This window comes from Bradyrhizobium sp. CCBAU 21365, assembly GCF_015291305.1.
GTDB lineage: Bacteria > Pseudomonadota > Alphaproteobacteria > Rhizobiales > Xanthobacteraceae > Bradyrhizobium > Bradyrhizobium elkanii.
In genome coordinates this window covers 9,014,539-9,126,575 of record NZ_CP030036.1, presented here as the reverse complement: position 1 = coordinate 9,126,575, position 112,037 = coordinate 9,014,539, and the positions used below count along the sequence as shown (strand labels likewise).

General features: G+C 65.0%; 108 protein-coding genes (2 of these 108 only partly in view). 64 read left to right on the top strand and 44 right to left on the bottom strand.

The window, feature by feature from the left end:
• Together XI02_RS43220 and XI02_RS43215 are read left to right on the top strand one after the other, a co-directional pair.
• Window positions 1-947, top strand: the 3' portion of a protein-coding gene (locus XI02_RS43220; RefSeq protein WP_018269137.1) for a putative zinc-binding metallopeptidase. Its footprint begins 82 nt before the window's first position; only the last 947 of its 1,029 coding nucleotides appear in the window; its start codon lies beyond the left edge, outside the window; the stop codon is at window positions 945-947.
• A complete protein-coding gene (locus XI02_RS43215; protein WP_016840621.1) occupies window positions 944-1,978 on the top strand; it encodes an ATP-grasp domain-containing protein in 1,035 nt (344 codons plus the stop codon). The genes XI02_RS43220 and XI02_RS43215 overlap by 4 nt, the downstream gene beginning before the upstream one ends.
• 10 nt (window positions 1,979-1,988) lie before the next feature.
• On the opposite strand, the gene XI02_RS43210 is transcribed toward XI02_RS43215, so the two are convergent.
• The 3 genes from XI02_RS43210 to XI02_RS43200 form a co-directional block, all read right to left on the bottom strand.
• A complete protein-coding gene (locus XI02_RS43210; protein WP_172646452.1) occupies window positions 1,989-2,261 on the bottom strand; it encodes a hypothetical protein in 273 nt (90 codons plus the stop codon).
• 357 nt (window positions 2,262-2,618) lie between these two features.
• Complete coding sequence (locus XI02_RS43205; protein ID WP_016840624.1) at window positions 2,619-3,245, bottom strand: Crp/Fnr family transcriptional regulator; 627 nt, start codon at window positions 3,243-3,245, stop codon at window positions 2,619-2,621.
• A gap of 70 nt (window positions 3,246-3,315) precedes the next feature.
• Entirely contained in the window at window positions 3,316-3,696 is a 381-nt protein-coding gene (locus XI02_RS43200; protein WP_172646453.1) for a hypothetical protein, read from the bottom strand.
• A gap of 55 nt (window positions 3,697-3,751) precedes the next feature.
• Here XI02_RS43200 and XI02_RS43195 point away from each other — a divergent pair, with 55 nt between their 5' ends.
• The 5 genes from XI02_RS43195 to XI02_RS43175 all read left to right on the top strand — a co-directional run bounded on the left by XI02_RS43195 (window position 3,752) and on the right by XI02_RS43175 (window position 9,541).
• Window positions 3,752-4,777: a L,D-transpeptidase gene (locus XI02_RS43195; RefSeq protein ID WP_244980899.1), complete on the top strand. Its 1,026-nt coding sequence runs from the start codon at window positions 3,752-3,754 to the stop codon at window positions 4,775-4,777.
• A gap of 162 nt (window positions 4,778-4,939) precedes the next feature.
• Entirely contained in the window at window positions 4,940-5,743 is an 804-nt protein-coding gene (locus XI02_RS43190) for a dienelactone hydrolase family protein (protein WP_244980900.1), read from the top strand.
• A 213-nt stretch (window positions 5,744-5,956) separates the two neighbouring features.
• Window positions 5,957-7,621: a thiamine pyrophosphate-binding protein gene (locus tag XI02_RS43185; protein WP_172646454.1), complete on the top strand. Its 1,665-nt coding sequence runs from the start codon at window positions 5,957-5,959 to the stop codon at window positions 7,619-7,621.
• A 16-nt stretch (window positions 7,622-7,637) separates the two neighbouring features.
• Window positions 7,638-8,408, top strand: coding sequence for an SDR family NAD(P)-dependent oxidoreductase (locus tag XI02_RS43180; RefSeq protein WP_172646455.1), 771 nt, complete (start codon window positions 7,638-7,640; stop codon window positions 8,406-8,408).
• A gap of 215 nt (window positions 8,409-8,623) precedes the next feature.
• Window positions 8,624-9,541, top strand: coding sequence for a DMT family transporter (locus XI02_RS43175; RefSeq protein WP_016840630.1), 918 nt, complete (start codon window positions 8,624-8,626; stop codon window positions 9,539-9,541).
• Between the two features lie 705 nt (window positions 9,542-10,246).
• Here XI02_RS43175 and XI02_RS43170 read toward each other — a convergent pair.
• Window positions 10,247-10,423, bottom strand: coding sequence for a hypothetical protein (locus XI02_RS43170; protein ID WP_172646456.1), 177 nt, complete (start codon window positions 10,421-10,423; stop codon window positions 10,247-10,249).
• A gap of 375 nt (window positions 10,424-10,798) precedes the next feature.
• On the opposite strand from XI02_RS43170, the gene XI02_RS43165 reads away from it, so the two are divergent.
• Entirely contained in the window at window positions 10,799-10,939 is a 141-nt protein-coding gene (locus XI02_RS43165; protein WP_157183405.1) for a hypothetical protein, read from the top strand.
• On the opposite strand, the gene XI02_RS43160 is transcribed toward XI02_RS43165, so the two are convergent.
• The 4 genes from XI02_RS43160 to XI02_RS43145 are packed head-to-tail and all read right to left on the bottom strand — an operon-like array spanning window position 10,936 to window position 14,541.
• Window positions 10,936-11,691, bottom strand: coding sequence for a GntR family transcriptional regulator (locus tag XI02_RS43160; RefSeq protein WP_018269133.1), 756 nt, complete (start codon window positions 11,689-11,691; stop codon window positions 10,936-10,938). The two genes, XI02_RS43165 and XI02_RS43160, sit on opposite strands and share 4 nt — an antisense overlap.
• 6 nt (window positions 11,692-11,697) lie before the next feature.
• Window positions 11,698-12,678: a Gfo/Idh/MocA family protein gene (locus XI02_RS43155; RefSeq protein WP_172646457.1), complete on the bottom strand. Its 981-nt coding sequence runs from the start codon at window positions 12,676-12,678 to the stop codon at window positions 11,698-11,700.
• Complete coding sequence (locus XI02_RS43150; RefSeq protein ID WP_194483338.1) at window positions 12,675-13,562, bottom strand: NAD(P)-dependent oxidoreductase; 888 nt, start codon at window positions 13,560-13,562, stop codon at window positions 12,675-12,677. Before XI02_RS43150 ends, XI02_RS43155 begins: the two co-directional genes overlap by 4 nt.
• A gap of 19 nt (window positions 13,563-13,581) precedes the next feature.
• Window positions 13,582-14,541, bottom strand: a complete 960-nt coding sequence (locus XI02_RS43145; protein WP_172646459.1) for a tripartite tricarboxylate transporter substrate binding protein — start codon at window positions 14,539-14,541, stop codon at window positions 13,582-13,584.
• A gap of 136 nt (window positions 14,542-14,677) precedes the next feature.
• On the opposite strand from XI02_RS43145, the gene XI02_RS43140 reads away from it, so the two are divergent.
• The 3 genes from XI02_RS43140 (at window position 14,678) to XI02_RS43130 (ending at window position 17,860) form a co-directional block, all read left to right on the top strand.
• Window positions 14,678-15,067 carry a carboxymuconolactone decarboxylase family protein gene (locus tag XI02_RS43140; protein ID WP_081334746.1) on the top strand — a complete coding sequence of 130 codons (390 nt, stop codon included), beginning with the start codon at window positions 14,678-14,680 and terminating at the stop codon, window positions 15,065-15,067.
• Between the two features lie 60 nt (window positions 15,068-15,127).
• Complete coding sequence (locus XI02_RS43135) at window positions 15,128-16,489, top strand: adenylosuccinate lyase family protein (RefSeq protein ID WP_069280420.1); 1,362 nt, start codon at window positions 15,128-15,130, stop codon at window positions 16,487-16,489.
• 114 nt (window positions 16,490-16,603) lie between these two features.
• Entirely contained in the window at window positions 16,604-17,860 is a 1,257-nt protein-coding gene (locus XI02_RS43130; RefSeq protein ID WP_172646460.1) for an aminopeptidase, read from the top strand.
• Window positions 17,861-18,048: 188 nt separating this feature from the next.
• On the opposite strand, the gene XI02_RS43125 is transcribed toward XI02_RS43130, so the two are convergent.
• The 3 genes from XI02_RS43125 to XI02_RS43115 are packed head-to-tail and all read right to left on the bottom strand — an operon-like array spanning window position 18,049 to window position 20,906.
• Entirely contained in the window at window positions 18,049-18,981 is a 933-nt protein-coding gene (locus tag XI02_RS43125) for a GNAT family N-acetyltransferase (protein WP_172646461.1), read from the bottom strand.
• Window positions 18,982-18,992: 11 nt separating this feature from the next.
• Window positions 18,993-20,045, bottom strand: a complete 1,053-nt coding sequence (locus XI02_RS43120; protein ID WP_172646462.1) for an amidohydrolase — start codon at window positions 20,043-20,045, stop codon at window positions 18,993-18,995.
• A 45-nt stretch (window positions 20,046-20,090) separates the two neighbouring features.
• Window positions 20,091-20,906: an MBL fold metallo-hydrolase gene (locus tag XI02_RS43115; RefSeq protein ID WP_172646463.1), complete on the bottom strand. Its 816-nt coding sequence runs from the start codon at window positions 20,904-20,906 to the stop codon at window positions 20,091-20,093.
• 184 nt (window positions 20,907-21,090) lie between these two features.
• Between XI02_RS43115 and XI02_RS43110 the strand changes: the two genes are divergently transcribed.
• Entirely contained in the window at window positions 21,091-22,041 is a 951-nt protein-coding gene (locus XI02_RS43110) for an alpha/beta fold hydrolase (RefSeq protein ID WP_244980901.1), read from the top strand.
• On the opposite strand, the gene XI02_RS43105 is transcribed toward XI02_RS43110, so the two are convergent.
• Both XI02_RS43105 and XI02_RS43100 read right to left on the bottom strand, forming a co-directional pair.
• The gene (locus XI02_RS43105; RefSeq protein WP_172646464.1) at window positions 22,025-23,542 is read right to left on the bottom strand and encodes a permease; all 1,518 of its coding nucleotides are present in this window, start codon (window positions 23,540-23,542) and stop codon (window positions 22,025-22,027) included. The genes XI02_RS43110 and XI02_RS43105 overlap by 17 nt on opposite strands.
• Window positions 23,539-24,291, bottom strand: coding sequence for an ABC transporter ATP-binding protein (locus tag XI02_RS43100; protein WP_016847306.1), 753 nt, complete (start codon window positions 24,289-24,291; stop codon window positions 23,539-23,541). The genes XI02_RS43105 and XI02_RS43100 overlap by 4 nt, the downstream gene beginning before the upstream one ends.
• A 295-nt stretch (window positions 24,292-24,586) precedes the next feature.
• On the opposite strand from XI02_RS43100, the gene XI02_RS43095 reads away from it, so the two are divergent.
• From XI02_RS43095 to XI02_RS43070, 6 genes are all read left to right on the top strand, one after another.
• Entirely contained in the window at window positions 24,587-25,462 is an 876-nt protein-coding gene (locus tag XI02_RS43095; protein WP_018269126.1) for a branched-chain amino acid ABC transporter permease, read from the top strand.
• 111 nt (window positions 25,463-25,573) lie between these two features.
• Complete coding sequence (locus XI02_RS43090) at window positions 25,574-26,725, top strand: branched-chain amino acid ABC transporter permease (RefSeq protein WP_016846829.1); 1,152 nt, start codon at window positions 25,574-25,576, stop codon at window positions 26,723-26,725.
• Window positions 26,722-27,480, top strand: a complete 759-nt coding sequence (locus XI02_RS43085) for an ABC transporter ATP-binding protein (protein WP_028336610.1) — start codon at window positions 26,722-26,724, stop codon at window positions 27,478-27,480. The genes XI02_RS43090 and XI02_RS43085 overlap by 4 nt, the downstream gene beginning before the upstream one ends.
• Window positions 27,481-27,490: 10 nt before the next feature.
• Complete coding sequence (locus XI02_RS43080; protein ID WP_028339155.1) at window positions 27,491-28,270, top strand: ABC transporter ATP-binding protein; 780 nt, start codon at window positions 27,491-27,493, stop codon at window positions 28,268-28,270.
• 157 nt (window positions 28,271-28,427) lie between these two features.
• Window positions 28,428-30,266 carry a long-chain fatty acid--CoA ligase gene (locus XI02_RS43075; protein WP_069280415.1) on the top strand — a complete coding sequence of 613 codons (1,839 nt, stop codon included), beginning with the start codon at window positions 28,428-28,430 and terminating at the stop codon, window positions 30,264-30,266.
• 163 nt (window positions 30,267-30,429) lie between these two features.
• Entirely contained in the window at window positions 30,430-31,629 is a 1,200-nt protein-coding gene (locus XI02_RS43070) for an ABC transporter substrate-binding protein (RefSeq protein WP_016846826.1), read from the top strand.
• Window positions 31,630-31,757: 128 nt separating this feature from the next.
• Here XI02_RS43070 and XI02_RS43065 read toward each other — a convergent pair whose 3' ends face one another.
• Window positions 31,758-32,504, bottom strand: a complete 747-nt coding sequence (locus tag XI02_RS43065; protein ID WP_172646465.1) for a transglutaminase-like cysteine peptidase — start codon at window positions 32,502-32,504, stop codon at window positions 31,758-31,760.
• 595 nt (window positions 32,505-33,099) lie between these two features.
• Here XI02_RS43065 and XI02_RS43060 point away from each other — a divergent pair.
• Window positions 33,100-37,266 carry a VCBS domain-containing protein gene (locus tag XI02_RS43060; RefSeq protein ID WP_172646466.1) on the top strand — a complete coding sequence of 1,389 codons (4,167 nt, stop codon included), beginning with the start codon at window positions 33,100-33,102 and terminating at the stop codon, window positions 37,264-37,266.
• 100 nt (window positions 37,267-37,366) lie between these two features.
• On the top strand, window positions 37,367-39,601 hold the full coding sequence (locus tag XI02_RS43055) for a CHASE2 domain-containing protein (RefSeq protein ID WP_018269122.1): 2,235 nt from the start codon (window positions 37,367-37,369) through the stop codon (window positions 39,599-39,601).
• Window positions 39,602-39,763: 162 nt separating this feature from the next.
• Here the strand turns inward: XI02_RS43055 and XI02_RS43050 are convergent, their stop codons facing one another.
• Window positions 39,764-41,371, bottom strand: coding sequence for an ABC transporter substrate-binding protein (locus XI02_RS43050; protein ID WP_172646467.1), 1,608 nt, complete (start codon window positions 41,369-41,371; stop codon window positions 39,764-39,766).
• A 209-nt stretch (window positions 41,372-41,580) separates the two neighbouring features.
• On the opposite strand from XI02_RS43050, the gene XI02_RS43045 reads away from it, so the two are divergent.
• The 7 genes from XI02_RS43045 to XI02_RS43015 all read left to right on the top strand — a co-directional run bounded on the left by XI02_RS43045 (window position 41,581) and on the right by XI02_RS43015 (window position 48,941).
• Complete coding sequence (locus tag XI02_RS43045) at window positions 41,581-43,233, top strand: ABC transporter substrate-binding protein (protein WP_172646468.1); 1,653 nt, start codon at window positions 41,581-41,583, stop codon at window positions 43,231-43,233.
• Window positions 43,234-43,430: 197 nt separating this feature from the next.
• The gene (locus XI02_RS43040; protein ID WP_016846820.1) at window positions 43,431-44,384 is read left to right on the top strand and encodes an ABC transporter permease; all 954 of its coding nucleotides are present in this window, start codon (window positions 43,431-43,433) and stop codon (window positions 44,382-44,384) included.
• 3 nt (window positions 44,385-44,387) lie between these two features.
• Window positions 44,388-45,275, top strand: coding sequence for an ABC transporter permease (locus tag XI02_RS43035; protein ID WP_026191964.1), 888 nt, complete (start codon window positions 44,388-44,390; stop codon window positions 45,273-45,275).
• A 3-nt stretch (window positions 45,276-45,278) separates the two neighbouring features.
• The gene (locus tag XI02_RS43030) at window positions 45,279-46,352 is read left to right on the top strand and encodes an ABC transporter ATP-binding protein (protein ID WP_172646469.1); all 1,074 of its coding nucleotides are present in this window, start codon (window positions 45,279-45,281) and stop codon (window positions 46,350-46,352) included.
• Complete coding sequence (locus XI02_RS43025; RefSeq protein WP_016846817.1) at window positions 46,349-46,558, top strand: hypothetical protein; 210 nt, start codon at window positions 46,349-46,351, stop codon at window positions 46,556-46,558. The genes XI02_RS43030 and XI02_RS43025 overlap by 4 nt, the downstream gene beginning before the upstream one ends.
• Window positions 46,555-47,967 carry an amidase gene (locus tag XI02_RS43020; protein WP_172646470.1) on the top strand — a complete coding sequence of 471 codons (1,413 nt, stop codon included), beginning with the start codon at window positions 46,555-46,557 and terminating at the stop codon, window positions 47,965-47,967. Before XI02_RS43025 ends, XI02_RS43020 begins: the two co-directional genes overlap by 4 nt.
• Window positions 47,964-48,941: an ABC transporter ATP-binding protein gene (locus tag XI02_RS43015; protein WP_172646471.1), complete on the top strand. Its 978-nt coding sequence runs from the start codon at window positions 47,964-47,966 to the stop codon at window positions 48,939-48,941. Before XI02_RS43020 ends, XI02_RS43015 begins: the two co-directional genes overlap by 4 nt.
• On the opposite strand, the gene XI02_RS43010 is transcribed toward XI02_RS43015, so the two are convergent.
• Window positions 48,938-49,846 (bottom strand): LysR substrate-binding domain-containing protein, encoded by a 909-nt coding sequence (locus tag XI02_RS43010; protein ID WP_172646472.1) that lies wholly within the window; start codon window positions 49,844-49,846, stop codon window positions 48,938-48,940. The genes XI02_RS43015 and XI02_RS43010 overlap by 4 nt on opposite strands.
• 110 nt (window positions 49,847-49,956) lie before the next feature.
• On the opposite strand from XI02_RS43010, the gene XI02_RS43005 reads away from it, so the two are divergent.
• The 3 genes from XI02_RS43005 to XI02_RS42995 all read left to right on the top strand — a co-directional run bounded on the left by XI02_RS43005 (window position 49,957) and on the right by XI02_RS42995 (window position 53,960).
• A complete protein-coding gene (locus XI02_RS43005; RefSeq protein WP_172646473.1) occupies window positions 49,957-50,751 on the top strand; it encodes an acyl-CoA thioesterase domain-containing protein in 795 nt (264 codons plus the stop codon).
• 150 nt (window positions 50,752-50,901) lie between these two features.
• Window positions 50,902-52,653, top strand: a complete 1,752-nt coding sequence (locus XI02_RS43000) for a type I secretion system permease/ATPase (RefSeq protein ID WP_172646474.1) — start codon at window positions 50,902-50,904, stop codon at window positions 52,651-52,653.
• Window positions 52,650-53,960, top strand: a complete 1,311-nt coding sequence (locus XI02_RS42995; protein ID WP_172646475.1) for an HlyD family type I secretion periplasmic adaptor subunit — start codon at window positions 52,650-52,652, stop codon at window positions 53,958-53,960. Before XI02_RS43000 ends, XI02_RS42995 begins: the two co-directional genes overlap by 4 nt.
• Before the next feature lie 184 nt (window positions 53,961-54,144).
• On the opposite strand, the gene XI02_RS42990 is transcribed toward XI02_RS42995, so the two are convergent.
• The gene (locus tag XI02_RS42990) at window positions 54,145-54,627 is read right to left on the bottom strand and encodes a CinA family protein (RefSeq protein WP_172646476.1); all 483 of its coding nucleotides are present in this window, start codon (window positions 54,625-54,627) and stop codon (window positions 54,145-54,147) included.
• Between the two features lie 173 nt (window positions 54,628-54,800).
• Between XI02_RS42990 and XI02_RS42985 the strand changes: the two genes are divergently transcribed.
• The 4 genes from XI02_RS42985 to XI02_RS42970 all read left to right on the top strand — a co-directional run bounded on the left by XI02_RS42985 (window position 54,801) and on the right by XI02_RS42970 (window position 58,077).
• Complete coding sequence (locus tag XI02_RS42985) at window positions 54,801-55,877, top strand: amidohydrolase family protein (RefSeq protein ID WP_018269118.1); 1,077 nt, start codon at window positions 54,801-54,803, stop codon at window positions 55,875-55,877.
• Window positions 55,874-56,983, top strand: coding sequence for an amidohydrolase family protein (locus tag XI02_RS42980; RefSeq protein WP_172646477.1), 1,110 nt, complete (start codon window positions 55,874-55,876; stop codon window positions 56,981-56,983). Before XI02_RS42985 ends, XI02_RS42980 begins: the two co-directional genes overlap by 4 nt.
• A 53-nt stretch (window positions 56,984-57,036) precedes the next feature.
• Window positions 57,037-57,450 (top strand): Rieske (2Fe-2S) protein, encoded by a 414-nt coding sequence (locus tag XI02_RS42975; RefSeq protein ID WP_172646478.1) that lies wholly within the window; start codon window positions 57,037-57,039, stop codon window positions 57,448-57,450.
• A gap of 114 nt (window positions 57,451-57,564) precedes the next feature.
• The gene (locus XI02_RS42970) at window positions 57,565-58,077 is read left to right on the top strand and encodes a class I SAM-dependent methyltransferase (protein ID WP_210339753.1); all 513 of its coding nucleotides are present in this window, start codon (window positions 57,565-57,567) and stop codon (window positions 58,075-58,077) included.
• 39 nt (window positions 58,078-58,116) lie between these two features.
• Here XI02_RS42970 and tcuB read toward each other — a convergent pair whose 3' ends face one another.
• The 4 genes from tcuB to XI02_RS42950 form a co-directional block, all read right to left on the bottom strand.
• Entirely contained in the window at window positions 58,117-59,220 is a 1,104-nt protein-coding gene (tcuB, locus tag XI02_RS42965) for a tricarballylate utilization 4Fe-4S protein TcuB (RefSeq protein ID WP_172646480.1), read from the bottom strand.
• 16 nt (window positions 59,221-59,236) lie between these two features.
• Entirely contained in the window at window positions 59,237-60,637 is a 1,401-nt protein-coding gene (gene tcuA, locus XI02_RS42960; RefSeq protein ID WP_172646481.1) for an FAD-dependent tricarballylate dehydrogenase TcuA, read from the bottom strand.
• A 128-nt stretch (window positions 60,638-60,765) separates the two neighbouring features.
• Window positions 60,766-62,076, bottom strand: a complete 1,311-nt coding sequence (locus tag XI02_RS42955) for an MFS transporter (RefSeq protein ID WP_016846804.1) — start codon at window positions 62,074-62,076, stop codon at window positions 60,766-60,768.
• A 277-nt stretch (window positions 62,077-62,353) separates the two neighbouring features.
• Window positions 62,354-63,253 (bottom strand): transcriptional regulator GcvA, encoded by a 900-nt coding sequence (locus XI02_RS42950; RefSeq protein WP_137481027.1) that lies wholly within the window; start codon window positions 63,251-63,253, stop codon window positions 62,354-62,356.
• 118 nt (window positions 63,254-63,371) lie between these two features.
• Between XI02_RS42950 and XI02_RS42945 the strand changes: the two genes are divergently transcribed.
• Both XI02_RS42945 and XI02_RS42940 read left to right on the top strand, forming a co-directional pair.
• Window positions 63,372-63,575, top strand: coding sequence for a DUF1127 domain-containing protein (locus XI02_RS42945; RefSeq protein ID WP_028339130.1), 204 nt, complete (start codon window positions 63,372-63,374; stop codon window positions 63,573-63,575).
• Window positions 63,576-63,644: 69 nt separating this feature from the next.
• The gene (locus XI02_RS42940) at window positions 63,645-64,268 is read left to right on the top strand and encodes a GNAT family N-acetyltransferase (RefSeq protein WP_172646483.1); all 624 of its coding nucleotides are present in this window, start codon (window positions 63,645-63,647) and stop codon (window positions 64,266-64,268) included.
• Window positions 64,269-64,564: 296 nt separating this feature from the next.
• Here XI02_RS42940 and XI02_RS42935 read toward each other — a convergent pair whose 3' ends face one another.
• The gene (locus XI02_RS42935) at window positions 64,565-65,395 is read right to left on the bottom strand and encodes an enoyl-CoA hydratase (protein ID WP_026191961.1); all 831 of its coding nucleotides are present in this window, start codon (window positions 65,393-65,395) and stop codon (window positions 64,565-64,567) included.
• 195 nt (window positions 65,396-65,590) lie between these two features.
• Complete coding sequence (locus XI02_RS42930) at window positions 65,591-66,292, bottom strand: SDR family NAD(P)-dependent oxidoreductase (protein WP_172646484.1); 702 nt, start codon at window positions 66,290-66,292, stop codon at window positions 65,591-65,593.
• A 71-nt stretch (window positions 66,293-66,363) separates the two neighbouring features.
• On the opposite strand from XI02_RS42930, the gene XI02_RS42925 reads away from it, so the two are divergent.
• Both XI02_RS42925 and XI02_RS42920 read left to right on the top strand, forming a co-directional pair.
• Entirely contained in the window at window positions 66,364-68,148 is a 1,785-nt protein-coding gene (locus XI02_RS42925; protein ID WP_172646485.1) for an acyl-CoA dehydrogenase family protein, read from the top strand.
• Window positions 68,149-68,345: 197 nt separating this feature from the next.
• Window positions 68,346-69,434, top strand: a complete 1,089-nt coding sequence (locus XI02_RS42920) for a Zn-dependent alcohol dehydrogenase (RefSeq protein WP_018269116.1) — start codon at window positions 68,346-68,348, stop codon at window positions 69,432-69,434.
• Between the two features lie 135 nt (window positions 69,435-69,569).
• Here the strand turns inward: XI02_RS42920 and XI02_RS42915 are convergent, their stop codons facing one another.
• The 6 genes from XI02_RS42915 to XI02_RS42890 all read right to left on the bottom strand — a co-directional run bounded on the left by XI02_RS42915 (window position 69,570) and on the right by XI02_RS42890 (window position 75,363).
• Window positions 69,570-69,923 (bottom strand): nuclear transport factor 2 family protein, encoded by a 354-nt coding sequence (locus XI02_RS42915; RefSeq protein WP_069280396.1) that lies wholly within the window; start codon window positions 69,921-69,923, stop codon window positions 69,570-69,572.
• Window positions 69,924-70,062: 139 nt separating this feature from the next.
• Window positions 70,063-71,535, bottom strand: a complete 1,473-nt coding sequence (locus tag XI02_RS42910) for an amidase (RefSeq protein WP_069280395.1) — start codon at window positions 71,533-71,535, stop codon at window positions 70,063-70,065.
• Window positions 71,536-71,619: 84 nt separating this feature from the next.
• The gene (locus XI02_RS42905) at window positions 71,620-72,150 is read right to left on the bottom strand and encodes a cytochrome b (RefSeq protein ID WP_069280394.1); all 531 of its coding nucleotides are present in this window, start codon (window positions 72,148-72,150) and stop codon (window positions 71,620-71,622) included.
• A gap of 35 nt (window positions 72,151-72,185) precedes the next feature.
• Window positions 72,186-73,043, bottom strand: a complete 858-nt coding sequence (locus XI02_RS42900) for a hypothetical protein (protein ID WP_137481031.1) — start codon at window positions 73,041-73,043, stop codon at window positions 72,186-72,188.
• 15 nt (window positions 73,044-73,058) lie between these two features.
• On the bottom strand, window positions 73,059-74,030 hold the full coding sequence (mbfA, locus tag XI02_RS42895; RefSeq protein WP_018269114.1) for an iron exporter MbfA: 972 nt from the start codon (window positions 74,028-74,030) through the stop codon (window positions 73,059-73,061).
• A 178-nt stretch (window positions 74,031-74,208) separates the two neighbouring features.
• Window positions 74,209-75,363, bottom strand: coding sequence for an alpha/beta hydrolase (locus XI02_RS42890; RefSeq protein ID WP_172646486.1), 1,155 nt, complete (start codon window positions 75,361-75,363; stop codon window positions 74,209-74,211).
• A 99-nt stretch (window positions 75,364-75,462) separates the two neighbouring features.
• Between XI02_RS42890 and XI02_RS42885 the strand changes: the two genes are divergently transcribed.
• The gene (locus tag XI02_RS42885; RefSeq protein WP_069280392.1) at window positions 75,463-75,969 is read left to right on the top strand and encodes a hypothetical protein; all 507 of its coding nucleotides are present in this window, start codon (window positions 75,463-75,465) and stop codon (window positions 75,967-75,969) included.
• Between the two features lie 232 nt (window positions 75,970-76,201).
• On the opposite strand, the gene XI02_RS42880 is transcribed toward XI02_RS42885, so the two are convergent.
• Window positions 76,202-77,746 carry an acyl-CoA synthetase gene (locus XI02_RS42880; RefSeq protein ID WP_172646487.1) on the bottom strand — a complete coding sequence of 515 codons (1,545 nt, stop codon included), beginning with the start codon at window positions 77,744-77,746 and terminating at the stop codon, window positions 76,202-76,204.
• A gap of 188 nt (window positions 77,747-77,934) precedes the next feature.
• Window positions 77,935-79,107: an acetyl-CoA C-acetyltransferase gene (locus XI02_RS42875; RefSeq protein ID WP_018269111.1), complete on the bottom strand. Its 1,173-nt coding sequence runs from the start codon at window positions 79,105-79,107 to the stop codon at window positions 77,935-77,937.
• Window positions 79,108-79,218: 111 nt separating this feature from the next.
• Between XI02_RS42875 and XI02_RS42870 the strand changes: the two genes are divergently transcribed.
• From XI02_RS42870 to XI02_RS42830, 9 genes are all read left to right on the top strand, one after another.
• On the top strand, window positions 79,219-79,947 hold the full coding sequence (locus tag XI02_RS42870) for a TetR family transcriptional regulator (RefSeq protein WP_035631022.1): 729 nt from the start codon (window positions 79,219-79,221) through the stop codon (window positions 79,945-79,947).
• 46 nt (window positions 79,948-79,993) lie between these two features.
• On the top strand, window positions 79,994-80,752 hold the full coding sequence (locus tag XI02_RS42865) for an SDR family NAD(P)-dependent oxidoreductase (RefSeq protein WP_172646488.1): 759 nt from the start codon (window positions 79,994-79,996) through the stop codon (window positions 80,750-80,752).
• Window positions 80,753-80,938: 186 nt separating this feature from the next.
• Window positions 80,939-81,748, top strand: a complete 810-nt coding sequence (locus tag XI02_RS42860) for an enoyl-CoA hydratase/isomerase family protein (RefSeq protein ID WP_172646489.1) — start codon at window positions 80,939-80,941, stop codon at window positions 81,746-81,748.
• A 41-nt stretch (window positions 81,749-81,789) separates the two neighbouring features.
• A complete protein-coding gene (locus XI02_RS42855; protein ID WP_172646490.1) occupies window positions 81,790-83,658 on the top strand; it encodes an AMP-binding protein in 1,869 nt (622 codons plus the stop codon).
• A gap of 111 nt (window positions 83,659-83,769) precedes the next feature.
• The gene (locus XI02_RS42850) at window positions 83,770-84,897 is read left to right on the top strand and encodes an acyl-CoA dehydrogenase family protein (protein WP_172646491.1); all 1,128 of its coding nucleotides are present in this window, start codon (window positions 83,770-83,772) and stop codon (window positions 84,895-84,897) included.
• A gap of 13 nt (window positions 84,898-84,910) precedes the next feature.
• On the top strand, window positions 84,911-86,161 hold the full coding sequence (locus XI02_RS42845) for an acyl-CoA dehydrogenase (protein ID WP_069280386.1): 1,251 nt from the start codon (window positions 84,911-84,913) through the stop codon (window positions 86,159-86,161).
• 133 nt (window positions 86,162-86,294) lie between these two features.
• A complete protein-coding gene (locus tag XI02_RS42840) occupies window positions 86,295-87,539 on the top strand; it encodes an acyl-CoA dehydrogenase (RefSeq protein WP_172646492.1) in 1,245 nt (414 codons plus the stop codon).
• Between the two features lie 2 nt (window positions 87,540-87,541).
• Window positions 87,542-88,252, top strand: coding sequence for a nitroreductase (locus XI02_RS42835; protein ID WP_172646493.1), 711 nt, complete (start codon window positions 87,542-87,544; stop codon window positions 88,250-88,252).
• Window positions 88,253-88,327: 75 nt separating this feature from the next.
• Window positions 88,328-88,738: a hypothetical protein gene (locus XI02_RS42830; protein WP_137481045.1), complete on the top strand. Its 411-nt coding sequence runs from the start codon at window positions 88,328-88,330 to the stop codon at window positions 88,736-88,738.
• A 216-nt stretch (window positions 88,739-88,954) separates the two neighbouring features.
• Here XI02_RS42830 and XI02_RS42825 read toward each other — a convergent pair whose 3' ends face one another.
• Window positions 88,955-89,950 carry a YafY family protein gene (locus tag XI02_RS42825; protein WP_172646494.1) on the bottom strand — a complete coding sequence of 332 codons (996 nt, stop codon included), beginning with the start codon at window positions 89,948-89,950 and terminating at the stop codon, window positions 88,955-88,957.
• Window positions 89,951-90,033: 83 nt separating this feature from the next.
• Here XI02_RS42825 and XI02_RS42820 point away from each other — a divergent pair, with 83 nt between their 5' ends.
• Together XI02_RS42820 and XI02_RS42815 are read left to right on the top strand one after the other, a co-directional pair.
• On the top strand, window positions 90,034-90,678 hold the full coding sequence (locus tag XI02_RS42820; protein ID WP_172646495.1) for a glutathione S-transferase family protein: 645 nt from the start codon (window positions 90,034-90,036) through the stop codon (window positions 90,676-90,678).
• Between the two features lie 14 nt (window positions 90,679-90,692).
• Entirely contained in the window at window positions 90,693-91,127 is a 435-nt protein-coding gene (locus tag XI02_RS42815; protein WP_172646496.1) for a DUF6157 family protein, read from the top strand.
• 224 nt (window positions 91,128-91,351) lie between these two features.
• Here XI02_RS42815 and XI02_RS42810 read toward each other — a convergent pair whose 3' ends face one another.
• Together XI02_RS42810 and XI02_RS42805 are read right to left on the bottom strand one after the other, a co-directional pair.
• Complete coding sequence (locus tag XI02_RS42810; RefSeq protein ID WP_172646497.1) at window positions 91,352-92,137, bottom strand: enoyl-CoA hydratase/isomerase family protein; 786 nt, start codon at window positions 92,135-92,137, stop codon at window positions 91,352-91,354.
• A gap of 11 nt (window positions 92,138-92,148) precedes the next feature.
• Window positions 92,149-93,261: a cyclic nucleotide-gated ion channel gene (locus XI02_RS42805; RefSeq protein ID WP_069280380.1), complete on the bottom strand. Its 1,113-nt coding sequence runs from the start codon at window positions 93,259-93,261 to the stop codon at window positions 92,149-92,151.
• A gap of 318 nt (window positions 93,262-93,579) precedes the next feature.
• Here XI02_RS42805 and XI02_RS42800 point away from each other — a divergent pair, with 318 nt between their 5' ends.
• The gene (locus XI02_RS42800; protein ID WP_069280379.1) at window positions 93,580-94,248 is read left to right on the top strand and encodes a Crp/Fnr family transcriptional regulator; all 669 of its coding nucleotides are present in this window, start codon (window positions 93,580-93,582) and stop codon (window positions 94,246-94,248) included.
• Window positions 94,249-94,277: 29 nt separating this feature from the next.
• Window positions 94,278-95,153 carry a DUF6537 domain-containing protein gene (locus tag XI02_RS42795; RefSeq protein ID WP_244980902.1) on the top strand — a complete coding sequence of 292 codons (876 nt, stop codon included), beginning with the start codon at window positions 94,278-94,280 and terminating at the stop codon, window positions 95,151-95,153.
• Window positions 95,154-95,391: 238 nt separating this feature from the next.
• Here XI02_RS42795 and XI02_RS42790 read toward each other — a convergent pair whose 3' ends face one another.
• Genes XI02_RS42790 through XI02_RS42780 form a run of 3 tightly spaced genes read right to left on the bottom strand, consistent with a single transcriptional unit; the run spans window position 95,392 to window position 96,092 of the window.
• Entirely contained in the window at window positions 95,392-95,610 is a 219-nt protein-coding gene (locus XI02_RS42790; RefSeq protein ID WP_172646499.1) for a hypothetical protein, read from the bottom strand.
• A gap of 49 nt (window positions 95,611-95,659) precedes the next feature.
• The gene (locus XI02_RS42785; RefSeq protein ID WP_069280376.1) at window positions 95,660-95,875 is read right to left on the bottom strand and encodes a hypothetical protein; all 216 of its coding nucleotides are present in this window, start codon (window positions 95,873-95,875) and stop codon (window positions 95,660-95,662) included.
• A gap of 25 nt (window positions 95,876-95,900) precedes the next feature.
• A complete protein-coding gene (locus XI02_RS42780; RefSeq protein WP_069280375.1) occupies window positions 95,901-96,092 on the bottom strand; it encodes a hypothetical protein in 192 nt (63 codons plus the stop codon).
• Window positions 96,093-96,388: 296 nt separating this feature from the next.
• Here XI02_RS42780 and XI02_RS42775 point away from each other — a divergent pair, with 296 nt between their 5' ends.
• The 3 genes from XI02_RS42775 to XI02_RS42765 all read left to right on the top strand — a co-directional run bounded on the left by XI02_RS42775 (window position 96,389) and on the right by XI02_RS42765 (window position 98,000).
• Window positions 96,389-96,595: a hypothetical protein gene (locus XI02_RS42775; protein WP_172646500.1), complete on the top strand. Its 207-nt coding sequence runs from the start codon at window positions 96,389-96,391 to the stop codon at window positions 96,593-96,595.
• Between the two features lie 91 nt (window positions 96,596-96,686).
• Window positions 96,687-97,049, top strand: coding sequence for a PRC-barrel domain-containing protein (locus XI02_RS42770; protein WP_028339100.1), 363 nt, complete (start codon window positions 96,687-96,689; stop codon window positions 97,047-97,049).
• Between the two features lie 189 nt (window positions 97,050-97,238).
• Entirely contained in the window at window positions 97,239-98,000 is a 762-nt protein-coding gene (locus tag XI02_RS42765; RefSeq protein WP_172646501.1) for a Crp/Fnr family transcriptional regulator, read from the top strand.
• A gap of 40 nt (window positions 98,001-98,040) precedes the next feature.
• Here XI02_RS42765 and XI02_RS42760 read toward each other — a convergent pair whose 3' ends face one another.
• Both XI02_RS42760 and XI02_RS42755 read right to left on the bottom strand, forming a co-directional pair.
• A complete protein-coding gene (locus tag XI02_RS42760) occupies window positions 98,041-99,330 on the bottom strand; it encodes an IS4 family transposase (RefSeq protein WP_172646366.1) in 1,290 nt (429 codons plus the stop codon).
• A gap of 336 nt (window positions 99,331-99,666) precedes the next feature.
• Window positions 99,667-101,079 (bottom strand): TAXI family TRAP transporter solute-binding subunit, encoded by a 1,413-nt coding sequence (locus tag XI02_RS42755; protein ID WP_244980903.1) that lies wholly within the window; start codon window positions 101,077-101,079, stop codon window positions 99,667-99,669.
• Between the two features lie 425 nt (window positions 101,080-101,504).
• Between XI02_RS42755 and XI02_RS42750 the strand changes: the two genes are divergently transcribed.
• Together XI02_RS42750 and XI02_RS42745 are read left to right on the top strand one after the other, a co-directional pair.
• Entirely contained in the window at window positions 101,505-101,858 is a 354-nt protein-coding gene (locus XI02_RS42750) for a DUF3307 domain-containing protein (RefSeq protein ID WP_081334744.1), read from the top strand.
• 171 nt (window positions 101,859-102,029) lie between these two features.
• Window positions 102,030-102,431 (top strand): hypothetical protein, encoded by a 402-nt coding sequence (locus XI02_RS42745; RefSeq protein ID WP_069280372.1) that lies wholly within the window; start codon window positions 102,030-102,032, stop codon window positions 102,429-102,431.
• 7 nt (window positions 102,432-102,438) lie between these two features.
• Here XI02_RS42745 and XI02_RS42740 read toward each other — a convergent pair whose 3' ends face one another.
• Window positions 102,439-102,774: a YkgJ family cysteine cluster protein gene (locus XI02_RS42740; RefSeq protein ID WP_069280371.1), complete on the bottom strand. Its 336-nt coding sequence runs from the start codon at window positions 102,772-102,774 to the stop codon at window positions 102,439-102,441.
• Complete coding sequence (locus tag XI02_RS42735; protein ID WP_016847472.1) at window positions 102,774-103,472, bottom strand: YafY family protein; 699 nt, start codon at window positions 103,470-103,472, stop codon at window positions 102,774-102,776. Before XI02_RS42735 ends, XI02_RS42740 begins: the two co-directional genes overlap by 1 nt.
• 219 nt (window positions 103,473-103,691) lie before the next feature.
• Here XI02_RS42735 and XI02_RS42730 point away from each other — a divergent pair, with 219 nt between their 5' ends.
• The gene (locus XI02_RS42730; protein ID WP_172646503.1) at window positions 103,692-103,925 is read left to right on the top strand and encodes a hypothetical protein; all 234 of its coding nucleotides are present in this window, start codon (window positions 103,692-103,694) and stop codon (window positions 103,923-103,925) included.
• 64 nt (window positions 103,926-103,989) lie between these two features.
• Entirely contained in the window at window positions 103,990-104,721 is a 732-nt protein-coding gene (locus XI02_RS42725; RefSeq protein ID WP_016847474.1) for a glutathione S-transferase family protein, read from the top strand.
• On the opposite strand, the gene XI02_RS42720 is transcribed toward XI02_RS42725, so the two are convergent.
• Window positions 104,718-105,353: a pyridoxamine 5'-phosphate oxidase family protein gene (locus XI02_RS42720; protein WP_172646504.1), complete on the bottom strand. Its 636-nt coding sequence runs from the start codon at window positions 105,351-105,353 to the stop codon at window positions 104,718-104,720. The genes XI02_RS42725 and XI02_RS42720 overlap by 4 nt on opposite strands.
• 120 nt (window positions 105,354-105,473) lie before the next feature.
• Here XI02_RS42720 and XI02_RS42715 point away from each other — a divergent pair, with 120 nt between their 5' ends.
• A complete protein-coding gene (locus XI02_RS42715) occupies window positions 105,474-106,367 on the top strand; it encodes a LysR family transcriptional regulator (RefSeq protein WP_016847476.1) in 894 nt (297 codons plus the stop codon).
• Here the strand turns inward: XI02_RS42715 and XI02_RS42710 are convergent.
• Together XI02_RS42710 and pobA are read right to left on the bottom strand one after the other, a co-directional pair.
• Window positions 106,364-106,819: a PaaI family thioesterase gene (locus tag XI02_RS42710; RefSeq protein WP_069280368.1), complete on the bottom strand. Its 456-nt coding sequence runs from the start codon at window positions 106,817-106,819 to the stop codon at window positions 106,364-106,366. The two genes, XI02_RS42715 and XI02_RS42710, sit on opposite strands and share 4 nt — an antisense overlap.
• 353 nt (window positions 106,820-107,172) lie before the next feature.
• Window positions 107,173-108,342, bottom strand: a complete 1,170-nt coding sequence (gene pobA / locus XI02_RS42705) for a 4-hydroxybenzoate 3-monooxygenase (RefSeq protein ID WP_069280367.1) — start codon at window positions 108,340-108,342, stop codon at window positions 107,173-107,175.
• A gap of 267 nt (window positions 108,343-108,609) precedes the next feature.
• Here pobA and XI02_RS42700 point away from each other — a divergent pair, with 267 nt between their 5' ends.
• From XI02_RS42700 to XI02_RS42685, 4 genes are all read left to right on the top strand, one after another.
• Window positions 108,610-109,632 (top strand): TRAP transporter substrate-binding protein, encoded by a 1,023-nt coding sequence (locus XI02_RS42700; RefSeq protein WP_172646505.1) that lies wholly within the window; start codon window positions 108,610-108,612, stop codon window positions 109,630-109,632.
• A 159-nt stretch (window positions 109,633-109,791) separates the two neighbouring features.
• Entirely contained in the window at window positions 109,792-110,358 is a 567-nt protein-coding gene (locus XI02_RS42695; protein ID WP_016847480.1) for a TRAP transporter small permease, read from the top strand.
• A gap of 6 nt (window positions 110,359-110,364) precedes the next feature.
• Window positions 110,365-111,681, top strand: coding sequence for a TRAP transporter large permease (locus XI02_RS42690; RefSeq protein ID WP_016847481.1), 1,317 nt, complete (start codon window positions 110,365-110,367; stop codon window positions 111,679-111,681).
• A gap of 4 nt (window positions 111,682-111,685) precedes the next feature.
• A protein-coding gene (locus XI02_RS42685) for a DUF3237 domain-containing protein (protein ID WP_069280366.1) crosses the window boundary here: on the top strand, window positions 111,686-112,037 show its 5' portion. 110 nt of this gene lie beyond the right edge of the window; only the first 352 of its 462 coding nucleotides appear in the window; its start codon is at window positions 111,686-111,688; its stop codon lies off the right edge, out of view.

The window sequence follows — 112,037 nt, the reverse complement described above, 5'->3', positions numbered from 1 at the left end:
TCGAGGGCACCTGGCTCGCCGATTGTGTGAATACGCTCTATGAAGAGCTCGAGGAGCGCGGCGTCCGGTTGCGGCCGCACACATGGATCTCGAGCGAATGGTTCAGCCCGGCCGATGTGCCCGGCATCGCGATCCCGTTCTACCTCGCCCATCCCCGCCTGATGAAGCTCGAGAAGAAGATGATGCTCGACGTCGAGGGCGCCTCGTGGTCCGAGTGCATGGCCATTCTCCGCCACGAGGCGGGGCACGCCGTGCAGCACGGCTACCAGCTGCAGCGCCGCCGGCGCTGGCAGCAGCTGTTCGGCCCGTCGTCGCAGCACTACCCGCGCTACTACCGGCCCAATCCGGCCAGCCGCAATTACGTCCAGCATCTGCGGCTCTGGTACGCGCAGAGCCATCCGGACGAGGACTTCGCCGAGACTTTCGCAGTGTGGCTGCGGCCGCGCTCGAACTGGCGGACGCGCTATGCCGGCTGGCCCGCGCTGAAGAAGCTCGAATATGTCGACGAGCTGATGGGCGAGATCGCCGGCAAGCGGCCGCTGCTCGCGACGCGCGAACGGGTCGATCCGCTGCATACGCTCAAGCAAACGCTCGCCGAGCACTACAGGAAGAAGCAGGCATTCTACGCCTTCACGCCGCCGAAGACCTACGACCGCGATCTCTCCAAGCTGTTCTCCGCCGATCCGCGGCATTATCGGCGTCCGCCGGCCGCGGCCTTCATCAGGCGGCACCGCGCCCAGATCAGGCAGCTGGTGGCGCGGTGGACCGGCGAGAACCAGTTGACGCTCGATGCCGTGCTCGACGACATGATCTCGCGCTGCCGCGAGCTCAATCTGCGTGCCGTCGGCCCCGAGCAGAAGCTCGTGACAAACTTCACCATTCTGCTGACCGCCAAGACCATGCACGCGCTGTTCGGCCCGTCGCGCCGGAAATGGATCGCGCTATGAAACAGCTTCGCATTCTGGTGCTGATGCACCCGGACTGTGTGCCGCCCGACTCCAGCGATGGATACAGCGCGCGGGAGATCAACGAGTGGAAGACGGAATACGACGTCGTCAGCACCCTGCGCGCGGCCGGCCATGAGGTTCGTCCGCTCGGCGTGCAGGAGGAAATCAAGCCGGTGCGCGACGAGATCGAGGGCTTCAAGCCGCACGTCGTGTTCACGCTGCTGGAGGAGTTTCACTACGACGTCGTGTACGACCAGCACATCGCGAGCTATCTCGAACTGATGAAGATCGCCTATACCGGATGCAACCCGCGCGGCCTGATCCTGGCGCGCGGCAAGGATCTGTCCAAGACGCTGGTGCACCATCGCCGGATCCCGGTGCCGGCCTTCGCGGTGTTTCCGATGCGCCGCAAGGTCAAGCGGCCGCCGCGTCTCGAGCTGCCGCTGATCGTCAAGAGCCTGAGCAGCGATGGATCGCTCGGTATCTCGCAGGCGTCGATCGTCGATACCGACGAGAAGCTCGCCGAGCGCGTCGCCTTCATCCATGAGCGGATCGGAACGGCCGCGATCGCCGAGCAGTTCATCGAGGGACGCGAGCTCTATGTCGGCGTGCTCGGCAACAACCGGCTGCGGGTGCTGCCGGTGTGGGAATTGAAATTCGGCAGCATGGGCGGCCCTGCTGCGCGCCAGATCGCCACCGAAAAGGTCAAGCACGATACCAGCTATCAGGAGCGGGTCGGGATTGCCGATGGCCCGGCCGAAGACCTCACGCCGGAACTATCCGCCCATATTCAACGGCTGGCGAAGCGCATCTACCGGACCTTGGGGCTCGACGGCTATGCGCGCATCGACTTCCGCCTGTCCACCAACGGCGTTCCGTATTTCATCGAAGCCAATCCCAATCCCGAGATCGCCAAGAGCCAGGAGTTCGCGACGGCCGCCGGGCATGACGGGCTCAACTATCCGGATCTGCTGCAGCGCATCGTGACGCTCGGAATAAGCCGCGCCAAGGCCGGCGCATCGCTGGGCTGACTCCAGCCCGTCAAAGGCTGCGCTGCATCGGATGGCGTCGCGCATCTTTGGGGATGAACATCGCAAACGCTTCCCTAACGCGCGCGGCCGGCGTCACGTTGCCGGCGGCTGCGGACACAGGGGCCGCCGTCGGATGAAACGCGTCCGGTTCCGGCCAGCGCCGTGCAAGGACTTCGTTTACCGAAACCGGCATGGCGAGCCCATCACCGCGGCAGCTGTCGTAGACGTACAAACCGGCAAGAAAAATCGATACGACAACAAGGATCGTCCTGAAAATCGGCATTGTGTTTGCGCCTTCTTGATTGAGGCGGACAATGCCCGGTGACGGTGAACCGCGCGTTTAGCGCTCCGGTCGATCGGCCGATACGGTTCCCAACTCATGAACGTCGGAGCGTAAACGGCCCGCTTACCAATGCCTTCAAGGTTGCGGCAACCAGCTTTCCTCACCGGCGAGAAAGAAGTCTCTGGCATTGAGAGACCAACAACAAGACTGAGGAGGCACCATGTTCGTCGCCATTCGAGTCATGATCCTGATCGCCAGTGCATACGCCGGCTCGGCCGTTGCAGAGATGCAATTTGCGCCGCTGCCGAGCCTTGCGGCTTCGTCCGCGCCGTAGCGCCGGCACGGAGGCGACCCGCGTTACGCCGGACTGGGCGTCATCGCGCCGACCCCGATTGTGCGCGCTGCGTTTTCCGTCATCCTCGTCGCCGTCAGCCGCAGGAAATACAGCGACAGTCCCGGGTTGCGCTCGCACAGCTTCCTCAGCGCGCCGTCGCTGATCCAGAGCAGATCGACGTCGGTCGCGGCTTGAGCGGTCTGCGTGCGGCGGCGCTCGAGCGAAAACAGCCCGATCTCGCCGAACAGTTCGCCCGCCGAGACCCCGCGATCGATCTCGGGAAACCTGACCTCGCCGGACACGACCATGTACAGCAGGTCGGCGTCGTCGCCCTTCCGGAAGATCGTTTCTCCCGCCTTGACGTGCTTCGGCTGCATGAACGGCTGCAGCCAGTTCGGAGAAAGGTCCGTCGCTGCAGCACGCTTCGCTTTCCGAAGCAGCCGAACCATCTGGAACAGCAACACCACGTTCAGCGGCAGCAGAATGATATGCAGGATGAGCACCGGGTAGATCCCGTCGCCCAATCCATAGCTGATGAACGCCAGATTGCTGAATATCGCGACAGCGCGCAGGCTCAGCATCGTGCTCATGCAGAACGTCAGCAACACGAGAGCCGACGCCAGATAACCCAAACCATCGATCAACGTCATGACAACGCCCACTGGAAAATGAATTGCAAGCAAACCGATCTGAAACGACCGGCAGCATACACCAGGGCATTCATTTTCCTGAGCGGAAATATCGCCGGCCCGCGCTCGCGGCGGTGCACGCGTCGTGACGCGGCCTCAGCTCGACGAACGTGCGCGCGAGCCGCCTGCGCGCGCGGCCGGCGACCGACCTTGCCGCCTCTCGCGCGGCCTCGGCCTTGCGAATGATCGTCGTCACCGCGGACGCCGGCGACGCCGCGACGAAGGCGACATCCTTCGTCTTCGAGAGGCCGCCGATGCCTTCGCACGGTGCTTCGCTCGGTAAATCGATGCGGATGGCGAACGTGTCGGCATGCTTGATCCGGTCCTCCGCCTTGGTGCCGGTGATGGTCCGGACATAGTCGTATAGTCGTGGGTCAGCTGCTCCGCGGCGGAACTTCGTCGCTATTCGCATTGGAACTTCGAGGCTTTCCGTAGCTTTATGGAAGGTAGCCATGTTGGGATGCACGATGTTCCGACCGCTTTCCGCTGCGCGTTTTGCTCTTGTCCTTTTGCTCGTGTCGGCCGCGCCGGCGGTGGCCGCGGGTCTCGATGCCGCCGCGATCAATGACGAGGCGGCGCCGCCGGCAAGATTGCCGGACCGTCGTCAGCTCAGCGCCTTCATTGCCAGGCTCGAGATCCTGCTCGACCGCGCGCATTTTTCTCCCGGCGAGATCGACGGCAAGCTTGGCGACAACGCGCAGAAGGCGCTGAGGGCGTTTGCCGAGGCGAGTGGAGTGTCCTTCGACAAGGCGGTGACGACAGAGCTCTGGAGCAGGCTCACCGCCGCCAGCGACGGGCCTGCGATCATCAGCTACACGATCGTCGATGCCGACGTGAAGGGACCGTTCGTGAAGAGGATCCCCGCGAAGATGGAGAGCATGAAGAACCTGCCGGCGCTGGGCTACACCAATCCGCGCGAAGCGCTCGCGGAGAAATTCCACATGAGCGAGGCGCTGCTTCAGGCGCTCAATCCGGGACGGAAGTTCAACAAGGCCGGCGAGACCATTGCGGTTGCGAACGTCGTCGACGCCGGAAACGCAACGCCGATCGCGCGCGTCGAGGTCGACAAGACCAGGCAGACGCTCAGCACGTTCGATGCAGCAGGCAAGCTGCTCGGTTTCTATCCTGCGACGGTCGGCAGCGCGGATAAGCCGACGCCGAGCGGAGCGCTGAAGGTGACGGCGATCAACAAGAACCCGACCTATCGCTACAATCCAAAATACGCGTTCAAGGGCGTCAGATCGAAGACGCCCTTCACGATCAGGCCCGGTCCGAACAACCCGGTCGGTGTGATCTGGATCAACCTCTCGGGAGAAGGCTACGGCATTCACGGCACGCCCGATCCCGGCAAGATCTCCAAGGCGGAGTCGCACGGCTGCGTCCGGCTCACCAACTGGGACGTGCAGCGCGTCGCGGTCGGTGTCGCGAAGGGCACGCCGGTTGCGTTCGTCGACAGCGCGACAAGTTTAGGAGCGGTGACCGAGACGCGCTGACCGTGACGCAACATCGTTCACGCATCAGCAACCGACGGAAATATCGGCGCGCTCGAGAGATGATGCGCAGCCTGCGAAGCAAAGCGGCTCCGCTTTCCACGCCTAGCGCGAGATTCGCTGGTATGCCAATGTCGCGTCGTGCCAAACCCGCAGGAGGTCAGCATGCGAACGATCATAACGAACATAGTGGGAGCACTCTGCGCCATCGCGATGGTCGCGAGCGCACACGCAGCGGTGAAGGAGGAGCCGGTCACCTACACCGACGGCGAGACCACGATGAAGGGTTTCGTCGTCTATGACGACGCGACCCAGGCCAAGCGGCCCGGCATCGTCATGGTGCATGAATGGTGGGGCATCACCCCGCATATCCATAACGAGGCGCGGAAGTTCGCGGAGCAGGGCTACGTGGCCTTCATCGCGGACATGTACGGTGACGCCAAGACCGCCGACAACCCGAAGGACGCCGGCGCGCTCTCCGGGTCGGTGATGAAGAACCCGAAGGTGATGGAGCAGCGCTTCAACGCCGCACGCGAGCAACTTGCCAAGCAGGCCTCGGTCAATCCGCAGCGGATCGGCGCCGTCGGTTACTGCTTCGGCGGCGCGGTGGTGCTGAACATGGCGCGCGCCGGCGCCGATCTCGCCGCTGTCGCCGGCTTCCACGCCTCGCTCGGTCTCAACACTCCCGCACCGGCGCCGGGCACCGTCAAGGCGAAAACCTTGATCCTGAACGGCGCCGAAGACCCGTTCGTGAAGCGCGAGCAGTACGATGCGCTGAAGAAGGATTTCGACGCGGCGAAGGCCGACTACCGCATCGTCGAGTATCCCGGCGCGGTACACGCGTTCACCAATCCCGAGGCCACCGAGCTCGGCAAGAAGTTCAATTTGCCGCTCAGATACGACGCCAAGGCCGATCAGGAATCCAAGGCCGAAGCCGCCAAGCTGTTTGCCGCCAACCTCAAGAAATAAACCAAAGGGCCACCCAAACGGTGGTCCTTTTTCATTCGTGGCTGCTTTGGCCGCGGAAGTGGCAGGGCCGCGGCCTCGCTGGCGCGTTCGCGCCTTGAAGCCATGCGGAAGACGCAGCCGGCCGCGCGGATGCCAGCCGTCTCGCACGGTTGCCACGGGGCGCTCCCCGGCCGATGATGCGCAAAACGGATCAGAACAATCGAGAGGGAGCGAATGCGCGGGCGTCGTGTGCTGATGGAATCGTTCGTGTCGCACGGCGTGCGTCATATCTTCGGCAATCCCGGCACGACCGAAACGCCGCTGCTCGACAGCCTGCCGGCATTTCCGCAACTCGAATACATCATGACGCTGCATGAAGGTGTCGCGGTCAGCGCCGCCAGCTTCTACGCGCAGGCGTCGGGACGCGTCACCGTCGCCAACCTGCACGTCGCTCCCGGCCTCGGCAACGGCATCGGCTCGCTGTACGGCGCGCTGAAGGCAGGTTCGCCCGTGGTTGCGACGGCCGGCCAGCAGGATACCCGGATGCGGCTCAACAACCCGCTGCTCGGCCACGACCTCGTTGCGATGGCGGCGCCGGTGACCAAGTGGAGCGTGCAGATCGAACGCGCCGACGAGATCGCGCCGATCATGCGACGCGCGTTCAAGGTGGCGACCGATGCGCCGCAAGGGCCGGTGTTCGTGTCGCTGCCGATCGACGTCATGGAACAGGAGACGGCTGTCGACGCGTCGACGCCGGATCGTTTGTGGCGATCGACGCGCCCCGATCCGGAAGGCATCGAAGCGCTTGTCGCGCTGCTTCTGAAGGCGAAAAAGCCGGCCATCATCGCCGGCGACGACGTGGCACGATCGGGCGGCGAGCAGGCGCTGGTGGCGCTCACGGAGGCGATCGGCGCCACCGTGTGGTTCGAGGGGCTCCGCCATCACGCGCCGTTCCCGACCAGTCATCCGAGCTATCGTCAGTCGCTCCCCGGCGACGCCCGGCAGGTGCGCAAGGCGCTCGGCGATGCCGATCTCGTGCTGCTGATCGGCGGTCCGTTCTTTGAGGACATCTGGTTTGCGCCTGGTGGCCACATCCCTGACGGCGCGTTCGTGCTGCAGATCGAGGCCTCTGCCGAACGCCTCGCGCTCAACAACCGGCTCGATGCCGGCATCGTCGGCGACATCGCCGTCAGCGTCAGTGCCTTGACGGAGGCGGTGCGTGCACAGGCGAGCGCGGACTTCAGGCAGGCCGCGCAGAACCGCAATGCCGCGCTGGCCGAATTGCAGGCGAAGGAGAAGGAGGCCTATCGCGCGCGCGTCGAGAAAAGCTGGGACCGGCAGCCGACTGCGATGCCGCGCGTCACGGCGGAGCTGCGTCGCGGGCTGCCCGATGATGTCGTCATCGTCGATGAAAGCATCACGGCGAGCCTCGATCTCGCGCGCGCCTTCGACTATCGCGGCTTCGGCGATTATTTCGGCGGTCGCGGCGGCGGCATCGGCCAGGGCCTCGCCGGGGCAATCGGCGTCAAGGTCGCGATGCCGGATCGTCCGGTGGTCGCCATCTCCGGTGACGGTTCGGCGATGTATGCGATCCAGGCGCTGTGGACTGCCGCGCACCACAAGCTTGCGATCGTGTTCGTGGTGCTGGCGAACCGCGAGTACCGCATCCTCAAGCACAATGTGGATGTCTGGCGGCAGAATTTCGAAGCCGGCACCCAGCACCCCTATCAGAACATGGATATCACCGGCCCCGCGCTCGACTTCGTGCATCTCGCGGCCGGCATGGGCGTCGAGGCGGTCAGGGTCGAGAAGGCCGGCGACATTGCCGGTGCCGTCGCAAAGGCTGTCGCGGCGCAGCGGCCGTACCTCGTCGAGATCGCAATCGAAAGCAAGCGCTGACCCGAAGGAGTTTCTCATGGCGGGCATTCTGGACGGCAAGGCTGCATTGGTGACGGGCGGCGGCTCCGGCATCGGCCGGGCGACGGCGATCGCGATGGCGCGTGAAGGCGCGCGCGTAGCGGTGTCGGATCTCTCGAAAGATGGCATCGACGAGACGGTCGCCTTGATCAATGCCGCCGGCGGCCAGTCGATCGCGATCCAGGGCGACGTCACCGACGAGGCCGATGTCGCGAACATGGTGGCCCGCACGGTGTCGGCGTTCGGGCGCATCGATTGCGCGTTCAACAATGCCGGCGTTGCCGGGCGTTCCGTCGGCCCGCCCGGCCAGCGCATTCATGAACTCACGCAAGCCTCGGTGGCCAGGATGTTCTCGGTGAATCTGATGGGCGTGTTCCTGTGCCTGAAATACGAGATCGCGCAAATGCTGAACCAGGGCGGTGGCGGCGCCATCGTCAACACGGCCTCGATCGCAGGCCTGGTCGGCCTCGCGACGTCCGGCCACTATGTCGCGACCAAGCATGGTGTTGTCGGACTGACCAAGTCCGCCGCGATCGAATATGCCCAGGACGGCATCCGCGTGAACTGCGTCAATCCCGGATACATCAAGACACCGATGACCAGGGAGACGATGGACGAGCGTTACGACGAGATCATCGCCAAGGTCCCGGTCCGTCGCCTGGGCGTGCCCGAGGAAATCGCCGAAGCCGTGGTCTGGATGTGTTCGGACAAGGCGTCGTTCATGACCGGCGCATCGCACGTGGTCGACGGCGGCTACAGCGCCGCCTGATCTTTCGAAGGGCCAAAGTCCCACGTCTTGTCTGTGAAAGGCCAGCTTCCCTTAGGGTGAACCGGCCCTCGAGCTCGCCCTTTGCAGCAAGCGGACATCGCGGCAGCGCGGAATGACGTCAAAGCTTGATCCAAGCGGCTTTTGAAGGGCTTGCGCCAGTCAGCCCTGCATCGCAGTGGGTTGATCCGTCTCGGCAGCTCACGTAGTCGTTCGCGATGAACGAACGTCCGGCCAACGCCAAGGCTGCAGCCCTTCCGGATACGAAAGCCATCCTGCTCGGGGTCGCCTGCGGCCTCGGCGCAGCGCTGTGCTGGGCGCTCGGCTTCGTGGCGACCCGGCACGGCCTCAAGGTCGGGTTCACGCCCGTCGACCTGCTGATGCATCGCTTCCTGTGGTCGGGCATCGCCTTCCTGCCGCTCGTTGTGCGCGCCGGCCTCCGCGATCTCTGCGGCATCGGCTGGGGCCGCGGCATGGCGCTGATGCTGCTGGGCGGGCCGGTGATGTCGCTGATCAGCTATGCCGGCTTCATGTTCGTGCCGCTGGGGCATGGCAGCGTGATCCAGCCGTCCTGCGCGACGCTGGGCGGATTGTTTCTCGCGGTCGTCCTGCTGAAGGAATCGGTCTCGCTCTCGCGGGCAGCCGGCGCTGTCGTCATTGTCGTCGGCCTTGCCGTGATCGGCAGCGAGTCGATCGGCCATATGGGGCCGAGCGCCGTGATGGGCGATCTGATCTTCGTTGCGACCGGATTGATGTTCGCGGGCTTCGCCACGCTGGTGCGCTATTGGCGTGTCTCGGCGTTCTCCGTGGCCAGCGTCATCAGCGTGTTGTCGCTCTCGCTGTTTCCACTGTACGCCGTCTCGGGTGGGCTCGCTCGCGATGCGGCCATCGGCCTGCATGAAAACGCGCTGCAGGCCATCGCCCAAGGCATCCTGGCCGGGCCCGCGGCAATGTATTTGTTCGCGGTGTCGATCCAGCGCCTCGGCGTGGCCCGCGCAGCCGTATTTCCTGCGACCGTGCCGGTGCTGACCCTGCTGTTGGGATGGCTCCTGATCGGCGAGCCGCCGACCACGCTGCAGGCGGCCGGGTTGGCCGCCGTGTTGGCCGGATTCTATCTCGCGCAGCGGCAGCGCTAGACGGCTTGCCGCCGTTCCGATTGGCGCGGTCGCGGCGACGATTGACAGGCATGCGGGGGATCGCGGATGGTGCCGCTCTCCGCCGTTCGCAATGAGACGCCGATGCAAGTTCAACGTTTGGCGCTGCCGATGCTTGCAGGGCTCGTGCTTGCAGCCGAGAATGCGGATGTGTGACTCGCGGCTCGTGCAACACATTTGGTGTCGTCCTGGCGAAAGCCAGGACCCATTACCCCAAATGAGAGTTGTTGCGCGACGCTGGGGCCACGATCCCGTTCATGATCAAGTGCGGTGACTATGGGTCCTGGCCTTCGCCAGGACGACGATCGTGTGTGTGGCATCCGCACGGTCATCGCCCGGCTTGCCGCCTCCGCTAAAGCTTCGGCGTGCCAAGGATGCATGGCCTCGTCGAAGCCTTGGCGAAGACGGGACCGGGCGATCCAGTACGCCGCGCCCCCTCGGCTCAAGCACCGGCGTCTCTGAAATACTGGATCACCCGCATGCGCGGGTGATGACGTCGAGAGCTGTTTGACAGGTGGAATCAGAAAGCGCCGTGCACGTGCCCGCACAGCGGCCTCGAGGTCGTGCCGGAGGAGGTCGCGTCGCGACCGGCGTACGCCAACACGCACACCGGCCATGGCAGACGGCCGCGCGAATCGACAGTGCTATGGAAACTATGCGCCCGAGGCGCTCAGCGCGGCGGCGACCTTATTGGTCCACCTTCGGCGTCTTGCCCGCAATGTCGAGGCCGAACCGGAGCGCGCGCTCCTGACGCTCTTCCGTCAGCAGCTTCAATTCCCGTTCCAGCGACCGCGCGACCTCGTCCCGGGTTTCCTTGGAGCGGCGACGGGAGTCGCCTTGCGGTTTGGCCAGTTCGGCAGTCACGGGAGAAGCCCTTGTCATCACAGTGTCACAGGCCCTGATGGCACGGCGGGAGTCGGGGCGACAATCAAAAAGAATTCAGTGGGCGCATCTTTGGAAAGTTTGCTGTACGTCTGATTCAAATTTGGGCAGAAAATTCTCTTAAGTGTTGCCTCGAATGGAGCCGAACCTCTTCGGCCCGCCGTCTCATCAATTCGGATGAGAGAGGCCGGTTCCGACGAAATCATTTCCGGATTCGCACGAAGGCGTCCTGAAACCGACAAGGTCTAACCTTAGTAGCGTTGTGAAGGACGGCTGCCTGGTGAGACGCTGAGGACCGCGGTGGTGAGATTCACGACCTGGGTCGAGAGGTCAGTCGGTCCTCCTGAGACGTTGGGGATGATCCCGGAAATGAAGAAGTTGAATGCTGTGCCTTATGTCTGGGCGGCTGCGCTGATCGCAGTCGCGATCTGGGGCGTGAGCGGCACCCCGCAGACGGCACATACCTCTGCCAGCACCCATCTGGCCCGGGTGCGCTAGAGCTTCGGGCGCAGCGAGCGCTGCATATCCATCGTGTAGGTGTAGCGCCCTTCGGGGTGCGTGGTGATGGTGACCTCGAACAGTTCCTCGCGCTGGCCGTAGTAGCGGCGTACCACGGTGAGCGCCGGCGAGCCGGTCTTGACGCCGAGCGCCCTGGCGATCGGCGCCGGCATGCCCCGCACGAAGATTTCCATCTGCGCGCGCTCGGTGACCTGGCCGTACATCCTCGCGATCTGCTCATGCACCGGGGTGCGGCCGTGGTCGCTGCGGGTCACGACATCGGCGAACCGGCGCAGCACGTAGATCTCGGCCCAGCCGAGCGGCGCGGCGAACTGGTCGGAGCGGCGCACCGCCTCGATCAGGAACCAGCTCTTGCCGGGCTCGCATTTCAAAAGCCCGGCCAGCTTGCGGTCGGCCACGATGTCGCTGCTGGCGACGACCTCGCGATAGGTCTCGTTGGAATAGCGCAGCCACTCGCCGAGCGACTTGACGCTGTGGGTGAACAGCACCGGCGGCTCGGATGCGATCACCACCGAGCCGAGGCCGGCGCGGCGCACGATCAGGCCCTGGTCGATCAGGATGCGCAGCGCCTCGCGCACGGTCTGCCGGCTGGCCTGGTAGCTCGCCATCAGTTCGGTCTCGGTCGGCAGCAGGTTGCCGACCGCGTAGGTGCCGAGCCGGATGTCCTTCTGCAGCCCGGTGGCGATGTCGCGATAGCGGGACGATCTCGCCCTGTCCGGTTGTTCAGACATGGCAGATCACTGGCATGCCATATGGCAGGCAACCGGATGTCCAGACGACATCGACTGCAGCGCGGCCTCGAACGCAGCGAGCGTCGCCAGCACGTCCGCTTCAGGCACCGGGAACGGCTGCTTGCCTTCGACAGCGTCCGCAAAGGCCGCAAGTTCCGCGGCGAGGGTGTCGATCGCCGGATAGCGCGTGGTCGCAGGCGCTTCGCCGGATCTCCGCAGCACCATCGTCTGTTCGTCGAGCACCTCGGCGGATCCCTTCGTTCCGAACACATGCACGCGCCAATAGAACGGTGTTGCGCGAATTGTCGCAAGGGTTGCGCTCACGCCATTCACAAATTCAATCGCCAAGGTTGCAGTGTCGAGCGGCGGCGGTCCGGCCTCGCGCGCACTCAACCGGGCATAAACCTGTCGGGCAGGACCAAGGAGGCTGACGAAGCCGTCGAGCACATGCAGCCCCGCGCCGGTCAGGCCGCCGCCCGGTGATTCCTCGGGTGACAGCCGCCAGCCCTGCGTGATGCTCTGCGAGTTCTCGTTGCTGTTGTGGCCCTCGACATGCAGGATGGTGCCGAGCTCGCCGCTGGCTGTGATCGTGCGCAGCGCCTGCATCGACGGCCAGAACCGGCGGTTATGCCCGACCGCAAGCACCACGCCGGCGCTGCGGCAGGCCGCGAACATCTCTGCGGCATCGGCGCGCCGAAGCGCCAGCGGCTTCTCGCAAAACACCTGCTTGCCGGCGCCGGCTGCCGCGATCACCTGGCCCTTGTGCAGCGAATGCGGCGTCGCCAGCAGCACGGCATCGATGCGAGGGTCGGCGAGGACATCGTCCAGGCTCGCAGTGACCGAGAGGCCGTGCGCCTCGCAAAAGCTGGCAGCGCTGTTGGCGTCGGGTTCCACCGCGCGGACGATCCTGAGCCGCGGCTCGCTCTGCGCAGCCTCGACCAGTGCGCGGCCCCACCGGCCGAGGCCCGCGATCGCACAGTTGATCATGACTGTCCCTCACTGTGGCCGCGGCCGGCCCGGATCGCCTCGATGACCGCGGCGCTGTCGTTGTCCGGCCCTTGCAGCGCGATCGCCGCGCGCAGCAACCCGGCCTGCACCGAGGTCAGCGGCAAGGGCAGGCCGTGCGGGCCGGCCTCCTGCAGGATCAGTTCGGCATCCTTCAGGGTCTGCGCGATATGCGATTGCGGCGAGAAATCCCGCGCCAGCATCTTCGGCCCCTTGCTGTCCATCACCTTGGAATATGCCGCCGATCGCCGCGCGGTCGCAAGGAACGCCGCGCCGTCGAGGCCGAGGCTTTCGGCAAAGGCGATGCCCTCGGCCAGCGCGGCGCGGTTGTTCTGCAGGATCAGGTTGATGGCGAGCTTGGTGCGGCTGGCATTGCCGATCGCGCCGACATTGATCCGCTGCGGGCAGAGAATGTCGAGCGTCGCCGCGGTGGCGTCGATGGCGTCGGCATCGCCGGCGACCAGCGCGGTGGCCGTGCCCGCACGGACCTCGGCGCTGGTCCCCGAGATCGGCGCTTCGATGAACGCGAGGCGCGAGCGGGAGGCGAATTCGGCGATTGCCACGATCTCGCCCGGCGCGCAGGTGGTGGCGCAGATGACGCGCGGCGGCGGCGTCGCGTTGGCGAGGTCCGGCAGCAACGTCCTGACCTGGGCCGCGTCATACACCGCGATGACGATGGTCCGGCAGCGTGCCGCGACGTCGGCGGCGAAAGCCGCGAACTCGGCGCCGCTGGCCCTCAGGCCATCCGTCTTCGCGGCGTCGATGTCGAAGCCGATCACCCCGATGCCGGCGTCGATCAGCCGCGCGGAGAGCGCCGATCCCATCAGCCCCAGGCCAATCATGCCAACAGGTGTCTCGCGAGCCATGATGCGACGCCGCCTCGCTTTATTGCGGCTGGATGCCGGCCGCCTTGACCTCCGCCGACCAGCGCACGACCTCGCTCCCGACGAAGGCGCCGAACTCGGCCGGCGCCAGCGGCGCCACCATCACGCCGACATCGGCGAGCTTCTTCCTCGTCTCCGGCATCGCGAGGTATTTCGCACACTCGGCGTAGAGCTTGCTGACCACCGGTTCCGGTGTGCCGGCGGGCGCGAACAGGCCGTACCAGATCGTGGCCTCGAAGCCCGGCATCGCTTCGGCGAGTGCGGGCAGGCCGGGCGTCAGCTCGTTGCGGGCCGCCGACGTCACGGCGATGCCGCGCAAGGTACCGCCCTGCATCTGCGGGATCGCGACCGAGAAATCGCCGAAGGTGAGATCGATCACCCCCGCCATCACGTCGGTCATTGCCTGCGGGACGCCGCGATAGGACGCCGCGATCAGCGACAGGCCGCCGCGCGATTGCAGCTGCGCGATCGAGATCTGCGAGGCGCCGGAGCCGTAGCCCGCGGTCAGGTTGGGATTGGCCTTGGCGTAGGCGAGGAACTGCGGCAGGTCCCTGGCCGCGAGCTTCGGATTGACCAGCAGCACCATCGCCGTCGTGGTGGTGCGGATCACGGGCGCAAAGTCCTTCACCGGGTCGTAGGGCAGGCTCTTCAGCGTCGCGACGTTGCTGGCATGGGTGGTGTTGGTGCCCATCAACAGCGTGTAGCCGTCGGGCGCGCTGCGGGCGACCTCCTGGGCGCCGATGCTGCCGAGCGCGCCGGCGCGGTTCTCGATCAGCACGGTCTGGCCGAACGCGTCCTGCAGATGCTGGCCGACCAGCCGCGCGACATTGTCGGGACCGGCGCCGGCCGGGAACGGCACGATGATCTTGAGCGGCCGTTGCGGGAAATCGTCGGCCGCGAAAGCCGGCAGGACCGGAAGCGTCGCAAGCAGCACGACGAGCAGCCCCAGCCGTAACTTCATCCCGGTCCCCTCCCGTGTCTGCTTTTGCAAATTTATACGGACAAATGGATCAGAAAGGCAAGCGTCAGGCCTGCTGGAATGTTGAGGTGCGTCATATTTATCCGTATAAATAGCCCATTCAGGGAGCCCGACGACGATGGTGGACATCAGCGATCTCCATGCGCGCGGACTGCGCCGGCGGCAAAAGATGTTCGGCGAGGGCGATGTCGCCAAGCGGATGGCCGCTGCCGGCGATTTCGGCACGCCGCTGCAAGACATCATCAATGCCTATGTCTATGGCGACGTCTGGGAGCGCAGCGGGCTGTCCGACCAGATCCGCAGCCTCGTGATGCTCGGCATCACCGCGGCGAGCAGCAAGCCGGCCGAGTTCCGCGTCCATGCCAAGGGTGCGCTGGCCAATGGCTGCACCGCCGCGCAGGTGCAGGACGTGCTGCTGCTGGTCGCGATGTATTGCGGCATTCCGGCCGCGATCGAGACCAGCAAGATCGCAGCCGAGGTGTTCGGCGATGCGCCGCCGGAGGGGTAGGGCACAAGCCCCTGCCGTGATAGGGACGTTGCCGACCGCGACCGGCAACAGGATCTGCCCATGTCCGCCTTCCCGACCTCGACCACCGTGCTCGATTCCGTGTTGTTTCGCGATGCCTTCGGCACGCGCGAGATGCGCGAGGTGTTTTCCGACCTGCGGCTGATCGAGCGCTACGCCGAGGTCGAAGTCGCGCTGGCGAAGGCCGAGGCGCGCTGCGGCGTGATCCCGGCGGAAGCGGCCGCGGAGATCGCAAAACGGACCGATGTCGCCGCGCTCGATTTCGATCTGCTGCGGCAGGAGACCGACGTGGTCGGCTACCCGATCCTGCCGCTGGTGCATCAGATGGCGAAGCAGTGCGGCGAGGCCGGCCGCTATGTGCATTGGGGCGCGACCACGCAGGACATCATGGACACTGCCGTGGTACTGCAACTGCGCGACGGATTGAAGATCATCGAGGACGACATCGCCGCGCTGCGCGGCATCCTCGCCGACCTCTCGAAAACATACCGCGACACGCCGATGGCCGGCCGCACCCATCTGCAGCAGGCGCTGCCGGTGACGTTCGGCTACAAGACCGCGATCTGGCTCGCCGCCTTCGATCGCCACGCCGCGCGGCTCGTGGAGCTGAAGCCGCGCGTGCTGGTCGGCCAGTTTGCCGGCGCCGCCGGCACGCTGGCCTCGCTCGGTGACAAGGGCTTCGAGGTCCAGCAGGCGCTGTGCGAGGAGCTCGGGCTCGGCGTTCCCGTCTCCACCTGGCATGTCGCGCGCGACGGCCTGGCGGAAGCGGTGAATTTCCTCGCGCTGGTCACGGGAACGCTCGGCAAGATCGCGCTCGACATCATGATCATGGCATCGACCGAGTTCGCCGAGGTCTACGAGCCGTTCGTGAAGGGGCGCGGCGCGTCCTCGACCATGCCGCAGAAGCGCAACCCGATCTCGTCGGAGCTGATGCTCGCCGCCGCCAAGGCGGTGCGCCAGCATGCCGGCCTGATGCTGGACGCGATGGTGCAGGATTTCGAGCGCGCCACCGGTCCGTGGCACGCCGAATGGATGGCGATCCCGGAAAGCTTCGTGCTGACCGCGGGCGCGCTGCACCAGGCGAGGTTCGCGCTTGGCGGCCTGATTGTCGATGAGCAGCGGATGGCCGACAATCTCGACATCAGCCGCGGGCTGATCGTGGCCGAAGCCGTGATGATGGGCCTCGCGCCTTCGATCGGCCGGCAGGAGGCGCATGACGTGGTCTACGACGCCTGCCGCGTCGCCAACGACAAGGGCCTGACGCTGGCCGAGGCGCTGGCCGCGGATGATCGCGTTGCCAGCCGGGTCGATCGCGCGACGATCGACCGCCTCACCGCGCCGAAAAACTATCTCGGCCTCGCGCCCGAGATGGTCGACCGGGTGCTGGCCACGGTGAAGCGGTAAGATTCGAGGCAATTGCTCGCCGTCGCGTGATCGGGCGCGGCGGCCAGGAACCTTGCGAATGCGGATCGAATTGGACTACGAATCCCGAGAGTTCCTCAAACGACACGGCGCTTCATGACCGCACATCAACGCAACCTTTCCGCCTCGATCGATCCCGTCAAGCTCGATCGGCTCGCCGAAGTCGCGATCAAGGTCGGCCTGCAGCTGCAGCCGGGGCAAGATCTGCTGCTGACCGCGCCTGCCGCGGCGATGCCGCTGGTGCGGCGGGTGGTGGAGCATGCCTACAAGGCCGGTGCCGGTCTCGTGACCCCGTTCTTCTCGGACGAAGAGCTCACGCTGGCGCGCTACCGTTACGGCAACGATGCGAGTTTCGATCGCGCTGCAAGCTGGCTCTATGAGGGCATGGCGAAGGCGTTCGGCGCCAACACCGCGCGGCTTGCGATCGTCGGCGACAATCCGATGCTGCTGTCGGGCGAAGACCCGGTCAAGGTGGCGCGCGCCAGCAAGGCCAATTCGATCGCCTACCAGCCGGCGCTGGAGAAGATCGTCAATTTCGACACCAACTGGAACATCATCGCCTATCCGAGCACGTCCTGGGCCAAGCAGGTGTTCCCCGACGATGCCGAGGACGTCGCGGTAGCCAAGCTTGCGGATGCGATCTTCGCCGCCTCCCGGGTCGATCAGGATGGCGCCGTCGCCGCCTGGGCACAGCACAATGCGAAGCTCCGCGAGCGCACCGAATGGCTGAACGGCCAGCGCTTCCACGCGCTGAAATATTCCGGACCCGGCATGGACCTCACGATTGGCCTCGCCGACGGTCATGAATGGGAAGGCGGAGCGTCGACCGCCAAGAACGGTATCGTCTGCAATGCCAACATCCCGACCGAGGAAGTCTTCACCACCCCGCACTGCCGCCGCGTCTCAGGCCACGTCGTCAGTTCCAAGCCGCTGTCCTATCAGGGCACGCTGATCGACAATATCTCGGTCAAGTTCGAGGAAGGCCGCATCGTCGAGGCCAAGGCCTCGCGCGGCGAGGAAGTGCTGAAGAAGGTGCTCGACACCGACGAGGGCGCGCGCCGCCTCGGCGAGGTCGCGCTGGTGCCGCATTCCTCGCCGATTTCGAAGACCGGGCTGTTGTTCTTCAACACGCTGTTCGACGAGAACGCCGCCTCGCACATCGCGCTCGGCCAGTGCTACTCGAAATGCTTCGTTAATGGCGACAAGCTGACGCCGCAGCAGATCGCCGAGCAGGGCGGCAACAAGAGCCTGATCCATATCGACTGGATGATCGGCTCCGCCCACACCGACATCGACGGCATCCACGCCGACGGCCGCAGCGTGCCGGTGTTCCGCAAGGGCGAGTGGGCGTAAGGGGCGACTGCCCAGTCAGTCCCGTCATCCCCGCGCAAAGGCTTCGCCTTTGTCGCCGGAGGTGCGAGCGGAGCGAGCCTCGAGGGATGCACGGCCCCGCCGGTGGCCGTCGACCCTTCGAGACGCGCTACGCGCTCCTCAGGGCGACGGGCCTAAATTTGCTGCTGTCGGACTTGTGCTGCAGGGCTCTACTGAAACCGCCGCTCGCGCGCGGCGATCAATTCGCCTCGCGTGGCGCTGAAGCGGCAGGTCTCGTGCTGGGGCCGGAAGCCGAGCCGGCGATAGATCTTCAGCGCGGGCGCGTTGCGGCTCGAGACGTTGAGCCAGCAGGGGTGCTCGATCGAGACGTCGTGCGCAGCCAACACGCGATAGACCAGCAGCTGGCCGAGTCCGCGTCCCTGCCGCACCGGATCGACGGCGACCGACTCGATCCACATCGAGTTCCGCTCGGACTCGGTCAGGCAGAAGCCCGACATCTGTCCATCCTCCGACGCAATCCAGACTTCGCTCTCGGTCAAGACCTGCGCCATCTCCTCCGGCGAGTACAGGCGGAAGGCGGCGTCCGAGGCATAGGCGGCATTGTGGATGCGCGCGACCTCGCCCGCGCAGGCGGTGACGTCGCTGACCTGCTCGATGGTGGCGCGCGCGGCCGCGAGCGTGCGCGCTGGCTGCAACGGCTCGACGCACTTCATCCCGATCTCGGACTCGACATGAACAAAGCCGAAAGCCGCGACGAAGGCCATACCCGCAGGCCAGTCGCTGCTCACCAGCGTCTGCACGGTGAGACCGGGATCGGCGTCGATCGCAAGCACCTCGTCGAACAGCGCGAGGCCAATCCGGTGGCGCCGCATCTCGGGCGCCACGACGATCTTGAGGAACCGGGAATGGTGCGCGCCCTGGTCGCGCAACGACGACTCGGCGAGGCCGCAGAGCATGCCATCGCGCTCGGCAACACGAAAGTCCCGCCCGCCGCGGTTCTGCGGCAGCTTCAGGAACTGGGACCATTGCGGCAGCGTGACAGGGCCTAGCCGCGGTTCCACCGCAGCTGCCTTTGCGTAAAGTTCGACCACCGCTTCCGCATCAGCCTCTCGAAGCGGCCGGATGGTGATGCCGTCATCCATGAGTCGGAAGCTTACCCGATATCGAGCCGATAGACATCCTTTGCCGTCTTCAGGAACAACGCCGTCTTTTCGGCTTCGCTATATTGTGATGCAAGGCGTTTAAAGGTGTTGAAGATGACCTGATAACTGCATTGCCCCTTATCAGGTGGGAAGTTGCTCTCGAACATGCAACGGTCCGGACCGAACGCCTCGATGCAGGTCTCGACATAAGGCCGCCAGGCGGCGGCGAGTTCCTCCGACGAGGGCGGCCTGGGGCGGAGGTGGAAGTCGTAGCCGAGCAGGCACATCGCCAGCCCGCCGAGCTTGACCACCACATTCGGACATTTGGCGATCTCCAGGATCGACGCCTTCCAGACCGGAAAGGTTTCCGCGCGCTTGCCGGCGAAGCGGCCGGTGCCGACCGGGCCGCCGCAATGGTCGAGCACGATCCTGGTATCGGGAAAGGCGCGAGCGAGGTCGGTCAGCTCGCCGATCTGCGGGTGGAACAACCACGCATCGAAGCTAAGGCCGAGCGGCGCCAGGCAGGCGAACCCCCTACGAAAGGTGGAGTCCAGCAGAATGCCCTTCGGCCGGTTCGCGTACATGTGGGCGACGTTGGGGTCCTCGTCCCATGCCGAGGAGTGGCGGATGCCGCGGAACCGGCCGTTGCCGGCGGCAATCTCCGCCTCCAGCACCGCCTTGGCCTGATCGCCGATCAGAAGGTTAACGTGGCTGACGATGCCGGCGCAGATCGCCGCCTTGCCGTAGCCGCCACTCGCCGCCATCGCGGCGACGCCGTTGGCAAACTCGACCTCGCCAACCGGACGGAACGCCTCCGGGCCGTCGGCGCGGTACATCGACCGGCAGTCGACATAGACGGTGGCCACGATGTTGTGGCCGGACGCGATGTCGTCGGACATCTCCTCGATCAGATAGCGAAGCCCGCCGCGATCCCAGAGATGGTGATGCGGATCGACGATCGGCCGGGCCGGATCGATGATCTCTTCAGTGTATTGGGCGAGCCAGTCTTCGCGCGGGTTGGCATAGAGCCCGCTGGCGGAGGCGGGCAGAGTGCTGGCAACCATCGATTTTCACTCCCGTTTGGTTTTGCTTCTTCTTGAACCGAGACCTCACACCCCATCCAGGATGATCACCGTCGGCGTCGCCGGCAGCGTGTCGCGCGAAATCCGCAAAGTGCGCTCGCCGCCGCGGCGGTCGATCTCGAATTGCTGGCCGATCAGGCGCATGAACTCGTCGAGCGGGGTGGCGAAGCGGTGCATCGGCAGCACGACGGCGGCGCGCAATCGCCTGGTGATTTCGGAAATGCCGTCGAGCGACATCGTATAGGTGCCGTCGATCGGCACCATCACGATGTCGAGCCGGCCGATCGCGGCGAAATGGCTGTCGTCGAGCTTGACGTGGAGGTGGCCGAGATGGCCGATGCAGAGGCCGGCGACCTCGAAGATGAAGATCGAATTGCCGTCCTTGATCATCTCGCCGCCGGCGTCTTCGCCCCAGTAGCGGCGGATATCGGTGGTGACGTTGCGGATATAGACGTCGCCGATGCGCTCAGCGTAATGCGCGGCCTGGCCGTTCTCGCCCCAGCCATGCAGCACGTGGGGAATCTTGGGGTCGGGAAACAGCGTGTAATGGGTCGCGTGGGCTCGGTTCATGGTCGCGACGTCGGGCAGCCGCCCGGTCCGATAGACGCCGTTATAGTCGGTCGCGATCCGGATGCCGCCGGGCGTGTCGATATAGTAGGTCGAATGGCCGGCATAGGTGATCGCGACCTCGTCGGCTTTGGCTGCGACGCGCCGGTAGTTCACCGGGACAGCGCGCGGCGGCGCATTGGCCATCGTCAGGCATTCGCTGCGCTGGGCGTCCTGCGCGAAGGCGTGACTGGTGAACGTTCCCAGCAAGACGAGCGCGGCGAGCAATCTCAGCATGACGTGTTCCGCCTTCTTCCGCCTTCGGCGATATCCGCCGAGGTGAGATTATCGCGCAATCGGCGCGCCGTCATGATGAGGTCGGCGCATCGCTCCATGGCGCTGATTGCAACGCGATCCAGCGGATTGTTGCGTCGAGACGCGCTAGGATGCCGCGCAGACAACCAGGATCAGGGAGTTATGCGTGACTGACACTGCCTCCGCGCCGCGCGCGCCTTCGACCAGGCGGCTCGAACCATTGCGCCATGTCGACGCAGGCGTGCTCAACATCGCCTATTACGAGGCTGGTCCGGCCGCCGGGCCGGCCGCGATGCTGATGCACGGCTTCCCCTACGACATCCACTCCTATGTGGACGTCGCGCCTGCGCTGGCGGCGCAGGGCTGTCGGGTCATCGTGCCCTATCTGCGCGGCTACGGACCGACGGCGTTCCGCGGCAAGGCGACGCCACGTTCGGGCGAGCAGGCGGCGGTCGGCGCCGACATGATGGCGCTGATGGACGCGCTCGGCATCGAGCGCGCGGTGTTCGCCGGCTATGACTGGGGCGGCCGCGCCGCATCGATCGGTGCGGCGCTGTGGCCGCAGCGATGCATCGGACTCGTCTGCACCAACGGCTACATGATCCAGGACATCGCGCATGCGATGGTGCCGGCGCCGCCTGATCGCGAGGCGCCGCTTTGGTATCAGTACTACTTCCAGCTCGAGCGGGGGCGGGCGGGGCTCGCCGCCAACCGGCGCGGCATCGCCAAAATCCTGTGGTCGCAATGGTCGCCGAGCTGGGCGTTCGACGACGCCTGCTTCGAGCGGACTGCGGTTGCGTTCGACAATCCTGATTATGTCGACGTCGTGATCCACAGTTATCGGCACCGCTACGGCGTGGTCGATGGGGATCCGCAATATGCGGATTTGCAGCGGCGGCTCGACACATTGCCTGTCATCAGGGTCCCCGCCATCTCGCTCGACGGCGCCGACGACGGCGTGACGTTCGCGACCGACGGCAGTCGCACCGCGGCAAAGTACACCCGCCGCCTGGCCCATCGCCTGATTCCGCATGCCGGCCACAATCTGCCGCAGGAAGCGCCCGAGGCGTTTGCCGCCGCAGTGCTGGAGGTGATGAAGGCTAGCGCCGCGGGCTGATCTTCCAGGCGATGGCAAGCGTCAGCAGCGTCAGAATGCCGCTGACCAGCGCGGCCGTCGGGATTGTCAGGGCCAGCGCCGCGGTTGCGGCCCAGCCGATCGAGGAGAAGGCTTCCGCGAAAGTGGCGATGCGGGAGGAGGTCTGACGCCGGCGGAATTGGCTGCGCTTGGCCTGCGCGCGGAACCAGAGCTGGACGGCGGCGGCGGATGCGGTCGCGATGAGGATTGCGATCGCCGTGACCGCGGCCTGCCCCGGCGAGGCAAACGCCAGCGCGGCCACCAGCGGGGCGAAGACCACGGCGATGGCGAACAGGACCACCTCGACCTTGGCGCGGGTCACGCGTGACGGCGGCAGCGGCGCGGTCGCCACCAGATCGGGCGCGTCCTCGCCGGAGATGGTCAGCCAGGCGAGCCCGCCGGCGAGCTGGCCTGCGGCCATCACGATGACCGGCGTAATCAGCACGATCGCAGTCGATGTACCGGAGAAGCTTCGCCACAGCATCAGCGCCGGCGGCAGCAGGTAGAGCATCTGCATCAGGCTCTGCGACAGCAGCCACGGATCGCGGCGCAGCAGCAAGAATTCCTTGCGCCGCAGCGCCTGCTGCCGCGAGCCCGCCCGGAACGCGCGGGCGCGTCCCCGCGTCACCGCAGCCGGATTGGCGGCGACGCTGGCGACCGTATCGGCAAACCGCGGTGCGAATATCGCCATCACGCCGCCGAGCATCACCAGCGCTGCGGCGAGCAGCAGCATCATGATTTCGAGGTCGCCGAGCGATGCCCGTGCCGGCCACCACAGCAGGCTGTCGGGGGCGGGGGCAATTCGCGCCGCGGTTTCCGAGGTCAGAAAGGCAAAGCGCGACAGCGTGCCGTAGGACAGCACGGCCACGACCTGCAGCGCGATGACGAAGCCCGCACCGATCACGGCGGAGACAACCTGCGCCACCAGCCGCGTCCGGCTCGGCCCGATCAGGCGGAACAGGAACGCGGTGACGGCGATCGCGGTGGCTGCCGCCGACAGCCCGATCGCAAGGACGACGCCGAAGCCGGCGAGCCAGCGCGGGCCGCCGAGATAGACCAGCACGTCGATGAACGGCGTCGACAGCAAGAGCGCCATGCTGCTCACCGTCAGCGCGATCGCGGCGATCCGGATCGAGAAGATGTTGGTGAGTTTTGCCGGCGACGACATGATCAAATCGAGATCGGCGCGGGCGTAGAACACGCGCGTCACCGACTCGATCGCCTGCGAGAGCATCAGCGCCCAAGCCAGGAAGATCGTCGCGGTCAGCACGATCAGCGACGACGGGTCGAGCGGAAACCGCAGGTCGGCATAGCGGCTGACCACGGCATAAGCCGGCAGATGCAGGATCGCCGCGAAGATCAGGAGGCCGATCACGGCGCGATTGCGCCGGCGCCGGCCGCCGGTCATCATCGCCAGCCATTCGCGCCACGCCAGGCGGAATTCGTGGCGCGCGAACCAGGTGAGGTGGGCGACCGAGCTCACGCGGCCGCCGCTTCGGTATCGACCAGCGCGATGAACATATCCTCGAGGGTGGTGTCGTTGCGGCCGTTCTGCTCGCGCAGCTCGGCCAGCGTGCCCTCGGCGATCAGCCTGCCGGCCGCGATCACGCCGATCCGGTCGGCCATTCGCTCGGCGACTTCGAGAATGTGGGTCGTCATGATCACGGTGCAGCCGGCGCGGACGCGCTCCTGCAGCAGCCCCTTGACGTGACGCGCCGACAGCGCGTCGAGGCCGGTCAGCGGTTCGTCGAGAATGATCAGGCGGGGATCGTGCACCAGCGCGCCGGCGAGCGCCACCTTCTGGCGCATGCCCTTGGAGAAGCCTTCGCAGCGCTCGTTGAGATGCGGCTCGAGCCCGAGCGACATCAGGAGATCGCGCGCCGAGCTCTCCGAGGTTCGCGGATCGATGCCCCACAGGCCGGCGACGAATTCGAGATATTCCAGCGGCGTCAGCTTGTCGTAGATCATCGGCTCGTCGGACACCCAGGCCATGACCTGCTTGGCTGAGACCGGATCGGCGAGTGCGTCGGTGCCGAGGATCGACACCGAGCCGGCATCGGGCCGCAACAGCCCCGCCACCATGCGCAGCGTCGTGGTCTTGCCGGCGCCGTTCGGCCCGAGCAGCGCATAGAATTCGCCGACACGGATCGTGAGATCGAGCGCGTCGACCGCCGGGCGGTCAAAACGCTTGGTTAACCCTCGCACGGCGAGTGCGGACAGTTCAGGTGTCATGGCGTGGTGGCGATCCGGAAGTTCGCTCGTCGGTTGCGCAAAGCTTGGACAAAAACCGTTTCGGTGCAGTGAATCGCACGGGGCAAATCAAAGGTGATATCCGTATTAGTCCGTGCTGCGGCAAATCTCCGCAAATGTGATGATACAGCGACATCAGCGGTTTGTTGACAGGGATCGGGCCTTTTGGCTCAATCGGGGCGGACATAGGCGGCTTTCAGCGCTCCAGACACAAGGGCGTGAAGGCGGGATGCAACGAGCGATCGGATAAGAATCGCCGGGCATCGGGGAGGGAACGATGCTGGACTTTGTTCAGCAGCTCGTCAGCGGCATCGCGCTCGGCTGCGTTTACGGCCTGATCGCGCTCGGCTTCGTGCTGGTCTACAAGGCAACCGAGGTCGTCAATTTCGCGCAAGGCGATTTGATGATGCTGGGCGGCTTTTTCGCCTTCACCTTCATCGGCATGCTCGGGCTGAATTACTGGGTCGGGTTCGCCGGCGCGGTGATCTGCATGGCGCTGTTCGGCATGCTGGCCGAGCGGCTCGTGGTGCGGCCGATCCTCGGCTATCCGCAGTTCTCCATCATCATGGCGACGATCGGGCTCGGCTATTTCCTGCGCTCGATCTCCGGCATGATCTGGGGCACCGACGACTTCAAGATCGAGACGCCGTTCAGCCAGGGCGTCCTGCGGATCGGCAGCCTGGTGCTCGCCTACGACAAGCTGTCGGTGATCGCGGCGACCATCATCCTGTGCGCGCTGCTCTATCTGTTCTTCAACCGCACCACGCTCGGCACCGCGATGCGCGCCAGCTCCGAGAACATGCTGGCTGCCTATTACATGGGCATTCCGGTCAAGCGGGTGGTCTCGATCGTCTGGGCGATCTCGGCCGCGGTGGCGACCTGCGCCGGCGTGCTGTTGGCGCCGATCACCTTCATTCACTCCAATGTCGGCCTGGTGCTGGGGTTGAAGGCGTTTCCGGCCGCGGTGCTCGGCGGCTTCGGCTCGATCCCGGGCGCCGTGGTCGGCGGCGTCCTGATCGGCGTGATCGAGAGCATGGCCGGCTTCTATTTGCCGCAGGGTTGGAAGGACGTCGCGCCCTACATCGTGCTGCTCGCGGTGCTGCTGCTCAAGCCCGAGGGCCTGTTCGGCCTTCATGTCCGCAAGAAGGTCTGAGCATGATCCGGAAAAGTGGCAACCGGTTTTCCGAAGAGATCATGCTCAAAAGAGAAGACGGGATCATGATGCGATTAGATCGTAATCGCATCATGATCTAGGGAGCGACACATGCGGTTTCTCTTCAAGACCGATTACGAAGACGACATCAAGCTGTTCCCACATTCGGGCTACATCTATTCCTACGGCCTGTTGCTGGCGGTGCTGCTGATCGCGCCCTACGTGCTGTCAAGCTATCTGATGAGCCAGCTGGTCTTCGTCTGCATCTACGCGACCGTCGGCGTCGGGCTCTTGATCCTGACCGGCTTCACCGGACAGGCCTCGCTCGGCCATGCCGCGTTTCTGGCGATCGGCGCCTACACCGCGGCCTATCTGCAGCAGTTCAATGTGCCGTTCCCGGTCTATTTCCTCGCCGCGGGGCTGTTGACCGGCGTGGTCGGCGCGCTGGTCGGGTTTCCGGCGCTGCGGCTGCAGGGCATCTATCTGGTGATCGCGACGATCTCCTTTGCGTTCATCGTCGAGGAGATCCTGGCGCGCTGGGAAAGCGTCACCAACGGCAATGAGGGTATGCGGGTCAAGACCATGCAGCTGCTCGGCACGACGGTGTCGCGCGATGGTCCGACCTTCTATTATCTCTGCCTTGCGGTACTGGTGCTGACCATCGTCGGCACGCTCAATCTGCTGCGCTCGCCGACCGGGCGCGCCTTCGTCGCGATCCGCGACAGCGAGACCGCGGCGCGCAGCATGGGCATCAATGTCGCGCTCTACAAGGTAAAGTCGTTCGCGATCTCGGCGGCGATCACCGGCTTTGCCGGCGTGCTGTTCGCGCACAAGCTGTCCTTCATCTCGCCCGAGATGTTCACGCTGCAGCTCTCGATCGAGTTCATCATCGTGATCCTGATCGGCGGCACGTTTAGCCTGCACGGCGCGGTGCTGGGCGCGATCTTCCTGGTCATGATCGATCCGTTCCTGACCTATCTGAAGGACGATATGCCCGGCGTGATCGGCGGCATTGCTGCGACCCTCGGCGCCGGCACCGAGCGCGCGGGCCACATCCAGGACGCGGTCGCAGCCTTCGCCTCCGCCAACGGACTGAAAGGCGCGATCTACGGCATCATCATCGTGCTGTTCGTGCTGTTTGAGCCGCTCGGACTCTACGGCCGCTGGCTCAAGATCAAGCTCTTCTTCCAGCTGTTTCCGCTCTACAAGCGCGCGACCTTCAAGCGGCAGAAAATCTATGTGAAATCGGAGCGGAACAGATGAGCTATTTCCGCGCCGAGAACCTGTCGCTGCATTTCGGGGGCCTCAAGGCGGTCGATGCGGTCAGCTTCGCGGTCGAGAAGGGCGAGATCCTCTCGATCATCGGGCCCAACGGCGCCGGCAAGAGCTCGATCTTCAACCTGATCTCGCGGATCTATCCGCCGACCTCCGGCAAGATCTTCTTCGAAGATCAGGACATCACCCAGGAGCCGGCCTACGATATCGCGAAACTCGGCATCGCCCGCACCTTCCAGAACATCGAGCTGTTCGAGAACGCGACCGTGCTGAGCAATCTCCTGGTCGGCCGCCATCGCCATTCCACCACCCGGCTGTGGCAGGAGCTGTTGTTCCTGCCGAGCGTCCGCGCCGGCGAGAAGGCGCATCGCCGCCGCGTCGAGCAGGTGATCGAATTTCTCGATCTCGAGCCCTACCGCGACAAGCTGATCTCGGGACTGCCTTACGGCGTGCGCAAGGTGATCGAGCTGGCGCGGGCGCTGTGCTCGGAGCCGAAGCTGATCCTGCTCGACGAGCCGTCGTCCGGCCTCAATGTCGAGGAGACCGACGACATGTCGTTCTGGATCCGCGACATGAAGAGCGAGCTCGGCATCACCGTGCTAATGGTCGAGCACGACATGACGCTGGTCAACCGCGTTTCCGACCGCGTCATCGCGCTGAACTACGGCCGCGTCCTGGCGATGGGCTCGCCGTCCGAGGTGCAACACCATCCCGACGTCGTCGCAGCATATCTCGGCGCATGAGGATGATGCCATGAGCACAGCGGACATCATCCTGAAGCTCTCCAACATCGAAAGCTATTACGGGCCGATCATGGCGATCCGCGGCATCAGCCTCGAGGTGCCGCGCGGCCAGATCGTGACGCTGCTCGGCGCCAACGGCGCCGGCAAGACCACGGTCCTGAAGACGATCTCCGGCATCCTCGACCCGCAGAAGGGCTCGATCGAATTCCTCGGCAAGCCGATCCAGCGCATGGAGGCCGACCGGATCGTGCGGCTCGGCCTCAGCCACGTGCCCGAGGGGCGCGAGGTGTTTCCGTTCCTGTCGGTGCGCGAAAACCTGATGATGGGCGCCTATCTGCGCAAGGACCGCGACGGTGTGGCGCAGGACCTCGAACGCGTCTACGGCTATTTTCCACGGCTGAGGGAGCGGCTCGGCCAGCCGGCCGGGCAGCTTTCGGGCGGCGAGCAGCAGATGCTGGCGATCGGACGGGCACTGATGAACCGGCCGACGCTGCTGCTGCTCGATGAGCCGTCGCTCGGGCTGTCGCCGATCCTGGTGAAGGAGATCTTCACCATCATCCGCCGCGTCAATGAGGAGCAGGGCATGTCGATCCTGCTGGTCGAGCAGAATGCCAAGATCGCGCTGGAGACGGCGCACTACGGCTATGTGCTGGAGATCGGCCGCGTCGTCATGAACGACACCTGCGAGCGGCTGATGAATTCACCCGATATCCAGGAGTTCTACCTCGGCGCCAAGGAAGCCGGCGCGCGGGGCGAGCGGCGCTGGAAAAAGAAGAAGACGTGGCGCTGAGAAAGACTTGGCGCTGAGAAAGACTTGGCGCTGAAAATTGGCGCCGAGGAAGGTTTGGCACTGAAAGAGAGTTGGAGCTAGACTTAAGGCCTGTTTCGCCAACAAGACCGGCACCAAGGGCCGGCGGGTGAGACGGGCGGCAGAGGAGGGAGCGCGCATGGCAGGACCAGCGGTGCTGACGGTTGCCGACACGATCGCGAGGAGCTTTCTGCTCGCGGTTCAGACGCGTGGCGACAGGCCCGCGATCCGCGAGAAGAAGTTCGGCATCTGGCAACCGACCAGCTGGCGCGAATGGCTGCAGATTTCCAAGGACATAGCCTTCGGCCTGCAGGCGACCGGCTTCCGCCCCGGCGACGTCGCCTCGATCATCGCCAATGCGGTGCCGGAATGGGTCTATGCCGACATGGGCATCCTGTGCGCCGGCGGCGTCTCGTCCGGGATCTATCCGACCGATTCGGCGGCGCAGGTCGAATACCTCATCAATGATTCCCGCACGCGGGTGATCTTCGTCGAGGACGAGGAGCAGCTCGACAAGGTGCTGACCTGCCGCGCGCGCTGTCCGACGCTGGAGAAGATCGTCGTGTTCGATATGGAGGGCCTCTCCGGCTTCTCCGATCCGATGGTGCTGTCGCTTGCCGAATTCACCGCGCTCGGCCGCAACCATGCCCAGGGCAATGACGCCTTGTGGGACGAAATGACCGGCAGCCGCACCGCCTCCGATCTCGCGATACTGGTCTACACCTCCGGCACCACGGGCCCGCCCAAGGGCGCGATGCACTCGAACCGCAGCGTGACTCACCAGATGCGCCACGCCAACGATCTCTACCCCTCGACCGACAGCGAGGAGCGGCTGGTGTTCCTGCCGCTCTGCCACGTCGCCGAGCGGGTCGGCGGCTATTACATCTCGCTCGCACTCGGCTCGGTGATGAATTTCGCCGAGAGCCCGGAGACGGTGCCGGACAATCTGCGCGAGGTGCAGCCGACTGCGTTCCTCGCGGTGCCCCGGATCTGGGAGAAGTTCTATTCCGGCATCACCATCGCGCTGAAGGATGCGACCCCGTTCCAGAACTGGATGTATGCCCGCGCGCTCGCGATCGGCAACCGGATGACCGAGTGCCGGCTGCAGGGCGAAGCGCCGCCCTTGTTGCTGCGGATCGCCAACCGCGCGGCCTATTGGCTGGTGTTCCGCAACATCCGCCGCATGCTCGGGCTCGACCGCTGCCGGATCGCATTGACTGGCGCCGCGCCGATCTCGCCGGATCTGATCCGCTGGTATCTCGCGCTCGGCATCGACATGCGCGAGGTCTACGGCCAGACCGAGAATTGCGGCGTCGCGACCATGATGCCGGCGGACCGCATCAAGCTCGGCTCGGTCGGCAAGGCCGCGCCCTGGGGCGAGGTGATGATCTGCCCGAAGGGCGAGATCCTGATCAAGGGCGACTTCCTGTTCATGGGCTATCTCAACCAGCCGGAGAAGACCGCCGAGACGATCGATGCGAAGGGCTGGCTGCACACCGGCGACGTCGGCACGATCGACAATGAAGGCTATGTCAAGATCACCGACCGGATGAAGGACATCATCATCACCTCCGGCGGCAAGAACATCACGCCGTCCGAGATCGAGAACCAGCTCAAATTCTCGCCCTATGTCTCGGACGCGGTCGTGATCGGCGACAAGCGGCCGTATCTCACCTGCCTGATCATGATCGACCAGGAGAATGTCGAGAAATACGCCCAGGATCACGACATCCCCTTCACCAATTACGCGAGCCTGTGCCGCGCCCGCGAAATCCAGGATCTGATCCAGCGCGAGGTCGAGGCGGTCAACGTGAAGTTCGCGCGCGTCGAGACCGTCAAGAAATTCTATCTGATCGAGCGCCAGCTCACGCCCGAGGACGAGGAGCTGACGCCGACCATGAAGCTGAAGCGCAGCTTCGTGAACAAGCGCTACGCCGCCGAGATCGACGCCATGTATGGCGAGCGGGCGGTGGCATAGAGCATGATCCGGAAAAGGGTGAAGCGGTTTTCCCTCGCGACAAGCGCGCAGCGCTTGCGCGGAGATCATGCTCAAAGAAGGATTCGACGACGCCGAATTGGCGAAGGAGCGAGCCGGCCCGACCCTTCGCTCAACATGGGCCATTGTTAAGGAGGAGACTGCAATGTCGAAATCGCTGAAGGCGCTGGGCCTTGCGGTGAGCGCGCTGGCGCTGACCTGTCTGCCGGCCGCAGCCCAGACCAAGGTCACCAATGAAGGCATATCGCCGACCGAGATCGTGATCGGAACGCATCAGGACTTGTCCGGCCCGATCAAGGTCTGGGGCGTTCCGGTGTCCAACGGCATGAAGATGGCGGTCGAGGAGATCAACGCCGGCGGCGGCATCAACGGCCGCAAGATCAAGATGATCCTGGAAGATAACGGCTACGATCCGAAGAAGGCGGTGCTGGCCTCGCAGAAGATGGTCGAGCGCGACAAGGTGTTCGCGATGATCGGCCCGATGGGCTCGCCGACCGTGCTGGCCGCGCAGGACGTCCTGTTCGATGCCGGCGTGCTGCAGCTGTTCCCGCTGACGGCCGCCGAATTCACCTTCAAGTTCGATCCCGCCAAGCCGCAGGAGCGGCTGAAGTTCAACAACCTCCTGCCCTATGTCGAGAGCACGCGCGCCGCGCTCAAATACATGATGGAGTGGAAGAACTTCAAGAAGCCCTGCATCATGCATCAGGATGACGAGTACGGCAAAAACGTGCTCGACGGCTTCACCCAGCAGCTCGGCGCGATGAAGGTGCAGCCGGCCTCGGTCACGAGCTACAAGCGCGGCGCCTCCGACTTCTCGGCGCAGGTCGCCAAGATGAAGGCCGACGGCTGCGACCTCGTCGTGCTCGGCACCGTGATCCGCGAGACCATCGGCGCGATGAACGAGGCGAAGAAGCTCGGCTGGGACGTGACCTTCCTCGGCGCCACCCCGACCAACGTGCTCGAAGTGCCGGCGCTCGGCAAGGAAGCCGTCGAAGGGCTCTATGCGGCGTCTGGCTTCGAGATTCCCTACGAGGACACGGCCAAGGGCAAGGTGAAGGACTGGCTGGTGAACTACAAGAAGATGTTCAACACCGACGCCAATACCCAGGCGATCATCGGCTACAACGCGGTGATGACCTTCGCCTTCTACGCGCAGAAGGCGGGCAAGGATCTCACCGGCCAGAAGATGCTGGACTCGCTGGAATCAGGCGACAAATTCCTCGACATCTTCAGCTCGCCGCCGACCAAGTTCTCCAAGACGGATCATCTGGCCAACACCATCACCCAGGTGCAGCAGGTCAAGGGCGGCCGCTGGGTTCTGGTGAAGGACAATCTGATGTTCTGAGCGGCATTCCTCGGGATCGTCATTCCGAGATGGTGCGTTTGGACCAGACCCGAAGCCTCGAGATTCCCCAATTCGCAATTGCGAATTGGGGTTCGATGCTTCGCATCGTCCCGGAATGACGCAGTCAGTTACCGCGCCGCCGGCCGCCACGCGGCCTCGGCGACGAGCGGGGCATCGACATAGCGGTTGACGCCATGCTGGTCGATCACGAAGGTCGGCCGAAAACTCCTGATGTCGCTGTCCTCGATCATCGCCATGCGGCGGTTGTCGAGCGTCAGCCAGCGGCCGTCGAGCCGCGCCGCGACCAACGCATGGTCCTCGCCGCCGACGAGGTCATGCAGGACGACGATCCGCAAATCTTCCGGCGCGACGCCGGCCTTGCGCAGTGCCACCAATTTCGCGATCGCATAGTCCTCGCAATCGCCGCTGCCGCGGGCGAACGTGGCGAGCGGCGTCGTCCAGACGTCGGGCTCGCCATAGGCCGCAAGATCGCTACCCGGACGGATCGCAAGGTTGATCGCGCGGTTGATCTCGCCGAGCCGGGCACGACCCTGACGCGCCCGTCCGGCATCGACGATCGCCAGGAACCGCAGCGCCGCCGGCGACACACAGCCGGCGCGGTCGCTCTCGCAGGCTGCCAGTTGCTCCAATTCGTCGGCGAGCTGGCGCTGCACGCCGAGCCATTTGTCGTACAGGCCGCCGTCGGCAAGCAGGCTGGTCGTCAGGCCGAACGGCTCGGTCGACTTTCTGATCAGCGTCGCTGGACCAGGCGAGAGCAGCGAAGCGGCATTGAGCTCGGCAACCGGCGCGGCCAGCGCCAGGCCGAAGCCCAGCATGACGGCGCGCAGCGCAAGCGGGCGAAGCGAGAACCTCATCTGACACCCCCTGTCCGCTCATCGGCGGGTGGATACTGCACCGCGCACGCGACCGGATCGTTTCATGCCAGCCAGCATGGCGAACGATCCCTTCGAATCGACTTAAGATGTGGGGAATCAGGGGAAGAGGCTAAAGGGCGCCTGCGTGGGGTCCCGAAAACTTTACCGGTTTGTGAAAGGAAGCGGCGAACCTTTTTCCACTGCTTTGCAACTCATCCTTGCCTTCTGGTTAACCCGGCCGGTCCGCGCACGGGACTGCTGTGATTTGTAAGCTAAGTCACAGCTCTGGCCGGGAAATTGGGGTCAAATGCCCGCTCTGGGCTATGGGGAAATAGAGGCAAGTACAGAAATGCCAATCAATACCACGAATACGTGGCTCAGTACGTATCTTGGCTTAAATCCCACCTTATGGTACCGTCAAGCGAATCCGAACTACACGGCTCTTCACAGCGTGAGCCAGGTCACATCCAGTCAAACCGCACTACAGGACCACCTTGCGCAAGCACAGAGTGGTTTCGCCAAGCTTTATCCGATGATATGCAGGCATAATCATTCGGATATTTTAACAATACTAACTCTCGTGCGGTGATCCGCAGTGAACTTTGTCGAGAAATTCGACGGCCTGTTGCCGAACACGGACGCTTATGCCCGTGGATACGTGCACGTCGACAGTGTTTCCACGCATGCTCCGCCCGGCGCGATCATCGTCGACGACGGGCAATTGCTGTTCACCGGCGACTTCAAGCGGACCGGGCTCGATCTCGTCATCGCGAAGGACGATCGGGAACTCGTCCTGCACGACTATTTCAAGGGCGAAAAGCGCGCGCCGCTGGCGTCGCCTGACGGCGCGCATCTCACCGGCGATCTCGTCAGCGCACTCACCGGCTATACCCAATATGCCCAGGCCGGCGGCGCGGCGGAGCCGGCCAAGGTCATCGGCCATGTCACCAAGCTGACCGGGAACGCCACGGCCATCCGCAATGGCGTCGCCATCGTCCTGAACCAGGGCGACAACGTCAACAAGGGTGACGTTGTGCAATCCGGCGGGGACTCGACGCTCGGCATCACCTTCATCGACGGCACCGTGTTCGGTCTCGGACCGAACGCCAAGATGGTGTTGAACGAAATGATCTACGACCCGAACGGGTCGAGCAATTCGTCGCTGATGAGTCTGGTCTCGGGCACGATCTCCTTCGTGGCCGGCGCGACCGCCAAGCACGGTGACATGAAGGTCGATACGCCGGTTGCGACCATGGGCATCCGCGGCACCGCGGTGCTGGTCGAGATCGATTTCGACGTGCAGGGCACCGGCGGCGTGCCGCCGGCCAAATTCCAGGTGCTGGTCGAGCCCGATGGCAGCACCGGCTCCTACATCCTGTTCGACAAGACGACGCTCAATCCGATCGCGACCGTCGATCAGGCCGGCACCCAGACCATCGTCAACGGCCAGGGCAGCGTCAGCTTCGTCTCGTCGGCGCAACTGTCGACCGATGCGCAGAAGCTCATCTCCGACGTCTTCGCGCTGAAGTTCACCGACAACAACAATCCCAACACCAAGCTCACGACGAACTTCACGGACAGCGTCGTGCCGGTGTCGACCAGCTTCAAGCTCACCAGCAGCGACAGTGGCGCGCCGATCGTCATTCTGCTGACCTTCGTCAACACGACCGGACCTCAGGCCGGCGGCGCTCCCAACAGCAGGCTCGATCACATCCCGGGGCCGCCGCAAGTCGTGACCCAGGACGCGGTGTTTACCGAGCGGCCGGGGTTGACCCAAAGCGGGCTGTTCGACACCGCGACGGGCCAGATCAAATGGCTGGACCTCAATGTCGGTGACATACCGAGCGCGAAGGTCGACTATTCCGCGTTCAGCTACCGGGACGCCAATGGCAGCGACGTCACCTCATCGCTGACGGCTGCGCAGCTTGCGGCCATCAAGACCGTCGAGATCCCGTTGCTGCTCGAGCCCAATCCGAACAACAAGAATGCCGGTTCGGCAACCTGGACCTACAACCTTGCCGACAGCGCGTTCGACTTCCTGGCTGCCGGGGAAACGCTGACGCTGACCTATGTCGCGCGCGTCGACAATAATTTCGCGCCGAACAACGAGACCACGTTCAAGACCTTCACGATCACGATCACCGGCACCAACGACACGCCGGCGGTGACGTCCTCGACGCAGGCCGGTTCGATCACCGAACTCGCCGCAACGACGAATTCCGCCCAGCCCGATACGGCGCACGGCACGCTGACGTTTACCGATGCGGATCTGACTGACACGCATACGGTCACCATCACCGGCGTCACCGAGGCCGGCGTCACCACCGGACTTGCCGGCCATGCCACCGTGCTGAGCTGGCTGTCGCTGGGTGCCCTGACTGATTCGACCGATGGCGTGACGGGATCGCGCTCCTGGACGTTCTCGGCTGCCGACAGGAGCTTCGACTATCTCGCCACCGGCGAGACGCTGACGCTGACCTACACGATCGAGATCGACGATCATCAGGGTGGCGTCGTCACGCTGCCGGTCACCATCACGATCGTCGGCACCGACGACAGGCCGGTGATCACCTCGCCGACCCAGGCGGCGGCCATCACTGAAGCCGAGGAGACGACCGGTTCGGTCGTGCCGGACACCGCATCCGGTACCGTGACCTTCGTCGATGTCGATCTCAGCGACACCCACAGCGTCACCGTGGCCGGCGTCACCGAAACGGGCGTGACCACAGGGCTTCCCGATCAGGCGACGATACTGGGCTGGATGTCGCTCGGCACGCTGACGGATTCGACCGGCGGCGTAACCGGATCGCGCGCCTGGACATTCTCGGCCGCCGACAGGAATTTCGACTATCTCGCCGTCGGTGAGACGTTGACGCTGACATACCTGATCCAGGTCGACGACCACCACGGCGGTGTCGTGACCCAGCCCGTCACCATCACCATCACGGGCACCAACGACGCGCCGACGTTCACGTCGGAGCCGCCGACCGCCACGGTCCCCGAGATGATCGGCGAGACCGGATCGATCAAGCTCGACGTGGCCCAGGGCGCGGTGACCTTTGCCGACGTCGATCTCAGCGACACCCACATCGTGTCCATCACCGCGGTCGCGGAATCCGGAACGACCACAGGCCTGCCCGAGGACGAGTCCACCATCCTGAACTGGCTCTCGCTGGGGACGCTGACCGATTCGACCGGCGGGGTCGCCGGATCCCAAGCTTGGACCTTCTCGGCCGCCGACCGCAATTTCGATTATCTTGCCGACGGTGAAACGCTGACGCTGACCTATACGGTCGAGGTCAATGACCATCATGGCGGCGTGATCAGCCAACCGGTGACGATCACGATTACCGGCAGCAATGACGCGCCGATCGTCACGTCGGCGCCTCAGGCGGCCATCATCCCCGAACAACCCGATACGACCGGTTCATCGACGCCGGACAGCGCATCGGGCACCGTGACGTTCACCGATGTGGATCTCAGCGACACCCACACCATGACCATCACCGGCGTCGCCGAATCCGGGGCGACCACGGGCCTGCCCGACGAGTCCACGATCCTGAACTGGCTGTCGCTGGGGACGTTGACGGACGCGACCGGCGGTTCAATCGGATCGTCGACCTGGACGTTTTCGGCTGCGGACCAGAATTTCGACTATCTCGCCCTCGGCGAGACGCTGACGCTGACCTACACGATCCAGATCGACGACCACCATGGCGGCGTCGTCAACGAGCCCGTGACGATCACGATCAACGGCGCCAACGACGCGCCGACACTCGCCGACGTCAATGCCGGCACTCTCACCGATACCGCCGATAACGACACGTTCGGCACGCTGACCGGCACGCTCCATGGCAACGACGTCGACCATGGCGAAACCGCGACGCTGACTTATGCGGCGCTCAATTCGGACCACGCCGCGGTCACGCAGATCGCAGGCCTCTACGGCTCGCTGACCATCAACCCGGACGGCACCTACAGCTATGTTCCCGATGCCGCCGCGATCAACGCGTTGGGCAAAGGCACCTATGTCGACACCTTCGATGTGGAGACGATCGACGCGCATGGCGCCGTCGGGACTGCGACGCTGACGATCGACGTGATCGGCGCCAACGACACGCCCGTGATCCATACCGACAACATCAGTATCACCGAACATCCCAACGGGACCGAGACGATCTCCGGCCTGACCGTGACGGACGCCGATGCGACAGCCGACGAGACCTTCACCATGGCCGCGACGACGACGCCCGGTGCGGGCAGCAGCGTTGCGCCTTCGTCGCAGGAGGGGCTTCTCTCCAGCATCAACACCGCGCTTGGATCGTCAGGCCTCGTTTACAACCCCGGCCAGACACCTCCAGCGACCGACAAGATCGCGCTCTCCGTGACCGATGGCCATGGCGCAACCGATACGGTCAACCTGATCTTCAACGTCCAGCAGGATCCGCCGCAGCCGGTGACACTGACGGGGACCAGCGACAAGGACGTGTTCTTCGGTTCGGGGTACCAGGACAAGTTCGTGTTTGCGCCGAGCTTCAACCACGACACGATCCTGAACTTCACGCCAGGCCAGGACCAGATCGACCTGTCCACGGTCGTCTCGGCAAGCACCTTCAGCACCTGGTTCGATCAGCATGTTGCGACATCGCCGACGAATTCGGCGGATACGCTGATCACGGTCGACGGCGCAGACACGATCACATTGCACAATGTCGCGAAGGCGAGCCTGTCTCAGAACGACTTCATTATTCATTTTACGTGACGGACGCGCGGCCGTGCCGCCGCGGGTCTGGTCCGGCCGATTGTGCACTGCGCATGCTTGTTCGATTGGAACAATTCTGCGCGCGTGATATCCAGATGGCATGAAACGGCTGAAGGCGATACGCAGGTGGTTCGCACGGCGCTTCGGCTATGCGCGGCTGGTCTGCGTGGCGCTGTTGATCGGCATTGCCGCGCTGCGGATCGTGGATCCGGCTCCGGTCCAGGAGCTTCGCGTCAGGACGTTTGACACATTCCAGGCGCTGCAGCCGCGCCAGAAGACCGCGCGGCCCGTCACCATCGTCGACATCGACGAGAAGAGCCTCGCCGATCCCCGGCTCGGACAGTGGCCGTGGCCACGGACGCGGCTCGCCGACATCGTCACCAACCTCACCCGGCTCGGCGCCGTGGTGATCGCGTTCGACGCGGTGTTCTCCGAGCCGGACCGTCTCAACCCCGATATCGCCGCCGATACCTTCAGCAGCCTCGATGAGGAGATGCGCGCCAGGCTGCGGCAGCTGCCGAGCAACGACAGCATCATGGCCGAAGCCATCAAGAACTCGCGCGTGGTGCTCGGCGAGTCCGGCGGGCCCAACGTGCGCGCCGACCTCAACGAAAAGCTTCCGGTCACCGGACTTGCGATGCTCGGCGAGGAGCCGCAACCTTTCATGTTCATGTTCCCGGGGCTGCTGCGCAACGTGCCGGTGCTCGAGGAGGCGGCTGCCGGGCGCGGCCTGTTCACGATCAGGCCGGAGCGCGACGGCATCGTCAGGCGCGTGCCGATGATCATGGTGGCGCAGGGCATCACCATGCCGTCGCTGAGCTTCGAGATGCTGCGGGTGGCGAGCGGCTCGGGCACGATCCTGATCAAGGCCGACAAGGCCGGGATCAAGAGCCTGGGTCTCAAGGGCTTTGCGATCCCGACCGATCTCCACGGCCAACTCTGGATCCACTACGCCCGCCGCGATCCCTCGATCTATGTCTCGGCCGTCGATGTGCTGGACGGGCGCGTCCCAGCGGACCGAATTGCCGGCAAGCTGATCGTGATCGGCACCTCGGCGATCGGGCTGAACGACATCAAGACGACGCCGGTGACGCCGGCGATGCCCGGTGTCGAGGTTCATGCCCAGGTGCTGGAGAGTGCGCTGACCGGCGACGTCGTTTCGCAGCCGAATTACGGCATCGGAATCGAGTTCTTCGCCGCGTTGATCATGGGGCTCCTTGTCATCGCCTTCGCGCCGAAGTTCGGTCCGATCACGCTGGTCGCCGTCGGCGGAATGTTCGCCTCCGTGCTGATCGGCACGTCCTGGTATTTCTATTCCCAGCACCGGCTGCTGATCGACTTCACCTATCCGCTGATGTCGACCACGGCGATCTATCTCACGCTGATCTTCTCCGCCTTCGTGCGCGAGCAGCAGCAGCGCCGACAGATCAGGTCGCAATTCGTGCAGTACATGTCGCCCGCGCTGGTCGAGCAGCTGGCGCAGTCGCCGGAGCGGCTGGTGCTAGGCGGCGAGGAACGCGAGATGACCATCATGTTCTCGGACATGCGCGGTTTCACCTCGATCTCGGAAACCTACAAGAGCAATCCGCAGGGCCTCACGGCGCTGATGAACCGCTTCCTTACTCCGCTTTCCAACGCGATCCTCGCCCGCAAGGGCACCATCGACAAATATATGGGCGACGCCATCATGGCGTTCTGGAACGCACCGCTCGACGACAAGCAGCACCAGCTCAACGCCTGCGATGCGGCGCTCGACATGCTGGAGCGCGTCGACGACCTCAACCGTGAGCGCGAGCAGGAGGCGAAGGACGGTGGCCACGTCTATGTGCCGCTCAACATCGGTGTCGGTCTCAACACCGGCTCCTGCGTGGTCGGCAATATGGGCTCCGATGTGCGCTTCGACTATTCGGTGTTCGGCGACAGCGTCAATCTGGCCTCGCGGCTCGAGGGGCAGTCCAAGGAGTACGGCTTCCCGATCATCGTGGGATCGAAGACCGCGCTCGCGGTGAAGGAGAAGTTTGCGATCCTCGAGCTCGACTTCATCATGGTCAAGGGCAAGAAGGAGCCCGAGGTGATCTACGCGATTGCCGGCCGCGAGGATGTCGCGAACTCCGGCCGCTTCCAGCGGCTGCGCAACCTGACCATCGAAATGCTCGCCTGCTACCGCGGCCGCGATTGGGACGGTGCGCTCGCCGCGATCGAACGCGGCCGCAAGACCGACGAGGCGCAGACGCTGCAATATCTCTACCGCCTCTACGAGGCGCGCATCCACGCCTTCCAGAAGGAGCCGCCGCCCGACGACTGGAACGGCGCATTCGCGTTGACGACGAAATAGGCGACGCAAACTCGATGTCGTCCCGGCGAAAGCCGGACCCATAACCACAGATGGGTGTTGTTAGAAAGCCGTCTGGCCGCTTGCCTATTGCGCCGGCCGCGGCGTATGGGTCCCGGCCCCCGTGCGCAATTGCGCACTAGGCCGGGACGACGGTCCAGAGATTTACTCCAGCCCGATCTGGGTCAGATCCTGGAACCAGTGCTGCGCCTGCACGAAGGTTTTCACCTTCGGCGACAGCGCGTGCGGATTGGTGTCGTGCACCACCCACACCAGCGCGGCATCGTCGACGATCAGCGCGTGCGCCTGCGCCAGCAGCGCATCCTGCTTCGCGCTATCGAAGGTCTGCTTGGCCTCGTCGATCAGCGCATCGACCTTCGGGTTCTTGTAGCCGCCCCAGTTGACGCCGACCGGCGCGATTTGGCCGGAATGGAAGAACCGCACGATGGCGTAGAGCGGATCCGACGTGACATAGGCGATATTGTTGGCGGTGATGCCGGCGTTCATCTCGTCCGCCGCGCCCTTGCGCCAGTGCGTATATAATGTCTCGAGCTCGACCACCTTGAAGTCGATGTCGATGCCGATCTCCTTGAAGCTCTGCTGCAGGAACTCGTTCATCGGCAGCGACAGCATCTGCCCGGTACCGCCCTGCGCGATGATGAAGGTCGCCTTCAGCGGCTTGTCCTTCGAATAGCCGGCTTCCTCCACCAGCTTCGTGGCGGCTGCGAGGTCGTATTTCAGTTCAAAGGTCGGCTTGCCGAACCATGGGCTCGACGGATCGACCTGGCCCTTGGCGGGCTTGGCGAGGCCGTTCATCAGGCCAACCACCGCCTCGCGGTCGATCGCGAGGTTGAGCGCCTTGCGCAGGCGGATATCGGTCCATGGCGAGCCCGGGAGCACGCTCAAGTGATAGTTCCAGACATGCGGTGTCACGTTGTCGACGATCCTCATGCCGGCGGCCTTGAGCTGCGGCACCGCGTCGGGCGCCGGCGTCTCGATCAGGTCGACCTGGCCGGCCAGCAGCGCGTTGGTGCGGGTCAGCGCCTCCGGCATCGGAATCAGGATCATCTTGTCGACCTTCGCAAGCCGCTTCTTGTCCCAATAGTCCGGGTTCTTCGTCAGCTCGGCGAGCTCGCGCGGCACCAGCTTGGTCAGCTTGAACGGACCGGTGCCGGAGGGCTGACTGGCGAATTTGTCCCAGTCCTTGCCGAGCTTTTCATATTGCGCGGGGCTCGAGACCAGGAACCAGAGCATCTGATAGGGGAAGAAGGAGTCGACGGTCTTGGTGGTGATCTCGATGGTGAAATCGTCGATCTTGGCGTAGCTCGCGACCGAGGGCAGGCGGGTCTTGACCTGCGCACTCTGCCGCTTGTCGAATTGCGGTGCCTTGTCGTTCAGCACCTTGTCGAGATTCCAGATCACCGCGTCGGCATTGAAGTCGCTGCCGTCGTGGAATTTGACGCCCTTGCGCAGCGTGAAGCGCCATTTGGTCTTGTCGTTGTCGTCGACCTTCCATTCGGTCGCAAGCCCCGGGACCAGTTTGCCCGGCCGGTCGGCAACATCCATCTCCCAGGCAACCAGCGGATCGTAGATCGTGTAGGCGGTGAACTGATAGGCGCCCGCGCCGCGATCGGGCTGGCCGGTGGTCAGCGGAATGTCGGCCATCGAAATGCCGTAGCGCACAATGGACTCTGCTTGTGCCGACATGGCCGGCCAGCCCGCGGTCAAGGCAAGCGCCATTGCCGCCATCAGGATCGAATTGCGCGCACGCATATGAAGGCTCCGTTGGAAAGACGTCGGAGCCAAATCCTGCAAGCATGATGCCAGAATAGGCATCTTCGCTCCGTTCGGGCGCGAGGTGGGAAGAAATGACACGCCCGGCGGTTATTTGCTGATGAACTATTCCCCTTGGCACAGGCATTGCATACGCTTGCCCAAGAAATAATCACCAAAACGTCACCAGACTCGAAGGGGCTGCTCAGATGCGTAACAGGAAAACCAATGCGACGGCGATCATGCTGGCGCTGGCGATAGCCACTGGCGTGCCGGCGATCGCCGGCGCCGAGACCGTGCTGCGCATTGGCATGACCGCCGCCGATATTCCGCGCACGCTCGGTCAGCCCGACCAGGGTTTTGAAGGCAATCGCTTCACCGGGCTGACGATGTATGACGCGCTGACGATGTGGGACCTGTCCTCGTCGGACAAGGCGAGCGCGATGATCCCCGGCCTCGCGACCGAGTGGAAGGTCGACGATGCCGACAAGACCAAGTGGATTTTCAAGCTGCGCCCCGGCGTCACCTTTCATGACGGCTCGCCGTTCAATGCCGACGCCGTGGTCTGGAATGTCGACAAGGTCTTGAAGCAGGACGCGCCGCAGTACGATGCGAGTCAGGTCGGCGTCACCGCCTCACGCATGCCGACGCTGGTCTCGGCGCGCAAGATCGACGACATGACGGTGGAGCTGACCACCAAGGAGCCGGACAGCTTCCTGCCGATCAATCTCACCAATTTGTTCATGGCGAGCCCTGCCAAGTGGCAGAAATTCTACGACAAGGCCGAAGGCGCCGACGCCAAGGCGAAGTCGCAGGCCGCGTGGGCCGCGTTCGCCAAGGACGCGTCGGGCACCGGGCCCTGGAAGATGTCGAGCTTCACCCCGCGCGAGCGGCTTGAGCTGGTGAAGAACGAAAATTACTGGGACAAGGCGCGGGTGCCGAAGGTCGACAAGATGGTGCTGTTGCCGATGCCGGAGGCCAATGCCCGCACCGCGGCGCTGCTGTCGGGGCAGGTCAACTGGATCGAGGCGCCGGCGCCGGACGCGCTGCCCGAGATCAAGCAGCGAGGTTTCAACCTCTATTCCAACGAGGAGCCGCATGTCTGGCCGTGGCAGTTTTCGCGCGTCGAGGGTTCGCCGTGGAACGACATCCGCGTCCGCAAGGCGGCCAATCTCTGCGTCGATCGCGAGGGGCTGCGTGACGGCCTGCTTGCCGGCCTGATGGTGCCGGCGACCGGTACGTTCGAGCCCGGCCATCCCTGGCGCGGCAACCCGACCTTCCAGATCAAGTACGACAAGCCGGCCGCGCAGAAGCTGATGCAGGAGGCGGGCTTCGGTCCGAACAAGAAGCTGACGGTCAAGATCCAGACCTCGGCATCGGGGTCGGGCCAGATGCTGCCGCTGCCGATGAACGAGTATCTGCAACAGGCGTTGGCCGAGTGCTACTTCGATGTGCAGCTCGACGTCATCGAGTGGAACACGCTGTTCACCAATTGGCGGCGCGGCACCAAGGATCCGACCGCCAACGGCTCGAACGCCATCAACGTCACCTATGCGGCGATGGATCCGTTCTTCGCACTGGTGCGCTTCCTGCAGTCGGGCATGGCGCCGCCGGTGTCGAACAATTGGGGTTTCAACAACAATCCGAAGTTCGACGAGCTGGTGAAGAAGGCCCGCCAGACCTTCGAGCCGGCCGCGCGCGACGCCGCGCTCGCCGAGCTGCATGCGGCCTCGGTCGACGACGCGGCCTTCCTCTATGTCGCCCACGACGTCGCACCGCGCGCGATGAGCCCGAAGGTCAAGGGCTTTGTGCAGCCGAAGAGCTGGTTCGTCGACTTCTCGCCGGTCACGGTCGCGCCGTGAGGCGCTAGTCGCGCAATAGGTGCACCCTCTCCCCTTGTGGGAGAGGGTGGCTTCGCGAGAGCGAAGCCGGGTGAGGGGTTGTCGCCGCGGACACTCCTGCCTGAGATGAAATGATTGCATCCGCGGATGGAAACCCTCATCCGGCGCGCTCCGCGCGCCACCTTCTCCCACAAGGGAGCAGGAAGAAAGAACGCAACGTGTTCGCCTATACGTCCAGACGGATCGTCTACGTTATTCCGATCGTGCTCAGCGTGGCGCTGGTGTGCTTCCTCCTGGTGCACATTACGCCCGGCGACCCCCTGGTCGCGGTGCTGCCGGCTGATGCCTCGCAGGAACTCGCCGCGCAATTGCGCACGGCCTACGGCTTCGATCGTCCGTTGCCGGTGCAATTCGGTCTGTGGCTGTGGCGCGCGATCCATGGCGATCTCGGCAATTCGATCGCGACCGGGCGGCCCGTCCTGACCGAGGTGATGCGCGCCGTCGGCAACACCGTGATGCTGGCGATCGCGGCGGCGATGATCGGCTTTACGCTCGGCCTGCTGTTCGGGCTGATCGCCGGCTATTTCCGCGACACCTGGGTCGACAAGGTCGCGACCTCGGTTGCGATAGCCGGCGTGTCGCTGCCGCATTATTGGCTCGGCATGGTGCTGGTCATCATCTTCTCGGTGCAGCTCAACTGGCTACCCGCGGTCGGCGCAGGTCCCGGCGGCTCCGGCGCCTGGGCGTGGGACTGGGAGCATCTGCGCTATCTGGTGCTGCCGGCGATCACCACCTCGGTGATCCCGATGGGCATCATCACCCGTACGGTGCGCGCGTTGACCGGCGACATCCTGAGCCAGGACTTTGTCGAGGCGCTGCGCGCCAAGGGCCTGCGCGAGACCGAGGTGTTCCGCCACGTCGTCAAGAATGCGGCGCCGACCGCGCTCGCGGTCATGGGCCTGCAGCTCGGTTATATGCTGGGCGGCTCGATCCTGATCGAGACCGTGTTCTCCTGGCCGGGATCGGGCCTGCTGTTGAACTCGGCGATCTTCCAGCGCGATCTGCCGCTGCTGCAGGGCACCATCCTGGTGCTGGCGCTGTTCTTCGTGCTGCTCAACCTCCTGGTCGACATCGCGCAGGCCGCGATCGATCCGCGCATCAAGCGGAGCTAGAGCATGAGCGCAATGAGCGATACTGCGTTGCAGGCTGCCCCGACCACCAAGGCGCGCGGCTATTGGGCGACGGTTGCCCGCCGCATCAGGCGCGACAAGGTCAGCATGGCCTGTGCCATCATTCTGGTGCTGATCTTCGCGTCCGCGCTGCTGGCGCCATGGCTGCATCTCGCCGATCCCTATCAGGGCTCGATGATCCGCCGTCTCCGCCATATCGGCACGCCGGGCTATCTTCTCGGCACCGACGAGCTCGGCCGCGACATGCTGGCGCGGTTGATCTATGGCGGACGGCTGTCGCTGGTCATCGGCATCCTGCCGGTGATCTTCGCCTTCGTGATCGGCACTTCGCTCGGCCTCGTCGCCGGCTATGTCGGCGGCAAGCTCAATACCGCGATCATGCGCACCGTCGACGTGTTCTACGCCTTCCCGTCGGTGCTGCTGGCGATCGCGATCTCGGGTGCGCTCGGCGCCGGCATCACCAATTCGATCGTGTCGCTGACCATCGTGTTCGTGCCGCAGATCACCCGCGTCGCCGAAAGCGTCACCACCGGCGTCCGCAACATGGATTTCGTCGAGGCGGCGCGCGCGTCCGGCGCCGGGCCCTTCACCATCATGCGCGTGCACATGCTCGGCAATGTGCTCGGCCCGATCTTCGTCTACGCCACCGGCCTGATCTCGGTGTCGATGATCCTCGCGGCCGGTCTGTCGTTCCTCGGGCTCGGCACCAAGCCGCCGGAGCCGGAATGGGGCTTGATGCTGAACACGCTGCGCACCGCGATCTACGTCAATCCGTGGGTCGCGGCGCTGCCGGGCGCGATGATCTTCGCGGTCTCGATCTGCTTCAATCTGCTGAGCGACGGCATGCGCAGCGCCATGGATATCAGGAATTAAAGCATGAGCGACGCCAATCTCTCCGTCGATATGCTGGAGCCGGTCGCCGACATCGGCGGCGCCGCGCAGCCGCTGCTGCAGGTCAAGGGACTGACCAAGCACTTCCCGGTGCGCGGCGGGCTGTTCAGTCCGCGCAAGACCGTGCGCGCCGTCGACGACGTCACCTTCGCGGTCATGAAGGGCGAGACCGTCGGCATTGTCGGCGAATCCGGCTGCGGCAAATCGACCACGGCGCGGCTCTTGATGCACCTGATGGCACGCGATGCCGGCGATATCATCTATGACGGAAGGCAGGTCGGCCCGTCGCTCTCGCTGCGCGATTTGCGGCGCGGCGTGCAGATGGTGTTCCAGGACAGCTACGCCTCGCTCAACCCCCGCCTTACCATCGAGGAATCGATCGCCTTCGGGCCAAAGGTCCACGGCATGGCCGACGACACGGCACGGACGCTGGCGCGCGAGCTGCTCGGCAAGGTCGGCCTGCGGCCGGAGGTTTTCGCCAACCGCTATCCGCACGAGGTGTCCGGCGGTCAGCGTCAGCGCGTCAATATCGCGCGCGCGCTCGCGCTGTCGCCGCGGCTCGTGATCCTCGATGAGGCGGTCTCCGCGCTCGACAAATCGGTCGAGGCTCAGGTGCTCAATCTGCTCGCCGACCTCAAACGCGAATTCGGCCTGACCTATCTCTTCATCAGCCACGATCTCAACGTCGTTCGCTACATCTCCGACCGCGTGCTGGTGATGTATCTCGGCGAGGTCGTCGAACTCGGGCCGGTCGATGCGGTCTGGGACGCGCCGGCGCATCCCTATACCCGCGCGCTGCTGGCGGCGATGCCGTCATCCGATCCCGACAAGCGCACCGAGGTGCCGCCGATCTCGGGCGATCCGCCCAATCCGATCGATCCGCCATCGGGCTGCCGGTTTCACACCCGTTGTCCGTTTGCGGAGCCGCTCTGCGCAAACGACACGCCAAAACTCAGCGATCTCGATACAATGGGCCATCAAGCGGCGTGCTACATGGCCATTCCTGGCTCGGGGCACAGCCGCGCGCCGGCAAAAGCAAAAGGAGAAAACGCGGCATGACCAGACCCACGGCCAAGGATGTCAAGGTGATCGCGCACGTCGCCGACGTGCCCGCCGACGACGACGTCGCCACCCGGATCGCCAATTCGATCGGGCCGGCATTCGACGGCTTCGCACCGATCTCCGGCACGCTGCCCTTCGATCTCGAACCCGCGAGCTTCCTGCTGGCGCAGATCGCGCAGAAGATCGAGAAGGTGTCGAAATGAGCTCTGAACCGGCCCTGATGACGCTGACCGCGGTCGCCAAGGCGATTGCCGACAAGAAAGTTTCCTCGCATGAGGTGACGCGCGCCGTGCTGCATCGCATTGCGGAATGGCAGCCGCGCCTCAACGCCTATATGGCTGTTGAATCCGAGCAGGCGCTGGCCGCCGCCACCGAGGCCGATGCCGCGCTCGCCAAGGGCAATAGTCGCGGTGCGCTGCACGGCGTGCCGCTGGCGCACAAGGACATGTACTATGACGCCGGCAAGGTCGTGACCTGCGGCTCGCTGATTCGCCGCGACTTCGTGCCGAAGACGACTGCGACAGCCCTGCAGCGGCTGAAGGATGCCGGACAGGTCCGCCTCGGCTCGTTGCAGATGGTCGAGTTCGCCTATGGGCCGACCGGCCACAACGTGCACTACGGCGCGGTGCGCAATCCCTGGAACACCGAGCACATCACCGGCGGCTCGTCGTCGGGTTCGGGCTCGGCGGTTGCCGCGCGGCTGACCTTCGCGGCGCTCGGCTCCGACACCGGCGGCTCGGTGCGCATGCCCGCGCATTTCTGCGGCGTCACCGGCCTGAAGACGACGGTCGGCCGCGTCAGCCGCGCCGGCGCGATGCCGCTGTCGCAGTCGCTCGATACCGTCGGCCCGCTGGCCCAGACCGCGGAGGACTGCGCGCTGCTGCTCGGCCTGATGGCCGGCGCGGACCCGGAGGACCTGACAGCGTCGACGCAGCCGGTGCCCGACTACTTGGCGGCGACCAAGCAGTCGCTGAAGGGCCTGAAGATCGGGGTGCCGACGGCGTTCTATGTCGACGACCTCGATCCTGAGGTGGCGCGGATCCTCGACGAGACCGTCGCCACCCTGAAGAAAGAGGGCGCCGAGATCGTCAAGGTCGAGCTGCCCGATCAGCGCCAGCTCTCTTCGGCATCGCAACTGGTGCTCGCGGTCGAGGCCGCCGCCTTCCACAAGCGCTGGATGATCGAGCGGCCGCAGGATTACGGCGCGCAGGTCTTGGTGCGGCTGCAGAACGGGCTGACCATTCCGGCGGTCACCTATCTCGAGGCGATGCGCTGGCGCGGCCCCGCGCTCGCCGCGCACAACGCGGCGGTCAACGGGGTCGATGCGGTGATCGCGCCGTCGTCGCCGGTGCCGGCGCCGACGATCGCGGAGAGCGATGTCGGCAATGGACCGGGCGCGGACGCGGTGCTGCAGCGCCTGACGCGGTTCACCCGTCCGGTCAACTATCTCGGCCTGCCGTCGCTCTCGATTCCCTCCGGCTTCACCAAGACGGGTCTGCCGGTCGGCATGCAGCTGATCGGCCGCTCCTTCGAGGAAGCGGTTCTGCTTCGAATCGGCGCCGCCTTCCAGCGCGCGACCGATTTCCACGCCAGGGTGCCCAAGCTCGCATGACCAACCTCGTCGAGATCAACAACCTCAACATCCGCTTCACCGGCGATCGCACGGTCCATGCCGTGAACGATCTCAGCCTGCAGCTCGGCGAGGGCGAGGTGTTGGGGCTGCTCGGCGAGTCCGGCTCGGGCAAGAGCGTGACGCTGCGCGCGTTGATGCGGCTGCTGCCGAAGAAGCGCACGCAGATCTCCGGCAGCGTCAAGGTGCTGGGCCAGGAGGTGCTGGCGATGGACGACGAGGCGCTGTCCGCATTCCGCGGCCAGACCGTCTCGATGATCTTCCAGGAGCCGGCGCTGGCGCTCGATCCGGTCTACACCATCGGCCGCCAGATCGCGGAGACGGTGATGCGCCACGAGGGCAAGAGCGAGCGCGAGGCGACGGCCCGCGCGCTTGAAATGCTTGAGGTGGTGCGGATCCCCTCCGCGAAGCGGCGGCTGGACTCCTATCCGCACGAAATGTCGGGCGGCATGCGTCAGCGTGCGATGATCGCGCTGGCGCTGGCCTGCAAGCCGAAGATCCTGCTCGCGGACGAGCCGACCACGGCGCTCGATGCCACCGTGCAGATCCAGATCCTGCTGCTGCTGCGCGAGCTGCAGCGCGAGTTCGGCATGTCGGTGATCTTCGTCACCCACGACATTGGCGTCGCGATCGAGATCTGTGATCGCGTCGCGGTGATGTATGCTGGCCAGATCGTCGAGCAGGGCGCCCTGCGCGACATCGTGCGCTCGCCGGTGCATCCCTATGCCAAGGGTTTGCTGGCCTCGACCATTCACGGCGCGATGCGCGGCCAGCGGCTGGAAACCATTCCGGGCACGCCGCCCTCGCTCGATCACGCGCCGTCCAGTTGCTCCTTCGCACCGCGCTGCAAGTTCGCCGAGCCGCGCTGCAGCGAGCGCTTGCCGCCGGTCGTGCAGGTCGTGCCCGGCCGTTTGGCACGGTGCATCCTGGCCGAGCCGGCGCCCGCCACGGTTTAGCTCGCGCGAGCGACCGCGTCCGTGATCCAGCGCCGCACCGCGGCGATGCGGCGGTCCCGCGCCTGCTCGGTGCGGGAGACCAGGTAGATCGTCTCGCTGTATGCGGCCTCGAACGCAAACGGCGCCACCAGCCGCTTGCCGAAGCCCGGCCGCGCCTTGATCAGGGGCGCGATCGCGATCGCGACGCCGAGCCCGTGTTCGGCGGCCTCCAGCATCGCCGGTACGCTGTCGAGCCACAGATGTCCGCGCGGAGCGAGATTCGGCAGCCCGGCCTCCTTCAGCCAGGCCGGCCACGCCCGCGGCTGCGTCGTGACATGGATCAGCACCTCGCGCGACAGGTCCGCAGGGGTCCGAAGACCTGCCTTGACCAGCGCCGGCGTACAGACCGGCATTCCTTTGACCTGCACCAGCGGCTCGACCTTCAGTCCGGCGGCGTGTTCCCGCCCGTAGCGGATCGCCACATCGACGCGCGATCCGTTGAAGTCGGCATATTGGTGGGTGGCCTCGATCCGCAGCGTCAGTTGCGGATGGCGCCGCTTGAACTCCGGCAGCGCCGGCAGCAGCACGGCGCTGGTGAAGAACGGCAATGAGCTGATCCAGAGCTCGCCGCTGGCCTCGCCGCGTTGCCGCAGCATGTCCCGGCTCGCCTCCTGCAGCGTCGCCAGCGCGGCCGACACTTTTGCAAGGTAGCGCTCGCCGTCGGCGGTCAACCGCACCTGGCGCGCGCCGCGGACGAACAGCTTGGTGCCGAACTGCTCCTCCAGCCCGCGGATCTGGTGGCTGATCGCCGACGGGCTCAGCGACAGGTCTCGCGCGGCGCGCCGGAAGCTGAGTTGCGTGGCCGCGCGCTCGAAGGCGAGCAGTGCCGGCAGCGGCGGGATCACCCGCGGATCGGGGGCATCCAATGGGTGAATCCTGCTCACCTGAAGTGATGAATGGCCTTTTGTCATGGCGGCTATTCTTGGATCAGATTGGCCGAACGCTCAATCCTGCTCATCTCAGGGGATCATTCGCCTTGGCCATCTTCGAACCGCTCGCCACGCCCCATCACTGGAAGCCCGCGGCGCTGGCGGCCGGGCCGTTCACGGGCCTCCAGGGCGGGGCGGTCGCAAGCCTGCTGACCGGCGAGGTCGAGGCCATGGCCGGCGCGCGCAACTGGGGCACCGCGATCTCGGCCGCGGCCTGGTTCCTGCGGCCGACGCCAATGACGGAACTGCGCACGCAGGTTGTCGTGGTGACCGAGGGCGGCCGGGTCAGCGTCGTCGACAACACGCTCTGGCCGGCCGGTGAGGAGCAACCCTGCGCGACGGTGCGCGTGACGCTGTCGCGCGAGCGTGCCGTCGAGGTCCCGGGGTTTTGCGGGAGCGCGGCCGATCCGGTGGATCCCACGGCATTTCCGTTGCGCAACCTGCGTGCCGTCCATGGCCGCAGCTGGTTCATGGATGCGATGGAAGCCCGTGCCGGGGGCGATGTCGCCTGGTTTCGCTTGCATCACGCCGTAATTGCGGACGCCGGCCCATTGGCGCGGGTGCTCGGCCCGGCTGACTGGACCCACGGCATCGCGCGCCCGGTCCAGAACGCGGTGGCCGACCCCAATCCGAACCTCGCGGTGCAGCTGTTCAGGCCGCCGCGGGGCGCGTGGATCGGCGTTCGCGCCGAGGCCCGCTGGCGACCGGAGGCCGGGCTCGGCGTCGGCAGCGGGGTCTTGCTCGATGTCGATGGCGAGATCGGCCGGGTCTCGATGTCGGTCATTCTCGTGCCGTTTCCGGGAAGCGCGCCCGCGCGCGGCCAGGGTTCCGCGGCCGGTTAACCCTAATTTATTCCGTCAACTGTCGGTGCGATCACAAAAATGGGCCGCGAACCATGCTTTGGTTCGCGCGACTTAAAATGGACGGTGGTCGCAAACGTCTATACAACGTGGTGATCACGTAACTCTTTTGTTTTGCAGAGATCAGTTTTTATGGCAGCCGCGCCCGCTGTCCGGCGTTCCGAACTGGCTGAGGCGCTGCGTGCTTGCCGCAGCGCCTTTATCGGCGTCGGCCTCATCAGTTGCATGATCAACCTGCTGTACCTGACAGGTTCGATGTTCATGCTGCAAGTCTACGACCGGGTGCTGCCGAGCCGCAGCGTTCCCACCCTGGTCGGCCTCGTGGCCATCGCCGCGGTCCTCTACATCGCCCAGGGCGTGCTCGATCTGCTGCGTGGACGAATCCTCGGCCGCGTCGGCACCTCACTCGACGAAGCGCTCAACGCACGGGTGTTCGACACCGTCGTGCGGCTGCCGCTGATGGCGGGCAATCGCAGCGAAGGCCTGCAGCCGCTGCGCGACCTCGACAATGTGCGCTCCTTCCTCGGCAGCATGGGTCCCGGCGCCTTCTTCGATCTGCCCTGGCTGCCGTTCTACATGGTGATCTGCTTTGCTTTCCATTGGCTGCTTGGCGTCACGGCGCTGGTCGGCGCGATCATCCTGGTGACGCTGACGCTGATCACCGAATACTTGTCGCGCACGCCGGCCAGGGAAGCGATGACGCTCGCGGCGCGGCGCAACGATCTTGCCGCCTCCAGCCGCCGCAATGCCGAGGTGCTGGTGGCGATGGGCATGGCCGGCCGCATGAACAAGCGCTGGAACGAGGCCAACGAGGAATACCTGTCCGGCAACCAGCGTGCGAGTGACGTCACCGGCGGGCTCGGTGCGGTCGCCAAGGTGCTGCGCATGATGCTGCAGTCCGCCGTGCTGGCGGTCGGCGCCTATCTCGTGATCCATCAGGAGGCCACCGGCGGCATCATCATCGCCGGCTCGATCCTGAGCGCGCGGGCACTGGCGCCGGTCGATCTCGCGATCGCACATTGGAAGGGCTTCGTCGCCGCGCGGCAGAGCTGGCAGCGGCTCAACCGTCTGCTGCAGCAGATGCCGGCACGCCCCGAGCAGACGCTGTTGCAGGCGCCGGAGAAGAAGCTTTCGGTCGAAGCCGTGACCATGGTCGCGCCGGGCGACCAGCGCGCCATCGTGCAGGATATCACCTTCGCCGTCGAGGCCGGCAGCGGCGTCGGCGTGATCGGCCCGAGCGGCTCCGGCAAGTCGTCGCTGATCCGGGCGCTGGTCGGCGTCTGGATGCCGGCGCGGGGCAAGGTACGGCTCGACGGCGCCGCGCTCGACCAGTGGTCGTCGGACCAGCTCGGCCGTCATGTCGGCTATTTGCCGCAGGACGTCGAACTGTTCGCCGGTACGGTCGCGCAGAACATCTGCCGGTTCGATCCCGAGGCCAAGTCGGACGGCATCATCGCGGCGGCCAAGGAGGCCGGCGTGCATGAGATGATCATCAAGATGCGCGAGGGCTACGACACCCAGGTCGGCGAGCAGGGCACCGCGCTCTCCGCCGGCCAGGCGCAACGCGTGGCGCTGGCGCGTGCGCTGTACGGCAATCCGTTCCTGATCGTGCTGGATGAGCCGAACTCCAATCTCGACAGCGAAGGCGACGAGGCCCTGACCCGCGCGGTGCGCGGCGCCCGCGCGCGCGGCGCGATCGTCATCGTGGTTGCGCACCGGCCGATCGGCATCGAGGGCGTCGATCATCTGCTGGTGCTGAAGGACGGACGCATGCAGACCTTCGGGCCGAAGGAGGCCGTGCTTGCGCAGGTGCTCCAGCGTGCCGCTCCGCCGGTGCCGAGGCCGATCAAGATCGTCGCGGATGCGGGAGCCGCCAAGTCATGACCGATCAACCGCGCAACGCACATCGCTCGATCCGCAAGCATCTGATCGTCGGCCTCGCCGTGGTTCTGGTTCTCGGTGGCGGCGTCGGCGGCTGGGCGACAACGGTGCCGATCTCGGGCGCGCTGATCGCGCCGGGCTCGGTGGTGGTCGAATCCAACGTCAAGAAGGTGCAGCATCCGACCGGCGGCGTGGTCGGCGAGGTGCGGGTGCGCGACGGCGACGTGGTCAAGGCGGGCGACATCGTCGTGCGCCTCGACGAGACCGTCGTGAAGGCCAGCCTTGCGATTGTGGTCAAGACGCTGAACGGTCTTTATGCGCGCGCGGCCCGGCTCGAGGCCGAGCAGCAGGGCCGCGACAAGATCGCCTTCCCGCCGCAGCTCCTCGAGCAGGCCAAGGAGCCGGACGTTCGCGACATCATGGCGAGCGAAACCAAGCTGTTCGAGGTCCGCGTCAACGGCCGCACCGGCCAGAAGGCGCAGCTGCGCGAGCGCGTCACCCAGCTCAACGAGGAGATCTCCGGCCTGCAGGCGCAGGAGAGCGCCAAGGACAAGGAGATCGCGCTGGTGCAGCAGGAGCTGGTCGGCGTCCGCCAGCTCTATGAGCAGCATCTGGTGCAGCTGACCCGCCTGACCACGCTCGAGCGCGACGCGGCGCGGCTCTCCGGCGAGCGCGCGCAGTACATCGCCTCGCGCGCGCAGGCCAAGGGCAAGATCACCGAGACCGAGTTGCAGATCATCCAGGTCGACAAGGACATGCTGTCGGAGGTCTCGAAGGACCTGCGCGAGACCAATGACAAAATCGGCGAGTTCGTCGAGCGCAAGGTGACCGCCGAGGACCAGCTCCGCCGCATCGATATCCGCGCGCCGCAGGACGGCGTGGTGCTGCAGTCGACCGTGCACACCGTCGGCGGCGTCATCACGGCGGGCGACGCCATCATGATGATCGTGCCGAAGGCCGACGATCTGTCGGTCGAGGCCAAGGTAAATCCGCAGGACATCGACAAGCTGCAGGTCGGACAGAAAACCGTGCTGCGGCTCTCCGCGTTCAACCAGCGCACCACGCCGGAGCTGAACGGCGTCGTCACCCGCGTCTCCGCCGACGTCACCACCGACCAGCGCACCGGGCAGAGCTATTACACCATCCGCGTCTCGATGCCGCCGGAAGAAGTCGCGCGCCTCGGCAGCGAGGTGAAGATCATCCCGGGCATGCCGGTGGAAGCCTTCGTGCAGACCGGCGACCGCACCATGCTGTCCTATCTGATGAAGCCGATGAGCGACCAGTTCATGCGCTCGTTCCGCGAGAAGTGAGCCGCGCGCTATCCGGAGTTGACACGTCATCCTGAGGAGCCTGCGCAGCAGGCGTCTCGAAGGATGCACGGCCCCGTGGTGGCCGTCGATCCTTCGAGACGCGCTTCGCGCTCCTCAGGATGACGGGGAGAGATTGAGATCTTAGGCGACGATCCGGCATCGTCGGGTGCGTCCGCGTGAGCGATTACCGTTCCAGATTCTTCAACAACAGCTCCAGCGCCGCCTTGGCAAATGCCTGCATGTTCGCCTGCCGGTCGCTGCTCGCGGTCTCCAGCGTGATTACCTGTTGCCGGGGGCCTGCGACCGCCATGCAGCTGTGGCCGGCGGCATCGCCGTAGCGGTTGCCGGTCGGGCCGGCGGCACCGGTCTCCGACAACCCCCAATCGGTTGCGAGGCGCTCGCGGATCTGCCGCGCCAGCAATTGCGCGTAGGGTTCCGACGACGAACGGAGCCCGCGCATGGCATCGTCGGAAATATCCATCAGCGCGCGCCGCGCGCCGCGGGTGTAGATCACGCCGCCGCCGAGGAAATAGGCCGACGCGCCGGGAACCGCGAGCAGCGATGCGGAGATCAGTCCGCCGGTCGAGGACTCCGCGACCGCGATCGTCTGCTTGTTCGCGGTCAGTTTTGCGGCGACCTGTTCGGCGATGGATGTGAGCGCGTTCATCGGCCTTCTTCCTCGTTGCTTGCCATGAAAATCCCGTGGGGCGTTCTGCCTTCCTAGCACAGCACGCAGGCCCTTGCCGAGTTGCAGGCCGCGGCATGGCCTGCTTGAATGCGAGCCAAGAACCAAGCGCCGCCCGACAAGCTTGTTGTGAGAGCGTGCGCGGAGGAAACATCATGACGTCGCCGATCGCGGGCGGCGTGGATTGCGATCTGCATCCCGCCGTACCTCACCTCACCAGCCTGCTGCCGTACATGAACGACTACTGGCGCGACCAGGTGACGACGCGCGGCATGACCGACCTGATCTCGCAATCCTATCCGACCAATTCGCCGATCTCGTCGCGGCCGGACTGGCGTCCCGCGCAGGGCAAGCCGGGCTCGAGCCTTGCGGACATGCAGCGCCAGGCGCTCGACAGGTTCGGCACGGCCTACGGCATCTGCAATCCGCTCTACGGCGTGCAGATGGTGTTCTCCGAGGACATGGCCGATGCGTTCTGCCGCGCGCTGAACGACTGGCTGGTCAAGGAATGGCTCGACAAGGACGATCGCCTGCGCGGCTCGATCGTGATCCCGGTGCAGAGCATCGAGAAGGCGGTCGCCGAGATCGAGCGCTGTGCGCAGGACAAGCGCTTCGTACAGGTGCTGATGCTCGTGATGGGCGACATGCCGCTCGGCAAGCGCCACTATTGGCCGATCTACGCCGCGGCGGAACGGCTCGGCCTGCCGGTCGGCATCCATGCTGGCAGCGCCTATCACAATCCGCCGACCTCGGTCGGCTGGGGCTCCTATCACATCGAGGATTATGTCGCGCAGGCGCAGGCGTTCCAGACCCAGCTCACCAGCCTGATCGTCGAGGGCGTGTTCGCGCGCCATCCGAACCTGAAAATGGTGATGCTGGAGTCCGGCTTCACCTGGCTGCCGCCATTCCTGTGGCGGCTGCACAAGTTCTGGCGCGGCGTGCGCATGGAGACCCCGTGGGTCGACCGCGCGCCGCTGGAGATTGTGCGCAGCAACATCCGCTTCTCGCTGCAGCCGGTCGATGCGCCGCCGGACGGAGACACGCTGAACCGCCTGTTCGACCATATGCAGTCGGACGAATTGATCCTATTCTCGTCAGATTATCCGCATTGGCAGTTCGACGGTGACGAGGTGCTGCCGCAGGGGTTGTCGCAGGATCTGGTACGCAAGATCATGATCGATAATCCGCATGCGACCTATGGCCGGCTCAAGGTGAAGGAGATGACGCCATGAACATCCAGCTTCGCGAGCGTCCCGAAACCGCATCGCCGACCGGCGTCAAGACCGCGATCGCCGACTGCGACATCCATCCGGCCCGCGCCACCAAGGACGAGCTGTATCCGTATCTCGAAAAACGCTGGCACGCGCATCTCGAGACCTTCGGCGTCCATGCCTATCAGGGCATGATGGAAGGCCCACCTTATCCGAAGGCGCAGCCGAATGCGTCGCGCCGCGATGCCTATCCGCCGGAAGGCGGCCCGCAGGGCTCGTCGCTGTCCTTCATGCAGAAGCAGCACCTCGATCCCAACAATGTCGCGCTCGGCGTGCTCAACCCGCTCAACACCGGGCAGGGCATCCGCAACCAGGATCTCGCCGGCGCGATCTGCTCCGCCATCAACGATTGGCAGATTGAGAAGTGGACCAGCAAGGACTCGCGGCTGAAAGGCTCGGTCGTCGTCGCCAATGAGGATGGCATGTCGGCCGCCGCCGAAATTCGCAAGCGCGCGGGCGACAAGAATTTCGTCCAGGTGCTGCTGCTGAGCCGCAATGTCGAGCCGCTCGGCCAGCGCCGCTACTGGCCGATCTATGAGGCGGCACAGGAAGCCGGCCTTCCGATCGGCGTGCACGCCTTCGGCTTCGGCGGCAACCCGATTACCGCGTCGGGGTGGCCGAGCTACTATATCGAGGAGATGGTCGGGCATTCGCAATGCCAGCAGACCGCGCTGGCGAGCCTCGTGCTCGAGGGCGTGTTCGAGCGCTTCCCGAAATTGAAGATGGTGATGGTGGAGGCCGGGTTCGGCTGGGCCCCATCGCTGGCCTGGCGCCTCGACAAGGTGTTTGCGCGGCTGCATACTGAAGTGCCGCATCTGAAGCGCAAGCCGTCGGAATATATCCGCGACCACATCTGGTGGACGACGCAGCCGATGGAGGATCCGGAGAGCCGCGACCATCTGTTCCAGACCATCGAGTGGATCGGCTGGGACAGACTGTTGTTCGCGACCGATTACCCGCATTGGGATTACGACGAGCCGTCGCGCGTGCTGCCGGCCGGCGTCAGCGATGCCAATCGCCAGGCGTTCTATCTCGGCAACGCCAGGCAGCTGTACGGTATCGCATGATCCGAAAAAGTGGGAACCGGTTTTTCGAATCAGATCATGCGTGAGAACGATTGATGGCGCGGCATGTGATCGCCCCGGTGGACGAACTGCCGCCGGGTTCGCGAAAATTCCTCGAGATCGATGGACGGCCGATCGCCGTGTTCAACGTCAAGGGCGAGTTCTTCGGCCTGCTGAACCGCTGCCCGCATCAGGGCGCGGCGCTGTGCGAGGGGCCGCTGATCGGGCTCGCCTCATCGTCCGACCCCGGCGAGATCGAATATACGAAGCTCGGCGAGATCCTGCGCTGCCCCTGGCACGGCTGGGAGTTCGACATCCGCACCGGCCAGTCCTATTGCGACCCGCGCCGCTTCCGCGTGCGCGCCTATCCGGTCAGCGTCGAGCCGGGCACCAATGTGGTGAAGGGGCCGTATGTCGCCGAGACCATCAAGGTCGCGGTGGAGAGCAACTACGTGGTGGTGGATCTGTAGCCGCGACCGTCCCGAAATCCTGTTCACCGGAGATGGCAATCGGTGAGCGTCATGCAAAGCATCCTCTTGCGGGCGTTTGGCCGTCCTCGGGGTCTCCTGGGCAGGCTCGGCGGCATGATCATGGCGCGCACCAATGCCGATTGCGGCGCGTGGGTCGCAGATCGCCTCGAGGTCGGACCGGATGACAGCGTGCTCGAGATCGGGTTTGGTCCGGGCGTCGTCATTCAACGCCTGTCGACATTGGTGCCGGCGGGACGCGTCGCGGGCATCGATCCGTCGCAGGAGATGGTCGGGCAAGCTCGCGCCCGGAACGTGGCCGCGATCGAGGATGGTCGTGTCGAGCTTCGGCTTGGCTCCGTTGAGCGCATGCCATTCGATGCGGATAGCTTCGACAAGGTGCTGGCGATCAACTCGATGCAAGTCTGGCCGGACGCCGTCGCCGGGCTACGAGAGGTCCGGCGCGTGATGAAGCCGAGCGGCAGGATCGCACTCGGCTTTACGCGCTACTCCGGGCAGCCCAAGGAAGGGGTGGCGGAAAAGCTGGCAGCAGCCGGCTTCTCGCAGGCTCGGCTGGTCGAGACGAATGAGTGGTTCTGCGCTCTGACGACAAAGCCCGATGCAGGATGAGTTCGCAAGCCGGGCTACGCCGCGCTAACCCACCGCCATTCATTCCGTCATCATCTGCCGTTCCCGCGCATAGCGCACCAGCGCGAAGAAGCGGTAGATGCCGTGCACGAATTTTCCGTAGGGCATGGTGATGAACAGCGCGAACACCACGCCGAGATGCAGCGCCAGCAGCGGGCCCATCGCGGCGGTCTCGCGCCACAGCAGCAAGGCGAGGCCGGTAATGCTGGTCAGGAACAGCATCAGGATGAATGCGGTGTCCATGCCCATGCGCTGCTCGTCGACCAGCACGCGGTCGCGCTTCCATTTCTCCGACAGGAGTCCGAGCGGGCCGACCACGAGCCCGATGCCGCCGAGCGTGCCGAGCACCACGGGCAGGTCCCACCACGCATAGGGCGCCTCGCGCGCCAAGAGGTAATGATACAGCGTGCCGACACAGGTCGCGGCGAAGCACAGCGCGAAGCCATAGAACGTGAAGTGGTGATACAGCTTGCGGCGATCGGTCGGCTGGTCGTCCTCGTTGAAGCACCCGACGCCGCCGCCGTCGAGATAGCGCAGCTCGCCGGCGTCGCGGACCGCCTGCAACAACGCCTTCGCATCCGTCGTCATGCCGACCGGCTCGCCGATGTCGCGCCAGAACGCGCGCACGCCCATCACCAGCGCCAGGATCGCGTAGAGCAGGGCGGCGCCGAACAGCAGCGCCATCGCATTGTGCGGCATCAGTTTGTAGAACGCGCCGGGACCGGTGTGGATGCCGGTGAGCACGCCGCGATCATTGACCGCGGCGAAGCCGAAGATGAAGGCGGCGACGCTGAGCGCTGCGATCAGGCTGATAACGAGGCCGTTGCGCGCGAACGCGCCGGCAAAGGCGCGGGGCCAGGCATAGGCGGCATAGGATTCGGCGCGCGCGACCGCGAGCGTCTTCGGTACATTGACGTTGAATTCGTGCGGCGGCGAGAACTGGCAGTCGGTGTAGCAGGCGCCGCAGCCATGGCAGAGGTTGGCGAGGTAGTTGAGATCGCCGTCGGAGAAGGCGCGGCGCATCTCCATCGCGGGAAACACCGCGCACAGGCCCTCGCAATAGCGGCAGGAATTGCACACCGTCATCAGACGGTCGGCTTCCTGCAAGATCCTCGTCCCGTGCATCGCGTCAGTCCCGCCTTCAGTTCCGCGCATTCCTGGCTGCTTCCCGGCCGGCGACGCGGCCGAACACGCTGCCGATGGTCATGCCGATGCCGGCGGCATAGCCCTTGCCGAGCACGTTGCCGGCCATGATCTCGCCGGCGGCGAACATGTTGGCGGACGGCTTGCCGTCCTTCATCAGCATCCGCGCCTCTCTGTTCACGCGGGTGCCGAGATAGGTGAAGGTGATGCCGGGCCGCACCGGATAGGCGAGATAGGGCGGCGTCTCGATCCGGCGCGCCCAATGCGTCTTCGGCGGCGTGATGCCTTGGGTAGCGCAGTCGTCGAGGATGGTGTGGTCGAAGGTGCCGGGCTGCACTGCGGCGTTGAACTCGGTGATGGTCTTTTCCAGCGCGGCCGCGTCGAGCTCGAGCTTGCCGGCGAGCTCGGCAATCGTCGCGCCCGCAATCGGCGGAAACAGGGTCGGCATGAAACTCGTCACCACGGTCGAGTCGAAGATGATGTAGGCGATCTGGTCCGGCTGCGCGGCGACCAGCCGCCCCCAGATCGCATAGCGCTTCGGCCAGATGTCCTCGCCCTCGTCGTAGAACCGCTCGGCGTGCTTGTTGACGACAATACCGAACACCACCGAATCGTGGCGCGTGATGATGCCGCCGTCGAATTTCGGCGCGCGCGCGTCGATCGCCACCGCATGGCATTGCGTCGGATCGCCGATCTCCTGCACGCCCTTGGCGAGCAGCATCTTGAGGATCGCGCCGCGATTATAGGGCGTGCCGCGGATCAGGAAATTGTCGGCCGCATCGCCCCAGGATTCCTTCAGCCATTCGATGTTGGCCTCGAAGCCGCCGGCGGCCGCGACCAGGGTCGAGGCGCGGACTTCGGTCTTGCCGCCGACCGGCTGCTTCAGCTGCGCCGAAAGGAACATGCCGTCCTCGACCGTGAGGTCGATGACCTCGGCATCGTAGAGGATGTCGACGCCGAGCTCCTCGGCGGTGCGATAGAGCGCGTTCAGCATCGCGCGGCCGCCGCCGAGGAAGAACGAGTTGGTGCGGCCAAGGCTCAGCGTGCCGCCGAGCGAGGGCTGCCAGCGCACGCCCTGCTCGACGATCCAGTTCAGGATGTCCTTGGATTCGTGGATCATGAAGCGGGCCAGTTCCTCGTCGGTCTGGCCGCCGGTCACCAGCAGCAAATCGTTCCAGAATTCCTCCTCGGTGTAGGGGCCGGTGAGGATTTCGGTCGCCGCGTCATGGGCGCAGCGCATGTTGCGGGTGTGGCGGGTGTTGCCGCCGCGATAGAATTTCGGGGCGCCTTCCAGCACCAGCACCGAGGCGCCGGCGCGCCGTGCGCTGATCGCAGCGCACAGCGCGGCGTTGCCGCCGCCGATCACCAGGACGTCGAACCTGCGCGTCAGATCAACCATGCGCTCTTGTTATCGTTGTTGGCATGGAAAGCAACACGGCCGGGCGCATGAGCATGATCCGGAAAAGCGTGTCGCGATTTTCCGAAGAAGTCATGCCCAGCGAGCCCGCCCGGCCGCGAAGTGGAATATCAGGCCGCAACCGTCTCGCGCTGCTCGATGGTCTGGCCGCCACGATAGACGATCAGCGCGGCGACGATGCCGAGCGCTGCGGCGCACATCAGCCAGTAGCCGGGCGAAGCCTTGTCGCCGGTCTGCTGGATCAGCCAGGTCGAGGCGAACGGCGTGAAGGTGCCGAACAGCCCGGCCGCCAGCGCAAAGGCCAGCGAGAAGCAGGTGGTGCGGACATGCGCCGGCACGATCTCGACCAGGCAGCCCAGCATGGTGCCGCTGTAGACGCCGAAATAGAACGAGAACATCATCTCGACCGCCAGCATCTTGCCGAACGACGGATTGGTCACCAGCCAGTGCAGCGCCGGATAGGCCGTGATGAGGGACAGGCCGGCGATCGCCAGCAGCACCGGCTTGCGGCCGATCCGGTCCGACACCGCGCCGCCGACCGGATTCCAGATGAAGTTGGTCACCGCAACCAGCAGCGTCACCAGCAGCGCATCCTGGGTCGAGAGCTTCAGCACGGTCTTGCCGAAGGTCGGCGTGTAGACGGTGACGAAGTAGAAGGTGGTGGTGGTCAGCACCGCAATCATCATGCCGAGCACGACGATGCGCCAGTTCGCGATCGCCGAGGCAAACACCTCGCTCGCGGTCGGATGCTTCTTCATCGCGAGGAACGCCGGGGTCTCCTCCAGCGTCCGGCGCAGGAAGAAGATCACCGGGATGATCAGGCAGCCGACGAAGAACGGGATGCGCCAGCCCCAGGAGGCAACGGTCGCGGCCGGCATGCTCTCGCTGAGGACGAAGCCGAGGATCGAGGCGACGAAGATCGCGACCTGCTGGCTCGCCGACTGGAACGAGGTGTAGAAGCCGCGATTGCCGGGCGTGGCGATCTCCGCGAGATAGACCGAGACGCCGCCGAGCTCGACGCCGGCGGAGAAGCCCTGCAGCAGGCGCGCGATCAGCACGATGATCGGCGCCGCAATGCCGATGGTCGCATAGCTCGGGCAGAGCGCAATCACCACGGTACCGATAGCCATGATCGACAGCGTCACGATCAGGCCCTTGCGGCGGCCGATGCGGTCGATATAGGCGCCGAGCACGACGGCGCCGACCGGGCGCATCAAGGCGCCGAGCCAGAACACGCCGAACGCGTTGAGCAGCGCCGCGGTCTCGTTCTCGGAGGGGAAGAAGGCCTTCGCAATCGCCTGGGCATAGAAACCGAACAGGAAGAAGTCGAACTGCTCGAGGAAATTGCCGCTGGTCGCGCGCAGGATGGCGCCAAGACGCGATTTGATCTGCGGGACTTGCGATGAACTCGACTGCGACATAACGCCCTTTCCTCCCCATGACGAAACGGCCGGCGCAAATTGTCTCGCCGGCCGAAGCAGTTAACTGCCATGTGCGGCAATTTGGCACGCCTGTCCGGCGCGACCAACCCGAAATCACGCGGGGGCCTATGGGAAAAAAGCCGTAGGTGGACATCGCAGGGAGCGTCTCGAGCGAACGGGATACCGGTTCGCGCGAAGAAAGCGCGTCAGAACAACGATCTAGCACCTCAGCCCTGGTTCAATCAGAACCGAAGCTCCGGCCGTCGCGTGCGCCGCATCAAGGCGCGGCGTGCGCCGTTGTGCCGAGCCAGCTCCGGAACGCGGAGAGCTTTGGCGTATCGGCGCGTCCCTGCGGCGAAACCAGGTAGAAGCCGGCGTCGGCCGGCAGCGCGATCTTGAAGGGAACCACGAGGCGGCCCTTGGCGATGTCGTCCTGCACATAGGAGGTGCGGCCCATCGCGATGCCGATGCCGTCGATCGCGGCCTGGATCGTCACGAACAGCAGGTCGAAGGTGACGCCGGGCTGCTTGGAAATATCCGTCGGCAATCCCGCCGCGGTCAGCCATAGCCGCCAGTCGTCGCTGTTGGCGTTGCTGGTGTGCAGGAGCGTGTGATCCCTGAGGTCCTCAGGGCATTTCAGCGGCTTGGTTCCCTGCAGCAGCGACGGGCTGCACACCGGAAACAGCTCATCCGCCATCAACCAGTCGGCGCGCAGGCCGGCCCATTGGCCGCGGCCGTAGCGGATCGCCGCGTCGACCTTGTCGCGCTGGAAGTCGACCAGGCTGGTCGAGGTGGTGATGCGAACGTCGATGCCGGAATGCGCCTCCTGGAAGGCCGACAGCCTGGGCAGCAGCCATTTGGCGGCAAGCGATGCCAGCGTCGAGACGGTCAGCACGTGATCGTCGTCCCTGCGCAGCAGGCGGTCGGTGGCGAGCCTCAGATCGTTGAAGGCGGCGCGGACGCCGGGAAGGTATTCCGTAGCCTCCGGCGTCAGGCTCAGCGAACGGTTCTGGCGGACGAACAGGCGGACGCCGAGCTCCTCCTCCAGCCGCCGGATCTGATGGCTGATCGCGGTCTGCGTCACGTTCAGTTCGGACGCCGCCAGCGTGAAGCTCATATGTCGTGCGGCGGCCTCGAACGCCCTCAGGCCGTTCAGCGAAGGCAGGCGGCTGGTCATCTCCGGCGCGTCTCCAAATACATGACTTTAATTCATGCGAAACGGTACAAAGTGTCGTTTGCGAGTGGACCAAATAGCTCGGATATTGCGGCTAACAGGTTACCGATAGGAGCCGCAGATGTCCATTTTTACCCATGAATCGATGACAAATCATCATACTCCCGGATTATTGAACCAAGTCGGCGAGACGCTGCATGTCTGGTGGGAGCGCTACGAGCGCCGCCGCGAGCTGTCGCAGTGGACCGAGCGCGACCTGCACGACATCGGCATGTCCCGCAGCGACATCGTTTTCGAGACCGAGAAGCCGTTCTGGCGGGCCTGAGAAGGACGCCGTCGCTGGCGCCGCCTCGATGAGGGGCGCCGGCCAATTTCTTCACCCGAGGAGCGTGTCATGGTTGCGCTGCATCTCGACGATCTCAAGCAATACTCTGACGTGCTGCGCGCCAAGAACGGCAGCGAGGTCAAGGTTCGCTTCGTCGAGCCGCGCGACCGCGAGGAGCTGCAGAGCTACATCCGCTCGCTCTCCGCGGGATCCCGCTACAATCGCTTCCTGGGCGCGTTGAGCGAGCTGCCGAAGACGGAGCTCGAGCGTTTCACCCATGTCGGCGAGGCTGACCGGTTCACGGTGGTCGCGACGATGCTGGTCGATGGTTTTGAGACCATCGTCGGCGAAGCCCGCTACGCCTTCCATGCCGATCATTCGAGCGGCGAGTTCGGCCTGTCGATCGATGATCGGTGGCAGGGCCACGGCATCGGCAAGGCGCTGCTGAAGAATCTCGAATGCCGCGCGGCGTCCTTCGGAGCCGAGCGCATCTTCGGCGACACGCTGCGTTCCAATGCGACGATGATCGGCCTCGCCCGCAAGTCGGGCTACGCCTTCACCCAGAGCCCCGGCGACTGGAAGCTGGTGCGCTTCGTGAAAGAGATCCACGTCGAGCCGCAAGACATTCCCTGTGCCAGCTGGCGGCTTGCCGCCACTTCCCGCTCGGCCGTGATGTCCTCGCTTGCGGTTTGACTGACTGGCCCGGTTCTGGCCCCTCCAGAACCGGGCCCTTTTCTTTTTGATTGCTCCGACCCCGTAGCCCGGATGAAGCGCAGCGCAATCCGGGGTCGTACCGCCGCGAGACTTGTCCCGGATTTCGCTTTGCTTCATCCGGGCTACGAGTTCTCACCTCCCCTTGAAAAGGGGAGGTCGTTTTGCTCGTCAGAGCAAAGCGGGTGGGGATCAGCGCTCTCCTCGAGCAACAGTGCGTGCGGCTGGACCCCCATCCCGACCTTCCCCCTTTCAGGGGGAAGGAGAAGAGATCGCGCTCAACTCCCCCGGAACACCGGCTTGCGCTTCTCGATGAAGGCCTGCACCGCCTCCTTGTGATCGGCCGTCGTGGTGAGGCGGATCAGCCGCTCGGCCTCGTGGTCGCGCGCGGTGGCGAAGTCGAACTGCAGCGCCTCGTCGAGATTGTCCTTCATGTAGCGCAGCGCCAGCGTCGGGCCCTCGGCGATCGACTTCGCCAGCGCGAACGCTTCGTCCTGCAGCGTCTCGTCCGGCACCACGCGGTTGACGAGGCCGATCTGCTCGCATCTTGCGGCGTCGACCTTCTCCGAGGTGAACATCAATTCGCGCGCGCGCGAGGTGCCGACCAGCCGCGTCAACAGCCATGCCATGCCGTAATCGCCGCTCAGCGCCACGCGCAAGTAACCGGTCGAGATGAAAGCGGATTGTGCGGCGATCCGGATGTCGCAGGCCATCGCGATCGCAAGGCCGGCGCCGACCGCGGGGCCGGGAAGGGCGGCAATCGTCGGCTTGCGCACCGAGGCGAGCGCGCCGGTGAGCAGGCGCTGACGCTCCTGCAAATCCGCGACCTTGTCCTCATAGGACATTTCGAGCTTCTTCTTGTCGCGATGCGCGCCCATGCCCTTGACGTTGCCGCCGGCGCAGAACGCCTTGCCGGCGCCGGTGACGAGCAGCACGCCGACCTCGGGGTTCTCGCCGCAGGTCCTGATCATCGTGCGCAGCGCCGGCGTCAGCGTGTCCGACAGCGAGTTGCGGGCGTCCGGGCGGTTCAGCGTGATGACGGCGACGCGATCGCGGATCACGCAGAGCAGTTCGTCGGTGCCGGTCTCGATCTTGATTTCGTTCGACATGTTTTCCTTCCCCAGTTCCATCCGTCATTGCGAGCCACCCGGTCGGCGCGCAGCGCCGCCGGATGACAGGCTCCGCGAAGCAATCCATGCCGCTACAAGTGGAGGAATGGATTGCTTCGTCGCTTCGCTCCTCGCAATGACGAATGTAGCGGCGGTTTGCGGCCAGCCTACGCCGCTTACATGATCTACGTCATCTCAAAACTTCTCAACCCAGGGCCGCAATTCCAGCTCCCAGGTCCAGGCGCTGCGCGGCTGCTGTAACACGTTCCAGTAGCTCAATGCGATCGCATCGGGATCGAGCATCGAGTCCGGCCGGTCGGCAGGCTCGGTGCGGGCGGCGCTGCGGATGCCGCCGTCGATCACGAAATGCGCGACGTGGATGCCCTGCGGCGACAGTTCGCGTGCCATGCTCTGCGCGAGGCCGCGCAACGCGAACTTGCCCATCGCGAACGGCGCCGACTGCGCATAGCCCTTCACGCTGGCGGAGGCGCCGGTGAACAGGATCGCGCCCTTCTTGTTGGGCAGCATGCGCTTCGCCGCCTCCTGCGCCACCAGGAAGCCGCCGAATGCCGAGACCGCAATTGCCTGCTCGACCTCTGAGGGGACGAGTTCAACGAAGGGGCCGCGCGAGCGGGCGGAGGCGTTGTAGACCACGAGATCAGGTGTTCCGATCTCGCGCTCGACCAGACCAAAAAGCCGTTCGACATCCTCGGCCTTGGTGGTATCGCAGGCATAGGCGCGCGCGCCGGTTTCGGTGCAGAGCGCGCCGAGTTTCTCGATGCTGCGGGCGCCCAGCGCCACGCGAATTCCCTCTCGCGAAAATAGTCGCGTCAACGAGGGGCTGAGGCCCGCGCCGGCACCGACGATCAGGGCGATCTTGTACTTTGGAATATCCATTGGGCTTTCCTTTGCTCGGCCGGAGGAGGATAGTCGTGCCCAAACAAATGAGCCTAGATGCCGGGAATTCAATGCAGCCGCACAAGCAGGATCCGAAAACGTCAGCCGCCACCAACCAGCCGGGGCTGCTGGCGCCCGACACGACGGGAATGAATTTCTACCGGGCCGATCCGGCGCTGACCGATCTTCTGAAGCTGCATCTGCCCGACGCATTGTTCCGCCATATCGAGCCGCATCTCGATCGCCTCGGCGGGTTGGCCGGAGGCTATCTCGACGAATGCGCGCGGCTTGCCGACCGGCATACGCCGGTGCTGCATCAGCGCGACAAGTTCGGGCGCGACGTGCAGCACATCGAATATCATCCAGCCTATCGCGAGATCGAGAAGGCTGCGTTCGGCGAGTTCGGCATCCATGCCCTGTCGCTCCGCAAGGGCATCATGGGTTGGCCCGACAAGTATCCTGTGGTGGCCAAGCACGCCTTCACCTTCCTGTTCAACCAGACCGAATTCGGCATGGGCTGCCCGATCAACGTCACCGACGGGTGTGCAAAGCTGCTGGCGAATTTCGGCAGCGAGGCGTTGAAGGCGAAATATCTCGACGGCCTGACCCAGACCGACATGAGCAGACTGACGCAGGGCGGCCAGTTCATGACCGAGAAGGAGGGCGGCTCCGATGTCGGCACGCTGACCACGCGCGCCGTGCAGGAGGGCGATCACTGGCGGCTCTATGGCGAGAAGTGGTTCTGCTCCAACGCCGATGCCAAGGTGGTGATGCTGCTGGCGCGGCCGGAAGGCGCCGGGCCGGGCACCCGCGGCGTCGGCCTGTTCCTGATGCCGCGCTTCCTCGACGATGGCTCGCAGAACCATTACCGGATCGTGCGGTTGAAGGACAAGCTCGGCACCCGCTCGATGGCTTCGGGCGAGATCAAGCTCGACGGCGCGATCGCCTACGCCGTCGGCAAGCTCGACCGCGGCTTCGTGCAGATGGCCGAGATGGTGAACTCGTCGCGGCTCTCCAACGGCGTGAAATCGACCGCGTTGATGCGCCGCGCCTGGCACGACGCGATCACCGTGGCGAAGGGCCGCGTGGTGTTCGGCCAGCGCATCATCGACCTGCCGCTGGCGCGGCGCCAACTGATGAAGATCATGCTGCCGACCGAGCAGGCGCTGTCGATGAGCTTTTTGACAGCTGACGCGCTCGACCGCGCCGAGGCCGGCAGCCAGGACGCCGCGGCGCTGCTGCGCATCCTGACGCCGACGCTGAAATTCCGTGCCACCCGCGACGCCCGAAAAGTCTGCGGCGATGCGATGGAGATGCGCGGCGGCATCGGCTACATCGAGGAATTCGTCACGCCGCGGCTGCTGCGCGACGCGCATCTCGGCTCGATCTGGGAGGGCACCGGCAACATCGTCGCGATCGATGCGCTGAAGCGCGCGGTCGGCCGCCATGGCGCCGACAATGCGCTCGCCGCCGATCTGCATGCGCGGCTCGATGACAGCCCGAATGTGCCGCAGGCCTGGCGCAACCGGCTGCGCGATCTCAGCGATCGTGCGGTCGCGTTTGCGCGCGAGGTGGCGAGCCGCGTCGACAATGAGGGCGATGCACGGCGCGCCACCAGCCTGCTCTATCACGTTGCAAGCGCGATCGCGCTGGCGTGGGAAGGCGGACGCATCCACGAGATGCGCGGCGACGCGCGCCGGCTGCTGCTGTCGCGGATGGTGATCGATCACCGTGTGATGCCGGGCGATCCGTTCCGGCTTGCGGAAAATACCGTTCAGCGCAGGATGACCGAGCACCTGCTCGGCGATCGCGCCGTCGGCATGGCCGAGGTTGGCGAATTGCTTGACGCAGCGTAGGCTCACTGTGGCCGCTTGCGCAGTCTCACCTCTCCCATCGGGGAGAGGTCGGATCGCGCCAGCGATTCGGGTGAGGGGTGTCGCTCTATCGATAGATCTCGACCCCTCACCCGGACCGCATCTTCGATGCGCTCCGACCTCTCCCTTTGGGAGAGGTGGAGAGCGTGCACCAAGAACAAACATGAGAGGAAATTCCGATGAAGGCCGCCGTCCTGCATGAAGTCAATCAGCCGCTGGTGATCGAGGATGTCAGCGTGCCCAATCCGGGGCCGCGCGAGGTCCTGATCCGCACCGCGGTCGCGGGCCTGTGTCATTCCGACCTGCACTTCATGGAGGGCCTGTATCCGCATCCGCTGCCGGCGGTGCTCGGCCATGAATCGGCCGGCGTGGTCGAGAAGGTCGGCTCCGACGTCAACTACGTGAAGCCCGGCGATCACGTCGTCACCTGCCTGTCGGTGTTCTGCGGCACCTGCGACAATTGCACCACCGGCCGCACCGTGCTGTGCACCGACACCACGGTCAAGATGCTGCCCGGCGCCTCCAACCGCCTGTCCTGGGGCAGGAAGGAGAAGCTCAACCAGTTCCTCAATCTGTCGTCGTTCGCCGAGCAGATGCTGGTGCACGAGAACGCCATCGTGAAGATCAAGAAGGAGATGCCGCTCGATCTCGCCGCGCTGATCGGCTGCGGCGTCATCACCGGTTATGGCGCCGTGGTCAACACCGCGAAGGTGACCGCCGGCGAGACGGTGGCTGTGATCGGCTGCGGCGGCGTCGGCATGGCCGCGATCAACGGCGCGCAGATCGCCGGCGCCGGCCGCATCATCGCGATCGACACCAATCCGGCCAAGCTGCAGCTTGCGACCAAGCTCGGCGCCACCGATATCGTCGATCCGGCCCGCGGCGACGTGGTCCAGCAGGTGCGCGAGCTCACCGGCGGCGGCGTGCAGCATTCCTTCGAGGTGCTCGGCCGCAAGGACACCGCCGAGCAGGCTTTCGCCATGCTGGCGGCGGGCGGCACCGCGACCATCGTCGGCATGATCCCGTTCGGCCAGAAGATCGAGCTGCACGGCTTCGACTTCCTGCGCGAGCGCCGCATCCAGGGCTCGTCGATGGGCTCCAACCACTTCCGTGTCGACATGCCGCGCCTCGTCGACTTCTACATGCGCGGCAAGCTGCATCTGGAGGACTGGATCTCGGCCAAGCTGAAGCTCTCCGAGATCAACGAGGGCTTTGCCAACATGAAAGCCGGCAAGACGCTGCGCAGCGTGATCATGTTCGACAGCTGACCGTGTGTCGTCCCGGCGTAGGCCGGGACCCATACGCCGCGGCCTCGCTTTGGGCACGTGGTGGACGACTTTCCTTACTCACCACAAGCTGCGGTGGTTGGGTCCCGGCCTACGCCGGGACGACATCTCAATCCCTCACCGCGCGACATGCGCGGATACCGCGAGCCATTTTCCGTTCTGCCGCGCCCAGCAATCGGTGTAGCGGCCGTGTGCCGGCTCGCCGTCCGCGTTGGTGTAGCTGGTCTGGGCGTGGATGATGGCGAAATCGCCGAGGATGCGGATTTTGACGTCCTCGGCCTTCAGGCCCTTGATCTTCACCGGGATCGCCGTCTGCTTCAGGAAGGTAGCGCGGTCGACCAGGCTCTTGTCGGGATTGGTGCAGTAGAAGTCCTGCGCCAGGATCTCATCGAAGCGCTTGACGTCGCAGTTCTGAACTGAATCGACGTAATCCTTGTTGAGCTTTGTCAGCTCCTCGAGATCGTTGCTCATTGGTTTTCTCCCGGTTGCTGTTGTTCGTCATTGCTGCGCGAGCGCTGTACACCGTCACCCCCGCGCAAAGGCAAAGCCTTTGCGCGGGGGTGACGGCGATAGAGTTAGGTGCCCTTCGTCGCTCCGCAATGACCGCTCATCAATCATCAAACATCTTCGGCGGCACGAAGCCGCCGAACTCGCGCTCGATCAGCTCGGCGAGTTTCAGCGGCGTGCGGTCCTCGAGCCAGGGGCCGACGATCTGCACGCCGACCGGCAATCCGTCGGGCGCAAATCCGGTCGGGATCGCAGTCGAAGGCAGGCCGGGCAGGGTCGCGATGCCGGGCCAGGCGAGCTGGTCGGTGTAGATGTAAGGCTCGCCGTCGATCAGGATTCGCCGCTGCTCCTGGTCGGGCTCATGATCGTGCGGATAGGCCGGCGTCGGCATGATCGGGCAGATCACCGCGTCGAACGATTTGAACAGCTCGCGCCATTGCGCGCGCAGCCGCGATCGGGCGACCGTCGCCTGCACCCAGTCGCGGTGGCTGAGCGCGATGCCGCGCAGCCGCTCGGCCTGCAGGCTGGTGTCGCCGGCGGGCAGCGCGGCCGCCGCCGCGCAGGCGCCGGCATAGACCTCCGGCGGGAAGGTCGCGGCGAGGAACGACAGCAGCATCCGCATATAGAGCCGCGAGGACGCCGCGAAATCCGGCAACAGCGGGCTCGAACGCGATATCTTCGCGCCGGCCTTGTCGAGATGGCTCGCGAGCTTGTCGATGCTGCCGCGAACCGCCTTGTCGGTCGGCAACACCGGATCGGTATCGATGACGAGGATGCGGAAATCCTTCAGGCCGGCGTGGCGCGCCGCCGGGAGGTCGAGGCGATAGGCCTTGCCGGCATCGAGCGGATCGGGAACCGCCATCACGTCGAACAGCAGCGACAGGTCGGCTGCGCCGCGCGCCATCGGGCCGGTCACCGCAAGGTCGCGCTCATAGATGATGGGCGGCGCCGGCGGCGCGGTGTGGCCGCGCGACGGCAGCAGCGCGAAGGTCGGCTTGTGCGCATAGACGCCGCAATGAAACGCCGGGACGCGGAGCGAGCCGCCAATGTCGGAGCCGAGCGACAGCGCGCCGTAGCCCGCGGCGAGCGCCGCCGACGATCCGCCGGACGAGCCGCCCGGCGTGCGGCCAAGGTCGTAGGGATTGTTGGTGGTGCCGTAGATCTCGTTGTAGCTCTGCCAGTCGGCGAGCCCGACCGGCACGTTGGTCTTGCCGAGGATGACGCCACCGGCGTCCTTCACCCGCTGAATCGACAGCGCGTCCTCGGTCGCGACGAAGTCCTTGTGCGGCAGGAAGCCCCAGGTCGTCGGCAAGCCGGCGACGTTGTAGGATTCCTTCACCGTCATGGGGATGCCGAGCAGCGGCCTGTGCTCGCCGCGCGCGATCGCGGCATCGGCGGCGCGGGCGGCGGCGAGGCCGCGCTCGAAATCGCGCACGCAGACCGCGTTGACCTTGCCGTCATGGCGCTCGATGCGGCCGATCGCGTCCTGTGCGAGCTCGACCGCCGAGACCTGCTTGTTGCGCAGCGCCTTCGACAGTTCGACGGCGGTCTTGAAACTGTATTGCGATTTGGCCACGGCGTGCTCCCCTGATTTTGGCGGCGATCATGCGCAGAATGGGGCAGGCGGGCAAGACCGGCTTGATCGCAATTGCGCTGACGCCTAGCTCGGAAGCATGCGCTGCATGATGCGATCACGGTAGATCAGCAGATGGACCAGCGCTGTCGTGACGTGGAGGCCGATCAGCACCAGCAGCGACCATTCCGCGGCCTGATGCAGGCCATCGATCGCCTTGCCTGCCGCGGCATTGTCGGAGGCCAGCATGGGCAGCGGCATCATGTAGAAGAACGAGACGCTCCAGCCGCGAAACGATGCAAACAGCCAGCCGCTGACCGTCGTCGCCAGCACGAGGACATAGAGCATCCAGTGCACGGCTTCCGAGCTCAGCCGCTGCCACGGCGGGAGCGAGCTTTCCGGCGCAACCGGGTGCGTCAATCGCCAGACAAACCGCAGCACAATGAGACCAAGGATGACGATGCCGAACGAGATATGGAACGTCATCGCGGCACCCGGAGACTGACCGCGATGAATGTCCGGCATCAGCCAGCCGATCGGGTATTGCACGGCGAGCAGGACGACGATCACCCAATGCAGCAGCTTGGCGGTTGCGCCGTAGTGCAGACGGTCGGTCATGGACTTTCAATCCGCATTGAGGTCGTCGGCTCAATCTAGAACGGCGTGCTGCGTGCGGACAGATGCGCCAGCGGATTGATGGCGCCGTTCGCGCTTGCCCGCTCCGTTCCCTTGGCGCCCGGTACCGGGAAGGCATATCCGATGATCGTCTTGACGACGAGACGGTCCGACGCCGGCGTGAGGCCGTAACCGACGCCGAAATTGACGTCGAACTCGCCGAGCTTGAAGTCGGTCACCGCGAACAGCGTGTGTTGCTGCTCGGCGAGCGGACTGAAGGCGCCGATCTTGCCAAAGTCGGCGTAATACTCCAATCCGACGAACAGATCGTCCTTCAGCTTGCGAGCGACGCGCGCGGCCGGCGCGAAATCCGCCTCGCCATGTTTGCCGAAGCCGATGTCGACGATCGGATTGACGATGAACTCGTAATCCGCGTTGCGCATGCCGATGATCGGGCGGATCTCCATGCCGAACCGGGTCTGCGCAAATTTCGGCGTTTCGTAGCTGAACTCGAAATTGATGCCGTAGAACAGGTTGCGCTTGTCTGCGTTGGGCGACACGAACAGCGTGCGCAGCTTGAAGCCGTCGGACAGGAACTGCCGGTCCTGCACGGCAAACGGCAGATAGAGTCCGAGTTCCCACCAGTCCGTCATGCCATAGGCAAACTCCGGCGTGCCGTTGAGGCTGTGGTTGGAGGCGAAGCCACCGGGGAAGGGCGGATCCTTCTGGCCGATCCCGACATAGTTGAGATGCTGCTGGATGGTGAACTGGCCGACCTCCGCGATGCCGGCATTGTAGACCTGGATCTCGTCGGTCGCATGCGCGCGTCCGCTCCAGCCTAGCAGCGGCGGCGCTGCAAGAAGCACTATGCTGGCGAGGTGCCGGTGCGGTCGCATCTTTGCCTCAAGCGGCTACGCCGCGCCGATCAGGATGCCGACCGCGAGCACGATCGCGCCGCCGAGCACGATCTGGAACACCGCCTGCAGGAACGGCGTGTCCATGTAGCGCGCGCGGATGAAGGCGATCGCCCACAATTCGAAGAACACCACGATCCCGGCGATCGCGGTCGCGATCCAGAATGCGTTCGGCCAGGCGTCGGGCACCAGATAGGGAATGGTGTGGCCGAGCCCGCCGAGCGTCGTCATCAAGCCGCAGGTCAGGCCGCGCAGCCAGGGCGAGCCGCGCCCGGTCAGCGAGCCGTCGTCGGACAGCGCCTCGGCAAAGCCCATGCTGATGCCGGCGCCGATCGAGGCGGCAAGCCCGACCAGGAAGGTTTGCCAGTTGTGATGGGTGGCGAAGGCGGCGGCGAACAGCGGCGCCAGGGTCGAGACCGAGCCGTCCATCAATCCGGCGAGACCCGGCTGCACATATTGCAGCACGAACATCCGCCGCCGGGTGCGATCTTCCTCGGCGCGCACGTCGGGCTTGAGAATCTCGCCGGTCAGCTTGACCGCGAGCTTCTCGTGGCCCTTCTCCTCCTCGGCGAGGTCGCCGAGCAGCCGTCGCACGCCGACATCCTCGGCCTTCTCGGCGGCTTTGGAATAGAAGCGCTCGGCCTCCAGCTCCATGGTCTCGACTTCCTTGCGGATGGTGTCGAGCGGCAGGTTCTTGGTGAGCCAGATCGGCCGCCGGCGCAGGAAGCCTTTGACGTCCTCGCGCCGGATCGGCGGCAGATGCGCCCCGAAGCGTTGCTCGTAGGTTTCGAGCAGCCGGTGGCGATGGCCGCGCTCCTCCTCGGCCATCTCCTCGAAAATCTTGGCGGTGTCGGGATAGCGCCCGGCGAGATCTTCCGCGAACGTCATGTAGATGCGGCTGTCCTCCTCCTCGGAGGCGATCGCGACCGCCAGCACCTCGCGCTCGGTCAGATCGGCAAAGTTCTTCACGGCAACGCCTTGCTCACTGAGTTTAGAATTAGAATAGTTCTAAACTATAGAGTTGCATCGGTGCTGGGTCAAATCCGGATCGGCCGGGATTCGCTGCCGCAGCACCGGCAAGCCGCGCGGGTTGAGCGAAGAAAACGACTGAGATCAACGGGATGCGACACGACGGCCGAACGGGCGTCTAGCGTTGCGCGCCCGCCTCTCGCAGGAATGTGAGCAGCAGCCGGCTCACCTCATCCGGCTGCTCCTGCTGCACCCAATGGCCGGCGCCGTCGACCAGATGGCAGCCGATCATGTTGGTGCAGGCTTTGGTCTGCATCGCCTCGAACACACCGGGCCGCTGATAGGTGCCCCAATCCTGCTTGCCCGAGATGAAGGCGGACGGCTGGTCGATCGTGCGGCCGCTCCAGGTCTGTAGTTCCGGGGTGAACGCGCCCGAGGTGCCGCAGCGATACCATTGCAGCCCGCCCTGGAATCCCGTGCGCTGGTATTCGGCGCTGTAATAGGCGAGCTCGCTATCGGGCAGCCATGTGTTGGCGGCGATCGCCTCGCGTGACGGCATCTCCTCGGCGACGGTAGCGGCCATGTCCTTGGCGAGATCCATCACGTAATAGGTCGGCAGTTTTGCCAATTCGCCCGCCGACCAGGATTGTAGCGGATGCGGCTTGTTGTCTTTCCAGTCCGCGCTTTTGTGGTGGTAATAGGCGCGCAGGAAGTCGTGCACGCCCTGCGGCGCGCGATGCATGTCGTCATTGGCCGGGCGCGTCGAATAGTACCATTGGTAATGCTTGCGCGGCCGCGGCAGCGTGGCGAGCGCGCGATGCACGGGGTCTTCGCTCGCGGGCTTTGCCGGCGCGCTCGCGGTGTTGAACGGCAGCGACGGCGGACCCGAAAACGGCGCGCTCATCATCACGACCGCGCGGAACACGTCGGGCCGGATCAGCGCGCACCACGCCGCAACCGACGAGCCGAAATCGTGTCCGATCACCGCATCGACGTGCTTGTAGCCGAACGCTGCGACCAGTCCGAGCGCATCGCGCACCAGATTGGGCAGGCGGAACGACGCGAGATCACCGTTATACTCCGCACTCCAGCCGGTGGTGCGGCCATAGCCGCGCTGGTCCGGCGCGATGACGTGATAGCCGGCAGCGGCGAGCTTCGGCATCACCTTGCGCCAGGAAAACGCCAGCTCCGGAAAACCGTGCAGCAGCAACAGGCAGGGCCGGCCGGCTGTTTCAAAGCCCGCTTCCAGCACATGCATGCGCAGGCCGTTGATCCCGTCGACATAACGCGAGCGGATGGTGGAGGGGAGCGGGACGTCGGGGAGGGCTTCCATTGTGCAGATCACCTGTTGGGCATCGCCGCAGAACCATTTGGCTGTATGCTGGCGGCCATTGATTGACGATAGCAACTTTGGCCACGGGATGCATACCGCATGCGCCACGCGAGGATTGCAGAGCTGCCCGGCTGGATGTCGCGTCTCGGCGTGACGATCGTGGCGGCAAGTCTGGTGCTGATGTCGGCGGTGCGGGCCGCCGACATCAAGCAGCTCACCGAGAAACTGCCGCGCGCCTATGTCGGCGAATTCCTGTGGGACGGCGACAACGCGGTGCAGAACGTCATCATTACCTTCGACAAAGTGCAGGCCCTGAACGAGCAGAATGCGGAAGCGCGGGGCTGCGGTTCATATGAGGTCGGTCGCCACGTGACCAAGATCGGCGTGCAGATGTTCATCCGGCTGTCCGATCTCGAGATCGAGATCTTCGAACGATCGCCCGATGGCAACGGGGCGTTCGAAACCGGCGGCAGCCACCGCGGCAAGCTATCGGAAGATTTTCAGCAGATCGATGCGCAATGGACCACCACGGCATCAGGCAAGCACGGCCAGCTGCACCTGCGCGCCGCGGCGTCGGCTGCCTGCGAGCCGGCGGAGGAGTTGTAGGTCGGTGGGCTGGGCGCAAGCGGCGTCCCGCATGCGCTCTTCATTCTCCCCTGGAGGGGGCGGGTGCGGATCGTTTGCATTATTTCGGAATATTGGAAATCTATCCCTTAGTTGCCCGACGTGTCAAGCTGCCTTGTCGAACGCCGCCAGCGGCCTGCTCCTTTGCATGGGGTTGTTTTCGATATTTTGGCCGCGCGCGGCGGCGGCCCCTCCGGGGAGGGGCGAACCGCGGTCATGCCCTGGCAGGCGCCTTCGGCCAATAGCGGTCGCGCAGATGGCGCTTCACCAGTTTGCCGGTCGGCGTGCGCGGCAGCTCTTGCTCGAAGTCGATGCTCTTCGGGCATTTGATCGGCGACAGATGCTGCCGGCAGAACGCGATCAGCTCGGCCTCGAGCTCCTTGCCGGCCCTGGTGATGTCGTGCGGCTGCACCACGGCCTTGACCTCTTCGCCCATCTCCTCGTTCGGCACGCCGAACACCGCGACGTCGGAGACCGCGGGATGCGTGATCAGCACGTCCTCGGTCTCCTGCGGATAGATGTTCACGCCGCCGGAGATGATCATGTAGCTCTTGCGGTCGGTGAGATAGAGGAAGCCCTCTTCGTCGAGGTAGCCGACATCGCCGAGCGTCGACCAGCCCTTGGCGTTATAGGCCCTCTTCGTCTTCTCCGGATCGTTGTGATAGGAGAACGCCGGGGCGTCGGCGAAATAGACTTGGCCGATCTGCCCGGTCGGCGCCTCCTCGTCGTTCTCGTCGAGGATCTTGACCTTTCCGACCACGGCGCGGCCGACCGTGCCGCGGTGGGTCAGCCATTGCTGCGAGGTCGAGACGGTGACGCCGTTGCCTTCGGAGCCGGCGTAATACTCGATCAGGATCGGTCCCCACCATTCGATCATCTTGGCCTTGACGTCGACCGGGCAGGGCGCCGCGGCGTGGATCGCGCCCTTCAGCGAGGAGACCTTGTAGCGGGCGCGCACTTCGTCGGGCAGCTTCAGCATGCGCACGAACATGGTCGGCACCAACTGCGACTGCGTCACCTTGTGCTTCTCGACCTGCTTCAGAAATTCCTCGGCGTCGAAATGCTCCATGATGACGGAGGTGCCCCCGAGCACGGTCGCCATCATGTTGAAGCGCAGCGGGGCCGCGTGATAGAGCGGCGCCGGCGACAGATAGATGCTGTCGGCGTTCATGCCGCACATGTCGGCGGTGAGAATCCGCAGGAACGGGTTCGGCACGTCGATCCGGTTGCCTTCGAACTCCTTCTTGACGCCCTTGGGCCGGCCGGTGGTGCCGGAGGAGTACAGCATGTCGTAGCCCGCGACCTCGTCGGCAACCGGCGTGGTCGGCTGCGCGCCGGCCTCCTTGTCATAGGAGCGGAAGCCCGGTGCGGGCTCGTCCATCATGTAGAACAGCGGCTCGCCTGGTTCGCCCTTGATCAGGCCCTTCACCTTGTCGGCGCATTGCTGCGTGGTGATGAACACCTTCGCGCCGCAATCCTTGATGATGTAGGCGACCTCCTCTTCCGTCAGATAGCGGCTGATCGCGGTGTAATAGAGACCCGAGCGCTGCGCGGCCCAGCAGATCTCCATGAAGGCGAGCCGGTTTTCCATCAAGAGCGCGATGTGGTCGCCGGGCTTCAGGCCGAGCGAGCGGAACAGATGGGCGCCCTGGTTCGAAAGCTCGTCGAGCTCGCGATAGGTGATGGCCTTGCCGCTGCCCGCCATCTGGTAGGCGATCTTGTTCGGATGGGTGCGCGCGTGGATCGACGGATGGGTCATTGTGTTTCCTCAAGGCATCAAAAGTGGTCGTCCCCGCGAACGCGGGGACCCATAACCACCAATTTTTCTTGTTGGACTGAGTTGTGGCCCCAGCCGCGCCTAACCACGGGCATTTGTGGTTATGGGTCCCTGCTTTCGCAGGGACGACACCTATTATGTGGAGGCTGCGTGCCTCGTTTCTCGCGACGTTACAGCCGCTCGACAATCGTCACATTCGCCATGCCGCCGCCTTCGCACATGGTCTGCAGGCCGTAGCGCTTGTTGCGCTGCTTGAGGGCATGCAGCAGCGTCGTCATCAGCTTGGTGCCGCTGCCGCCGAGCGGATGGCCGAGCGCGATCGCGCCGCCATTGACGTTGAGCCGGGCCGGATCGGCGCCGGTGGTCTTCAGCCACGCGGTCGGCACCGAGGCGAAGGCCTCGTTGACCTCGAAGAGATCAATGTCGTCGATCTTCATGCCGGCCTTCTGCAGCGCGCGCTGGGTTGCCGGCAGCGGCGCTTCCAGCATGATCACGGGGTCGCCGCCCATCATCGTGAGGTGATGGATGCGCGCCATCGGCTTGACGCCGAGCGCCTTCAGGCCCTTCTCGTTGACGACCATGACGCCGGAGGCGCCGTCGCAGATCTGGCTGGCGCTCGCCGCGGTGAGCTTGCCGTTCTCGGCGATCAGCTTGACGCCCTTGATGCCCTCGAGGCTGGCGTCGAAGCGGATGCCTTCGTCGATGTGGTGGGTGTCGGTCGAGCCGTCGGCGCGGGTGATCTTGACCGGTACGATCTCGTCCTTGAAATGGCCGGCTTGCGTTGCCGCGATCGCGCGCTGATGGCTGTTATAGGAGTATTCGTCGAGCTCATCCTTGGACAGGCCGTACTTCTCGGCCATCATCTCCGCGCCGGTGAACTGGCTGAAGACGATGTTGGGATACTTCGCCTCGATGCCCGGGCTCTTGTAGTGGCCGAAGCCGTTCTTGGCGGGCAGCGAGGAGGCGAGGCCCATCGGCACGCGGGTCATCGATTCCACGCCGGCGGCGATCACGCAGTCCATCGTGCCAGACATCACGGCCTGCGCCGCGAAGTGCAGCGCCTGCTGCGAGGAGCCGCACTGGCGGTCGATCGAGGTGGCCGGCACGCTCTCCGGCAGCTTGGAGGCCATCACCGCGTTGCGCGCGATGTTGGTGGACTGCTCGCCGGTCTGCATCACGCAGCCCATGATCACGTCCTCGACCTGCGCGGGGTCGGCACCGGTGCGCTCGACCAGCGCATCGAGCACGGTCGCGGCCAGATCGGCCGGATGCCAGCCGGCGAGACGCCCTCCCTTGCGGCCGCCCGCGGTGCGAGCGGCGGCGACGATATATGCCTCGGCCATGTCTGATCTCCCTGATGTTTCCGGATTGGGCGGTCTGAAAGTTGGGCCGGATTTAAGGGGCGGCTCAGCATTTAGTCAATCAATCAATTAACTCTTGAGTGCGGCCCCGCCATGGGCTTATGTGCGGCCTCGATTTACCGTCGAACCCTGACACTGAGCGGGACCAGAGCGCAGTTGAATACCAGCGTACCGACGAAACTTCCGGCCGGCAAAAATGCCACCGCCGACAAGCTATTGGTCGCAGCCAGCGAGCTGATGATCGAGCGCGCCTCGATCGAGGTGTCGCTGTCCGACATCGCGCAGAAGTCGGGCGTCAACGCCGCGCTGGTGAAATATCATTTCGGCAACAAGGACGGGCTGCTGCTCGCGCTGCTGGCGCGTGACGCCGCCACCGAGATATCGCAGCTCGAATATCTCATCAGCCAGCCGATCACACCGTCCGCGAAGTTGCGGCTGCATATCGGCGGCATCATCCGCGCCTATCACCAGTTCCCCTATATGAACCGGCTGATCCATTATCTGCTGCACGAAAGCTCGCCGGCCGCCGCGAACGAGGTGTCGAAATTCTTCGTCGCGCCACTGTTGGATTTTCACCGCCGGCTGCTCGCCGAAGGCATCAAGGCCGGCGAATTCCGCAAGATCGATCCGGTGCTGTTCTACACCAGCCTGATCGGCGCCTGCGATCACCTGTTCTTCGGCCGCCACGCGATGTCGCGCGCGGTCGGCGTCGGTCCGGTCACCGACGAGGTCTGCCGCGAGTACATCAAGCATATGGAAGCCTTGATCTTCGGCGGCGTGCTCAATCCCGACAAGGAAACGGCAGCGGTTGCCGCCGGATAACAAGTTCGAAGTCTAGAGAAGAAACGCCCAAGGAAAGGTTGTATCCATGCAGTTGAAAGACGTTGCCGTTCTCATCACCGGCGGTGGCTCCGGCCTTGGTGCCGCAACCGCGCGCGCCATGGCCGCGAAGGGCGCCAAGATCGGCGTGATCGACCAGAACAAGGAAAACGCCGAGAAGGTCGCCGCCGAGGTGAAGGGCGTTGCCCTGCATGCCGACGTCACCGACGAGGATGCGATCAAGGCAGCGATCGCCAAGGCCGAGGCCGCGCACGGCATCGCGCGCGTGCTGATGAACTGCGCCGGCATCGGCGGTTCGCAGCGCATCGTCGGCAAGGACGGCGTCTATCCGCTTGCCAAGTTCGTCCGCATCATCAACGTCAATTTGATCGGCACCTTCAACGTGCTGCGCCTGTTCGCCGAGCGGCTGGCGACCGAGGCCCCGATCGGCGAGGAGCGCGGCGTCGCGATCAACACCGCGTCGGTCGCGGCCTATGAAGGCCAGATCGGCCAGATCGCCTATTCGGCCTCGAAGGGCGGCGTCGTCGGCCTCACGCTGCCGGCGGCGCGCGACCTCGCCAGCCTGAAGATCCGCGTCAACACCATCGCGCCCGGCCTGTTCCTGACGCCGCTGCTGATGGGTCTCAACGAGGAAGCGCGCAAGAGCCTCGACGCCCAGGTGCCGCATCCGGCCCGCCTCGGCGATGCCTCGGAGTACGGCAACCTCGCCGTCCACATCGTCGAGAACCCGATGCTCAACGGCGAAACCATCCGCCTCGACGGCGCCATCCGCATGGCCCCGCGGTAACGGCGAATTCCGCCTGCTTACCCTCCCCCCTTGCGGGGGAGGGCGGCAGCGAAGGCTGCCGGGAGAGGGGTTCTCTCCGCGGCACCCCTCTCCGAGGAGAGCACGCGGCGCCAACATACTTGCCCTCTCCCGCAAGGGGAGAGGGCGCAATAACAGGCACCGCATCCGCAAATGCAGGAGTAACGCGTGTCTCAACCGCTGCTGATCGAACATCACGACGGGGTCGATTGGGTCACGCTCAATCGCCCCGAGAGCCTCAATGCGCTCGATCCCGCGCTGATCGACGCGCTCAATACCTACTTCCAGGGCTTGCAGCGCAATCGTGACACCCGCGTCGTGGTGCTGAAGGGCGCCGGTGCGAATTTCTGCGCCGGGCTCGACCTCAAGCACGCGATGGCGCGCCGCGGCGGGCAGGCCGAGCCGCCCGGTGTCACGGAGTCGCTGGACTCGCAGCGCCGCATTGCCGACATCGTGATGCTGATGCGGCGCGCGCCGCAGCCGATCATCGCGCTGGTGCAGGGCGCGGCCGCCGGCGGCGGCTTCGCGCTGGCGCTTGCCGCCGACATCCGCATTGCGGCGAAGAACGCGCGGATGAATTGCGCCTTCATCAAGCTCGGTCTCGGCGGCTGCGACATCGGCACCAGCTATTTCCTGCCACGCCTCGTCGGCGTGTCGGTTGCTTCCGAACTGATCCTCACCGGGCGCTTCATCCATGCCGACCGCGCGCTTGCGGTCGGCCTGGTGTCCGAGGTGGTCGAGGCCGCCGCCGATCTCGATGCTGCGGCCAATGCTTATGTCGAGGCGATGATGATGGCCTCGCCGGTCGGTCTCCGCCTGTCGAAGGAATGCATCAACATGAGCGTCGATGCCGGCTCGATCGAGGCCGTGATTGCGATGGAGGATCGCAATCAGGTGCTGTGCAGCCGCTCCGAGGATTTCCAGGAAGGCATCAGGGCCTTTCTCGAGAAACGAAAGCCTGTCTATATCAGGCGCTGAGAACAGATCCTCTAAAGGACAAGAATTCCGGGAGACGCAAAATGGATGGAGGCGCGGCGATGCTGACGAAACCTGCCTTTCGCAAGGTGGATTGGCTCGCACGTGACATCGCGGTCGAGCGGCGCGGTGACGGCACCGTCGTCCTGAAGTCGCGGATTCCGCTCCAGGCCTACGAGATGCATATCCCGGCCTATCTCGCCAAATGGGCGGCGCGGGCGCCGGAGCGCATCTGGCTCGCGCAGCGCGGCGGTCCCGACCGGCAGTGGCGCAAGGTCTCCTATGGTGAAGCCAAGCGCACCGTCGATGCGCTGACGCAAGGCCTGCTCGATCTCGGCGTTGGCGACGGCCGGCCGGTCGCGATCCTCTCGGGCAATTCGATCGAGCACGCGCTGATGACGCAGGCCGCGATGCAGGCGAGGCTGCCGGCCGCGCCGGTGTCGCCGGCCTATTCGCTGATGAGCCAGGATCATCTCAAGCTCAAGTACCTCTTCAACCTGATCAAGCCCGCCGTCGTGATGGTGCAGGACGGCCCGACCTTCGAGAAGGCGCTGAAGGCGATCGACCTCACCGGCATCACGGTCGTCCACGTCCTGCGTCCCTGCGAGGGGATCAAGAGCATGGCCTTTGCCGACCTCGCGGCAACGCCGGTGACGGCTGCGGTCGGCGAGTCGATCGCGAAGATCACGCCCCGGACCGTCGGCAAGCTGCTGTTCACCTCGGGCTCGACCGGCATGCCCAAGGCCGTCATCAACACCCAGGAGATGATGTGCGCCAACGCGGCGATGATGATGCAGGTGCGCCCGCGTGAAACGGAGGGCCCGATCCCGACCGTGCTCGACTGGATGCCGTGGAATCACACCATGGGCGGCAACGCCGCGTTCAATCCGGTGCTGGTCGATGGCGGCACGCTCTATATCGACGACGGCCGGCCGATGCCGGGCCAGCTCGAGGAGACCATCAGGAACCTGCGCGAGGTGTCGCCGACCTATTACGCCAACGTGCCGGCCGGCTACGCCGCGCTCGCCGCCGCGATGGAGAAGGACGCGGCGCTGTGCCGGAGCTTCTTCAGGAACCTCTCGATCATGGCCTATGGCGGTGCGCGGCTGCCCGACGATCTCTATGACCGGATGCAGGCGCTGGCGGTGAAGACCACGGGCGAGCGCATCGTGTTCTACACCGGCTGGGGCTCGACCGAGACCGCGCCGACCTCGACCGGCACCTATTGGGACACCGAGCGCGTCGGCCTGATCGGCCTGCCGTTCCCCGGCGTCGAGCTGAAGATGGTGCCGTGCGGCTCGAAATACGAATTGCGGCTGCGCGGCGTCAACGTCACGCCCGGCTATTTCGGCCAGCCGGACCTGACGGCGAAGATGTTCGACGAGGAGGGCTTCTACTGCATTGGCGATGCCGGCGTGTTCGTGAACCCCGAAGACCCGCTGCAGGGCATCATCTTTGCCGGCCGCGTGGTGGAGGATTTCAAGCTGACCACCGGCACCTTCGTCCATGTCGGCTCGCTGCGCACCGATGCGATCGCGGCCGCGACGCCGGTCGTACATGACGCGCTGGTTGCGGGGCAGGACCGTGAGTTCATCGGCCTGCTGTGCTGGCCGAACCTGCATGCCTGCCGCCAGCTCGTCGGCAACGCCGATGCAAGCTATGAGGACGTGATCCGGCATCCCGAGGTGGTCGCGTGCCTGAAGAAGGGCTTGCAGGCGCACAACGCGTCCACCACCGGCAGCAGCATGCGCATTGCGCGTGCGATGCTGATGGTCGAGCCGCCGTCGATCGATGGCAACGAACTCACCGACAAGGGCTACATCAACCAGCGCGCCGGCCTCGAACGCCGCGCCGCACTGGTCGAGAAGCTGTATGCCGGCAAGCCCGGCGACGACGTGATCATCTTGAACTGACCGTAGGATGGGTCAAGCGCAGCGAAACCCATCATCTCCAACCAGGCATTCGATGGGTATCGCTTCGCTCCACCCATCCTGTGAACAACAACAGCAACGCGGGTAAGCGCCATGAATTTCGATTTCTCCGACGAACAGAAGCAGATGCGCGATGAGGCGCGGAAATTCCTCAGCGAACAGTGCCCGCCGAAAGCCGTGCGCGAGGTGCTCGACGGCAAGGCGCCTTACGACAAGGCGTTGTGGAAGGGCCTCGCCGAGATGGGCTTCCTCGGCGTCGCGATCCCGGAACAGTTCGGCGGTGCGGGCGCTGGCCATCTCGAGCTCTGCGTGATCGCGGAGGAAATGGGCCGCGCGCTGGCGCCGGTGCCGTTCTCCTCCACGGTCTATCTCGCCGCCGAAGCGATCCTGATCGCAGGCAGTGACGCGCAGAAGCAGAAGTGGCTGCCGAAGATCGCCGCGGGCGAAGCCATCGGCACGCTGGCGCTGTTCGAGGGCAAGGGCAACCCGTCGCCGAAGGCGATCAAGCTCACGGCCAATGGCGGCGTGCTCAACGGCGTCAAGAAGCCGGTGCCGGATGGCGCGATCGCCGATTTCGCCGTTGTCGCCGCGCGCACCGGCTCGAGCGGACGCGAGTCCGATATCTCGCTGTTCATCGTCGATCTCAAGGCCGGCGGCGTCGAGGTCAAGTCGCTCACCAACATCGACCTGACCCGCGGCCAGGCCGAATTCACCTTCAAGGATGCGAAGGCCGAGCCGCTCGGCGCTACCGGCGAGGGCTGGAGCGTGATCACCCAGGTGCTCGATCGCGCGGCCGTGTTGACGGCGTTCGAGCAGGTCGGCGGCGCCGACCGCGCGCTGGAGATGGGCCGCGACTATGCGCTCGACCGTATCGCGTTCGGCCGTCCGATCGGCTCGTTCCAGGCGGTCAAGCACATGCTGGCCGACATGTATGTGTCGGCGACCTTGGCGCGCTCGAACTGCTATTACGGGGCCTGGGCGCTCTCGACCAATGCCGGCGAATTGCCGGAAGCCGCCGCCGCCGCGCGCATCAGTGCGACGCAGGCGTTCCAGCACTGCGCCAAGAACAATATCCAGGTCCATGGCGGCATGGGCTTCACCTGGGAGTTCGACTGCCACATGTACTACCGCCGCGCCAACGCGGTGGCGCTCGGCCTCGGCAGCCTGTCCTATTGGGAAGACGCGCTGATCGATCGCATGCGCAAGAAGAACGCGGCGTAAGCGAGGGACCGTCATGAATTTCGACGACACCCCGCAGGAGGCCGCATTCCGCGCCGAGGCGAAAGCCTGGATCGCGGCCAATGCGCCCAAGCAATATGAGGACGAGCTGCGCAAGGCCTCGCTCGGCCGCGTTGCGCTCAAGGGCGCAAACATCCTCGAGGTCGCCAAGGCCTGGCAGAAGAAAAAGGCGGACGCCGGCTGGGCCTGCCTGCACTGGCCGAAGGAGTATGGCGGCCGCGGCGCATCGCCGATCGAACGCGTGATCTGGCAGCAGGAGGAGGGCCCGTTCGGCCGCCTCAGCTCGATGTTCATCATCGGCCACGGCATGTGCGGCCCGACCATGATGGCGTTCGCCGGCGAGGAGCAGAAGCGCAACTATCTGCCGCCGCTCGCCTCCGGCGAGAAGATCTGGTGCCAGCTGTTCTCCGAGCCGGCCGGCGGCTCCGACGTCGCCGGCCTGCGCACCCGCGCCGAGAAGCATGGCGACGAATGGGTGATCAACGGCCAGAAGATCTGGACCTCGGGCGCGCATTATTCCGACTACGGCATCCTGCTCACCCGCACCGATCCGACCGTGCCCAAGCACAAGGGCCTCACCATGTTCTTCCTGGACATGAAGAGCCCGGGCGTCGAGGTGCGGCCGATCAAGCAGGCGAGCGGGGCGTCGGACTTCAACGAAGTCTATTTCACCGACGTGCGCATTCCGGACTCGCAGCGGCTCGGCAATGTCAATGACGGCTGGAACGTGTCGCTGACCACGCTGATGAATGAGCGCATGTCGATCGGCGCCGGCGTCGCCACCGGCTTCCCCGAGCTGTTCGACTTCTGCAACAGCCTGATGCTGGAGGACGGCCCCGCGATCGAGAACCGCGCGGTGCGCTCCAAGCTCGCGAACTGGGCCGTGAAGGCGAGCGGGCTGAAATACACCAGCATGCGCGCGATCTCGGCGCTGTCGAAGGGCGAGCGTCCGGGACCGGAGAATTCGATCGGCAAGCTGGTTGCCGGCTCGATGATCCAGGACGTCGCGACCTATGCGCTCGATCTGCAGGGTGCGGCTGGCGCGCTGAATGGTATTGAGGATGCCGAGGTCGCCGGCAAATTCCAGGCGATGCTGCTGCGCGCGCCGGGCACCCGCGTCGAGGGCGGCACCGACGAGATCATGCGCAACATCATCGCCGAACGCGTGCTGGGCCTGCCCGGCGACATCAGGGTCGACAAGGACGTTCCCTTCAACAAGATCCCGACCAAGGGAAGAGCTTCATGACCTCATCCTGAGGAGCCGCGCAGCGGCGTCTCGAAGGATGAGGCCCCAGTCGGGCCGCATGGTTCGAGACGGCGCAAGCGCCTCCTCACCATGAGGGGAAACAGTGACACTAGGATCGTAAAAGAGGTTCGCCATGAATTTCGATGACACGCCGCAGGAAGCCGAGTTCCGCGCCATCGCCCGCAACTGGATCGCGGCCAACGCGCCGAAGGAGTTCGAAGAGGAGCTCTCGAAGTCCTCGCTCGGCCGCATCCGGCTCGCCAGGCACGACATGGTCGACGTCGGCAAGGCCTGGCAGAAGAAGAAGGCGGAGGGCGGCTGGGCCTGCCTGCACTGGCCGAAGGAATATGGCGGCCGCGGCGCCACCCCGATCGAGCGCGTGATCTGGCAGCAGGAAGAGGGCGTCTACGGCAAATTGACCCAGCCGTTCCAGATCGGCGAGGGCATGTGCGGCCCGACCGTGATGGCCTGGGGCAGCGAGGAGGCCAAGCGCCGCTATCTGCCGAAGCTCGCCTCCGGCGAGGAGATCTGGTGCCAGCTGTTCTCGGAGCCGTCGGCCGGCTCCGACGTCGCGGGGCTGCGCACCCGCGCCGAAAAGAAGGGCGACAATTGGGTCGTCAACGGCCAGAAGATCTGGACGTCAGGCGCGCATTACTCCGACTACGGCCTGTTGATCGCGCGCACCGATCCGAATGTGCCGAAGCACAAGGGCCTCACGATGTTCTTCCTCGACATGAAGAGCCCCGGCGTCGAGGTGCGGCCGATCAAGCAGGCCAACGGCATGCAGGAGTTCAACGAGGTCTATTTCACCGACGTGGTGATCCCGGACAGCCAGCGGCTCGGGGCGGTCGGCGAGGGCTGGAGCGTGTCGCTGACCACGCTGATGAACGAGCGCATGTCGATCGGCGCGCGGCTCGCAACCGGCGTGCCCGAGATGTTCGAGTTCTGCTCCAATTTGATGCTGGAGGACGGTCTTGCGATCGACGATCCGGCGGTGCGCTCCAAGCTTGCGAGCTGGGCGGTGAAGGCGAGCGGGCTGAAATACACCAGCTACCGCGCCATCTCGGCGTTGTCGAAGGGCGAGCGGCCGGGGCCGGAAAACTCCATCGGCAAGCTCGTCTCCGGCCTGATGCTGCAGGATATCGCGACCTATGCGATGGACCTCGAGGGCGCCGCGGGCAGCCTCACCGGCACAGATGAGGAGCAGGCCAAGGGCCAGTTCCAGCAGATGCTGCTGTCGTCGCCCTCGATGCGGATCGCCGGCGGTACCGACGAGATCCTGCGCAACATCATCGCCGAGCGCGTGCTGGGCCTGCCCGGCGACATCCGTGTCGACAAGGACGTGCCCTACAACAAGATCCCGACCAAGGAACGCTGAGCATGGATGCCACCACCAAGCCGCGCTACGCGACCGAGGACCGCATCGGCGCGCTCGAGGAATTGCTCAACGAGCGCTACTCGGTGCGCGCGTTCCAGCCGCGTGAAGTGCCGCGCGACGTCATCGAGCACATTCTGTCGACCGCGCAGCGCACCGCGTCCTGGTGCAACAGCCAGCCCTGGCAGGTGCTGATCGTCTCCGGCGAGGCCAAGGAGCGGTTTCGCAAGGCGATCTATGCCGAGGCCTCGCGCGGCCTCGGCGAGGATTACGATTTCACGCCGCCGCGCGAATATGTCGGGGTCTATCTGGAGCGCCGCCGCGAAAGCGGCTTCCAGCTCTACAACACGCTCGGCATCGCGCGCGGCGACAAGGCGGCCTACGCAAAACAGGCGCTGGAGAACTACAATTTCTTCGGCGCGCCGCACATTGCCGTGATCCATACCAACGAGCCGCTCGGCATCTATGGTGCGATCGACTGCGGCGGCTATGTCTCGAATTTCATGCTGGCGGCGCAGGCGCTCGGGCTCGGAACCATCCCGCAGGCGGCGATCGCGCGCCATTCCGGGCTGATCCGCCGCCATTTCAACCTGGCCGACGATCGCCGGGTTGTCTGCGGTATCTCGTTCGGCTATGCCGATCATGCGCAAAAGGTGAACAGCTACCGCACGTCGCGCGCGACCGTGGAAGACACTGTCACATTCGTCGATGTATAATTTCCTCAAGGCGGGAAGGTCGGTTCACCCCCCGCCGAGGACAAGAAAAGCTACAAAGAAACGACAAGAACAAAAATGGCGAATAACGCCTCCCTGACGCCGGCTGAGATCAGCTGGCAGCTGCACCGTCTGCCTGCACTCGAGCGCGACGCGTTCATCGCCGCGCATTATCTGGGCCAGCCCGTCGCCTGGAAGACCCGCTTCTTCGACGCGATCGACTGGGGCGCGGGGTCGGTGCTGCAATTCAGCTTCCTGCAGCGCGGCTGGCATCGCCATTCGCGGCTCGACAATCCGATCTATGCCTATATCGACATCGAGCAACATCCGGAAACCCGCGGCCTGCGTCGCGGCCGCCGGATCGATCTTGAGGGCACGATCAAGGGCGTCGACTTCGTGACCGGGATTACGCTGACGCTGGACCGGTTCGAGATCCTGCCGGTCAATTTTTTTGACCGCTTCGTCATCAGCTCCGACAGTCGCTACTGACCAGGGCATGATGGAGTCAGGTTGAAGCGGTCTCGCGGCAGATCGCTGCACCTCTCCCGCTTGCGGGGGAGGTCGTATCGCATCGAAGATGCGATGCGGGTGGGGGCTCTCTCCGCAATACGACTCGCGGAGAGAGCCCCACCCCAGCCCTCCCCCGCAAGCGGGAGAGGGGCGCACCGTCCTTGCGGTTGCCAGTCAACCCAATCTCGTTGCGCTTCAGCGTCCCGCCACCGCGCGGCGGGCTGGCGCGACATAGCGCGCGGCCATCGCGCCTGCCAGCTCGGCCATCTTCTCGCGCAGCTCCGCAGGCGCGATCACCTCGGCCTCGGCGCCGAGCCGCAGCAATTCTGTTGCCGCATGCCACACTGTCTTGCCGACCGGCATGGTGGCGAGCCGCCAGCCGTCGGCGTCGGTGCCGTCAGTGAGCCGCATCCGCGCTTTCACGTAAGGATGCGCCAGCGCGTCGAACAGTTGCAGCCCGAGCGGCGACAGCCGCACCGTGGCCTCGTTCGGATGCAGCTCGGCCTCCAGCCGCTCAATCGAGGCGCGCCAATAGGCAGCGAGGTCGAACTCCGCGGGCCGCGCGAACGGCGTCTCCAGCGTTGCGCAGTCCAGCACGCGTGCGACGCGGTAGGTGCGCACATTGCCGTCGACGAGGCCGGCGAGATACCAGCTGCCGCCCTTCAGCACGAGACCGAGTGGCGCCACGCTGCGCCGCTTCTCGGATTTCCAGCTCTGGTAGCGGATCTCGAGCATGGTCTCGCGCAGCACGGCACCGGCGATGGCGCGCAGATGCTTCGGCTCCTCGGTCTCGCCGAACCAGCCCGGCGCGTCGAGATGGAAGCGCTGCTGCATCCCTCTCGCGTTGGGCCGCAGGTTCTCCGGCAGCGCCGCCATCAGCTTGGCCTGCGCCGCCGCCATCGCGGCATCGAGGCCGAGCGCGGCGGCGGGCCCCGGAAGTCCGGCCATGAACAGCGCCTCGGCCTCGCCCTGCGACAGGCCGTTGAGCCGCACGCGATAGCCGTCGAGCAGGCGATAGCCGCCCTCGGCGCCGCGGTCGGCATAGACGGGAACGCCGGCGGCGGCGAGCGCGTCGATGTCGCGATAAATCGTGCGCACCGAAACCTCGCAGGCTTCCGCCAGCTCAGGCGCGGTGACCTGACCCCGCGCCTGCAGGGTGGTGAGGATGGAAAACAGCCGGCTCGCACGCATGGCCGAATCATACCTGACACAAGATGTCACGTATGGGCGGACATAAGGAGGCCATGCCCCCGATGGCGCAAGGAGACCCGATCATGACCACCACCGACCGCATCACGTTGTATTATTCGCCGCAGAGCCGCGCCGCCGGCACCCGGGTGCTGCTGGAGGAACTCGGCGCGCCCTACGATCTGCACGTTCTCAACATGAAGGCCGGCGAGCAGCGCAAGGACGCCTATCTCGCCATCAATCCGCTCGGCAAGGTGCCGGCGATCCGCCATGGCGACGCGCTGGTCACCGAGCAGGTCGCGATCTTCATCTATCTCGCCGATCTGTTTCCGCAGGCCGGCCTGACGCCGGCGCTGAACGATCCGCGCCGCGGCCCGTATCTGCGCTGGATCGCCTATTACGGCTCCTCGTTCGAGCCGGCGGTGATCGACCATTTCATGAAGCGAGAGCCCGCGCCGATCACGCAGTCGCCCTATGCCGATTACGACACCATGCTGGGCGCGCTGGAATCGCAGCTGGCCAAGGGGCCCTATCTGCTCGGCGAACAGATCACGGCGGCCGACATCCTCTGGGGCATCGCGCTCTCCTGGACCATGATGTTCGGCATCGTGCCGAAAAGGGATGTGTTCGTCCGTCATGCCGAACGCATCGCCGCGCGCCCGGCCTTCCAGCGGATATCGAAGGCCGACGACGAGACGGCGGCGCAGCATGCGGCGGCCGCCGGCGTGTGATACGGATCCTGCCGATGGCGAAAGTCCTGCACAGTACCAACTGCTTCAACACCCTGATCCGCGTCGCGGAGGACTGCCCGGCGCAGCGCGGCGAGGAGCCCCAGCTGCGCGGCGGCCAGCCGACGGTTGCCGTGCTGCAATACCAGATGATCGCGGGCGCGCCCTACAGGTACACCTCCGACGACGTGGTGTTCGCCACGTCGGCGGCCGGCCGCGCGCTCGATGCGAAAGCGGCGAAGAAGGCGCGCAGCCTCGCCCGCGAGACGTTCTTCTCGCGCGGCCAGGCCTGCATGCGCGCCTCGCCGCTCGGCAAGCGTTTCGGCTGGGGCGTCCATGCCGACGCCGAAGGGCGCATCGCGCTCTACGCGGTCGACAGCAAGCGCTACCAGGCCCTCGCCGCGGATCCTGACATCGCGCAGACGCGCGCGATGCGGAGCAAGCGGGCATAGCGGATCGCCGCTCTCATCCTCCCCTGGAGGGGGAGGATCGGTTCGCATGCAATGCGAACCGAGGTGGGGTGATCTCTCCACTCGGGCACCGTTCGTGCTGAGAGATCACCCCACCCCGTCTCACATTCTGCTGCGCTCCATGTGAGCCGACCCTCCCCCTCCAGGGCAGGGTGAAGCATCGCGGCCTCCTCAGGGTGACGGAATTGGTGGTGTGGAGCGCCGACCTAAAACCTTGGCGTCCGCTTCTCGGCGAAGGCCTTGATGCCTTCCTTGATCTCGTCGCCGCGCATGCTCTCGCGGTGACGGGCGTCGGCGGCGGCTTCATCGAGCGCGCCGCGGGCGAATTCGTTGATCGCGCGCTTCATGCCGGCCATCGCCTTGGGCGCGTTGCCGGCCAGGATCGTCGCGAGCTTGTCGACCTCCTCGTCGAGCAGGTCGAGCGGCGCCATCGCGGTGAGGTAGCCGATCCGCAGCATCTCCGGCGCCGTGATCCTTTGCGCGGTCAGGAACAGCATCTTGGCGTTGTCGACGCCGAGCCGCGTGACGTAGCGCTGGATGCCGCTCTTGTAATAGTGCAGCCCGAGCCGCGCCGCCGGCATGAACATCTCGGCGCTATCGACGCCGATGCGGAAGTCGCAGGCGAGTGCGAGGTCGGTCGAGCCGCCATAGACGCCGCCATTGAGCCGGCAGATCGTCGGCACGCTCAAATCCTCGAGGCGGTTGACCACGACCTCGAACGCCGAGCCCGCGCTCTGCTGCTCGCTCGCGCTCACCGCGCGCTCGGCCACGGAGTTGAGGTCGTAGCCGGCGGAAAACGCGCGGCCCGTTCCGGTCAGCACCAGCACGCGGATCGCAGGATCGGCCTCGATCCGGTCGAACAATTTCATCAGTTCGCCGAGGTCCTCAGCCTGCAGGCGGTTGAGATGCTTCGGCCGGTTGAGGCGGATCGTTGCGCGCGCGCCCGCGATTTCGAGCACGGGTCCGCTGGCGGTGTCGGCCGCGTCAGCCATCTTGGTCTCCATCATTGATTCTCACGTTCGCGCCGCTTCGCCTCGGCATCGATGGTTTCGGCGAGATCGGGATGCCTTGCCATCAACAGGCGGAAATCGACCAGGTCAAGCACCAACAGCCTGGTCACCTTGCTGGTCGCTACGCTGGCGCCGCGCTTGGCGTTGCCGAGCAGTGCCATCTCGCCGAAGAACTCGCCTTCGCCAAGCTTCACCTTGCGTCCGGGCAGGTCGACCTCGACCTCGCCGGCGGCGACGAAATACATGCAGTCGCCATTGGTGTCCTTGCGGATGATCATGGTGCGCGGCGGCAGGTCCATGGTCCGCAGCACCTGAGTGACGTCGGCGATCGCGGCCGGGCCGAGATGCGCGAAGAACGGCACCTTGCTGACGGTCTCCCAGGTTCGCAAGAAATTGTCGCGGCGGGTTTCGGCGGCAAAGCCGGTCGCCAGGATACCGGTCCACAGCCCGAACACGCCGAGGCCCGAGATCATCACCATGGCGGCGACCACGCGACCGAGCGGGGTGATCGGCACCACGTCGCCATAGCCGGTCGTGGTCAGCGTCACCACCGCCCACCACAGCGCCGCCGGCACGCTGCCGAAGGTCTGCGGCTGGACGTCCCGCTCCAGGAAATATTCCGCGACGGAGGCCAGGAACACCACCATCAGGAAGATCACGAGCACGCTGAGCAGCGGCCCGGACTCCACCACCAGCACGCGCCGCAGCTGGCGCAGGCCGGGAATGCCCGGCACCACCTTGAGCACCCAGAGCACGCCGAGCAGCCAGGCGGTTTTTGGCTCGACGCCGGACAGCAAGGCCACCGGCACGGCCAGCGCGCCGATCGCGTCGACCACGCCGGCGCTCGACAGCGCGTAGAACCAGAATTTGCCCTGCCGGCCCATGTGGCGCAGCCGCACCAGCCACTCGAACACGAAATAGGCAAGGCAGGCCCACAGCAGCGCATCGACCCAGCCCGGTGCCGCGTCATGGGCCGGCGCGACCGTCAGCAGCGTCATCGTGGCGACGCCGGCCGCGACCGCGACATAGGCCGCCGTGGTCATGTTGCGGCCGGCGGTGGCGGAAACGAAGCGCGTCAAGGCCGGAAGGACGAGCCGCTTGGACATCGGAACGGAGCTTGCCTGTCGGTGAACTGCTGGAATAGAGGCCCTGCGAACGGCAGAGCCGATGGCACAACGTGCCTCTCCCGGTTGAGGCCGTCAACGCGCAGGCTGTGGCGGGATGCTCGCGGTGAAAGACCCCATCAGTTGGACGAAAGGCCTAACCATGTTGGCCCGATTTTGCGCCCGCGAATGTGAGAAATCGGACAAAACGTCGCTTTTTCCCCGTATATCAGGGATGCTGGTCGCTGATGCGACCCGGGCCGGAATGAAGCGACTAATAAGGCGATCTTATTCACTTCTTGAGAAATTGGTTGGTTTCCGATGGATACCTCACATCTCGCGGAGCACGCCGGCGCCGCCGGCAGTTTCTTCGCTTCGATCTTCGTGGTCGCCACGCTGTCAATGCGCACCATGATCCCGTTGCGCGTCTTCGCCATCCTGACCAACATCATCCTGATCGCGACCGCGATTCCGACCCACAATTACGCGACGCTGATTCTGCATGCCGTGCTGCTGCCGGTGAACACCTATCGGCTGCACCAGATGCTGCAACTGGTCCGCAACGTGAAGAGATCGGTCAACAGCGATCTGTCGATGGAATGGCTGAAGCCGTTCACGACGGAGCGCAAATGCACCGCGGGGGAAGTCCTGTTCTACAAGGACGAGAAAGCCGACAGCATGTTCTACATTGTCAGCGGCCGCTTCCGCCTGGTCGAATCGGGCATCGAGCTGCCGGTCGGCGCCCTGGTTGGCGAGTTCGGTATGCTGTCGCCATCGAACACGCGAACCCAGACGCTGGAGTGCGTCGAGACCGGCATGGTGCTGTCGGTGACCTATGACCAGGTCGAGCAGCTTTACGTCCAGAACCCGGCCTTCGGCTTCTACTTTCTGCGCCTCGCCAGCGCCCGTCTGTTCCAGAATATCTCGACGCTCGAGCAGCAGCTCGCGCAGCACGCCACCCCACAGGTCGCGGAGCCAAAACCTGCATGAGCCCCTTGACGAGTTCTGGAGGCGCCGCAGTGCCGGATGACGACGGTCTCCTGGCTTCGCTCCGTTACCTCTTCGCCGACATCATCGGCGATGAGGACGAGGGGCCGCCGGTGCTGCCCGACGCCTGCCCGGACCATCTCGGGCCGGCCGTTACCAAGGCCATCGATCTGTTGATCGCCTATCAGAGCACGAGCTACGCCCAGCTCTATATCGACCGGCTCAAGCGCTTCGTCGGCCGCCGCGGCGTCGACGACGCCCTGCTTGCCGAGATCGCCCGCCTGATGGCGGAGCGCATGGCCTATGAGGACGCGATCCGCATCGCGCAGCTCAAGCTTGGCGAAGTCAATGCGGTGGGCGGCCTTGCGGCGCGCTCGGCCGACGACGTCAAGAAGTTTCGCCTTGACGAGTTGATCGACGCCCTACCTGCAGTGGTCGCCGATCCGGTGCTCGCCGTGCTGGATCAGTTCGGCTGGCGGCATCGCCGGGTCTCGATCCGCTTCAGCGCCAACAACCGCTTCAGCGTTCGCCGGCTCAGGATCGAGGCGGGCCTGAAGCGCTGGCGGCTGTTCTCGGGACGCTATGCCAGGGAGCGCGTCTGGGTCGAGCGCTGGCTGCACATGATCGACCGCAGCCTGACCAAGCAGCCGAGCGCCGCCCCGGCGGTCGTGCAGACCGCGACCATGATCCAGGGTTACGGCGATCCCTACCGCCAGGGCATCGCGGACTGGCACGTGATCATCGACGGGCTCGTCAAGCCGACCTTCGACGGCGTGCTCGTCCTCCCCGATCTTGCCGGCGCCATTGCGGAAGCGCGCACCGCCATCATGCCCGATCCGCGGCAGGCAGCGCTGAAGCGCAAGACCGCCGAGATTCGCGCGCGGGCGCCGGCGGGTGGCTCGCATTGAACGGGATTTTCAGTGCTGGACCCGTCATCCCTGCGCAAAGGCGAAGCCTTTGTCGCTGGAGGTGCGAGCATCGCGGCGCAATTGCGCCGCTGGGCGAACCTCGAAGGATGCACGGCCACAGACGAGGCTCTCGCCCTTCGAGACGGCCGCCTTTGCGGTCTCCTCAGGGTGACGGTGATAGCTCCCGCGTCATTGCGAGCGAAGCGAAGCAACCCATAGCGCCGCAAGCGGAGAACACCTACCGCTTCACGTGCGGCGGCTCGTCGTAGCCGCGGCGGCTGGAATAGAACAGCAGGCCCATCAGGCCGATGCAAACCGCAGCCAGAACCGCAATGCCGATCGTGAACACCACGATGCCGTAGATCGGCACCGGAGCGTCCACAGTCAGGCCTTCATAGGCGTAGGCGCCGACGGCGGCCAGAAAGGCCAGCAGGCCGATGCTGATTGCAATGCGCATGCGTAGCTGCCTCTGCTGAGGGCCGAGGGCCACAGGGCACTTGCGCCGGTTATCCCGCCGCGGCGGTGGCCTTGGCCAGCGCCTGCTGTCCGGCTTCGGTCAGCTCGGAGAGCGTCGTCCTGCCGCTCTTGGCGCATTTGATGATGTATCTGGCAACGCGCCGGCGGGTGTCGTGTTCCTCGCCGTGAAGTGCGTCTGCGCAAACGCGGTCGAGCGCAGCGTTCATGGCGAAGAGCGTGTGTGAGTCAAACCGTTCCTCGATCATCGCAGCTCTCCTTCGCGGCTCGCGGCTACTTGCGGAACGTCAGCCACTCGCTGACTTCCATCACGGTCTCGGTCTGTCTGGCCTTCCTCATCAGCGTTTCGCGTTCCCGTCCCGGCGGCAGCTTGCGTGCCGCAATGCGCGAATCTTCGGCGAATTTTTGCAAGCGGTTTTCGAACGATCCGGGAGGCCGCGACCTGTTGCGCTTCTTCTTGATCATGCCGTCTCCGAGCTGGAACCAGCAATATTAGGCTTGTTCCCCGGATGGCGTCGTTAACCCATGACATCGGGCGAACTGAAAAAAGCACGCGCCCAAAATCGCGATCAAAAATCGCGACCAAGGATCGCGCAAGACCGCAGGAACGATCTTCGGCGCTCTGCGTAGCACCCGTGCGTTCGCTGCTTTGCTCCCCGAAAGGCGGTGGACCACTCCGGTGACGGGCCTCGGCGAAATTGATCGCCGGGGCCCGCATGTCTTCAAGCAACGCAGCCAGCGAAACAACAAGGTCAAAAGCAATGGCACATTCCAATCAGGGTGTCGTGAAGGACAACAAGGGGCAGGAGCAGCCGGCCGACAAGCAGCGCGCGCAAACCGCGCACAAGACCGACCCGCGAAAGTCCAATGCGCGCGAAGCGACGCGTGATCCGAAATTGAACGATGCCGACAAGACGCCGGGATCCGGCATGACGTCAGACGACCGCGGCGATCCTCCTACAGGCTGAACGGCGTTTCGCTCTGCAGCAATCGCGGCAATGCGGCAGGAACGATGACTTTGGTCGACCGTTGGCGTCGAGGGATCAATGGAGAACTGACATGGCGATGGACGAGAAGGAGGTCGGAAACCTGATCGGCAGCGACAAGGTCGAGGGCACCGCGGTCTATGGTTCCGACGAGCGGAAGATCGGCTCGATCGAACGGGTGATGATCGACAAGAAGAGCGGGCGGGTGTCTTACGCCGTGCTCGGCTTCGGCGGCATTCTCGGTCTCGGCAACGACCATTATCCGCTGCCCTGGCAGTCGCTCAAATACGACACGAGGCTGGGCGGTTATGTCACGGGCGTGACCGAGAGCCAGCTGCGCGGCGCGCCGAAATATGGCAGCGAGCGGGATTGGAATTGGTCGGATATCGGCGCCACGCGCGCGGTGAATGAATATTACGGCGTGCCGTTCGTCTGATCGGCGCCGGTCCGCGTTTCACCGGTGGCGCCCCACCGGCGCTGACCTGTATGGCGTTGCCGACGTTACCGTCGCATCCTTCGGGCGTGTGTACACAAGTGAACATACGTCAATAGCTGTGCAATGTAACATACGCAATTGAAGTCGGTCCTGCAGTTGCCCGATTGAACATGCGGGAGACCAATGTCATTGGCGTCGCTAGTCCGGAAATTGGAGCAGTTTGTACGGCTTTCGCCGGTAGAGCACGTCCTTCTCAATCGCGCGTCCACCGAGCGCGTCCGGCATTTCGGTCCGCGGGTCGACATCGTCCGTGAAGGCGAGAAGCCGAAGGACGTCTATCTGATCCTGTCCGGCTGGGCCTATCGCTACAAGCAGCTCGAGGACGGCCGACGTCAGATCGTGGCTTTCTTCCTGCCCGGCGACATTTGCGATGTGAACGTCTTCATCCTGCGCGAGATGGACCATTCGATCGGTACCGTCACCGCAGTGTCGATCGCCGACCTCTCCCGCGAATTCTTCGACAAGGTCGCAGCCGGACATCCGCGCATCGTGACCGCGTTCTGGTGGGAAACCCTGGTCAACGCGGCGATCCAGCGCGAATGGACCATGAGCCTCGGCCAGCGAACTGCGCTGGAGCGGATGGCCCATCTGCTGTGCGAGATCTGGCTTCGGCTGCGTGCCGCTGGCCTGACCCAGGGCGACAGCTGTGATTTCCCGCTGACCCAAGGCGATCTCGCCGATGCCACCGGGCTTTCCAAGGTTCACGTCAACCGAACGCTGCAGGAATTGCGCGCCGGCGGCCTGATCGTGCTCAAGGGGAAGACCCTGGTCGTCCCCAATCTCGAGCGGCTGATGCAGGCCGGCCTGTTCAATCCGAACTACCTGCACATGGATCACGAGGGACGGCAGCTCGATGCCGCCGCGACGCCGACGGACGCGGCGGCCGGGTAGTAACCCGCGCAACATATTGCCTGTCGTCCCTGCTTTCGCACTAGGGCATGCACATATCTCTGAGGCTCCATCCTGCTGCGACGGCCAGGAAGTATTCGAGGCCATTTTTGAAGATGATGGGGCCTGGAGGTTTAGACGACGGGTAGCCGTCCCAACCGCCAAGGCGGCCGATGATCCAGGCTGCCCAGGTGAGGCTGTCGGGCGGATGTGGGTTTTTCAGTCGCTTGCTCCTGGCCTCGAGTTGCCGGTTGAGGGCGGCAAGCGCGTTGATCTCGTTGTCGTTGAAGGCAACGCGAATGGGCTGCTGACCGCCATCGCGCGCTTGCAGAAGCTGGATGGTGATGACGGCTGCCTTGGCGGCGATAGTGACCAGTTTGAGGAGACGATCGGCGGTTCCGATCTGGCTGTCTTCGAGCTTGAGGCCTTGCGTCTTCAGGACGCGGAAGAACTGCTCGATGATCCAGCGCTGCTTGTACCATTCGACGATACGCCAGGCGTCGTCGACGGTGGCGATCTCGTGAGAGGTGATCAGACGCCAGTGCAGCGGCTCTGCGCCGGGCCCGGCATTGATCTCGCACACGTCGACCACCGCCAGCGGCAAGCTTTTCGGCAAATGGCGCAGGAACTTGCTCTGCGGGCGGGCAAGCTCGATTGCGCCAAAGCGGAGTTCGAGATGGGCCTGACGTGCCGGTCGCGCCGCGCGCGCAGGCAGTTGGATCGCCCTCCGATCCACCACAGGCATGGCGTCGGTGGCCTCATACAGGCCGGTGCGGTCGGCAAGCTTGCGATCATGCATGCTGCGCGCGATGACATGGAAGTGCTGCTCGGCCGAGCTGGCATAAAGGGCAAAGATATCGCTCTCGCGATCACCGAGGACCGTCACCGTTCCGGCAGCGGTGAGCAGCGGCTTGGCCGCAATGGCGGTGGATATCCAGCGTTGCGATTCCTTGTCAGACAAGTCACGTGCGTCATGCGTCGTGGTGCGACGCCCCTGGCGCGTCCATACCTGCCCACTCAAAAGTCCAAGACAGCTGCCATCGTCGGCATCCACGGCCAGCAGCGGATGCAGCAGCACGCCGTGGTTATTGCCCTTGCCGATTTCGCCGAGCCCGCGCCGGCGTTGCGGCGTGGTGTTGAAGTGGATCTCGCTGGTGTCCTGGATCGCCAGCACATGGCGGCCCTCTACCGCGGCAACCGTGCTGTCGCCCCAGCTTTCGATGATCCGCTCCGCCGTCACCTTGTCGTGGCCGAGAAAGCGGTTGAACCGCACCTCCAGCGCACGATCACCCCTGGAAAGCCGCCGCAGGCAGACCGTCTTGCCCGCAACCATGCGTTCGACGAGCGCCGCCCCCCTTTATCGAGACGACGATCCCCGAACCGTCCTAACGTCCAGTCAATTCGTAACAACACCCGACACCCCCGTCCAACCTGGAGCGTCGCAATAGAAATCACACGGATCGCCGATTCTGGAATCCCCTGTCTCCATCCCGAGTCAATCCGCCGCACCAAATACGTGCATGCCCTAGTGCGAAAGCAGGGACCCATAACTACCGATGCTGATTGACGCGCGTCGTCGGAACGACGAGTCCCTTCAACAACACAAGCTGCGGCGTATGGGTCCCTGCTTTCGCAGGGACGACAGTTGTACGTAACCAACGGCTTGGCTTCACCCGTTCGCCGCCTTCACCACCACGAGGTTCTCGTCCGGCGTCGCCGGGTGACGCTTGAGGTGGTCGCGGCGCAGTGCGATCTCGTCGCGGACCAATTCGTAGCCGAGCTTGAACGTGTCCATTCCGTCGCCGGAAACGGTGCCGTCGCGCAGGCCGATCACCGCGCCGCGCAGGATCGCCTCGAGCTCGTCCTGCAATTCGTCGAGATGCTCCGCGCAAGTGGCGTGCTCGACGCGCTCGCCGATGTCGAGGATCCTGCCCGCCAGCTCGCTGGCCTTCTCCGGTGCGACGCGGGTGATCTTGGTGTAGATCGCGGCGAAGATCGAGCCGATGATGCTGAGCGCGGCGGCACCGAGATACATCAGGTCGCTGTAGCGATCCATGAACGACTTGGTATCGTCGTTGATGTATTCGGCCGCGCCCTGATGGGCGACGATGAAGGCGTCCTTGTCGGTCGCCGCCGGCTCGATCTTGGAGGCGAAGCCGTCGTCGAGCGCGAGTTCCGCCTTGTTCTCATAGATGATGCGCGCGAGCTCGGCGGCTGTCGTCGTGGACATCGAGGATTGCGCGACCAGCAGCCATTCCAGCCCGATGGTATCGACCTCGTCATCGGGGATCGCCGGCGAGGACGACAGCATGCCGGTCGAGACCGTCTCCTCCGAAATCGCCGGGTATTTGCGCGCCAGCGCCTTGGCCGCGTCGATCGCATTCAGCGTGAAGCCGCCGGCGCGCTTGGCATATTGCTCGTAGGTCTTGTCCTTCACGATCTTCGAGGCATGCTCGATCGCGATCACGGCGGCAAAGCCGGAGGCGAACAGCTTGTCGAAAGGTGTGTTCGGCGGCGCCTGCTGCACCCGCTGCGCCGCATCGGGGCTGTCGGCAATCTCGAGCGCGCTGCGGACGAAATTGACGCTGTTCTCGCCGTCGCCGACGACCGCGATCCGCTTCTTCTTGAGCTCGCTCAGCGATTTGATCTTCTTGCCGCCGGGGCTGAGCACCAGCACCACGTCATGCTCGAGGATCGCGATGGTGCGGGCACGCGGCGGCACCCTTGCGTCGGTGCGCAGGATGGCAAGCGAGGCGTTGCGGCGATCGAATTGCGCCAGCGCCTTGGCGTTGTCGGGGTTCGGCGCGATCTTCAGCCGCAGCCGCGACGAATTGCTCTTCAGCACGGTGGCGAGCTTGGCGGCGAATTTCGCCTCCGGGCCGCTGGCATCGCCGACCGCGAACACCAGCGTTTCGGAATTGCGCAGCCAGAGCCGGCCGCCGATCACGGTGACCGCGCTCAGGAGCAGCGTCAGCAGGGTGAAGACGATGATCTGCGCGCGGTTGGTCTTGGCGACCGGTTTGGCGACCGGAGGGCGCGGCCGCGGCGGCATCGGCGCAGGCGAGGGGGCTTCGGCACTCATGACTGATCACCCGGCTGATCACCCGTCCGGGACGGCCCGTTGCCGCAACCCGATCGGCGCGGCGCTGCCCGGTGAATCCGTAAATGACTATAAAAGAAAGAAAATTTCCTATGTTGCCGACGATATACCTCCCCGGGGGGAATGCAAACCGGCCGCCGGCCGTAACCTTAATCTCGGCCGACCTGCGCCGCGATGCCACATGACCATTGCCACTATCGACGCCCGGACCGAGATGTGATTTTCGACGAGGCGCAGGTGCATTCCGGCGCCGGAGATGTCATAAATGAGACACGCTTCGGTTTGCGGAATTGCGCTGACGGCCTGACCCGGATTTCTTGCAATCACATTCATCGAAGTAAAAGGGCGTCAGCTTGTTGTTTCCCTCCATGTCATCGTCGGTGTCGGTTGGTGCCCTGGTGGGATGGATGTTGCTTCTCACCGCGAAGCACATCATCGCCGACTTCATGCTGCAGAACGCCTGGATGGCGATCGGCAAGGACCAGAAGACCGGGTGGGCACTGCCGCTGCTGGCGCACTGCCTGGTCCATCTAGCGGTCGCGCTGGCGCTGATCCTGGTGGTGGCGCCGCGGTTCTGGTACGTCGCCTTCATTGACTTCGTGATCCACATCATCGTCGATCGCGCCAAGGGATACTGCGCCTCGCATTTCGGCGTGACGCTGGAGTCCGGCCATCCCTGGTTCTGGACCCTGATCGGGGTCGACCAGGCGCTGCACCACCTCACCGGCTTCGCGCTGTCGATCTACATGGCCGCGAACTGAGCGGTTCGCGCGCATCTTTCCTCACATCCTGGACCAGGAATCCAGCCGGGCCGCGGCGGGCGGATGTGATTCGCGCGCAACGGGCAAGACCCTCCGGAAGCGACCGGAGGCCGTGGTTAACCTTTCGTTAGAGGATTACGCGGCATCTTCCCGATCGAGGGGGATTTGCAAATGTTTTCAAGCCGCGACGCCTTCGAGAACGATGCCTGCCCGGTTGCCGACGACCTGCTCGGCCAGATGTATCGCGCCAATCCGAACGGGCTCTCGTTGCTGGTTGCCAATGTCGCGCCCGACGTCAGGGCGCAGCTCGCGCTGTTCTGCTATCGCCGCAGCCATCTGCACGCACTCGCGGTCGCGATCGCGTCGAGCTGCAGCGAGTGGGAGCTGGTGAATTCCGGTGGTCGTGTCGGCTCGACGCTCTACGCGCTGTCGCGCGAGCCGGTCCGCGCCGCGACCGTTTCGCATGGCGGCCGCAAGCCGATCACGCTGTCGACCAAGCCGCTGTCGACCTTCGCGCCTGTTGTCGATGACGAGCTCGACGACGAGGACGTCAGCGAGACGGTCTCGGCGTAACGTCTGGTTAGATCGGCTGCACGCTCGGGATGAGCGGCAGCCCGTGCCGGCGCCGCGCCATCGCGCATTCCGCGTCGCCCGGCTGGCAGGTCCGGCACACCTCCGGCCGCACCGCATAGACCTCGCAGCGCGTTGCTTCTCCGACCCGGCCCGACAGCGCCGAGCAGCGGTCGCCTTCGCAGCGCATGCCTGATTGCCGCGCGTTGACGAATTGCGCCGGGATCAGATCGAGCTGCGCGTCGTCCTCGATGGTGAAGCGCGGCCAGTTCTCCGAATAGCTGCAGCAGGCGCCGCAGGACTGGCAGGGGCTTGCGTCGGCTGCGTCGGTCGCGTTGTCGGCCATCAGGTGTCCCTCGGCGCTTCCCAGACCAGGCTGCGCCGCCAGCGCGCCCTGAGCAGGTCGCGCCGCTCCGGATATTTCTCGTCGTGATAGACCGCCGTGACCACGCGGTCGGTGCGGAAGCTGCGGAAATCCCTGCGCAGCTCGCACCAGGCGGCGAGCAGCCGCACCGCCTCGTGATAGCCGACCGCGATCGGCCAGATCGTGCGCTCGCTATCGCGGCCATGCTCGTCGCGATAGTTCAGCGTGATCTTCTTGCCTTCATGGATCTGGCTGCGGGTCCTGACCATGTCGATGCGGTCGGGCTCCCGGTTCCAGGCCGAGCGGGCCCGGCTTGCCGGCTCCAGCACGAACGGCCGCAGCCGGTCGGGCACGGTCTCGGCGATCTTGGCCATCAGGTCCTCGGCCGCGCGCGCCAGCGCCGGATCGGCGTGGCCGACCACCCATTGCGCGCCGAGCACGCAGGCCTCGATCTCGTCGGGTGTCAGCATCAAGGGCGGCAGGTCGAATCCCTTCTCCAGGATGTAGCCCATGCCGGCCTCGCCGCGGATCGGTACCCGCTGTTCGATCAGGCTGGCGATGTCGCGATAGATCGTCCGCTTCGATGTCTCGAGCTCGGCGGCGATGGCATCGGCGGTCAAAGGCTTACGGGTGCGTCGGAGCACCTGGATGATCTGAAACAGCCGGTCGGCGCGTCTCATGGCAACTCTCTCGATCGCTCTCTTGGCACGTGTCTTGTCGAGTGTCTTGTCAGCTCTCTTGGCAGCTCGCTTGGCAGCTGTCTTGACGAGTGTCTTGACGGGGCTCGTGGTCTCTCGGTGCGCAGACTTTTCTCGGTCCCGTCCGGCTGCTGCTGACAGCATGTTGGCAGCAGGTGGGGGCTATATCAGGACAACACCTCAAGTGAAGGGAATTTGTCCATGACGAATCTTGACGAACTCGGTTTCCGGCAGGCGCAAGGCTTTGCGCTGGAACAGCTGGTCACGGTCTACTCCACCTCCGGCGACCTGCGCTGGGCCCTGATCGCGCTGATCGCGCAGTCGATCAGCACGGTTTGGTCCTACGGGCGGGCACGGCTGGTCAAGCGCGTTCGCGAGGCGGTTCGCGGCCTCGCACCCGTCGGCCCGTTCGACAGTGAATGCCACTACTGCTGACACCATGCTGGCAGCAGGGGACGGCTAGCTTCAATTCACGACCACAGGCGATCGGGAGCTTCATATGATTACGCTTTTTGGCTTTGGCACGGGCTTCGGCTTGCCGGAAATCAGCCCCTTCGTGACCAAAACCGAGGTCCAGCTCAAGATGGCCGGGCTCGACTATCGCAAGGAGAAGGCGATGCCGCCGGCCTCTCCCAAGGGGCAGCTGCCGTTCATCGCCGACGACGGCGAGACGATCGCCGATTCGACCTTCATCCGCGCCCATATCGAGGGCAAATACGGCTTCGATTTCGACGCGCCGCTCAGCCTGCAGGCGCGCGCCCAGGCCTGGGCCTTCGAGCGCATGATCGAGCATCACGTCTACTGGGCGCTGGTCGGCGCGCGCTGGGTCGACGACACCAATTTCGCCAAGGGGCCCGCGCATTTCTTCGACGGCGCGCCCGACCATATGCGCGACAAGCTGCGCGAGGACGCCCAGTTCCGCGTTGCCGAGAACTACCTGCTGAGCGGGCTCGGCCGTCACGGCCCGGACGAAGACGTCGATCTCGCGATCCGCTCGCTGTTCGCACTGTCGGTGCAGCTCGGCGACAAGCCGTATCTGATGGGCGATGCGCCGTGCGGCACCGATGCCACCGCGTTCGGCGCGCTGGCGGGAATCCTCACCCCGTTCTTCGATTCGCCGCTGCGCGAGCGCACCGAGAAGTTCGACAATCTCGCCGCCTATGTCGGCCGGATGATGCGGCAATATTATCCGGAATTCAGCTGGGCGCCGCTGCAGCAGCAGGCGGCCTAAGCCGGCGCCACAGCAGCGGGCTGGCCCTTCAATGCGGCGAGCTCCGCCTCGAGCTCGGCGATGCGCTGGTCGCGCGAGGCCAGCGCTGCCGCCACATCGGCCGCGTCGAACTTCTGCGGAATATGCTGCGGGCAGTTGGTGTCCCACGCCGCGACCTTGAACAGGATCACCTGCTCCGGCCGCGCCCGGTAGCCCTGCGGCATCAGCGCGCGCGTCAGCGCCGGATCGTCCTCCACCACCTTCGCCTCGCCCCACAGCTTGACGCGGCGACGGTGCGCATAATCCATCACGAAGATATACGCCTTGGCGTTCTCCGACAGATTGCCCTGCGTGATGAACTGGCGGTTGCCGCTGTAATCGGCGAACGCGATGGTGTGCTTGTCGAGCACCTTGAGAAAGCCCTTCGGCCCGCCGCGATGCTGGATGTAGGGCTGGCCGTCGGCCGAGGCGGTCGCGAGATAGAAGCTGTTCACCTCGCCGAGGAAGCCGGCGAGGTTCTCGTCGATCTCGCTGCGCCAGCCGCCATGTGCCTCGACCTCGGCGTAGGTGGCGCGCGAACCCTTGCGAGTCTGGATCGCCTTCACCGCCGGACTGAATGCGACGTCGCTCGCATAGCTGTGACCATCTGACATCGGAGCCTCCCGTCACGGGCGCCTTAAGCGGTTGTCCTCGCCGTCTAAAATGGGCATTCCCAGATCGTAAGCAATCTTGTGCATTGACACTTCACTGTTGCCGATTATGCAATAGTGCTCATGGACCGGATCGACGCCATGCAGGCATTCGTCGCGGTGGCGGACCTTGAGGGTTTTGCCCCCGCCGCCCGCAAGCTCGGCCTGTCGCCGTCCGCCATCACGCGGCTGATTGCGGCGCTGGAGGAGCGGCTCGGCGCGCGGCTGCTGCAGCGGACCACGCGGCAGGTGACGCTGACCGACGCCGGCTCGCGCTATCTGGAGCGGGCGCGCCGGATCCTCGCCGACGTCGAGGAAGCCGAGGACGCGGTGGAGAGCGAGCGCACCCGCCCCGAGGGGCGCCTCGTGATCTCGGCGCCGTTCGGCTTCGGGCGGCTGCATGTCAGTCCGGTCGTGAGCGCCTATTTGAAGCGCTATCCCGATGTCGGCGTCGACCTGCGGCTGTCGGATCGACGAATCAATCTGGTCGAGGACGGCGTCGACCTCGCGGTCCGGATCGGGCACCTGCCGGATTCGACGCTGGTGGCGCGGCATGTCGGCCGGATGCGCCGCATCGTGGTGGCGTCGGCCGGCTATCTCAAGCTTCGCGGCCGGCCGAAGCGGCCGGCAGACCTCACCGCCCATGACACGATCCAGTTCGGCGCCATGACCGCGACGCCAGATTGGCGCTTCATGGAAGATGGCCGCGAAATCCGCATTACCCCTACGCCGCGCTTCACCAGCAACAGTTCGGATGCCGCCATCCAGTATGCCGAGCAGGACGGCGGACTGACGCGGGTGATGGCCTATCAGGCCGCCGAATCGCTGAAGGCGCGGCGGCTCCAAATCGTGCTCGCCGAGTTCGAGCAGCCGGCGGTGCCGATCCACGTCGTCTATCCGACGACGCGGCTATTGTCGGCCAAGGTGCGGACCTTCATCGATCTTGTGACCGAGATCACCGACTGGTATTTCGACTAGCTCACCGGCGGCTTCTTCGGCACCACGCGGAAGGTGCCGTTGGCGCGCGCGATCGTCACCCCGTCGGCCTTGATCAGGCTCTGCGCGAAGCAGATCGTGCTGCCGGTCTTGATCACGTCGCTCTCGATCGCGAGCCATTGTCCGACATTGGCGGAGCCGACGAAATCGACCGCCAGCGAGATCGTGACGAACGAGGTGGTCCAGCCGGTCGCCTGGCCGCAGCTATAGCCCATCGCGTTGTCGGCAAGCGCGGCGATCAGGCCGCCATGGATCAGGCCGCGGCCGTTGGTGTGCGGCCTCGCCAGCCGCAGGCCGATGATGACGGCCTGCTCGGTCTTCTTCTGGTAAAGCGGCTCCCAGGGCTCGGTGAGCGGGCTCTTGCGGAACAGCGGCTCGAAGCCTTGAGGGACGTCCTGGGGATTATCGGGGACGACTTGCGTATCGGTGCTCATCTGAAAGCTCGCATATGGCGTTGGGTTGACGCCATTGAACGCGATGTCGATGACGGTTTCACCGCCTACAAAGTTTTAAACGGGATTTGCGTGAATGTTTGAATGTAGCGCGGGCCTGTCGCCACATCTCCCGCTGTCATCGCACGGCTTGCCGCCTTCGCTAAAGCTTCGGCGCGCCAAGGATCCGGAGCCTCGTCGAAGCCTTGGCGTAGACGGGACCGGGCGATCCAGTATTCCAGAGACCGCACCGCATGAATCGAGAAGCTGCGGCGTACTGGATACCCCGCATGCGCGGGGTATGACGACGGACATTGCGAAGAGGATGCTGCTCTACAAAAGCATTCGCGACTTATCTAGAACGGCAGCCCCACATAATTCTCCGACAGCGAGGTCGAGGCCGCCTTCGAGCTGACGAGATAGTCGAGCTCGGCGATCTGGATGCGCGCGGCGAATTCGCCCTCGTCGGGGAATTTGTGCAGCATCGAGGTCATCCACCAGGAGAAGCGCACCGCCTTCCAGACCCGCGCCAGTGCTTTCGCCGAATAGCCATCGAGGCCGGCGGAGGATTTCTCGTGGTAATATTCGCGCAGCGCCTGCGACAGATAATGCACGTCGCTGGCGGCAAGGTTGAGGCCCTTGGCGCCGGTCGGCGGCACGATGTGCGAGGCGTCGCCGGCCAGGAACATGCGGCCGAACCGCATCGGTTCGGCGACGAAGCTGCGCAGCGGCGCGATGCTCTTTTCGATCGAGGGGCCGGTGACGATCTCGTCGGCGGCCTTCTGGTCGAGCCGCCGCTTCAATTCGTCCCAGAACCGCTCGTCCGACCATTGGTCGACATGATCGTCGAGCGGGCATTGCACGTAATAGCGGCTGCGGTGCGACGAGCGCATCGTGCACAGCGCAAAGCCGCGCTCATGGTTGTTGTAGATCAGCTCCGGCGAGACCGGCGGCGTCTCCGAGAGGATGCCGAGCCAGCCGAACGGATACACCCGCTCGTAGCTGGTGATCGCCGAAGCCGGCACGCTGGCGCGGCTGATGCCGTGGAAGCCGTCGCAGCCGGCGATGAAATCGCAGGCGATTTCGCGGGTGACGCCGTCCTTGACGTAGCTGACGCGCGGATGTTCGGTGTCGAAATCAAGCGGCTTGACGTCGGCGGCCGAGTAGATCGAGGTCAGGCCGGCAGCCTTGCGGGCATTCATCAGGTCGAGCGTGACTTCGGTCTGGCCGTAGATGGTCACGGTCTTGCCGGTCGAGCCATGCAGGTCGATGCGGTGCCGTGCGCCGCCGAACGCCAGCTCGAGACCGTGATGGACCAGGCCCTCCTGGTGCAGCCGGGCCGCGGCGCCGACGCTCTCGAGCAGCGACACGGTGCCTTCCTCGAGCAGCCCGGCGCGAATCCGCCCCAGCACATAGTCCGGGGTCTGTCGCTCAAGAATGATGTTGTCTACGCCGAAAGTATGAAGTAGTTGCCCAAGCAACAGTCCGGCCGGACCTGCGCCAATGATTGCTACTTTTGTCCGCAATACCTTGTCCTCCCGATCGAATAGGCTTTTGGCCGGTGCCCCGCGCCGTCAACTTGCCAAGGCAACTATATCATATAACGGTTTTGGCAAGGCGGATTTGCGCGGGACGCGCGTTCACCGCAGCGCAAGATGCGGCGGGGCGGGACCGGCGGAGGGTGCGACGAGGCGTCCGCCCGGCGGATTCTGTCTTGAATATCCGCGCGAATTAGATAACATGTTAAGTAATGAGACCGGGCACCAAGCCCGCCCTGGAGAGGAGGAGACGTGATGAGGAAAACAGTGTTGGCGGTGTTGATGGCCGCCGCCATCGTACCGGCCGCAGGACCTGCTGTCGCGCAGGACAAGACCGTCAATCTCAAAGTGTCGCTCTGGGTGCCGCCGGCGCATCCGCTGGTGCCGGCGACCCAGGCCTGGGCCGCCGACATCGAGAAGGCATCGGGCGGCACCATCAAGGTCACCGTGTTTCCGTCCGAGCAGCTCGGCAAGGCGTTCGACCATTACGACATGGCGCGCGACGGCATCGCCGACGTCACCTATGTCAATCCCGGCTATCAGCCCGGCCGTTTCCCGATCGCGGCCGCCGGCCAGCTTCCGTTCACCTTTTCCGACGGCAAGAAGGGCACGCTGGCGCTGAACGAGTGGTACCACAAATATGCGCCGACCGAGATGAAGGACACCAAGCTGTGCTTCGCCTTCATCCACGATCCGGGCGCGTTGCATGGCAAGAAGAAGATCGTGCTGCCGAGCGACTTCTCCGGCGTCAAGGTGCGGCCCGCGCAGAGCACCATCGGCGAAATGGTGAAGATGTTCGGCGGCACCAATGTGCAGGCCTCCGCGCCGGAATCGCGCGACGCGATCGAGCGCGGCGTGGCCGACGAGATCACCTTCCCCTGGGGCTCGATCTTCCTGTTCGGCATCGACAAGGTGGTGAAGTACCACATGGACGTGCCGCTCTATTCGACGGTGTTCACCTACAACATGAACCTCGCCAAATATAATTCGATGTCGGACGCCCAGAAGAAGGTGATCGACAGCCATTGCACGCCCGAATGGGCATCGAAGGTCACCGATCCCTGGACCGATTTCGAAGCCAATGGCCGCACCAAGATGAAGGCGCTGGAAGGCCACGAGGTCTACCCGCTGACATCGGATCAGCTCGCCGAGTGGAAGAAGGCGGTCAAGCCGCTGCGCGACAGCTGGGCCGAGGCGGTGAAGAAGGCCGGCGGCGATGCGGCAAAGATCGACGCCGATCTGCAGGCCACGCTGAAGAAGTACGAGGCGGGGATCTAGACGAGCCGCCGAGGCAAATGAGGTCGTCATGCCCGGGCTAAAGCGCGAAGCGCGTCTTCGCGCAGATGACCCGGGCATCCACGCCTTACTTCTCAACGGAAACGAAGACGTGGATGGCCGGGACGAGCCCGGCCATGACGCGGGGTGGGATCTCGAACCATGGCTGCCAATTCCGAAGTTTCCCCAGACGGCGCGATCACCGGCCCACCCGAGCCGGCGCGCAAGAATTTCATGGATCGCTTCATCGATTCGATCGAATGGGTCGCGGCCTTCTTCGTCGGCGTCGTGGCGCTCAACACCTTCACCGCGGTGTTCATGCGAAAATTCTTCGCGGTGACGATCCCCGACTATTACAATTTCGGCCAGTTCCTGCTCGGCATCCTGATCTTCTGGGGCATCGCGGCGACCAGCTATCGCGGCACCCACATCACCGTGGATCTGGTCTGGGCCAACGCCTCGCCACGCTACCAGCGCTGGATCGACATCTTTGCGACGCTGGTGCTGCTGTTCGTGGTGAGCGTGCAGACCTACACGCTGGTCGACAAGGTGATCGACACCAGGAACAGCCATATCGTCACCATGGATCTCGGCGTTCCGGTCTGGCCGTTCTTCCTGGTGTCGTGGATCGGCGATGTCTCCGCGGTGCTGCTGATCGCGATCCGCACCTACCGCCTGATCTTCCATCCGGAAGATATCCATGATGCCAAGATCAAGACCGCGGAGTAGACGGCCATGAGTCTCGACCTCAGTCCCGAGACCGTCGCCGTCATCGGCTTTGTCAGCCTGTTCGTGCTGATGCTGCTCCGTGTCCCCGTCGGCATGGCGATGGGCCTCGTCGGCATCACCGGCTTCGGCTATCTCACCGGCTTCGCACCGGCGCTCAAGCTGGTCGGCCAGACCACGATGCGCACGGTGACGGATTATTCCTTCGGCGTGATCCCGATGTTCTTGTTGATGGGCGCCTTCGTGTCCGTCTCGGGCATCAGCCGCGAGCTGTTCCGCGCCGCCAACACCTTCGTCGGCCACTGGAAAGGCGGGCTCGGCATCGCGACGATCGCCGCCTGCGGCGGCTTTGCCGCGATCTCGGGCTCGTCGGTCGCGACCGCCGCGACCTTCTCCGCCGTCGCCTATCCCGAGATGCGCCGCTTCGGCTATCCGCAGTCATTCGCCGCCGGCGTGATCGCGGTCGGCGGCACGCTCGGGGCGATGCTGCCGCCGTCCACCGTGCTCGCGGTCTACGGCATCATCACCCAGCAGGACATCGGCAAGCTGTTCATCGCGGGCGTGGTGCCGGGCCTGCTCGCGATCGTGATGCACATGATCACGATCGGCATCATCGGCGTGACGCGGCCCGGCTTCCTGCCGGCGGGAAAGAAGGCGTCGTGGCATGAGCGCTTCGTTGCGCTGCGCGACGTCTGGTCGCCGCTGCTGCTGTTCCTGTTCGTGATCGGCGGGCTCTATGGCGGCTTCTTTGTCCCGACCGAAGCCGGCGCGGTCGGCGCGGTGGGCGCCTTCATCATCGGTATCCTCCGTGGCAAGCTGACCAGGGAAGGCATCCTGCAATCGCTGCTGCAGGCGACGCGCACCGCGGCCGCCGTGTTCACGGTGCTGATCGGCGCGCTCTGCTTCGGCTATTTTCTCACCATCACCCAGACGCCGCAGCACGTCACCGAGTTCCTCACCGGGCTCGGCATCGGCCCCTATGGCGTTCTGGCGCTGATCCTCCTGATGTATCTGGTGCTCGGCTGCCTGATGGACGCGATGGCGATGGTGATCCTCACCGTGCCGATCGTGTTTCCGGTGGTGACCGCGCTCGGCTTCGATCCGATCTGGTTCGGCATCATCATCGTCATGACGGTCGAACTCGGCCTGATCCATCCGCCGGTCGGCATGAACGTGTTCGTGATCAAGAGCGTCATCAAGGACGTCAACATGTCGACGATCTTTGTCGGCGTGCTGCCGTTCGTCATCACCGATCTGATCCGGCTGGTGATCCTGATCCTGTTCCCGCTGCTTGCGACCTGGCTGCCGCAGCGCATGATTGGTTAGGCTTATGAATCCCGAGCTCGAGACCCGATACGTCTTCACCATCACTGCCCGGATCGCCGGGGTGACCTCCGCCGGCGACATCGGCAGCGGCGTCCGCCGCATCATTCCGATCATCGGCGGCGAGGTGAGGGGCGAGAAGGTCAACGGCAAGGTGCTGGCGTTCGGCGCCGACTTCCAGATCATCCGGCCCGATGAGCTGATCGAGCTGGAGGCGAAATATGCGTTCGAGACCGACGACGGCGCCGTCGTCTATGTCGAGAACAAGGGCATCCGCTTCGGGCCGGTCGAGTTGTTGCAGAAGCTGAAGCGCGGCGAGCCGGTCGACCCGAAGCTGATCTATTTCCGCACCGTGCCGA

Excerpts from the sequence above, each read along its gene's own strand:
- XI02_RS42905 (WP_069280394.1), bottom strand. The coding sequence starts at position 72,150 with ATGACCGACCGTCTGCACTACGGCGCAACCGCCAAGCTGCTGCATTGG.
- XI02_RS42745 (WP_069280372.1), top strand. The coding sequence starts at position 102,030 with ATGTTTTCAAGCCGCGACGCCTTCGAGAACGATGCCTGCCCGGTTGCC.
- XI02_RS42840 (WP_172646492.1), top strand. The coding sequence starts at position 86,295 with ATGAATTTCGATGACACGCCGCAGGAAGCCGAGTTCCGCGCCATCGCC.
- XI02_RS43175 (WP_016840630.1), top strand. The coding sequence starts at position 8,624 with ATGAACGAACGTCCGGCCAACGCCAAGGCTGCAGCCCTTCCGGATACG.
- XI02_RS42925 (WP_172646485.1), top strand. The coding sequence starts at position 66,364 with ATGCAGCCGCACAAGCAGGATCCGAAAACGTCAGCCGCCACCAACCAG.
- XI02_RS42835 (WP_172646493.1), top strand. The coding sequence starts at position 87,542 with ATGGATGCCACCACCAAGCCGCGCTACGCGACCGAGGACCGCATCGGC.
- XI02_RS42980 (WP_172646477.1), top strand. The coding sequence starts at position 55,874 with ATGAACATCCAGCTTCGCGAGCGTCCCGAAACCGCATCGCCGACCGGC.
- XI02_RS43000 (WP_172646474.1), top strand. The coding sequence starts at position 50,902 with ATGGCAGCCGCGCCCGCTGTCCGGCGTTCCGAACTGGCTGAGGCGCTG.
- XI02_RS42760 (WP_172646366.1), bottom strand. The coding sequence starts at position 99,330 with ATGGTTGCGGGCAAGACGGTCTGCCTGCGGCGGCTTTCCAGGGGTGAT.
- XI02_RS42810 (WP_172646497.1), bottom strand. The coding sequence starts at position 92,137 with ATGGCTGACGCGGCCGACACCGCCAGCGGACCCGTGCTCGAAATCGCG.
- XI02_RS42845 (WP_069280386.1), top strand. The coding sequence starts at position 84,911 with ATGAATTTCGACGACACCCCGCAGGAGGCCGCATTCCGCGCCGAGGCG.
- XI02_RS43145 (WP_172646459.1), bottom strand. The coding sequence starts at position 14,541 with ATGAAGTTACGGCTGGGGCTGCTCGTCGTGCTGCTTGCGACGCTTCCG.
- XI02_RS43155 (WP_172646457.1), bottom strand. The coding sequence starts at position 12,678 with ATGATCAACTGTGCGATCGCGGGCCTCGGCCGGTGGGGCCGCGCACTG.
- XI02_RS42870 (WP_035631022.1), top strand. The coding sequence starts at position 79,219 with ATGGGCTTATGTGCGGCCTCGATTTACCGTCGAACCCTGACACTGAGC.
- XI02_RS42830 (WP_137481045.1), top strand. The coding sequence starts at position 88,328 with ATGGCGAATAACGCCTCCCTGACGCCGGCTGAGATCAGCTGGCAGCTG.
- XI02_RS42850 (WP_172646491.1), top strand. The coding sequence starts at position 83,770 with ATGAATTTCGATTTCTCCGACGAACAGAAGCAGATGCGCGATGAGGCG.
- XI02_RS43025 (WP_016846817.1), top strand. The coding sequence starts at position 46,349 with ATGACCAGACCCACGGCCAAGGATGTCAAGGTGATCGCGCACGTCGCC.
- XI02_RS42880 (WP_172646487.1), bottom strand. The coding sequence starts at position 77,746 with ATGACCCATCCGTCGATCCACGCGCGCACCCATCCGAACAAGATCGCC.
- XI02_RS42930 (WP_172646484.1), bottom strand. The coding sequence starts at position 66,292 with ATGGATATTCCAAAGTACAAGATCGCCCTGATCGTCGGTGCCGGCGCG.
- XI02_RS43180 (WP_172646455.1), top strand. The coding sequence starts at position 7,638 with ATGGCGGGCATTCTGGACGGCAAGGCTGCATTGGTGACGGGCGGCGGC.
- XI02_RS42950 (WP_137481027.1), bottom strand. The coding sequence starts at position 63,253 with ATGACCAGCCGCCTGCCTTCGCTGAACGGCCTGAGGGCGTTCGAGGCC.
- XI02_RS43080 (WP_028339155.1), top strand. The coding sequence starts at position 27,491 with ATGAGCACAGCGGACATCATCCTGAAGCTCTCCAACATCGAAAGCTAT.
- XI02_RS43195 (WP_244980899.1), top strand. The coding sequence starts at position 3,752 with ATGTTCCGACCGCTTTCCGCTGCGCGTTTTGCTCTTGTCCTTTTGCTC.
- XI02_RS42985 (WP_018269118.1), top strand. The coding sequence starts at position 54,801 with ATGACGTCGCCGATCGCGGGCGGCGTGGATTGCGATCTGCATCCCGCC.
- XI02_RS42915 (WP_069280396.1), bottom strand. The coding sequence starts at position 69,923 with ATGAGCAACGATCTCGAGGAGCTGACAAAGCTCAACAAGGATTACGTC.
- XI02_RS42815 (WP_172646496.1), top strand. The coding sequence starts at position 90,693 with ATGGCGAAAGTCCTGCACAGTACCAACTGCTTCAACACCCTGATCCGC.
- XI02_RS43070 (WP_016846826.1), top strand. The coding sequence starts at position 30,430 with ATGTCGAAATCGCTGAAGGCGCTGGGCCTTGCGGTGAGCGCGCTGGCG.
- XI02_RS43095 (WP_018269126.1), top strand. The coding sequence starts at position 24,587 with ATGCTGGACTTTGTTCAGCAGCTCGTCAGCGGCATCGCGCTCGGCTGC.
- XI02_RS42740 (WP_069280371.1), bottom strand. The coding sequence starts at position 102,774 with ATGGCCGACAACGCGACCGACGCAGCCGACGCAAGCCCCTGCCAGTCC.
- XI02_RS42995 (WP_172646475.1), top strand. The coding sequence starts at position 52,650 with ATGACCGATCAACCGCGCAACGCACATCGCTCGATCCGCAAGCATCTG.
- XI02_RS43055 (WP_018269122.1), top strand. The coding sequence starts at position 37,367 with ATGAAACGGCTGAAGGCGATACGCAGGTGGTTCGCACGGCGCTTCGGC.
- XI02_RS42935 (WP_026191961.1), bottom strand. The coding sequence starts at position 65,395 with ATGTCGAACGAAATCAAGATCGAGACCGGCACCGACGAACTGCTCTGC.
- XI02_RS42755 (WP_244980903.1), bottom strand. The coding sequence starts at position 101,079 with ATGAGTGCCGAAGCCCCCTCGCCTGCGCCGATGCCGCCGCGGCCGCGC.
- XI02_RS42785 (WP_069280376.1), bottom strand. The coding sequence starts at position 95,875 with ATGATCGAGGAACGGTTTGACTCACACACGCTCTTCGCCATGAACGCT.
- XI02_RS42725 (WP_016847474.1), top strand. The coding sequence starts at position 103,990 with ATGATTACGCTTTTTGGCTTTGGCACGGGCTTCGGCTTGCCGGAAATC.
- XI02_RS43130 (WP_172646460.1), top strand. The coding sequence starts at position 16,604 with ATGACCGCACATCAACGCAACCTTTCCGCCTCGATCGATCCCGTCAAG.
- XI02_RS42700 (WP_172646505.1), top strand. The coding sequence starts at position 108,610 with ATGAGGAAAACAGTGTTGGCGGTGTTGATGGCCGCCGCCATCGTACCG.
- XI02_RS43065 (WP_172646465.1), bottom strand. The coding sequence starts at position 32,504 with ATGAGGTTCTCGCTTCGCCCGCTTGCGCTGCGCGCCGTCATGCTGGGC.
- XI02_RS43035 (WP_026191964.1), top strand. The coding sequence starts at position 44,388 with ATGAGCGCAATGAGCGATACTGCGTTGCAGGCTGCCCCGACCACCAAG.
- XI02_RS42885 (WP_069280392.1), top strand. The coding sequence starts at position 75,463 with ATGCGCCACGCGAGGATTGCAGAGCTGCCCGGCTGGATGTCGCGTCTC.
- XI02_RS43140 (WP_081334746.1), top strand. The coding sequence starts at position 14,678 with ATGGTGGACATCAGCGATCTCCATGCGCGCGGACTGCGCCGGCGGCAA.
- XI02_RS43050 (WP_172646467.1), bottom strand. The coding sequence starts at position 41,371 with ATGCGTGCGCGCAATTCGATCCTGATGGCGGCAATGGCGCTTGCCTTG.
- XI02_RS43015 (WP_172646471.1), top strand. The coding sequence starts at position 47,964 with ATGACCAACCTCGTCGAGATCAACAACCTCAACATCCGCTTCACCGGC.
- XI02_RS42730 (WP_172646503.1), top strand. The coding sequence starts at position 103,692 with ATGACGAATCTTGACGAACTCGGTTTCCGGCAGGCGCAAGGCTTTGCG.
- XI02_RS43075 (WP_069280415.1), top strand. The coding sequence starts at position 28,428 with ATGGCAGGACCAGCGGTGCTGACGGTTGCCGACACGATCGCGAGGAGC.
- XI02_RS42805 (WP_069280380.1), bottom strand. The coding sequence starts at position 93,261 with ATGTCCAAGCGGCTCGTCCTTCCGGCCTTGACGCGCTTCGTTTCCGCC.
- XI02_RS42690 (WP_016847481.1), top strand. The coding sequence starts at position 110,365 with ATGAGTCTCGACCTCAGTCCCGAGACCGTCGCCGTCATCGGCTTTGTC.
- XI02_RS42890 (WP_172646486.1), bottom strand. The coding sequence starts at position 75,363 with ATGGAAGCCCTCCCCGACGTCCCGCTCCCCTCCACCATCCGCTCGCGT.
- XI02_RS43115 (WP_172646463.1), bottom strand. The coding sequence starts at position 20,906 with ATGCTGAGATTGCTCGCCGCGCTCGTCTTGCTGGGAACGTTCACCAGT.
- XI02_RS42820 (WP_172646495.1), top strand. The coding sequence starts at position 90,034 with ATGACCACCACCGACCGCATCACGTTGTATTATTCGCCGCAGAGCCGC.
- XI02_RS42990 (WP_172646476.1), bottom strand. The coding sequence starts at position 54,627 with ATGAACGCGCTCACATCCATCGCCGAACAGGTCGCCGCAAAACTGACC.
- tcuB (WP_172646480.1), bottom strand. The coding sequence starts at position 59,220 with ATGCACGGGACGAGGATCTTGCAGGAAGCCGACCGTCTGATGACGGTG.
- XI02_RS42945 (WP_028339130.1), top strand. The coding sequence starts at position 63,372 with ATGTCCATTTTTACCCATGAATCGATGACAAATCATCATACTCCCGGA.
- XI02_RS42975 (WP_172646478.1), top strand. The coding sequence starts at position 57,037 with ATGGCGCGGCATGTGATCGCCCCGGTGGACGAACTGCCGCCGGGTTCG.
- XI02_RS43045 (WP_172646468.1), top strand. The coding sequence starts at position 41,581 with ATGCGTAACAGGAAAACCAATGCGACGGCGATCATGCTGGCGCTGGCG.
- XI02_RS43205 (WP_016840624.1), bottom strand. The coding sequence starts at position 3,245 with ATGACGTTGATCGATGGTTTGGGTTATCTGGCGTCGGCTCTCGTGTTG.
- XI02_RS43200 (WP_172646453.1), bottom strand. The coding sequence starts at position 3,696 with ATGCGAATAGCGACGAAGTTCCGCCGCGGAGCAGCTGACCCACGACTA.
- XI02_RS43120 (WP_172646462.1), bottom strand. The coding sequence starts at position 20,045 with ATGGTTGCCAGCACTCTGCCCGCCTCCGCCAGCGGGCTCTATGCCAAC.
- XI02_RS42780 (WP_069280375.1), bottom strand. The coding sequence starts at position 96,092 with ATGATCAAGAAGAAGCGCAACAGGTCGCGGCCTCCCGGATCGTTCGAA.
- XI02_RS42825 (WP_172646494.1), bottom strand. The coding sequence starts at position 89,950 with ATGCGTGCGAGCCGGCTGTTTTCCATCCTCACCACCCTGCAGGCGCGG.
- XI02_RS42855 (WP_172646490.1), top strand. The coding sequence starts at position 81,790 with ATGGATGGAGGCGCGGCGATGCTGACGAAACCTGCCTTTCGCAAGGTG.
- XI02_RS42865 (WP_172646488.1), top strand. The coding sequence starts at position 79,994 with ATGCAGTTGAAAGACGTTGCCGTTCTCATCACCGGCGGTGGCTCCGGC.
- XI02_RS42940 (WP_172646483.1), top strand. The coding sequence starts at position 63,645 with ATGGTTGCGCTGCATCTCGACGATCTCAAGCAATACTCTGACGTGCTG.
- XI02_RS42735 (WP_016847472.1), bottom strand. The coding sequence starts at position 103,472 with ATGAGACGCGCCGACCGGCTGTTTCAGATCATCCAGGTGCTCCGACGC.
- XI02_RS42920 (WP_018269116.1), top strand. The coding sequence starts at position 68,346 with ATGAAGGCCGCCGTCCTGCATGAAGTCAATCAGCCGCTGGTGATCGAG.
- XI02_RS42695 (WP_016847480.1), top strand. The coding sequence starts at position 109,792 with ATGGCTGCCAATTCCGAAGTTTCCCCAGACGGCGCGATCACCGGCCCA.
- XI02_RS42720 (WP_172646504.1), bottom strand. The coding sequence starts at position 105,353 with ATGTCAGATGGTCACAGCTATGCGAGCGACGTCGCATTCAGTCCGGCG.
- XI02_RS42900 (WP_137481031.1), bottom strand. The coding sequence starts at position 73,043 with ATGCGACCGCACCGGCACCTCGCCAGCATAGTGCTTCTTGCAGCGCCG.
- XI02_RS43020 (WP_172646470.1), top strand. The coding sequence starts at position 46,555 with ATGAGCTCTGAACCGGCCCTGATGACGCTGACCGCGGTCGCCAAGGCG.
- XI02_RS43185 (WP_172646454.1), top strand. The coding sequence starts at position 5,957 with ATGCGCGGGCGTCGTGTGCTGATGGAATCGTTCGTGTCGCACGGCGTG.
- XI02_RS42970 (WP_210339753.1), top strand. The coding sequence starts at position 57,565 with ATGATCATGGCGCGCACCAATGCCGATTGCGGCGCGTGGGTCGCAGAT.
- XI02_RS42790 (WP_172646499.1), bottom strand. The coding sequence starts at position 95,610 with ATGCGCATTGCAATCAGCATCGGCCTGCTGGCCTTTCTGGCCGCCGTC.
- XI02_RS42775 (WP_172646500.1), top strand. The coding sequence starts at position 96,389 with ATGGCACATTCCAATCAGGGTGTCGTGAAGGACAACAAGGGGCAGGAG.
- XI02_RS43125 (WP_172646461.1), bottom strand. The coding sequence starts at position 18,981 with ATGGATGACGGCATCACCATCCGGCCGCTTCGAGAGGCTGATGCGGAA.
- XI02_RS42800 (WP_069280379.1), top strand. The coding sequence starts at position 93,580 with ATGGATACCTCACATCTCGCGGAGCACGCCGGCGCCGCCGGCAGTTTC.
- XI02_RS43100 (WP_016847306.1), bottom strand. The coding sequence starts at position 24,291 with ATGACACCTGAACTGTCCGCACTCGCCGTGCGAGGGTTAACCAAGCGT.
- XI02_RS42770 (WP_028339100.1), top strand. The coding sequence starts at position 96,687 with ATGGCGATGGACGAGAAGGAGGTCGGAAACCTGATCGGCAGCGACAAG.
- XI02_RS42715 (WP_016847476.1), top strand. The coding sequence starts at position 105,474 with ATGGACCGGATCGACGCCATGCAGGCATTCGTCGCGGTGGCGGACCTT.
- XI02_RS42875 (WP_018269111.1), bottom strand. The coding sequence starts at position 79,107 with ATGGCCGAGGCATATATCGTCGCCGCCGCTCGCACCGCGGGCGGCCGC.
- XI02_RS43215 (WP_016840621.1), top strand. The coding sequence starts at position 944 with ATGAAACAGCTTCGCATTCTGGTGCTGATGCACCCGGACTGTGTGCCG.
- XI02_RS43085 (WP_028336610.1), top strand. The coding sequence starts at position 26,722 with ATGAGCTATTTCCGCGCCGAGAACCTGTCGCTGCATTTCGGGGGCCTC.
- XI02_RS43160 (WP_018269133.1), bottom strand. The coding sequence starts at position 11,691 with ATGTCTGAACAACCGGACAGGGCGAGATCGTCCCGCTATCGCGACATC.
- XI02_RS42710 (WP_069280368.1), bottom strand. The coding sequence starts at position 106,819 with ATGAGCACCGATACGCAAGTCGTCCCCGATAATCCCCAGGACGTCCCT.
- XI02_RS42750 (WP_081334744.1), top strand. The coding sequence starts at position 101,505 with ATGTTGCTTCTCACCGCGAAGCACATCATCGCCGACTTCATGCTGCAG.
- XI02_RS43090 (WP_016846829.1), top strand. The coding sequence starts at position 25,574 with ATGCGGTTTCTCTTCAAGACCGATTACGAAGACGACATCAAGCTGTTC.
- XI02_RS43150 (WP_194483338.1), bottom strand. The coding sequence starts at position 13,562 with ATGGCTCGCGAGACACCTGTTGGCATGATTGGCCTGGGGCTGATGGGA.
- XI02_RS43190 (WP_244980900.1), top strand. The coding sequence starts at position 4,940 with ATGCGAACGATCATAACGAACATAGTGGGAGCACTCTGCGCCATCGCG.
- XI02_RS43165 (WP_157183405.1), top strand. The coding sequence starts at position 10,799 with ATGATCCCGGAAATGAAGAAGTTGAATGCTGTGCCTTATGTCTGGGCG.
- XI02_RS43135 (WP_069280420.1), top strand. The coding sequence starts at position 15,128 with ATGTCCGCCTTCCCGACCTCGACCACCGTGCTCGATTCCGTGTTGTTT.
- XI02_RS43210 (WP_172646452.1), bottom strand. The coding sequence starts at position 2,261 with ATGCCGATTTTCAGGACGATCCTTGTTGTCGTATCGATTTTTCTTGCC.
- XI02_RS43030 (WP_172646469.1), top strand. The coding sequence starts at position 45,279 with ATGAGCGACGCCAATCTCTCCGTCGATATGCTGGAGCCGGTCGCCGAC.
- tcuA (WP_172646481.1), bottom strand. The coding sequence starts at position 60,637 with ATGGTTGATCTGACGCGCAGGTTCGACGTCCTGGTGATCGGCGGCGGC.
- XI02_RS42955 (WP_016846804.1), bottom strand. The coding sequence starts at position 62,076 with ATGTCGCAGTCGAGTTCATCGCAAGTCCCGCAGATCAAATCGCGTCTT.